The 93,933-nt window shown below is 59.8% G+C and carries 82 protein-coding genes and 1 pseudogene; 42 read left to right on the top strand and 41 right to left on the bottom strand.

Annotated elements, in window-relative coordinates; translation table 11 throughout:
- Positions 1-335 precede the first annotated feature (335 nt).
- Both AACY02_RS18855 and AACY02_RS18850 read right to left on the bottom strand, forming a co-directional pair.
- Positions 336-836 (bottom strand): Hcp family type VI secretion system effector, encoded by a 501-nt coding sequence (locus AACY02_RS18855; protein ID WP_221733885.1) that lies wholly within the window; start codon positions 834-836, stop codon positions 336-338.
- A gap of 217 nt (positions 837-1,053) precedes the next feature.
- Positions 1,054-1,341 (bottom strand): fructose-bisphosphate aldolase, encoded by a 288-nt coding sequence (locus AACY02_RS18850; RefSeq protein ID WP_221733884.1) that lies wholly within the window; start codon positions 1,339-1,341, stop codon positions 1,054-1,056.
- A 591-nt stretch (positions 1,342-1,932) separates the two neighbouring features.
- On the opposite strand from AACY02_RS18850, the gene AACY02_RS18845 reads away from it, so the two are divergent.
- On the top strand, positions 1,933-2,346 hold the full coding sequence (locus AACY02_RS18845; protein WP_339433252.1) for a hypothetical protein: 414 nt from the start codon (positions 1,933-1,935) through the stop codon (positions 2,344-2,346).
- A gap of 61 nt (positions 2,347-2,407) precedes the next feature.
- A complete protein-coding gene (locus AACY02_RS18840; RefSeq protein WP_339433251.1) occupies positions 2,408-2,821 on the top strand; it encodes a hypothetical protein in 414 nt (137 codons plus the stop codon).
- Positions 2,822-2,956: 135 nt separating this feature from the next.
- On the opposite strand, the gene AACY02_RS18835 is transcribed toward AACY02_RS18840, so the two are convergent.
- The 5 genes from AACY02_RS18835 to AACY02_RS18815 are packed head-to-tail and all read right to left on the bottom strand — an operon-like array spanning position 2,957 to position 7,746.
- Positions 2,957-4,096: a merozoite surface protein 3b gene (locus AACY02_RS18835; protein WP_339433250.1), complete on the bottom strand. Its 1,140-nt coding sequence runs from the start codon at positions 4,094-4,096 to the stop codon at positions 2,957-2,959.
- Positions 4,097-4,141: 45 nt separating this feature from the next.
- Positions 4,142-4,456: a hypothetical protein gene (locus AACY02_RS18830; RefSeq protein ID WP_221733880.1), complete on the bottom strand. Its 315-nt coding sequence runs from the start codon at positions 4,454-4,456 to the stop codon at positions 4,142-4,144.
- 58 nt (positions 4,457-4,514) lie between these two features.
- Positions 4,515-5,639 carry a DUF6384 family protein gene (locus AACY02_RS18825; RefSeq protein ID WP_339433249.1) on the bottom strand — a complete coding sequence of 375 codons (1,125 nt, stop codon included), beginning with the start codon at positions 5,637-5,639 and terminating at the stop codon, positions 4,515-4,517.
- A 39-nt stretch (positions 5,640-5,678) separates the two neighbouring features.
- Entirely contained in the window at positions 5,679-6,599 is a 921-nt protein-coding gene (locus AACY02_RS18820) for a DUF6384 family protein (protein WP_339433248.1), read from the bottom strand.
- A 22-nt stretch (positions 6,600-6,621) separates the two neighbouring features.
- Positions 6,622-7,746 carry a DUF6384 family protein gene (locus tag AACY02_RS18815; protein WP_339433247.1) on the bottom strand — a complete coding sequence of 375 codons (1,125 nt, stop codon included), beginning with the start codon at positions 7,744-7,746 and terminating at the stop codon, positions 6,622-6,624.
- 272 nt (positions 7,747-8,018) lie between these two features.
- Between AACY02_RS18815 and AACY02_RS18810 the strand changes: the two genes are divergently transcribed.
- The 5 genes from AACY02_RS18810 (at position 8,019) to AACY02_RS18790 (ending at position 11,252) form a co-directional block, all read left to right on the top strand.
- The gene (locus AACY02_RS18810) at positions 8,019-8,258 is read left to right on the top strand and encodes a hypothetical protein (protein ID WP_339433246.1); all 240 of its coding nucleotides are present in this window, start codon (positions 8,019-8,021) and stop codon (positions 8,256-8,258) included.
- Positions 8,259-8,535: 277 nt separating this feature from the next.
- Positions 8,536-8,916, top strand: a complete 381-nt coding sequence (locus AACY02_RS18805; protein ID WP_221733875.1) for a hypothetical protein — start codon at positions 8,536-8,538, stop codon at positions 8,914-8,916.
- Between the two features lie 15 nt (positions 8,917-8,931).
- A complete protein-coding gene (locus AACY02_RS18800) occupies positions 8,932-9,354 on the top strand; it encodes an HD domain-containing protein (protein WP_339433245.1) in 423 nt (140 codons plus the stop codon).
- A 27-nt stretch (positions 9,355-9,381) separates the two neighbouring features.
- Complete coding sequence (locus AACY02_RS18795; protein ID WP_339433244.1) at positions 9,382-10,401, top strand: AbrB family transcriptional regulator; 1,020 nt, start codon at positions 9,382-9,384, stop codon at positions 10,399-10,401.
- A 404-nt stretch (positions 10,402-10,805) separates the two neighbouring features.
- Positions 10,806-11,252 (top strand): hypothetical protein, encoded by a 447-nt coding sequence (locus AACY02_RS18790; RefSeq protein WP_339433243.1) that lies wholly within the window; start codon positions 10,806-10,808, stop codon positions 11,250-11,252.
- Here AACY02_RS18790 and AACY02_RS18785 read toward each other — a convergent pair.
- From AACY02_RS18785 to AACY02_RS18775, 3 genes are read right to left on the bottom strand one after another with little or no spacing between them, the layout of a single operon-like run.
- Positions 11,237-12,262 carry a DUF2955 domain-containing protein gene (locus AACY02_RS18785; RefSeq protein ID WP_339433242.1) on the bottom strand — a complete coding sequence of 342 codons (1,026 nt, stop codon included), beginning with the start codon at positions 12,260-12,262 and terminating at the stop codon, positions 11,237-11,239. The genes AACY02_RS18790 and AACY02_RS18785 overlap by 16 nt on opposite strands.
- The gene (locus AACY02_RS18780) at positions 12,252-13,376 is read right to left on the bottom strand and encodes an HlyD family secretion protein (RefSeq protein WP_339433241.1); all 1,125 of its coding nucleotides are present in this window, start codon (positions 13,374-13,376) and stop codon (positions 12,252-12,254) included. Before AACY02_RS18780 ends, AACY02_RS18785 begins: the two co-directional genes overlap by 11 nt.
- Positions 13,369-14,922, bottom strand: coding sequence for a TolC family protein (locus AACY02_RS18775; RefSeq protein ID WP_339433240.1), 1,554 nt, complete (start codon positions 14,920-14,922; stop codon positions 13,369-13,371). The genes AACY02_RS18780 and AACY02_RS18775 overlap by 8 nt, the downstream gene beginning before the upstream one ends.
- Before the next feature lie 120 nt (positions 14,923-15,042).
- Between AACY02_RS18775 and AACY02_RS18770 the strand changes: the two genes are divergently transcribed.
- Positions 15,043-15,561, top strand: coding sequence for a transporter suffix domain-containing protein (locus tag AACY02_RS18770; RefSeq protein ID WP_339433239.1), 519 nt, complete (start codon positions 15,043-15,045; stop codon positions 15,559-15,561).
- A gap of 87 nt (positions 15,562-15,648) precedes the next feature.
- On the opposite strand, the gene AACY02_RS18765 is transcribed toward AACY02_RS18770, so the two are convergent.
- Complete coding sequence (locus AACY02_RS18765; RefSeq protein WP_339433238.1) at positions 15,649-16,425, bottom strand: NAD(P)H-dependent oxidoreductase; 777 nt, start codon at positions 16,423-16,425, stop codon at positions 15,649-15,651.
- Between the two features lie 84 nt (positions 16,426-16,509).
- Between AACY02_RS18765 and AACY02_RS18760 the strand changes: the two genes are divergently transcribed.
- Genes AACY02_RS18760 through AACY02_RS18750 form a run of 3 tightly spaced genes read left to right on the top strand, consistent with a single transcriptional unit; the run spans position 16,510 to position 18,443 of the window.
- Positions 16,510-17,403 carry a LysR family transcriptional regulator gene (locus tag AACY02_RS18760; protein WP_339433237.1) on the top strand — a complete coding sequence of 298 codons (894 nt, stop codon included), beginning with the start codon at positions 16,510-16,512 and terminating at the stop codon, positions 17,401-17,403.
- Complete coding sequence (locus AACY02_RS18755) at positions 17,354-17,614, top strand: hypothetical protein (RefSeq protein WP_339433254.1); 261 nt, start codon at positions 17,354-17,356, stop codon at positions 17,612-17,614. The genes AACY02_RS18760 and AACY02_RS18755 overlap by 50 nt, the downstream gene beginning before the upstream one ends.
- Before the next feature lie 43 nt (positions 17,615-17,657).
- Positions 17,658-18,443, top strand: a complete 786-nt coding sequence (locus AACY02_RS18750) for a DeoR/GlpR family DNA-binding transcription regulator (RefSeq protein WP_339433236.1) — start codon at positions 17,658-17,660, stop codon at positions 18,441-18,443.
- A gap of 104 nt (positions 18,444-18,547) precedes the next feature.
- On the opposite strand, the gene AACY02_RS18745 is transcribed toward AACY02_RS18750, so the two are convergent.
- From AACY02_RS18745 to moaA, 4 genes are all read right to left on the bottom strand, one after another.
- Entirely contained in the window at positions 18,548-19,831 is a 1,284-nt protein-coding gene (locus AACY02_RS18745) for an NAD(P)/FAD-dependent oxidoreductase (protein ID WP_339433235.1), read from the bottom strand.
- 32 nt (positions 19,832-19,863) lie between these two features.
- Complete coding sequence (locus tag AACY02_RS18740) at positions 19,864-21,228, bottom strand: glutamine synthetase family protein (RefSeq protein WP_339433234.1); 1,365 nt, start codon at positions 21,226-21,228, stop codon at positions 19,864-19,866.
- Between the two features lie 408 nt (positions 21,229-21,636).
- Entirely contained in the window at positions 21,637-22,980 is a 1,344-nt protein-coding gene (chrA, locus tag AACY02_RS18735; RefSeq protein WP_339433233.1) for a chromate efflux transporter, read from the bottom strand.
- Between the two features lie 192 nt (positions 22,981-23,172).
- A complete protein-coding gene (gene moaA, locus AACY02_RS18730; protein ID WP_339433232.1) occupies positions 23,173-24,171 on the bottom strand; it encodes a GTP 3',8-cyclase MoaA in 999 nt (332 codons plus the stop codon).
- Between the two features lie 669 nt (positions 24,172-24,840).
- Between moaA and AACY02_RS18725 the strand changes: the two genes are divergently transcribed.
- Positions 24,841-25,299 (top strand): REP-associated tyrosine transposase, encoded by a 459-nt coding sequence (locus tag AACY02_RS18725; RefSeq protein WP_339433231.1) that lies wholly within the window; start codon positions 24,841-24,843, stop codon positions 25,297-25,299.
- Positions 25,300-25,444: 145 nt separating this feature from the next.
- Here the strand turns inward: AACY02_RS18725 and AACY02_RS18720 are convergent, their stop codons facing one another.
- Positions 25,445-26,296 carry a CAP domain-containing protein gene (locus AACY02_RS18720; protein WP_339433230.1) on the bottom strand — a complete coding sequence of 284 codons (852 nt, stop codon included), beginning with the start codon at positions 26,294-26,296 and terminating at the stop codon, positions 25,445-25,447.
- Between the two features lie 199 nt (positions 26,297-26,495).
- On the opposite strand from AACY02_RS18720, the gene AACY02_RS18715 reads away from it, so the two are divergent.
- On the top strand, positions 26,496-27,116 hold the full coding sequence (locus tag AACY02_RS18715; RefSeq protein WP_339433229.1) for a cell wall hydrolase: 621 nt from the start codon (positions 26,496-26,498) through the stop codon (positions 27,114-27,116).
- Here AACY02_RS18715 and AACY02_RS18710 read toward each other — a convergent pair.
- Entirely contained in the window at positions 27,113-28,000 is an 888-nt protein-coding gene (locus AACY02_RS18710) for a LysR family transcriptional regulator (RefSeq protein ID WP_339433228.1), read from the bottom strand. The genes AACY02_RS18715 and AACY02_RS18710 overlap by 4 nt on opposite strands.
- A 103-nt stretch (positions 28,001-28,103) precedes the next feature.
- On the opposite strand from AACY02_RS18710, the gene AACY02_RS18705 reads away from it, so the two are divergent.
- Positions 28,104-29,516, top strand: coding sequence for an MFS transporter (locus tag AACY02_RS18705; RefSeq protein ID WP_339433227.1), 1,413 nt, complete (start codon positions 28,104-28,106; stop codon positions 29,514-29,516).
- Positions 29,517-29,567: 51 nt separating this feature from the next.
- Here AACY02_RS18705 and AACY02_RS18700 read toward each other — a convergent pair whose 3' ends face one another.
- Complete coding sequence (locus AACY02_RS18700; protein WP_339433226.1) at positions 29,568-30,281, bottom strand: murein L,D-transpeptidase catalytic domain family protein; 714 nt, start codon at positions 30,279-30,281, stop codon at positions 29,568-29,570.
- A 150-nt stretch (positions 30,282-30,431) separates the two neighbouring features.
- On the opposite strand from AACY02_RS18700, the gene AACY02_RS18695 reads away from it, so the two are divergent.
- From AACY02_RS18695 to AACY02_RS18680, 4 genes are all read left to right on the top strand, one after another.
- Positions 30,432-32,048, top strand: coding sequence for a L,D-transpeptidase family protein (locus tag AACY02_RS18695; RefSeq protein ID WP_339433225.1), 1,617 nt, complete (start codon positions 30,432-30,434; stop codon positions 32,046-32,048).
- Between the two features lie 75 nt (positions 32,049-32,123).
- On the top strand, positions 32,124-33,008 hold the full coding sequence (locus AACY02_RS18690) for a LysR substrate-binding domain-containing protein (protein WP_339433224.1): 885 nt from the start codon (positions 32,124-32,126) through the stop codon (positions 33,006-33,008).
- A gap of 99 nt (positions 33,009-33,107) precedes the next feature.
- Entirely contained in the window at positions 33,108-34,223 is a 1,116-nt protein-coding gene (gene aguA, locus AACY02_RS18685; RefSeq protein ID WP_339433223.1) for an agmatine deiminase, read from the top strand.
- A gap of 2 nt (positions 34,224-34,225) precedes the next feature.
- Positions 34,226-35,323: an extracellular solute-binding protein gene (locus AACY02_RS18680; RefSeq protein ID WP_339433222.1), complete on the top strand. Its 1,098-nt coding sequence runs from the start codon at positions 34,226-34,228 to the stop codon at positions 35,321-35,323.
- Positions 35,324-35,427: 104 nt separating this feature from the next.
- Here AACY02_RS18680 and AACY02_RS18675 read toward each other — a convergent pair whose 3' ends face one another.
- Complete coding sequence (locus AACY02_RS18675) at positions 35,428-36,045, bottom strand: DNA-3-methyladenine glycosylase family protein (RefSeq protein WP_339433221.1); 618 nt, start codon at positions 36,043-36,045, stop codon at positions 35,428-35,430.
- Positions 36,046-36,113: 68 nt separating this feature from the next.
- Entirely contained in the window at positions 36,114-37,196 is a 1,083-nt protein-coding gene (locus AACY02_RS18670) for a bifunctional transcriptional activator/DNA repair enzyme AdaA (RefSeq protein ID WP_339433220.1), read from the bottom strand.
- 109 nt (positions 37,197-37,305) lie between these two features.
- On the opposite strand from AACY02_RS18670, the gene AACY02_RS18665 reads away from it, so the two are divergent.
- The 4 genes from AACY02_RS18665 to AACY02_RS18650 all read left to right on the top strand — a co-directional run bounded on the left by AACY02_RS18665 (position 37,306) and on the right by AACY02_RS18650 (position 41,531).
- Positions 37,306-37,719, top strand: coding sequence for a VOC family protein (locus tag AACY02_RS18665; protein WP_339433219.1), 414 nt, complete (start codon positions 37,306-37,308; stop codon positions 37,717-37,719).
- 292 nt (positions 37,720-38,011) lie between these two features.
- Positions 38,012-38,626 carry a biliverdin-producing heme oxygenase gene (locus AACY02_RS18660; protein ID WP_339433218.1) on the top strand — a complete coding sequence of 205 codons (615 nt, stop codon included), beginning with the start codon at positions 38,012-38,014 and terminating at the stop codon, positions 38,624-38,626.
- Positions 38,623-40,860 (top strand): ATP-binding protein, encoded by a 2,238-nt coding sequence (locus AACY02_RS18655; RefSeq protein WP_339433217.1) that lies wholly within the window; start codon positions 38,623-38,625, stop codon positions 40,858-40,860. The genes AACY02_RS18660 and AACY02_RS18655 overlap by 4 nt, the downstream gene beginning before the upstream one ends.
- A gap of 83 nt (positions 40,861-40,943) precedes the next feature.
- Positions 40,944-41,531, top strand: coding sequence for a LysE family translocator (locus tag AACY02_RS18650; RefSeq protein ID WP_339433216.1), 588 nt, complete (start codon positions 40,944-40,946; stop codon positions 41,529-41,531).
- Positions 41,532-41,552: 21 nt separating this feature from the next.
- Here the strand turns inward: AACY02_RS18650 and AACY02_RS18645 are convergent, their stop codons facing one another.
- The gene (locus AACY02_RS18645) at positions 41,553-42,386 is read right to left on the bottom strand and encodes an AraC family transcriptional regulator (protein ID WP_339433215.1); all 834 of its coding nucleotides are present in this window, start codon (positions 42,384-42,386) and stop codon (positions 41,553-41,555) included.
- A 35-nt stretch (positions 42,387-42,421) separates the two neighbouring features.
- Positions 42,422-42,628, bottom strand: a pseudogene (locus AACY02_RS18640) (VOC family protein); the annotation flags it as partial.
- A gap of 15 nt (positions 42,629-42,643) precedes the next feature.
- On the opposite strand from AACY02_RS18640, the gene AACY02_RS18635 reads away from it, so the two are divergent.
- Positions 42,644-42,778: a hypothetical protein gene (locus AACY02_RS18635; protein ID WP_445261488.1), complete on the top strand. Its 135-nt coding sequence runs from the start codon at positions 42,644-42,646 to the stop codon at positions 42,776-42,778.
- Positions 42,779-42,805: 27 nt separating this feature from the next.
- On the opposite strand, the gene AACY02_RS18630 is transcribed toward AACY02_RS18635, so the two are convergent.
- Together AACY02_RS18630 and AACY02_RS18625 are read right to left on the bottom strand one after the other, a co-directional pair.
- On the bottom strand, positions 42,806-43,474 hold the full coding sequence (locus AACY02_RS18630; protein ID WP_339433214.1) for a class I SAM-dependent methyltransferase: 669 nt from the start codon (positions 43,472-43,474) through the stop codon (positions 42,806-42,808).
- Positions 43,475-43,587: 113 nt separating this feature from the next.
- Positions 43,588-43,953 carry a DUF6124 family protein gene (locus AACY02_RS18625; protein WP_339433213.1) on the bottom strand — a complete coding sequence of 122 codons (366 nt, stop codon included), beginning with the start codon at positions 43,951-43,953 and terminating at the stop codon, positions 43,588-43,590.
- Between the two features lie 543 nt (positions 43,954-44,496).
- Between AACY02_RS18625 and AACY02_RS18620 the strand changes: the two genes are divergently transcribed.
- From AACY02_RS18620 to map, 6 genes are all read left to right on the top strand, one after another.
- On the top strand, positions 44,497-44,952 hold the full coding sequence (locus tag AACY02_RS18620) for a (2Fe-2S)-binding protein (RefSeq protein WP_339433212.1): 456 nt from the start codon (positions 44,497-44,499) through the stop codon (positions 44,950-44,952).
- A 20-nt stretch (positions 44,953-44,972) separates the two neighbouring features.
- The gene (locus AACY02_RS18615; protein WP_339433211.1) at positions 44,973-47,135 is read left to right on the top strand and encodes a xanthine dehydrogenase family protein molybdopterin-binding subunit; all 2,163 of its coding nucleotides are present in this window, start codon (positions 44,973-44,975) and stop codon (positions 47,133-47,135) included.
- A gap of 1 nt (position 47,136) precedes the next feature.
- Positions 47,137-47,715 (top strand): hypothetical protein, encoded by a 579-nt coding sequence (locus AACY02_RS18610; RefSeq protein ID WP_339433210.1) that lies wholly within the window; start codon positions 47,137-47,139, stop codon positions 47,713-47,715.
- Positions 47,716-47,778: 63 nt separating this feature from the next.
- On the top strand, positions 47,779-48,744 hold the full coding sequence (locus AACY02_RS18605) for a sensor domain-containing diguanylate cyclase (RefSeq protein WP_339433209.1): 966 nt from the start codon (positions 47,779-47,781) through the stop codon (positions 48,742-48,744).
- Between the two features lie 114 nt (positions 48,745-48,858).
- Positions 48,859-49,086 (top strand): ParD-like family protein, encoded by a 228-nt coding sequence (locus tag AACY02_RS18600; RefSeq protein WP_221734137.1) that lies wholly within the window; start codon positions 48,859-48,861, stop codon positions 49,084-49,086.
- Positions 49,083-49,874 (top strand): type I methionyl aminopeptidase, encoded by a 792-nt coding sequence (gene map, locus AACY02_RS18595; RefSeq protein WP_339433208.1) that lies wholly within the window; start codon positions 49,083-49,085, stop codon positions 49,872-49,874. The genes AACY02_RS18600 and map overlap by 4 nt, the downstream gene beginning before the upstream one ends.
- 108 nt (positions 49,875-49,982) lie before the next feature.
- Here map and AACY02_RS18590 read toward each other — a convergent pair whose 3' ends face one another.
- The 5 genes from AACY02_RS18590 to ribBA form a co-directional block, all read right to left on the bottom strand.
- Positions 49,983-51,137 (bottom strand): ABC transporter ATP-binding protein, encoded by a 1,155-nt coding sequence (locus AACY02_RS18590; RefSeq protein WP_339433207.1) that lies wholly within the window; start codon positions 51,135-51,137, stop codon positions 49,983-49,985.
- 17 nt (positions 51,138-51,154) lie between these two features.
- On the bottom strand, positions 51,155-51,964 hold the full coding sequence (locus AACY02_RS18585; RefSeq protein WP_339433206.1) for an ABC transporter permease: 810 nt from the start codon (positions 51,962-51,964) through the stop codon (positions 51,155-51,157).
- 6 nt (positions 51,965-51,970) lie between these two features.
- Entirely contained in the window at positions 51,971-52,918 is a 948-nt protein-coding gene (locus AACY02_RS18580; protein WP_339433253.1) for an ABC transporter permease, read from the bottom strand.
- A complete protein-coding gene (locus tag AACY02_RS18575) occupies positions 52,915-53,940 on the bottom strand; it encodes an ABC transporter substrate-binding protein (protein WP_339433205.1) in 1,026 nt (341 codons plus the stop codon). Before AACY02_RS18575 ends, AACY02_RS18580 begins: the two co-directional genes overlap by 4 nt.
- A 321-nt stretch (positions 53,941-54,261) precedes the next feature.
- Positions 54,262-55,371 (bottom strand): bifunctional 3,4-dihydroxy-2-butanone-4-phosphate synthase/GTP cyclohydrolase II, encoded by a 1,110-nt coding sequence (gene ribBA, locus AACY02_RS18570; RefSeq protein ID WP_339433204.1) that lies wholly within the window; start codon positions 55,369-55,371, stop codon positions 54,262-54,264.
- Positions 55,372-55,436: 65 nt separating this feature from the next.
- On the opposite strand from ribBA, the gene AACY02_RS18565 reads away from it, so the two are divergent.
- Positions 55,437-55,733: a DUF1330 domain-containing protein gene (locus AACY02_RS18565; RefSeq protein ID WP_339433203.1), complete on the top strand. Its 297-nt coding sequence runs from the start codon at positions 55,437-55,439 to the stop codon at positions 55,731-55,733.
- A gap of 38 nt (positions 55,734-55,771) precedes the next feature.
- On the opposite strand, the gene AACY02_RS18560 is transcribed toward AACY02_RS18565, so the two are convergent.
- The 7 genes from AACY02_RS18560 to AACY02_RS18530 form a co-directional block, all read right to left on the bottom strand.
- A complete protein-coding gene (locus AACY02_RS18560; RefSeq protein ID WP_339433202.1) occupies positions 55,772-56,335 on the bottom strand; it encodes an NUDIX hydrolase in 564 nt (187 codons plus the stop codon).
- A gap of 1 nt (position 56,336) precedes the next feature.
- Positions 56,337-57,089 (bottom strand): GntR family transcriptional regulator, encoded by a 753-nt coding sequence (locus tag AACY02_RS18555; RefSeq protein ID WP_339433201.1) that lies wholly within the window; start codon positions 57,087-57,089, stop codon positions 56,337-56,339.
- A 58-nt stretch (positions 57,090-57,147) separates the two neighbouring features.
- Positions 57,148-57,537: a carboxymuconolactone decarboxylase family protein gene (locus tag AACY02_RS18550; RefSeq protein WP_339433200.1), complete on the bottom strand. Its 390-nt coding sequence runs from the start codon at positions 57,535-57,537 to the stop codon at positions 57,148-57,150.
- A gap of 137 nt (positions 57,538-57,674) precedes the next feature.
- Positions 57,675-58,160 (bottom strand): flavin reductase family protein, encoded by a 486-nt coding sequence (locus tag AACY02_RS18545; RefSeq protein WP_339433199.1) that lies wholly within the window; start codon positions 58,158-58,160, stop codon positions 57,675-57,677.
- A 12-nt stretch (positions 58,161-58,172) separates the two neighbouring features.
- On the bottom strand, positions 58,173-59,654 hold the full coding sequence (locus AACY02_RS18540; RefSeq protein ID WP_339433198.1) for an aldehyde dehydrogenase: 1,482 nt from the start codon (positions 59,652-59,654) through the stop codon (positions 58,173-58,175).
- Entirely contained in the window at positions 59,651-60,484 is an 834-nt protein-coding gene (locus tag AACY02_RS18535) for an alpha/beta fold hydrolase (RefSeq protein WP_339433197.1), read from the bottom strand. The genes AACY02_RS18540 and AACY02_RS18535 overlap by 4 nt, the downstream gene beginning before the upstream one ends.
- A gap of 31 nt (positions 60,485-60,515) precedes the next feature.
- On the bottom strand, positions 60,516-61,106 hold the full coding sequence (locus tag AACY02_RS18530; RefSeq protein WP_339433196.1) for an amino acid synthesis family protein: 591 nt from the start codon (positions 61,104-61,106) through the stop codon (positions 60,516-60,518).
- 439 nt (positions 61,107-61,545) lie between these two features.
- Between AACY02_RS18530 and AACY02_RS18525 the strand changes: the two genes are divergently transcribed.
- Entirely contained in the window at positions 61,546-62,589 is a 1,044-nt protein-coding gene (locus AACY02_RS18525; RefSeq protein ID WP_339433195.1) for a WD40/YVTN/BNR-like repeat-containing protein, read from the top strand.
- A complete protein-coding gene (locus tag AACY02_RS18520) occupies positions 62,586-64,970 on the top strand; it encodes an efflux RND transporter permease subunit (protein ID WP_339433194.1) in 2,385 nt (794 codons plus the stop codon). Before AACY02_RS18525 ends, AACY02_RS18520 begins: the two co-directional genes overlap by 4 nt.
- Positions 64,971-65,072: 102 nt before the next feature.
- Here AACY02_RS18520 and AACY02_RS18515 read toward each other — a convergent pair whose 3' ends face one another.
- Together AACY02_RS18515 and AACY02_RS18510 are read right to left on the bottom strand one after the other, a co-directional pair.
- A complete protein-coding gene (locus AACY02_RS18515; RefSeq protein WP_339433193.1) occupies positions 65,073-65,792 on the bottom strand; it encodes a FadR/GntR family transcriptional regulator in 720 nt (239 codons plus the stop codon).
- Positions 65,793-65,963: 171 nt separating this feature from the next.
- Positions 65,964-67,700 carry an IlvD/Edd family dehydratase gene (locus AACY02_RS18510; RefSeq protein ID WP_339433192.1) on the bottom strand — a complete coding sequence of 579 codons (1,737 nt, stop codon included), beginning with the start codon at positions 67,698-67,700 and terminating at the stop codon, positions 65,964-65,966.
- Between the two features lie 194 nt (positions 67,701-67,894).
- On the opposite strand from AACY02_RS18510, the gene AACY02_RS18505 reads away from it, so the two are divergent.
- The 8 genes from AACY02_RS18505 to AACY02_RS18470 all read left to right on the top strand — a co-directional run bounded on the left by AACY02_RS18505 (position 67,895) and on the right by AACY02_RS18470 (position 74,594).
- A complete protein-coding gene (locus tag AACY02_RS18505) occupies positions 67,895-69,217 on the top strand; it encodes an MFS transporter (protein ID WP_339433191.1) in 1,323 nt (440 codons plus the stop codon).
- A gap of 99 nt (positions 69,218-69,316) precedes the next feature.
- The gene (gene araD1 / locus AACY02_RS18500) at positions 69,317-70,309 is read left to right on the top strand and encodes an AraD1 family protein (protein WP_339433190.1); all 993 of its coding nucleotides are present in this window, start codon (positions 69,317-69,319) and stop codon (positions 70,307-70,309) included.
- Between the two features lie 9 nt (positions 70,310-70,318).
- On the top strand, positions 70,319-71,899 hold the full coding sequence (locus AACY02_RS18495; RefSeq protein WP_339433189.1) for an aldehyde dehydrogenase (NADP(+)): 1,581 nt from the start codon (positions 70,319-70,321) through the stop codon (positions 71,897-71,899).
- 166 nt (positions 71,900-72,065) lie between these two features.
- Complete coding sequence (locus AACY02_RS18490) at positions 72,066-72,377, top strand: DUF5629 family protein (RefSeq protein ID WP_339433188.1); 312 nt, start codon at positions 72,066-72,068, stop codon at positions 72,375-72,377.
- Positions 72,364-73,539: a lactonase family protein gene (locus AACY02_RS18485; protein ID WP_339433187.1), complete on the top strand. Its 1,176-nt coding sequence runs from the start codon at positions 72,364-72,366 to the stop codon at positions 73,537-73,539. Before AACY02_RS18490 ends, AACY02_RS18485 begins: the two co-directional genes overlap by 14 nt.
- A 156-nt stretch (positions 73,540-73,695) precedes the next feature.
- The gene (locus tag AACY02_RS18480; protein WP_339433186.1) at positions 73,696-73,875 is read left to right on the top strand and encodes a hypothetical protein; all 180 of its coding nucleotides are present in this window, start codon (positions 73,696-73,698) and stop codon (positions 73,873-73,875) included.
- Positions 73,876-74,127: 252 nt separating this feature from the next.
- Positions 74,128-74,340, top strand: coding sequence for a hypothetical protein (locus AACY02_RS18475; RefSeq protein WP_339433185.1), 213 nt, complete (start codon positions 74,128-74,130; stop codon positions 74,338-74,340).
- On the top strand, positions 74,337-74,594 hold the full coding sequence (locus AACY02_RS18470) for a hypothetical protein (protein WP_339433184.1): 258 nt from the start codon (positions 74,337-74,339) through the stop codon (positions 74,592-74,594). The genes AACY02_RS18475 and AACY02_RS18470 overlap by 4 nt, the downstream gene beginning before the upstream one ends.
- Positions 74,595-74,605: 11 nt before the next feature.
- Here the strand turns inward: AACY02_RS18470 and AACY02_RS18465 are convergent, their stop codons facing one another.
- Genes AACY02_RS18465 through AACY02_RS18455 form a run of 3 tightly spaced genes read right to left on the bottom strand, consistent with a single transcriptional unit; the run spans position 74,606 to position 80,069 of the window.
- Entirely contained in the window at positions 74,606-75,190 is a 585-nt protein-coding gene (locus tag AACY02_RS18465; protein WP_339433183.1) for a glutathione S-transferase, read from the bottom strand.
- Positions 75,187-78,828 (bottom strand): AAA family ATPase, encoded by a 3,642-nt coding sequence (locus tag AACY02_RS18460; RefSeq protein ID WP_339433182.1) that lies wholly within the window; start codon positions 78,826-78,828, stop codon positions 75,187-75,189. Before AACY02_RS18460 ends, AACY02_RS18465 begins: the two co-directional genes overlap by 4 nt.
- Complete coding sequence (locus tag AACY02_RS18455; RefSeq protein ID WP_339433181.1) at positions 78,825-80,069, bottom strand: exonuclease SbcCD subunit D C-terminal domain-containing protein; 1,245 nt, start codon at positions 80,067-80,069, stop codon at positions 78,825-78,827. Before AACY02_RS18455 ends, AACY02_RS18460 begins: the two co-directional genes overlap by 4 nt.
- Positions 80,070-80,420: 351 nt before the next feature.
- Here AACY02_RS18455 and AACY02_RS18450 point away from each other — a divergent pair, with 351 nt between their 5' ends.
- Positions 80,421-93,329 (top strand): hemagglutinin repeat-containing protein, encoded by a 12,909-nt coding sequence (locus AACY02_RS18450; protein ID WP_339433180.1) that lies wholly within the window; start codon positions 80,421-80,423, stop codon positions 93,327-93,329.
- A gap of 15 nt (positions 93,330-93,344) precedes the next feature.
- Positions 93,345-93,758, top strand: coding sequence for a hypothetical protein (locus AACY02_RS18445; RefSeq protein ID WP_339433179.1), 414 nt, complete (start codon positions 93,345-93,347; stop codon positions 93,756-93,758).
- Positions 93,759-93,933: the final 175 nt, after the last annotated feature.

The following is a 93,933-nucleotide window of genomic DNA, read 5'->3' as shown; positions in this document are numbered from 1 at the left end:
CGCCGGGAAACCTCGGCCATCGACAGGTTCAGCGGGGGAAGCAGCATCTTAAGTAATGCGGCTCTGCGTTCAGGTGAATAGTACGGCACGACCAGTCTCTTTCCGCCCCCGATATGCTTTTTTTGGAAAAACCGGAGAGGCGACAACTATCCTGACACCGGGGGCTAACAATGCCATCATTAACTGCCCCGATAACTTCATTCGCAAAACCAACAACAATCTCGCTAAATCTTAGTTGCGCGAAGCTGTCGTACAATTGGGTTGCGCCTAAATGGCACCCAAAGGCAATAAGGTCTGAAGCGGCATGGGTAACGTCGTTGATGTCACACGAATCCTCATTCATCTTCATTTCCCCAACGGCTAAAACCACACGTGCCCGCCTGTAGGTGTGTCCAACTGATTTCGCGATAAGTAAATGACACCAATTCTTGAGGCTGTGCGTCGTTCAAGTGGATGGCGTGGGGAACCTGGAGGTTGATGTGGGCGATTTTTGCGCCGGCAATGTGGATTTTGAAGTACTTGTCCTGTGTTCCAGCGGGTGAGGTTCGGTAGAAGAAGAGGGTGCAGTCCAGCACTTCACGCTCATGAAGTGCGGCGGACAGTAGTGGTGAGGATTTGTCGATGTTCTTGGTGATCATGATCGGCAAGTGCTTGCCACGGTCGGCAGTGACGCCGCCGTTATTGCCGGTGGTCATGTTGTGGGAATAGGCCAGGACCATGATTTCGTCGAGGTGGCCTAACTGACATTTGTTGCCGATTGAGTTTGTGTCGGAGCAACCGGCGGAGATCAAGCCTTGACGGTTTCCGGTAATGCTCATGTAGCTGTGGTTGGCCATGGAAGCTCTGCCTTATTGACTGGAAAACTCTTGTTTGAAGAGTAACCGTCAACTAAAGCCGGGACAGTTAGGCGCTGGTTCGCTATTGGTGAAGTTCAGACGCGTCTTACAAGGGGCGCGGAAGTCAGGAGGTGATTATTCCCAAGTGCCAACGACGTTATCGCTGGTTGGATGACCGGGCGTTTATGAAGTTGGCACTTTGGCAATGTGTTGGTTATCAGGCTGGCGCGTCGAAACCTCGCTGCTCGATTACCCGAAACACATCACTCACGTCCTGCACCATGATCCTGGCGATGTTGGTCACAGTGTTGATGTCATGTTCGGCGTAATCGGGGAGGCTGGTGCAGGCGATGAGGTCAAGGTATTTGAGGACGGCGTTGAGGCGTTCGGCGAGGCAGGCGTGGAGTTCACGCAATGGGGCATCGGCGTCGATCAGGAGGACAGGGTGGTCGGTGGCGGGGTGGGACATGTGCGCGTAGTGGTGGAGCGGTGTTTGCGTCGTCATGGTGTTAATCCTTGGCAAAGAGGAATTGCCACCATTGTGCTGCGAAACAAAAGGGTGGCAGCTATGCGTGGGTTCGCAGACCGGAGGATAAACACCATGACCCGGCAGACCCGGAGGTCTCCCACGCACAACCGCCATAAAACGTGGACAGCCGGGAGTCGGCCGAACTTGACGGAACAAGGTGTCAATCTTAAGGGCTGCGAAACCCTATCGCTAATTTAGTTAGCGACGACACCACTCTAGTCAGCCATTTCAGCCACCACAACCGACCTGTAGGACGCCAACCCAACCCTGTGGCGAAGGAGCTTGCTCCCGCTCGGCGACGCAGTCGGCGTATTCCGGCGCATGCGGTGGACCTGGAGAAAAGGACTGGCCGGTTTTGGGTCTGCTTCGCAGCCCAGCGGGAGCAAGCTCCCTCGCCACAGGTGGTGTTTTCCTACGCGTTTTTCAGACTCAAAAATCTGCGCGGATCTTATTTGCCTGTTTGAACTTTCCTAAAAAGCGATGTCAATTTGATGGCGTGTCGCGACGCTCATTGAGAATGGATCAAGCAGTGCCAGGCTGATTCCTGGCAACCCAGGGAAGTGTGAGATGAAACTGATTTTTGCGATGTTATTGATGTTCAGCGGTTACACGTTTGCCAGTTGTTCCAGCATCAGTGACAGCGATCAACGCGACTATTGCCAGGCCACGCAGGAAGGCAGTACCTGCTCCTCGATCCGGGATAGTGATTTGCGAGCGTCCTGTGAAGCCGAGAAGGGCAGTACCTGTTCGAGCATTCACGACAGCGACCAGCGTGCTTACTGCGAGGCGAAAAAGGGCAGCACATGTTCCAGCATTCATGATTCGGATTTGCGCGCAATGTGTGAGGCTGAGAAAGGCAGTACCTGCTCCAGCATCCATGACAGCGATCAGCGTGCATTTTGTGAGGCGAAGAAGGGCAGCACGTGTTCGAGCATCCATGATTCTGACCTGCGCAATCAGTGCGAAGCCATGAAGCGCTGATCTGGTTTTGATTGCATCAACCAGTGCCAGGCTGTTTCCTGGCAACCCAAGGAAGTGTGAGATGAAGTTGATTCTTGCAATGTTATTGATGTTCAGCGGTTACGTTTCTGCCAGTTGTGCCAGCATCAGTGATCCTGTTAAACGCAACTATTGCCAGGCCACGCAGGAAGGCAGCAGTTGTTATTCCATCGACAATTACGATTTGCGCACGGCCTGCGAAGCGGAGAAGGGCGGTTCATGCGCTGGTATCGAGGATCGTGACCAGCGCGCCTATTGCGACGCCAAGAAAGGCGCTAGTTGTTATTCCATCGACAATTACGATTTGCGTACGGCCTGCGAAGCGGAGAAAGGCGGTTCATGTGCCAGCATCGGGGATCGTGATCAGCGCGCCTTCTGCGAAGCGAAGCAGGGCAGTAGCTGTGCGAGCATCGGCAATGGGGACCTGCGCAACCAGTGCGAAGCCATGAAACGTTGACTGATCTGTTTGCTCCAAAGGCAAAAAAGGGACACCCAATGGTGTCCCTTTTTCATGTGCGTAAACCTTCAACGTCATGCGACGTACATGAACGCCGATGCCCCGGCGGGCATCGGCGTTTTTGCATTGGAAACGTCAGACAGCCTTGCTCAGCAGCGCTGCAAACTTGCACTTGGCATCTTCCACTGCATCGGCAATGTCACGGGCGGCATTGCTTGATTCGGCACGGTAGCTGTCGGTCAGGCTTTGCATCTCGGTCTGGAAGCTCAGGGTCGCATCGGCAAGTGCACGAACCGAATCGACCCTGATGGTCGAGCCGTAGCTGGCTTTGACCGCCGCTTCGATCTGTTGATTGCCGGCAGAGCCCAACGCCTCGAGCCCTTTGCTGACGCCTTCGGTGGTGGCATTGAGTGTGTGGGTCGCTTCGGCCAGGCCGCTGTTGCTGGTGAAGGATACGGCGAGGCCGGTCAGTACCACTTCGTTGGTGGAGAAGAACGAGACCATGCGCTGGTACTGGCGCTCCTTGATCACATGCACCTGATTGATCCGGGCAAACACCATTTCAGCGGTGTTGTACCCGACCTTGAGGTCATCGGCGATGTCTTTGACGATCTGGTAGCGCTTGTCTTCATCCTGCAGGGCGCGAACGGCTTCATCGCGTTGCAACTCCAGGCTGGCGCGCCGGGCCGGCTCGGCGGTGTCGGCAGCGGTGACCTGAGCGCCGGCGTCGTTCAGCGCCTGAGTGCGTTGCTCTAGCGCCTTGCCGGCCACTGCCAAAACTTGCTGGGCGTCGACTTCGGCGGCTTTCATTGCCATCCGGAAATCCATGTACGCCTCAAGCACCACGCTTTCCCGGGTAATCTGGTCATTGGCCGATTTGCACACCTGCAAGTAGCTCTCGCGGATGTCATTGAAGCGGCTGGGAATCGATCCGCGGCGCAGGTTCATCCAGCTCAGCTTGAGTTTTTCCAGGGTGTCGAGGCGGCCGTCGTCCATCCATTCGGCCATGGCAGAAGCGTCTTCACGGATCGAGCTGAAGCGCTGAGTGATGTCCATGAAGCGCGTGGAAATGTCCATGCCTTCAATCTGCTCGCGGACCATGCTGTTGAACGCGGTCGACTGCTGCAGTACCGAAGCGATGGCGGTGACTTTGCTGTTGTCGTACTGAGCAACGCGCTCGAGCAGTACCAGCACCGGTGCATCGTGAACGGGTTGAAACAGGTTGATGCCAATCGTGCGCAGACCAGTGAGTGCCCGTTCGAGGTAGTTGGTCATCGAGTGTCCTTACGTGGTGTCGTCTGTTCTGGGTGTGGGCAGGCATTAACGCTCAGCGGGCGGCTTGCCGTGCAGCTCTTCATTGCGCGCCTGCATCGCCAGCAGCATCAACTCGTTCTGGCGATTGCCAGCGTAGTTGATGCGTTTGGCTAGCAGGCCGTCGAGCCAGCGCTGGAAAAAACCGAACGCGTATTGGTCGGTGCCATAGGCCCGATCACGCAGGAAGACATAGGCTTCGTTTTCACTGTAGGCGCGCAGTTTTTCCCTGCATTCCTGGCGGATGTCTTCGTAGTCTTTGGCACTGTGCGCCGGCGTCTGTCTGGCGGTCGATGACGCCTGGTTCTGGGTGGTTGAGGTCATTGCACTACCTGTTGAGTCGCGGTCAAGGGAAGAAATTGCAGGCTGAAGGTCGGGCTGGTCAATACAGCGACCAATAGCCTGCTGCCCTGAGTTTTTGTCGTGTCTGAGTGATTTTTGTCTCGGCGGCGTTCGAGTTTCCCTTTTTCAGGTCGGCTTCGATTTCCTGCAGGCGCGACTGCAAGGATTCGCGTAGTTCTGCTGGAAACTCTTTGCGCTCAATCCGTGCCCGCAAGCCTTGGAAGCGACTGGTCTGCAAGTCCAACAGACTGGTGTCGCCGAACAGGTCACGCGACAGCTCCGAGTAAGCGGCATACGCCGTCCCCTGATTGTCATCCATGTTTTTCAGCGCCTGATCAATCTCGGCCAGGCGTTCATCGAGGTTGCTCGATTGGGCAATGGCGGCGGCACGTTTCGGATCCTTCAGTAATTCCTGGACCTTTCGGCGTGTGCCGAGAATACCGCTGGCGCGCTGGATGTCTTGCTCAGCCGCGTAGGTGTCCCGATTCAATTGCAGACGTTGCCGGTCAAGGTCGTTGATCTGCGAGTCCAAGGCCAGAACGTTATCGCGGGTTACCGGGGTGTTACTGCTGATATCGGTCTGCAGGTCGCGAGCCGGGAGTTTCTGTTCGGCACGCTGGAGCAGGCGGGTCGCTGTCTCGTCCGGCTGTTGTGCGTTTTCGCGCTGAACCTTTGCGAACAGCGTCCGGAGCTTCTCAAGCGCTGTGTTCTGATCGCGCAGACTGCCGGACAAGCCATGTGCAGCTAATTTGACTTCAAGAATCTTCAGATCGTCCCCGCCGGAAGCCCACTGCTTTTGCAACAGCACGCCAACCCCCAGCACGACGCCCAGCAGGAGCAGGATCCCGAACCGAGGCAGCATGCGTCGGACGCGGCCGGCCAGCGCCTGCCGACTAACCAACGTCCTGATCAGCCACGAGCTGACAAGATGGGTTGGCGGCGTTTCGAGGATCAAACGGCGGGCAAAGAACTGATGCACGCCCTGTTCGATCAGGTCGTCGTCCACGGGCAGGTCCTGGCTCAGGTAATAGGCACGGATGCGCTCGGCGATCTCTGCGCGGCGGCGGGGCAGGTCGAGGTGCTCCTGGACCAGTTTGCGCTGATACCGCAGTTCGTCGATCAGGGCTACGACCGTCATTTGTTCCGAGAGTGAAATGCTGCGCATCAGGTGTCCTTTCGTGAGGGTGGCCAGGCAGTCGGTGGTTTATTGACCGATGCCATACAGCTCATCGTCGATATCTCGGAACGTGGAGAGCGCATCGCCGTAAGTCTTCTCGTTGTTGATGCGCTCAAGCTGTTGCCCGAGCAGTGTCAGTCGCTGTTTCAGACTGCTGGATTGTTCGATCCTGGCGACATTCTTCGGGTCCTGGCGGATGTCACGCAGGGTCTGGCGCATCCAGATGATTGCACCGGCATACTTCATGTCGTTGTAGATTAGGTCAGAGTCGGTGTCGAACCGCCGTTGCTGCGCGTTGAATGTCATGAACTGCGATTCCACCAGGTCCAGATTGTCTTTGGTGATTTTTATATCCACACCAAGGTCCGTGCGGAAAGCGCTGGTTGGCATTCTGGACTGCGCATGCTGGAGCAAACGGCCGATGTTCGCGCTCGGGTGTTCGGCGTTGCTCTTGCGCAACACCGCGAGACGTTTGGTTATTGACTGCACTTGCTTGTTCAACTCGAAGCTTTTGTCGCGCATCGCCCAGGCATTTTTGACGATGTTGTCAACTCTCCCGGCATCCTTATAGTGGTGATTCGCCCACAGGATCAGCGCACTGGATAACAGGATCAGCAGAATGAGTGGTGCCAGGCGTATGTCTGCCGGTTTGACGCTCGCCGGCGAAGCGCCGCGGCGGTTGAGCCACTTGACCAACCACGTATTGAATCCATTGAGTGCCGGGATCTCCAGCATCAGGCGATGGGCGAAAAACTGCCGCACACCCTGTTCGATCAATTTGTCATCGAACTCGATGGCGTTGCTGATGTAGTAGGCGCGGATGCGCTCGGCGATGTCCGCGCGACGGCTGGGCAAGTCCAGATGATCCTGAATCTGCTTTTGCTCATGGCGCAGCTTGTCGATGAACGCCATCGCCTTCAGTTGCTCGGAGAGTGCGGTGCTGCTCATGGGGGGCGTCCTTTTCAATCTGTCATTCTCCCGAACCACCCCAGCGGCGCCAGTAGCCTGCATCTTTCATCGAACTGATCAGATGATTGATTTTTCGCTCGGCGGCCATCGAGTCACCGACTTCCAGGAGCTGGTGGATGACTTCGACTTTTCTGCGCAACTGGGTCCGGATTTCATCCGGTACCCAGCGGGAGGTGATGCGCTCTTTCAGCGAGCGGTAGCGCATGGACTGCAGTTTGAGCATGTCTTGTTCATCGTTCCAGAGATCGCCACGCAGATCGTTGTACGCCGCTTGTGCATCCTGGTTACTGTCGTAGCCGTTGACTTGCTTGAGCAACTGGTCGACTTCCGCCAGGCGCTGGTCCAGATTGCTGGAGTGGGCAATCCCGAGGGCAAATTTCGGGTCTTGCAGCATTGCTTTAAGGTCATTGCGAGTGTCGAGGATACGTCCGGCATACTTCACATTGCCTTCAACTTCGTACAGAGACCGGTTGACTGCATACCGGCTCTCCTTGAGTTCTTTGACCCGGATTTCGATCGCGGCTGCGTTTGCTGATGTGACGGGTTCGGAAAGACCGATAGACGTGCGTACGTCGGTAGCCGGCAGCGCGCTTCGGGCGCGCTTCAGCAATACGCTGGCCTGCGGGTCCGGTTGTTCGGCCAGCCTGCGAGCCAGGGCCTCTACGGCGCCACGCTGCTTGTCCACCTCCTGGAACAGCTTTTTGCGATCATCGCGGACAATCGCGGCGTCGGTGCTGACCTCGCTCACTTCGGCCGGGCTGTAAACCGTCGGGCTGGTGAATTTGTAGACCGCGAAGGCAATGACCAATAGCACCATGGCAGAGGTTCGCAGCATTTTGATCACACCGGAGCGCCGGACTAACGAGTTGATCAGCCAGGTGTCGATTGCACCCACGGGCGGCATTTCCAGCAGCAGACGACGCGCGAACACCTGACGCACGCCTTGTTCGATCAGGTTGTCGTCGAACACGATGTTGTGGTTCTGGTAATAGGTGCGAATGTGCTCGGCAATTTCGGCTCGGCGTCGCGGCAGATCGAGGTGTTCCTGAACCTGTTTCTGCTGATGGCGCAACTCATCGACCAAGGCCATTGCGCCCATTTGTTCGGAGAGTGGAATACTGCTCATCGGTGTCCTTTCCAGGTTGAGGCGTGATGCGGGGCAAGCATGGCGGGGGAGTATACCGAGCGGTCAATCCCGAGTGCCCGCCTCGTGCCAGAGGCGGGCAAACATTACTCGCGAGATGACCGGGCCGGAACGACTATTGGGGGCAGTGGCGTCGGTGGCACCCATCAGCCATTGGTCGTGGCTCTGCAGTCTCTGCGCATGTCATCGTTTTTGATGTTTTGGCAGCCACCCCGACCTTGTTGTGCCCTGCACAAGTTACGCAGGTCATCGTCGTGAATGTTCGTGCAGCTGTCGATGCCTCTCTTGCCTTTGCAGAGATTGCGCTGATCATCGTCGCGGATGTTCCCACAGCTATCGCTACCTTCAGCTTCGGATTTGCAGGCGTTGCGCATGTCATCATTTTTGATGTTCTGGCAGCCATCCCAGCCTTCCTTGGCCTTGCAATAGTTGCGTTGGTCATCGTCTTTGATGTTTTCACAACCGGCGTGCGCGTAGCCGCTCAACATCAATAACATCACGAGAATCAGTCTCATCGGGGGTACTTCCATGATTGTCAGGAAACAACCTGACGCTGAGTGATGCCGCATGACCAAAGATAAATGGCGATATCGCATTGACATCATTTTAAAGAAAAGTTCATGGACGGCCTATGTGCAGGGCGGAAATTTTTAAGCGTGATCGGACATTGATTGTCCCGATTCGGCTTATTTTTGATTTGCCATGGCGAGGTGAATCCGTGATGGTATGCAGGAAACAGTTTGTAACGCCCCGCCACGGATGGATCCGCGCATGATCGAAATCGGCAGCCGCAACAACGCCCCCACGTCGCAGCACCCAACCCACGACGTCTACATTTTCAACATCGACCTGTCCCGAGCGGCCACGCCTTTCTGCTTCGAACAGTCGACGGCCGGAGGGCATGGTGGGCAGGGCGGTGCGCGCTGGTTGGCGCTGTATGAGCTGGAGGCCTGGCCCGGTGAGTGGCGTGAGCATTTGAAGAAGGCTGATTGTGCCTGGGTCGCTGAGTTGATCGATGCACATCCTGGTGCGGATCAGGCGACGTTAGTTGGCATGATTCTCAAGCAACACGCCGAGCCGGTCGGTCGGTTGAAAGCGATTGGCGGCTGGCTCAAACGCAACATCCACGTTGGCGGCCGTTACGGCGTCTAACCCGAGGAAATCCCCATGACCCAGACACTCGAACGCGCCATCGCCATCGCCGCCACCGCGCACACCGGGCAGGTGGACAAGGGCGGGGCACCGTACATTCTGCATCCGCTGAAGGTAATGCTGCGCATGACCACGCTGGAAGAACGCATCGTCGCGGTGCTGCACGATGTGGTCGAGGATTGCGATATCAGCCTTGATGATTTGCGCAAGGAAGGCTTCAGCGAGGAGGTGCTGACGGCTATTGCGTCGGTAACCAAAGTACCGGGTGAGTCCTATGAGGATTTTGTCGATCGCGCGGCGCAGAACCCGATTGGCCGGGTGGTGAAACTGGCGGATCTGGAAGAGAACAGCGATTTGTCGCGGATTGCCTCGCCGAGCTGGGAGGATTTGGAACGGATCGAGAAGTATCGGCGCGCGATTGGACGGTTGCGCGCTTAAGCCAGTTGAATTGCCAGGAAGGCGAATATGAAATCCATTCTGTGTTTGTTGGTCGCCGCCGGTTTTGGCGCGGTGTTGCAATCCCTCGGTGTGCCTCATGGTTTGCTGTTGGGTTCGATCCTTGTCACGGCACTGGTCGTCACTAAATCAGGCTTCGTACCCGCAACGCCTTATGGTTTGGGTTACATCCAGGTCACCCTGGGCATCGCCACCGGGCTGATGTTCGAAGCGTGGGACAGTGCGACGGCGTCGACCATGTTGCCCAGCCTTGGCGTGTTGCTGCTGTGCCTGACGGTGCAGATTGCCCTGGCCGGTTGGTGGCTGACGCGTGGGGCAGGGTGGAATCGCACCGATGCGCTGCTGGCGGTGTATCCGGGGGCGCTGGCGGCGGTGTTTGATCTGCTGGAGTCGGAGAAGGCGTCGAGCAAGGTGATCATCGTGCATCTGATGCGGTTACTGCTGATCACGGTGTTGGTGAGCTTTTTGATTCCGGGGCAGGTGTCGGTGGCTGCTGTTGAAAGCGATCCGTTGATCACCGGCATGGCGTTGACGGTTTGCTCGGTAATCGGCTTGAGCGTCGTGCTCGGTCGATTGCTGCTGGTGATCGGCGTGCCGGCGCCCTTCATGCTCACGGCGATCATCATCACCGCAGTCTTTGTAAAAGCAGGCTGGTTGCACGGTTTTCACATGCCCGACTGGAGCTTGAATCTGGCGGCACTGATTCTCGGTGTGCGGATCGGCTCGCGGTTTCAGGGGTTGGGCGTCAGGGAGTTGGGCCTGCATGGCCGCACGGCGCTGGTCTCGGTCGGGTTGATGATTGTGGTGGCGGCGGTGTTTGCAGAGGTAGCGGCGCGGTGGTTGGGCAGCGATCCGTTGTCGCTATGGCTGGCGTACATGCCGGGGGCGATCGAGACGATTGCGATTGTCGCGTTTGCCGGTGGGCTGAACGTGGTGTTTATCCTCACTCACCACTTGGCGCGGATGGTGCTGCTGCATTTTGCGCCGGCGTTGTGGGTGCAGGTGCGGCGAGTACGGGAGGGGGCCTGAACGAATCAATCGTCGCCGTACATCAACTCCAGTTGTTCTATCCACGCGGCGCTGGCATTGAATCTTGCGTAATAGCGCTGTTTTTCAGCGTCACTCAAACACGTAAAAAACGGCAGGAAATAACGCTCGTTTTAGAACCCTTGGGCTCCTGTATCCGGCAAAAAGTGGCTTTGCCTCAGGCTTGATGAGCGCGGCAATTCGGCTGAGTAAACGACGCATCGAGATCCGTGATCGGCAAAATTGGGGGTGTCAGGATGGTATCCATAACGGCGAGTGCGAGCCACTGATTCCATAACGGTGAGGTCAGTATCCTCTCCTCTTAAGCATTCTTCCTCGAGCACATTGAACTACACTCCCGGACTACCCCGCCTCGCAGCCAACCCCAGGCCCCGCCGGAGGTAATCGTGATTCGCATAGCGTTCATCCCACTCGTGATCGCTGCCATCTTCACCACTAAAGCCAGCGCCGAATCCGTCGTCCCGCTCAAGGGCCAGACCTCGCAACAAACCCAGATCGATATCAACGACTGCCGCTCCATTGCGTCGACCTCGACGACATCAACCCCGCAAACCGGCGGTCGTCTGAAGGGCGCAGCCGTGGGTGCTGCGGCCGGTGCAACAGCGGCTGAGGTGCGCGGCCGCCAGCACGACGAGTTCTACGATGCGGTCGACGATGATCGTCAGCAGGATTACCGGCAAAACCGCGCCGGGCAATCGGCTGCCGCCGGCGCTGTAGTCGGTGGCGCACGGCAGCGTCAGGATCGGCGCGCGCAGAACAAGACCCATGCGGCGGCGAGTTCCAGTGCTTACACGGGGTGTCTGCAGTGGCGCGGCTATCAGATCACACCTTGACGCTGAGGCTTGTGCGCTGCGAGCAGGTGCATCATCAATGCGCTGTAGAGCGTCACCAGGATGAACAGGCCCATACGTACCGCGAAGGCGCTGTAGACGTCTTTGCCTGCCGCGCTGTCCTGCACCGATTGGCCGAGCAGGATGATCATCGTCACCAGGGTGTTGAGCCAGAAACCGGGGCTGAACGTTGTCGGGCCCAGGCGATAGAGCTTGCGCGCCAGCCATAGCCCGAACAGCAGCGTCCAAAGAAAGAACATCCACACATGCACGAACAGGCTCAAACCACACCAGAGCAGCACAGCCAGCAAGCCTCCAAGCAGGGTCGAGCCGAGCAGTTCGCGCCCGGCGTGGCGGGTGTTGGGGGTAGAGGTTTGTTGGCCGAGACTGACGGCTTTGAGGATGATCGGCAGGTAGCTGGCCGGGTCGCTCAAGGCCAGTAAAAACGTCGGCATGACGATCAGGGTGGCGCGCAGCGCCACGCGCGGGACTTCGTCGTCGGGCAAGGTGGGCGGTTTGGGTGGAACGGGGCTGTCGGGTCGTTCCGCAAACACCGCGTGGCTGACACCGACCACCGCGACGGCCAGTAACAGGCCTTTGACCAGCGCGCCAATCACCGCCATCGCCAGATCGAATTCGGCAAACCCGGCGGCGCAGATCATGGTCATGCCGATCACCAGAAAGGTCACGATCAACGGATTGCCGCCACGCAGACCGAAGCGAAATACCAGAAACAAACCGAGGCCGATCAACAGCACGCCGCTCATCGGGTAATAACGCAGCAAGGGCACCAGCAGCAGGCCGATACTCGTCGTCAGCGCAGCAACTAACGCCAGCACCAATGCGCCTCTCAGTGGCAATGGCCGAGGCAAACTGGCCAGCAATAGCGCCGTCAGTACCGGTGAAATAAACGCCAGCGGCAAGGCCAACGCATAACTGGCGGCGGTGCACAGCGCCGTGCCGAACGCCAGGCGCAAGGCCCGTTGCGCCGGGACGCTGCGCTCAGTAGGCATACGACAGCCAGCTCATCAGGCCGACAAACAGCCGCCCCAGCGGATTGAGCGGATTGCCTTCAGTGGGGAAGGCCATGACTTCCGCCTGGCCACCGGCACGGATCGCGCGGCTGTCGATCAGGTGTTTCTTTGCCTCTTCAGAGAACTCGATGATCACCGGGAAACGTTGCGCCGGGCGCAGCCAGTCGCGGCTGTTCCGAATGCTCGGCAGGGTGCCGGGCGCGGGTGTCTGGCCGACGCTCACGCCATAACCGACGCTGCGCACGCGACCGTCGAGGACTTCACCGGGCAATGCGTCAAGGACGATGGCGACCGGGGTTCCGGGTTGCACATGACCGAGATTGTTTTCAGTCAGGTCGGCGCTGATCCATACGTCGTGGATGGCGATCAAGGTCATCAACGGACTGCCGGCAGCGGTGAACTGGCCGACGTCGGTGCGCAGGTCGGTGATCAAACCTGCAGAGCGTGCGCCGATGCGGGTGTTAGACAAATCCAGTTCAGCTTTGGCCAATGCAGAAGCTGCGCTGCGCAACTGTGCGTTAGTGTCCGTGCTACCACCTTCCTGTTCCTGCGCACGTTGCACTTCGGCGCGGGCGGCGGCGACTTGGGCCACGGCTTGCTCACGGTTGGCCCGCGACACTTCCAGAAGCCGCACGGAGACAGTGCCCGGATCCTGTTTGTACAAGCCCTCGAGCCGCTGATTGTCCTGCCGCGCCTTGAGTTCGTTGGCTTGCGCTGCTCGTAACGAAGCCTGCGCCGAGGCGATGCCAGCGGTGCTGGCGCCGACCTGACGACGGGTCGACTCCAGATCGGCTTTCGCCCGATCCACGGCGATTTGCAGCGGCTGCGGGTCGAGTTCGAAAAGGATATCGCCGGCCTTCACGTCCTGATTGTTGCGTACATTGACCTTGATCACCCGCCCCGCGACTTCCGCCGCCACCGGAATCACGAACGCACCGACCCGCGCCTGCTGGGTGTAGGGCGTGTAGCGGTCGGCGAGCAGGTACCAGGCCAGGCTCAGTACGATCAGCAACAACACCCAGCGGATGCCTTTTTTTGCAGGATCAGCCTGGGCAGGCGCGGGGGCCGGGGCGGGTGGCGCAGCTTCAGTCATGACGGGTTACCTGCGATGGAAGGGGATACGCCGGTCGGTCGGGCGGCGCGCTGAGCAAATCGCCCCAATTAGTGCGTTGTTGCATCTGTTGCCGTGTCGGCTCATCGACCTGCGGCGCGTTGCTTTGCCAGCCGCCGCCGAGGGCTTTGTACAGGGCGATCAGGTTGCTCACGGCGTTGCTGCGGCTGACCAGATAGTTGTCCTGCAGTTCGAGCAACGCACGTTGTGCATCGAGCACTCGCTGAAAGTCGGAATAACCCTCGCGGTATTGGGTGTTGGCCAGCACCAGCGAACGTCGCGCAGCGCCTTCGGCCTGGCGCAGAATGCGTTCGCGCTCCAGCGCTTTGCTCAAGCCGCTGGCAGCATCGTCGGCTTCGCGCGCAGCTTGGCGTACCTTGTCGCGGTAGGCTTCGATCAGTTGCTGCAAGCGCGAGTCCTGTACCCGCACGTTGTTGCGGATACGGCCGTAATCGAAGATGTTCCAGCGCAGGCTCGGGCCGCCGATCAGATCGAGGCTGCGCGGGGTGGCGCCGAGGGTATCGCTGGACCAGACGATGCTGCCGAGCAAGGTCAGCGACGGGTACAGATCGGTTTCGGCGACACCGACCAGCGCCGATTGCGCGGCGACATTCAGTTCTGCCGCGCGTATGTCCGGACGACGCAGCAGCAGATTGGCCGGGACGTCTTGCAGCACGGCGCGATCCAGCAAGGGAATCAGCCCTGGTTGTTCGGCCAGCAACGCCGCGCCACCGGGTGGCTGACCGACCAGCACGGCCAAGGCGTTGCGGGTGCGCAGAACTTGATCTTCGAATGCGGGGAGGCTGCTCAGCGTGCCGAGGTACTGGGTTTTCGCCTGTTGCAGATCGAGTTCGGCGGTCTGGCCGCTGTTGAAGAGTTTTTCGGTGATTTCGAAATTGCGCTTCTGCTGGGCAGCGTTTTCCCGGGCAACGCGCAGGCGTGCTTCGGTGGTGCGCAGGGAGAAATAGGTGTCGGCGACTTGCGCGCGCAGCAGCACGAGGGCGTCTTGGTAGTTGGCCTGGGCAGCGAAGTAGCTGGCGTCGGACGACTCGATGGCTCGGCTGAAACGGCCCCAGAAATCCAGCTCCCAACCGACATCGAACGCGGCGCTGTGTTGCCAGAAATGCAGATCCTGTGGGTTGTTGCCCCCGGACTGATGGCGGTCGACGTACAAGCTGTCGACGCCGACCTGTTGCAGTTGCGGGTAGCGACCGCTCTCGGCGATGTTCAGTTGCGCGCGGGCTTCGAGCACCCGCAAGCCGGCGATTTTCAGACTGCTATTGTGCGCATCGGCTTCGGCAATCAGGCGATCGAGTACGGGGTCGGCGAACACTTGCCACCATTGGCGCAGATCCGGCTCGGCGGCACGTTCGCTGGCTTGTTCCAGCGCCACGCTGTTCCATTGCTTGCTCCACGTCTCGGCGGGCGGCTGGAAATCCGGCCCCAGGCGCACGCAGCCGCTCAAACTCAAGGCGACAAGCAACAACAGATGACCGGGCCGCGTCAGCAGAGCTGTTGTCCAAGGCATTGCGTTATGTCCCTGACCCGCAAGTATCAGTGGAGCATAGACGACGAACTGCAAGTTGTTCGGGCGAATCTGCTGCTACGCTTTTCGGGCATCAGCCCCCACCCAAACAGGTACGAGACCATGGAAACTGCCCAAGATCCGGTGACACCGGGCCACGCCACCTGGCGCTTCAAAGTCGGTGTCGGGATCATCTGCCTGATGCTCGGCTCGTGGCTGATGGTGCCGCTGGCCGCCGCCCTCGATGTACCCGGCTCGAAGGTCGCGGCGCTGACCGGCGTGCTGTTCATCAGTAACAAGGTGTTGTTGCTGCTGGTCATCGCGGTGATGGGCAAGGCGGGGTTCGCTGAACTCAAGCGCACGATTGGCCGGCATGTCTCGGGGATGCTGCCGACGCCTGTCGCGGAAGTCTCGCCGCTGCGGCATCGGGTGGGCGTGGTGATGTTTTGCCTGCCGTTGCTGACGTCGTTTCTGGAACCGTATTTCGACAACTTCTGGCCGGGGTTGCGGCCCAATCTGTGGCAACTGCAATTGTTGGGCGACTTGATGTTTATTGGCAGCTTTTTTGTGCTGGGCGGGAATTTCTGGGAGAAGGCGCATGCGTTGTTTGTGCGCAAGGCGCGGGTGGTGGTTGCTGATTAAGATCAAAAGATCGCAGCCTGCGGCAACTCCTGCGTTGGGATTGCGTACCCCCGGTAAGAGCTACTGCAGGCTGCGATCTTTTTGGGCTTAACGAATGTGTGCGGCGAAACCTTCACTGTCCGGGGCAATGGCATCTTTGAGCGTCAACGCCGGAATCTCGTAATCCCCTGCATTCTGATGTCGAAACGCAATTGGCCGCGTGCTCCACAACTCATCCAGACGCCGTCCCAGTTCATCAGTCGTCTGGGCATACCGCGCTTCATCCATGCGACTGGTGCGGTAAATCAGGAACGGCGGCAGCACCTCAAAACCGGGGTAGTGCAGAATCCCGTGCTGGATCGGAAACAGCAGATCATCCATCGGCCCATTGATCCCGCGCGGGCTGTAATGCGATTCCCAGCCACCGGTGGTGACCATCAACATCGCCCGTTTGCCTTTCATCTTCCCTTCGCCATAACGCTCGCCCCAACAACTGTCGGAGTGTTCACCCACACCGTAGGCAAACCCGTAGGCGTAAACCCGATCGACCCAGCCCTTGAGGATCGCCGGCATCGTGAACCACCACAGCGGGAATTGCAGGATCAGCGCGTCGGCCCACAGCAGTTTTTCCTGCTCGCGGGCGATGTCGGCGGCTTGTGTGCCTTGGGCGTAGGCGCGTTTCGAATCGAGGGAGGCGTGGAACGGCTGGTTTTTATCGCGCTCTGGGGCGTCGTCGGCGTCGAGGGTGGCTTTCCAGTTCATCGCGTAAAGGTCGGAAACCTGCACGCTGTGACCGGCGGCTTCGAGGCGCTGGACGGTGAAGTCCCTGAGCGAGCCATTGAGGGAGGTGGGTTCGGGATGGGCGTAGACCAATAGCACTTTCATGGGGGAACTCCGTGGCTGAATGGCAGCAGGATCGGCGTTCCACAGGTATATTGGAAATGAATTTCTGATATGTCTGGTATAGCCATGAATAATTTGAGACGGCTGGATATCAATCTGCTGTTGACCCTCGACGTGTTGCTGTCCGAGCACAACGTCACCCGCGCGGCGCAACGGTTGAACCTCTCGCAGCCTTCGGTGAGCGTTCATTTGGCCAAGCTTCGTGACATCTTTGGCGATCCGCTGTTGCTCCCCGGCCCACGCGGCATGCGTCCGACGGCGCGGGCCGATGAGTTGCGCGAGCCTTTGCGCGAGGCGCTGCAAGCACTGGAACGGGCGGTGGCGCCGGCTGCTGCGTTCGACCCCGCACTGGCGACCCAGACCTGGAAAGTCGCGGCGACGGATTACGGCGAATCTACCGTTCTCCTGCCAGCCCTGAGTGGTTTGCGTACGCAGGCACCGGGCACTCGGCTGGCGGTTATCGACCTGATGCCAGCGCAATTGGTCAAGCAAGCGGAGCAGGGCGTGTTCGATCTGGCGCTGCACATCACCGAAGACGCGCCGCTGGACCTGCATCAACGGGTGCTGTTTACCGAGCGTTACGTGTTGGCCGGGCGTCTCGGGCATCCCGGTTTGACCGGTAAACCGAGCTGCGATGAGTTCTGCGCACTGGAACACGTGCTGGTGTCGCGTGAAGGCGGGGGCTTTTTCGGGGTGACTGACAAGGTGCTGGCCGACGTGGGGCTGTCGCGCAAAGTGGTGCTGTCGGTGCCGCACTTTTTGATGGTCATGGCGGTGCTGGCGAGCACCGATCTGGTGGCGATGCTACCGTCACGGCTGGTGCGCGGTAACCCGGCACTGCAAGTGGTCGAGGCACCGCTGCAGGTGCCGGGCTACGAAATGGCGATGTTCTGGGGCGAGCGACTGCACCGTGATCCCGCGCACAAGTGGTTTCGCGAGCATCTGGCAGCGTCGGTTTGATGCCTCAGGCGTGACCCAAGGCAACCGCGAAAGACACGACGATCATGCAAGCGAAAGCGAAATTGAGATTCATAAGGTGTTCATCCTGAAGCCTGTTGAGAGTGGGGCCATTCTGAACAGGCGCAATGCAAAGAAAAAAATCGGCGTGTTGATTCCAATGATCGAAACAATTGATACCCGCCTGTTTGTGTTTGCCCGGGGCTTTGGCTAATCTCGGTTAAAACCTGCAATTACAAGCATAAACAGGCATAACCATGCACGATCATTCGGTCACCGAACTCCCATCCCTGCGTCGGCAGAAAATCCTCCTGATCCTCGAACGCGACGGCAAGGTCATGGCGTCCGAGTTGAGCCAGCACTTCGCTGTGTCCGAAGACACCATCCGCCGCGACCTCGCCGAACTGGATAATGCCGGCCTGGTGCAACGGGTACACGGCGGTGCTTTGCCAAGGCCGAAGGACACCGGCAAGGACTACTTCACCCGCATCAGTGAAACCGATGAGGTAAAGACGCGCCTGGCGCAGCTTGCCGCCGGGCGGGTGAAGGAAGGTCAGATTGTGCTGTTCGACTCTGGCACCACCACGTTGCAGATTGCGCGGTCATTGCCAGCGGATATCCGCATCACAGCGGTGACCACCTCGCCGATGACCGCCATCACTCTCGCCGAATACAAGGGCATCAAGGTGATTCTGGCGGGCGGGCAGTTGAACCTGGCGACCATGTCGGTCAGCGGTCACGAAACTGTGCGTCTGCTGCAAAGCATCAAGGCTGACCTGCTGTTTACCGGGGTGTGCGCGATTCATCCGGAGGTGGGACTGAGTTCGCTGTATTTCGATGAAGTGCCGGTGAAACAGGCGCTGTTCGAAAGCGCCGCGCAGGTGATCGCGGTGACCACGGCGGACAAGCTGGGCGCGGTTGAGCCGTTTGTGGTGACGCCGTGCACGCGGGTGCATACGTTGATTACCGAGCAGCATCTGGCGTCGGGAAGTGTCGAGGATTACCGGCGCTTGGGGATTGAGGTGGAGCAGTTGCCCGATTGAGATTTGTATAGCGGCTCAGGGCCTCATCGCGAGCAGGCTCACTCCTACAGTTGGAATGCATTCCCCTTGTAGGAGTGAGCCTGCTCGCGATGGGGTCAGTCCAGTCAACGCAACTTTTCAAGCATCTGGTAATACCACATCCCCGCCGCCAACAACGGGTTACCCAGCAAATCCCCCATCGGCACGCGAATGTGCTGGCACGCGGCAAACGTATCGAACTGCTCCATCTGCCCGGTGATCGCCCGGCTCATGATTTCGCCCATGATGTGGGTGGTGGCGATGCCATGCCCGGAGTAGCCCTGGCAGTACCAGACGTTGTCCGAGAGTTTGCCCAGTTGCGGGATGCGGTTGATGACGATACCCATCGCGCAGCTCCACTGGTAATCGATCTGCACGCCTTTGAGCGCCGGGAAGGTCTGCTCGATGCACGGGCGCAGTTCGGCGGCGATGTCGCGTGAATCCTTGCCGCTGTAGTTGGCGCCGCCGCCGAACAGTAAGCGGCCGTCGGCGGTCAGGCGATAGTAGTCGAGGACGAAGCGGCAGTCGTAAACCGCGAGGTCTTCGGGGTTGATCTGTTTGGCCAGATCGCCCAGCGGCGCGGTGGTGACGATGCCGCCCATGGCCGGAAAAATCTTGCCCTTGAGTTGGCCCGGTTCGAGTTTGTGGTAGACGTCACCGGCGAGCATCACTTGATTGGCGTCGATCTGGCCTTGGGCGGTTCTCACACCTGGCGTAGCGCCGTGAATGATCTCCAGCACTTCGCTGTTTTCGAAGATCAGCGCCCCGAGACTTTCCGCCGCTCGCGCTTCGCCGATGCACAGGTTGAGCGGGTGCAGATGCAGGTTGCGGGTGTTCTTGATCGCCCCGTGATAGAGGTCGCTTTGCAGCAAGTCGCGCACCTGGCTGCGGTCGAGCAGGCTGACTTCATCACCCAGGCCGCGGCGCACGGCTTCTTCGTAATCGCTGCGCAAACCGGTCATGTGGCCGGGTTTGTACGCGGCGTGCAAATGGCCGTGTTTGAGGTCGCACTGGATGCCGTATTTTTCCACGCGCTGCTGGATGATCTCGTGCCCGCGCCAGCGCAGGTGCCAGATGAAATCATCGACCTCGTCGCCGAGTTTCGGACGCATCTGTTTGCGCATCGCACCGTCGCCGGAGAGGCTGCCGGTGACTTGCCCGCCGTTGCGCCCGGTGGCACCCCAGCCGATTTTGTGGCTTTCGACGATGGCGACTTTCAGGCCTTTTTCAGCCAGCTCGACGGCGCTGGCGACGCCGGTGAAACCGCCGCCGATGATCACCACATCAACCTTGTGCCTGCCTTGCAGAGTCGGGTAGTCGGTGTCGCGGTTGAGGGTTGCGGTGTAGTAGGAGTTGCTGCGTTCAGTCATGTCGGTATCCAAGGCAAAAAGAGGAAAAAAGATCAGGCTTCGGTCAGGTACCAGCGCCAGTCCTGCTCACCCACTTCGGCCATGAACTGCCGGTACTCCGCACGTTTCACTGCCAGATACACCCCAAGAAATTCCTGCCCCAGCGCATCCCGTGCCCACGCCGAATTTTCCAGCGCCGTGAGCGAGGTCAGCCAGTCGGTCGGCAGCAATTCTTTCGCCTGCGCATACCCATTGCCTTGCACCGGTTCGCCCGGATCGATGACTTCTTTTATGCCGCGATGAATGCCCGCCAGGATCGCCGCCGCTGCTAGATACGGGTTGGCGTCGGCGCCGCAGATGCGATGTTCGATGTGCCGGGTATTGGCCGGACCGCCCGGCACGCGCAGGCTGACGGTGCGGTTATCGACGCCCCAGGTCGGCGCCAAAGGCGCGTAGCTGTTGGCCTGAAAGCGCCGGTAGGAGTTGGCGTTCGGGCAGAACAGCAGCAGCGAATCGAGCAAGGATGCGAGCATCCCGCCAATTGCCGTACGCAGCAGCGGCGTGCCGGCAGGGTCTTCGGAGGCGAACAGGTTCCGCCCCTCGGCGTCGGCGAGGCTGACGTGCATGTGCATGCCCGTGCCGGCCAGATCATCGAACGGTTTGGCCATGAATGTCGCTTGCATGCCGTGCTTGTGCGCGATGGCTTTGACCAGCCGTTTGTAGCGCACCGCCTGATCCATCGCCTCCAGAGCGTCGCCGTGTTCAAGGGTGATTTCCACTTGCCCCGGTGCGTATTCCGAGATCGCCGTGCGCGCCGCAATGCCGTGCAGTTTGCAGGCGCTGTAGAGGTCGGCGAGAAACGGTTCGATCTGCTCCAGCTCACGCAAACCGTAGACCTGAGTGTGTCGCGGTCGCCCACCGTCGGCATCCAGCGCCGGTTGCGGACGGCCGTTGTGATCGCGTTTCGCGTCGAGCAGGTAGAACTCCAGTTCGCAGGCCATGATCGGGTTATAACCCTCGGCCTTGAGGCCGTCGATGACCTTGATCAGCAAGTGACGCGGGTCGGCGATGCTCGCTGGCATGCCTTCGCTTGGGTGCATGCTGACCTGCACCGCCGCCGTCGGAATCTGCCGCCACGGCAAGCGCACCAGGCTGCCTTGCAGCGGGTAGGCGCGGCAGTCGATATCGCCGACGTCCCACACCAGCCCCGAGTTTTCGACGTCGTCACCCTGTACGGTCAGGCCAAGGATGGTGCTTGGCAATGGACGGCCGCTCTCGTACACGGCGAGCAGCTCTTCGCGGTGCAGAAGCTTGCCGCGCGGCACGCCGTTGGCGTCGAGGATGAACAGCTCGATCATGTCGATATCGGGGTTCTGTTCAAGGAACAGGCGTGCGTCTTCAATGGCTGCGAATTTCATAATCAATCACTCACGATGGCGCCGCACAGGCGCGCAGAATCGGTCCGGACGCAGCTCGGCATTAGGCGCGGGCGTCCTGGCAGGTATATCAAGGAGTAGGGGGCTGTCGCGGCTTCTTTCAGGCGCGATCAGGCAGGCAGGGCGATATCCGGCGGGCGTGCGGAGTGACGCAGCTTGGAACGGCGCAGGGCCATGGGGAGATTGACGATACGATTCATGCGCGGCCCCTGTGAGGGAGGGCGCACTTAGCGGAGACGTTCAACGAGTTTCGTTGTTGTGGTGACGTACTCATAACGCGTGTTTCCGTTGGCGGAAAACGTCGGTGGCGGGACTGACCCGCCGACCGGTGTGCCCGGATAGTAAGGGGCAATCCACGGGCGTGTAAACGGGAGATTGGCTGGCTGCGTTTCAGCCCATCAAGTGAAAGGCCAGCCCGGCAAGGGCGCAAACGATCAGCACAGTGATCACGCCACGCTTGAAAACGAACAATGCCAACGCCGCTGCAACCGCCAGCGTCACCGAGAAAAAGTCCATGTGCCCGGCAAAGCCGTTCGGCCAGAACACGTGGTAGGCAAAGAAGCACGCCAGATTCAGAATCACCCCCACCACCGCTGCGGTGATGGCGGTCAACGGAGCGGTGAACTTCAGCTCGTTGTGAGTCGACTCCACCAATGGCCCGCCAGCGAGGATGAACAGGAACGAGGGCAGGAAGGTAAACCACGTCACCAGCGTCGCCGCCAACGCGCCAGCGGCGAATGCATGTTCCGGGCCGAACGCCGGTTGCACATAACCACCGATAAAGCCGACAAACGCCACCACCATGATCAGCGGTCCCGGCGTGGTTTCGCCCAAGGCGAGGCCGTCGATCATCTGCGTTGGTGTCAGCCATCCGTAATGCCCGACGGCGCCCTGATAGACGTAGGGCAGCACCGCATAGGCCCCGCCAAAGGTGAGCAACGCCGCTTTGGTGAAGAACCAGCCCATTTGTGTGAAGGTGCCGTCCCAGCCCAATAGAGCGGTCAGCAACGCCATCGGCAAACACCAGAGCGCTGCACCGATCAGCATGATTCTCAGCAATTTGTGCAGGCTGAATCGTGCGTGCTCGGGTGTCGGGGTGTCGTCATCGATCAGCGCGGCGCCGAAGGATTTTCCGCCGCTGCGCTGGGCGTCGTTAGCGAATCGCCGGGGCGCCAGTCGTCCACCGAAATAACCGATCACTGCGGCGCCAAGCACGATCAACGGAAACGGCACATTGAAGGCAAAAATCGCCACGAAAGAGGCGCCGGCAATGGCCCATAGCCACGCGTTTTTCAACGCCCGCGAACCGATGCGGTGGGCCGCGTGCAGGACAATCGCCGTGACCGCCGGTTTGATCCCGTAAAACACCCCGGCCACTGCCGGCAGATCACCGAAGGCGATGTAGACCCACGACAGTGCAATCAGGATGAACAGCGACGGCAAGACAAACAGCACACCCGCGATCACACCGCCCCAGGTTCGGTGCAGCAGCCAGCCGATGTAGGTCGCCAGTTGCTGGGCCTCAGGGCCGGGCAGCAACATGCAATAGTTGAGTGCGTGGAGGAAACGTCTCTCGCAAATCCAGCGCCGGCGTTCGACCAGTTCCTGATGCATGATCGCGATTTGCCCGGCCGGGCCGCCGAAACCGATGCAGCCAAGCTTGAGCCAGAAGCGCCAGGCATCGCGCAGGCTGACCGGGTCGGGGCGAGGTAGATCTTTGGGCGTTGTACTCAAGCGTGGCTCCTGAGGTGAATCCGTGGGGAGCGGCTATCTAATCAGGCTTTTGTGACGCAGTGCCAGACAGTTTGAGAATCCAGCATCTGGCTCCGACCTTGTGGCGCAGCCGCCCGCTGTACGGCGCAGCCTTCGCTGTCCTTGCACAACCGCACATGCAATGCGATCCCGTTTACGCCGATGAGTGACGGTTCAGCCGCCGGTCATGTTCATGAACCGCACGACCTGAACGTCGTCGTTCACTTCAAAATTGTGCCGATACGGCTTGAGCTTCATGGCTTCGATGATGGCTTTCTCCAGCCGTTGCGGTTGCCCAGGGTGGGCGCGCAGCACTGCTTTCAAATCCACCGAATGCTCGTTACCCAGACACAACAGCAAGCGCCCCTCGACAGTCAGCCGCACCCGATTGCAGGTGCCACAGAAGTTGTGGCTGTGCGGCGAGATGAACCCCAGGCGAATGTCCGGTGCCTCGGCCAGCCGCCAGTAGCGCGATGGACCTTGAGTCGATTCGGCAGAGTCGATCAGGGTATAGCGCTCGGCGATCTTTTCGCGCACCTGCGCGCTTGAGAAAAACGACTCCGCCCGGCTGTGCTCGCTGATGATCCCCAGGGGCATCTCTTCGATGAAGGAGACATCCAGCTGACGGTCGATGGCGAAACTCACCAGATCGTTGATCTCTTGATCGTTGCGGCCCTGCATCACCACGACGTTGAGTTTTGTTCGGGTGAAACCGGCCTTGCGCACAGCATCGATACCGTCGATCACCTGAGCCAGATCGCCGGTGCGGGTCATCTGTTTGAAACGCTCGGGGTTGAGGCTGTCGAGGCTGACGTTGAGACGTTTGACCCCGGCATCGAACAGCGGCGCGGCGAGTTTGCCCAGTTGCGAGCCGTTGGTGGTCAGGCACAGTTCGCGCAGGCCGGGCAGGGCGGCGATCTGCTCGCACAACTTGACCACGCCCGGGCGGATCAGCGGCTCGCCACCGGTGAGGCGGATCTTGCGGGTGCCCAGGGCGACGAAGCTTTGCGCCAGTTGATGGATTTCTTCCAGCGTCAGTACCTGTTGCCGGGGCAGGAACTGCATGTCTTCGGCCATGCAATAGACGCAGCGGAAATCGCAGCGGTCAGTGACTGACATGCGCAAATAGTCGACGCGGCGGTTGTAACCATCGATCAGGACGCGTTCTGACATGACAGCCTCGCAGGAATGAGAAATCCGCGATTAACGGAACAAGACCGCGCAGGTTATGGACAACGTTGTGTGGCGTCCAATCACTGTTAATGAACGGCTGATTGATTCTGTCGATGATCAGATATTTCTTGCCCGCGGGGTTATGAATAGCAATCAGACAATGTGCGCAGGGTGAATAAGTACCCACGAACCAATACACCCCCATCCCCTGTGCGGGCTTGCTCGCGAAAGCGTCATGTCAGGCAACATCGATGCTGAATGTGTCGGCCTCTTCGTGAGCAAGCCCACTCCCAGCCTGAATCGTGGTCAACCGCAAATCTTCGCCAATCCACCAACCCCCCTGTGGGAGCGGGCTTGCTCGCGAAAGCGTCAGGTCAGGCAACATCAATGCTGAATGTGTCGGCCTCTTCGTGAGCAAGCCCACTCCCAGCCTGAATCGTGGTCAACCGCAAATCTTCGCCAATTCACCAACCCCCCTGTGGGAGCGGGCTTGCTCGCGAAAGCGTCATGTCAGGCAACATCGATGCCGGATGTGTCGGCCTCTTCGTGAGCAAGCCCACTCCCACCTTGGATCTGCGGTGCAGACACATTCTGCGAAAAAACATGGCCTGCGTGTTGTGATCGCTGATCTAGCCTTTTCTGAACTCAAATCATCAACAAGGCAAAGGAATGCCCCAACGATTCTCGTCACATCGCCTGCGAACCGGCCGTTATTGCGAAAACAACCGAATCTACCTTCTAACCGCCAATACCTTGGGGCGTGAGCCGGTGTTCAAGGATTACAGGCTCGGCCGATTGATCGTGAACCAGTTCAGACAAGCACAGCAGGAGGGCTTTGCTGAAACATTGGCGTGGGTGGTCATGCCGGACCATTTCCACTGGCTGATCCAGTTGCAAAAAGGAACATTGGACCCATTGATGTGCCAGGCCAAATCCTTGAGTACTCGTTCAATCAACAAGGCGACCGGCAGAACTGGGAGTCTTTGGCAGCCAAGCTTCCATGATCATGCGCTGCGACGGGAGGAGGATTTAGTGAAGCTGGCCCGCTATGTAGTCGCCAATCCCTTAAGGGCAGGGCTGGTGGAAAAGCTTGGTGATTACCCGCTATGGGATGCAATCTGGGTTTGACCTACGGATATGGCCAGACACAGATTCTCCATCCAGCGACGACCTACTGTGGGAGCGGGCTTGCTCGCGAAAGCGTCAGGTCAGGCAACATTGATGCCGGATGTGTCGGCCTCTTCGTGAGCAAGCCCGCATTTGATCTGCGTTGTTATTGAGCACCAAACATCGTGGTCCAGTAGATGCCTGCATCGCTTTTCGGGTCGGTCGCGTAAGCGGCGCCGAGTTCCTTGTATTGCGGGTTCATCAGGTTGGCGCAGTGGCCAGGGCTGGCGAGCCAGCCGTCGACGACTTTGCGCACACTGTCCTGGCCAGCGGCGATGTTTTCACCGACCCGTTGACCGCTGTAACCCGCGAGTTCTGCGCGGTCGCCCGGTGTGCGGCCGTCGCGGTCCTTGTGGTCGAAGTAGTTCTTGTTGGCCATGTCGCGGCTGTGATCCTGGGAGACAGTGCCCAAGGTGGCGTTCCAGGCCAGCGGCGGGGCAGCGCTAAAGGCCTGGCCGCCGCACTGACGTGGCTGACGGCGGGCGACATTGAGTTGCTCCAGCAGTTTCTGGCCCTCACTTTGTGCATCGCCCAGCTTGGCTGACAACAGCGGTCGCGCCAGCACAATGCGCCAATCACGATCGGCGCGACTGACGCCGATATCGACGAACTGCGGATCCAGCACCACCTGACAGAAACTTTCCTGAATCGCCTTCATCGCCGCCCCCGCATCCCGTGGGCCGTTGAGGGTGATCGCTTGAACCTTGTTCATTGGGTAACTGGCGCTCACCATGGCCTGCTGCAAATCGACGGCGCCGCTGGCCGGCAGGATCAGGCGCGGATCACTCGACAGTGGCGGTAGTTCGTTGGAGGCCTGGCTGCCGCAACGTTGTGGTTCGCTGCGGTATTTATTGATCGACTCGATCAGTTGCGACTCATCGGTGGCCATGGCCGAGGCGGCAAAGGCCATGCCTGCGGTCAACGCGGCAACGCGTAAAACGGATGGCATGAAGCGCATGGAAATCTCCCTTGAGCTGAGTGCGCCCATGATGCGCGAAACGCCCCCGGTGGGTGCAATGTCTTTTTCTTCATTCGGTGGTTTTTTCAGCGGAACGTTACCCGCGATTTTGCCGTCTACACTCAGCCAAGGCCCCGGAAACCGGGGGGCTCCCCTGCGTAACACCTTGCCCGACTCGGGCCCTGCCGGAAGAACTGACATGGGATTGAAATGGTTGATTGGCTGCTTCGCGTTAACCCTGTTAGCCAACGTTGCAATGGCCACCGATCAGGCGCCGATCCAGGCCAAGGCCGAAGAAAAAGCCCAAGTGCTGGAAGAGAAAGCCGCGGACAAAGTCAGCGCTGCTCCGGCGCCAAAATCCGAAGCGATCACCCCAACTGAAGTGCAAGCAGTGGACCCGGCCGGCGCCGCGCCGCTGGATGATCCCATCACCTGCCTGGCGCGCAGCATCTACTGGGAAGCCAAAGGCAAGGACACCCCGCAAATGGAAGCCGTGGCCAGCGTGGTGATGAATCGTCTTGGCCACGAAGGGTTTCCGGACACGGTTTGCGCCGTGGTGAAACAGGGGTCGGAAGCTAAAACCTGCCAGTTTTCCTGGTGGTGCGATGGCAAGCCGGATCAGGTCAAGGAAGACGCCGAATATGCGCAGGCAAAGGAAATCGCCGGCAAGGCGTTGAACCGTCAGCTCAAGGATCGCACCCACGGCGCGTTGTATTTCCACGACCGCAACGTGCATCCCGGTTGGGCCAAGGCCTACCGTAAAACTGCCGAGACAAAAAAATTCCTGTTCTATAAACCCGCTGGCGGCGATGCGCGTTAGGCGCAGACTTCCCGCACGCAGTTGCGCAGCCATCGATGTGCCGGGTCGGCGTCCATTCGCGGATGCCAAAGCATTGAGACGCTGACTGGGGGCATTTCGAAGGGCAGGGCAAAACTGTGCAGGCCCTTGCGCAGCTTGCTGGTGTGACGTTCCGGGACGGTGGCAATCAGGTCTGATTCGCGCACCAGCGTCAGTGCCGCTGAGAACCCGCCGAATGAAGTGACGATGTCACGCGTCAGCCCCGAGGCGAGCAACGCCTCGTCTACCGGGCCGCTGCTGCGCCCGCGTCTTGAGATGAGAATGTGCTGGCCGCCGGCAAAGCGCTTGGCGCTGATCTTGCCCGAACTCAAGGGGTGCTCCTGACGTACCACCCCGATCCAGCGATCCTCAAACAGGATTCGGCTGTGCAGCGTCGGGTCGGTGCTGTCATCGACCACGCCGGTCTCCAGATCCACCCGGCCTTCGCGCAAGGGTGTGCTGTCCTTGTCGGCTTTTTGCACAAAGCGCAGGCGCACGCCGGGAGCCTCTTCAGCGATACGGGCGAGCAGGGCGGCGGCAAAGGTTTCGACAAAGCCATCGGTGTTGCGCAAGGTGAAGGTGCGTTGCAACTGGCCGGGATCAAGCCCCTTGGCAGGCCGCAACATGGCCTCGGCTTCTTGCACCAGAGGGCTGACCCGTTCGCGCAATTCAAGCGCGCGCGGCGTCGGCACCAGGCCCCGACCCGCGCGCACCAGCAACGGATCCCCAGTGGTTTCACGCAAACGGGCAAGGGCGCGGCTCATGGCCGAAGGGCTCAGTTGCAGGCATTTGGCGGCGCGGGCGACGCTGCCTTCGCGCAGCAGCACATCGAGGGTGATCAGCAGGTTAAGATCCGGCGCGGTCATGACATGGCGTTCTGTGCAGGTATCGAGTGCAAATCATGCGTCTTGCGCCTTGTGTTGTCGAGACTCACGCTATGGCTCACGACCTTTGCCCTGTGAGCGCGCCATGCCCCGACAACCCTTGAACACCCAAGCCCGCTGGGCCCTGTCCAGCCTCGCGCTGTCGATGTTGATGCCGTCGCTGGACACCAGCATCGCCAACGCCGGGTTGCCGGCATTGGCGGCGGCGTTTGATGCGACGTTTCAACAGGTGCAGTGGATCGTTCTGGCTTACCTGTTGGCGATTACCACATTGATTGTCAGCGTTGGGCGTCTGGGAGATGGCATCGGTCGACGTCGATTGCTGTTGATCGGCATCGGTATTTTTACCAGCGCATCGTTGTGCTGCGCGCTGGCCCCGGGGCTGGGCTGGCTGATCGGCGCGCGGGCAGTGCAAGGCCTTGGCGCGGCGATCATGTTCGCATTGACCGTCGCGCTGGTGGCTGACGCAGTGCCCAAGGCGCGGGCGGGCAGTGCGATGGGGTTGCTGGGTACGATGTCGGCCACCGGTACCAGCCTCGGGCCGGCGCTGGGGGGGCTGTTGATGTCGCATGTCGGCTGGCAGTCGATATTTGTGCTCAACGTGCCATTGGGTTTGCTTAACGCGTGGCTGGTGTATCGCTATCTGCCGGCGGATCGGGCAGCAGGGCCGCGTGTTGCGTTTGACGGGTTCGGGACAGGCGTGTTGGTGTTGACGCTGGCAGCCTACGCGCTGGCGATGACACTGGAGGAGGGCACGCTGGGGTTGCTGCTGATCAGCCTGTGCGGCGCAGGATTGTTCATTGTGGTCGAGATGAAAGCCAAGGCGCCGCTGATTCGCCTGTCACTGTTCGCCGACCCGCGCCTGAGCGGCAGTCTGGCGATGACGTTACTTGTGGCCACCGTGATGATGACCACCCTGGTGGTCGGGCCGTTTTACCTCAGCCGCGGGTTGGGCCTCGCCAGCACCGTGGTCGGATTGGTGTTGTCGGTCGGGCCACTGTCGGCGGCGCTCGGCGGCGTGCCGGCCGGGCGTCTGGTGGATCGCTTCGGTGCCCGGCGGGTGGTGCCGGGGGCGTTGCTCGGGATGATCGGTGGCTGCGCTGTGCTTGCACTCTTGCCAATGAGCCTCGGTGTGCTGGCATACGTGTTGCCGATGACGCTGATCGCCGGCAGTTACGCGCTGTTCCAGGCGGCCAACAATACCGGGTTGATGGCGACGGTCAGTCAGGATGAACGCGGCGTGGTGTCGGCGCTGCTCGGGCTGGCGCGCAATCTGGGATTGATCACGGGCGCGGCGGCCATGGGGGCGCTGTTTGCCATGGCTTCCGGTAATCCGACCCTGGCGCCTGCGGCGGTCATCGCCAGTGGAATGCACATCACCTTCGGCGTCGCCACGGTGCTGATGGCCATGGCTCTGATCATCAGTCGAATCGGGTTCAACGGTGGGCGCGGGCGTGCTCGCGAAGGCGTTGGCCCCGTCAACCTGTCTGGTGATTGACACACAGCCTTCGCGAGCAGGCCCGTTCCCACAGGAGCGCCGTGGGGGGCGTTAGCTGGCGTGGCTACCCAGAATGCTCGCCACCTGCTGCGGCTGACAGTTGAGGTACGGCGACTTTTTCAGCCAACGCTGATCCGGATACCAGGAGAACATGAACTGGCCGTTCTTGAGTTTATCGATCACCTGCCTGGCAATCTGAGGTCGCACTGCCGGGCAACCCTGGCTACGGCCGATACGGCCCTGACGCTTGCTCCACAACGGATTCACGTAATCGGCGGCGTGGATCACGATCGCGCGATCGCGCGCCATGTCATTGAAACCCGGTTCCAGGCCGTCCATGCGTAACGAATAGCCGTGGGTGCCTTCGTAACTTTCCTGCGTGCGGAACAGGCCCAGGCTGGATTGATAACTGCCTTCGCGATTGGAGAACTGCGTGGCGAAGTTTTCTCCGGAATTGGAGCCATGGGCGACCAGGTCGCGCAGCACCAGTTTTTTCCGGGTCAGATCGAAAATCCACAGTCGGCGCGCGGTGGACGGTTGCGAATAATCGATGATTGCCAGGTGGCGAGACGGTTTCGCACCGTTGCTGACGGCGCATTTCAAGGCGTTCAAGGCACCTTTCAGCGCTTGGGGATTGAGTTCTGGCGCGGCGTGCGCGAGGCTGGTGAAGAGCACCGGCGATGGTTTGCCGGCGGCGAAAGCTGGGCTGGTCACGGCGACAAGCGTCGCGCTGGTCAGCAAAAGTCGGCGCAAAAACGTCAACATTTATAAAGTGTCCTCACTGGCTACTTATTTGGCACTTTGGCTCCTGACTCCCAGTCATAACCTGCAAGCCCGCAGATCGGGCCTGACTGTTCAGCGCACCTGATGTAAGGTTGGCCATCATCAAGATGGCCATGGATTGGAGTAAAGCAGTTGTTCAAAAAGTACGCATGCTACTTGAGCATTTGTTTGCTCGCTGCGCCGTTTGTCGCTTGTGCCGATGATTCGTTGCCGCCCTTGCAGACGCTGCCCACGCCGCCGGCCGAAATGCCCGTCGAGCCGCAAAGCCCGTTGCAGGCTGTGCTGATCGGTCTGCCACACGCATGCCCGGCCATCGCCGCGCACCTCAACGGCCCCGCACTGGAGCGACTCAACGCCTTTTATCAGCAGCAGGACTGGATGCCGGTGTGGGCCAGTGAGTCCGGGCGGTTGCAGGCCTTGCACGGGCAATTGCAGTTGTTGGCCGACGATGGTCTCAACCCGAACCGCTACCCGGTCGCGATGACCCCGCCCCAGGATGGCGAGTTATGCGCCGATATCGATATCAGCCGCTATTACCTGCAAGCCTTGCAGGATCTGCATTTCGGTCGATTGCTGCAATCTCATTTCGAGCCGCTCTGGCGTGCCGACGATACGCCGCGCGACCGTCAGACTGAATTGCTCGCAATCGCCGTACCGGGGCTAAATGACCTTCGCGCAGCGTTCGACCTCGCACGTCCGCATCTGGCGCAGTACCAGAGCCTGCGTCAGCTCTACGCCGCGCAACGGCTCAAAGCCTTGCCACAATGGCCGTCAGTCGGCAGCGGACCGCTGCTGCGCCCGGCCATGGAAGACAAGCGTGTGCCGGATCTGGCGCTGCGCCTCTATAGCGAGGGTTATCTGGCCGACTACATCGCCCCCCCCGCCAATGCCTACGACGATGTGCTGGTGGAGGCGGTGAAAAACTTTCAAACCAATCATTCGTTGCAGGCTGATGGTGTGGTGGGGCCGGGGACAATTGCCGAACTCAATATCAGCCCGCTGGCCCGCCGAGACCAATTGCGGGTCAACCTCGAACGGTTCCGTTGGCTGGCGCAAGACATCGAGCCCAATGGCCTGCTGGTCAACGTCGCCGCTGCCGAACTGACGCTGTATCAGGGCGGCAAACCCGTGTGGCAGACCCGCACGCAAGTCGGTCGCGCCGAACGCCAGACGCCGCTGCTCAAGTCGCGCGTTACGCGCCTGACCCTGAACCCGACCTGGACCGTGCCGCCGACCATCTGGAAGGAAGACAAGTTGCCGGCGATCCGCAAGGATCAGACGTTCCTCAGCCGCCAGAACCTGCAAGTGCTCGATGCCAACGGTCAGCCCTTGGCGGCAGCCGACATCGACTGGGATAACCCCGGCAATATTCTGCTGCGTCAGGACGCCGGGCCGCGCAACCCGCTGGGGCAGATGGTCATCCGCTTCCCCAACCCGTTCTCGGTGTACCTGCACGACACGCCGAGCAAGGCGCTGTTCGACAAGGGGCCGCGAGCATTCAGCTCCGGCTGTGTGCGGGTCGAGCACCCGATGCAACTGCGCGACCTGCTGCTCACCCCGGCAGAAAGGGCCCGCACCGAGACCTTGCTCGCCACGGGCACCACCCATGAGTTTCGCTTGGCGGCGCCGGTGCCGATCCTGATGACCTACTGGACGGTGCAAGTCGACAGCGCGGGCCATGTGCGCTATTCGCCCGACATCTACAGCCGTGACGGCGCATTGCTGGCGGGGCTGGACAGGGCGCATTAAGCGTCTGCGGGTGCTTGGTTTTCTGAGCACCCGCGTTGCCGGTCAGCATGGCCCACAAAAAACGGATCTATTTCCATGCGACGACTTCCCTCATTGGCGGCCTTGCGCACGTTCGAATGTGCCGCCCGCCACGCGCATTTCGGTCGAGCGGCGGCGGAGTTGTGTGTCACCGACAGCGCCGTCAGCCATCAGATTCGCCAGCTCGAAGAACAGCTCGGCGTGTCGCTGTTTATCCGTGAAGGCCGACAGATTCGTCCGACCATCGCTGCCGGACGCCTGATGCAAAGCCTGCAGCAGGCCTTCGAACTGATGGGCGATGCCTGCGATGAGTTGCGCGATCCGTCGTCGCTGGCGGTCCTGCGCCTGGCTGTCACCGCTGAGCTTGCACAAAAGTGGCTGATGAGTCGCCTCTCCGATTTCTATGCACGCTATCCGCACATCACTTTGCACCTCTATGAACAACCCATCGACGCGAGTGCACCGGGCGAGGACATCGACCTGGCCATCACTTACGGTACCGGCCCGGTGGACAGCAGCGCCTACTTCGTCCGGCCTTTGCCCGACCTGCAGTTCTTCCCGGTGTGCAGCCCTGGCCTGTTCAATCAGGGCAGTCTGAAAACGCCCAAGGACCTGACGCGCCACTGCTTGTTGCACGACGACCAGGACGGCAAGACCTGGACTGCATGGCTGACCCGCCACGCCGGCGATCAGCGCCCGGAGCGTCAGCTGTATTTCGCCCATGCCGGGTTGGCGCTGGAGGCCGCCGCGCAAGGGCAGGGCGTGGCGATGGGCGACAACCTCACCGCGCAGGAAGACTTGCAGAGTGGCCGACTGGTGCGTCCCTTCACATCGAGCATGACGGCTCTGGGCCAATACGCGCTGGTTTGCGAGCGCTTGCGGCTAGAGCGTCCGGCCGTGGCGCAGATGCTGGAATGGTTCAACGATCAACTGGCCGATTGATGAGTTGAATTCAACTGTTCCGAAATAATCATCGTTGGCGGGCCAACGCCCTGCGACCTTAGCCTGTGGTCATTCCCATCCCGAAGACGAGGTTTGACCATGGCACGTTTGCTCGACTCCACCCCCAAACACGACGGCTTCCGTCTGCCTGGCGAATTCGAAGCCAAGTCCGGCTGCTGGCTCGGCTGGCCGGAACGCACCGATGTCTGGCGCAACGGCGCCAAGCCTGCGCAGAAAGTCTGGGTGCAGATCGTCACCGCCATCTCCCGCAGCGAACCGGTCACCGTGTGTGCCAGCGCCGCGCAATTCGCCACCGCCCGCCGCCAGTTGCCACCCCAGGTGCGCGTGGTCGAGATGACCTGCAACGACACCTGGTTCCGCGACAGTGGCCCGTGCTTTGTGGTCAATGATCAGAGCGGCGAAGTGCGTGGCGTCGATTTCGAATTCAATGCCTATGGCGGACTCGACGGCGGGCTGTATTACCCGTGGGACAAGGACGACCAGATCGCCAGCAAGATCCTTGAGATCGAGCGTTTCGACCGCTATCGCGCGCCGTTGATTGCCGAGCTCGGCGGGATTCAGAGCGACGGCCAGGGCAGCATCCTCACCACCGAACAGTGCCTGCTCAACCGCAATCGCAACCTGCATCTGGGCAAGGACGAAGTCACCCGGCGCCTGACCGATTACCTCCGTGCCGAACAGGTGATCTGGCTGCCACGCGGGTGCAAGTTCGATGAAACCGATGGCCATGTCGACGACCTCGCCTGTTTCGTTCGTCCCGGCGAAGTGGTCTTGCAGTGGACCGACAACCGTGATGATCCGCAGTGGGAAATCTACCAGGAAGCCTACGACATCCTGCGCAGCACCCGCGACAGTCGTGGCCGTGAGTTGATCGTGCACAAACTGCCGCAACCGGACGCGCTCGAATGGACCGCCGAAGAGGCCGAAGGTCTCGATCAGCAGGACAGTACCCACACCCGTCAGGCCGGCACGAAAATCTGTGCTTCGTACATCAACTATTACGCCGGCAATAGTTCGATCGTGGTGCCGCTGTTTGGTGATCGTCAGGACAAAGTCGCGCTGGCGACGCTGGCCCAATTGTTCCCGCAGCACAAGATCGTCGGCATCGAAAACTCCCGGGAAATCCTCCTCGGCGGCGGCAACGTCGCGTGCATCACCATGCCGCAATACGCCGGCCTGAAAAAAGGAGCCTGAGCATGGGCCTGCACAAACTGACTCAAGCGTTAATGCTGGTGCTTGCACCCCTGTGTGTGCAGGCCGCCGACACCGACAAACTGGTGGTCAATCTGTACATCTGGGGCGAATACCTGGCCCCGGATACGTTGAAGAATTTTGAGGCGAAAACCGGCATTCGTGTGGTGGCCGATCACTTTGATTCGCTGGAAACCGTCGAAACCAAACTGCTCACCGGGCGCAGCGGTTATGACCTGGTGCTGACCGCCGGCCAGCACTTGTCGCGGGCCATCCAGAGCGGCGCGATTCAACCGATGGACAAGGCCCGCGTGCCGCATTTCGCCGGGGTGGGTGAGGAGTTTCGCCAGCACATGGCGGTGTTTGATCCGGGCAATCGTTATGCAGGGATCTACGCCTGGGGCACCACCGGTGTGGGTTATCAGCAAGAGGCGATCAAACAGCGTCTGCCCGATGCGCCAACAGACAGTTGGGCCATGCTGTTCGATCCTGCGGTGGTGTCGAAATTCGCCGATTGCGGGGTCAGTCTGCTCAACGATCCCAACGAAGTGTTCGCCGCCGTCATGAAGTACATGGGGCTGGACATCAACCGGCAGAATCTCGATGACTTGAAATTGGCCGAGCAGCAACTGGCGAAGATCCGCCCGTACATCCGCTACTTCGACAATGACCTGAACATCAGCGATCTGGCCAATGGCAACACCTGTGTGGCGATGTCATGGAACGGCAACGTCGCCATCGCCGCGGGGCAGGCGCAGGCAGCCAACAAGCCGTTCACGCTCAGCTACCGGATACCGAAACAGGGCACGCTGATCTGGTTCGACGCCATGGTCATTCCCAAGGATGCGCCGCATCCGCAGGCCGGGCTCGCGTTGATGGACTACCTGATGACCCCCGAGGTGATTGCGCCGATCACCGACACCATTCACTACGCCAATGCGATTACCGCGGCCGATGGGTTGGTCGATGCGGCGATTCGTCATGATCCGGGGACGTATCCCTCTGCACAGGTCAGGGCTTCGCTGTACAGCAAGAATGACAATGGCAAGGCGTTCAATCGGGCGTTGATTCGGGCATTCAGCCGGTTGAAGGCTGGCCTGTAAATGGGCGTTAAATCGACTGATGTCTTCGCGAGCAGGCTCGCACCCACAGGAAACTGCATTACAAATGTGGGAGCAGGCTTGCTCGCCAAGAACGATAACGCCGTCTACGACTTGGGCACCCGCCACAAATACCACGCGGCCACCGTCCGAAACGGACGCCAGTGCACCCCGATCTCAACCATCTGCTTGCGCGTCGGCTGCTCCTCCAGCCCCTTCAAACGCCGGTAGCCTTCACGCACGCCAAAGTCGTCCGCCGGCAAAATGTCCATCCGTTCCAGGCTGTAGATCAGTAGCATCTCCACCGTCCAGCGCCCGATTCCGCGCAGGCTGACGAGCCGCTCGATCAGCGCCTCATCATCCATCGCCAACGCCGTGGCGTAATCTGGCACCACGCCGTCCAGCGTGGCTTGGGCGATGCCCTGAATCGTCGCAATCTTGCCTGCGGAAAACCCGCAGCCACGGATGCGATCAACATCGGTCGCCAGCATCTGCTCCGGCCGAGGAAACGATTGCCCGGGAAACAACCCGACCAATCGCCTGACAATCGCATCCCCGGCCTTGGCATGCAGTTGCTGATAGGCAATCGAGCGCACCAGCGACTCGTAGGGATCCCGCGCTGGATAAGGTTGATGCAGGCAAGGGCCAACAGTGGCGACGAGCCGCTGCCAATCGGTATCGATTGAGGCAAAAAACGCACTGGCTGTGCGATAAACATTCGCCATGCTAATTCAGCAAGTCATCGATTTCAGGAGTGTTCATCGAGATTCCTTGTGCTGGCTGAGTCCAATCGTTAGAAAAGCCAAGGCTGCGTGAGTTGTCGCGCCGCGTTTTCGAGCCTCAGCAGAAAGGCCTTGCGTGGTTGTCCTCCACCATACCCGGTGAGCGAGCCATCCGCGCCGATGACCCGATGGCAAGGCACCACAATGGCCAGACGGTTGTGCCCGTTGGCCAGGCCGACAGCGCGACTGGCGCCGGGTTTGCCCAAACCGGCAGCAATCGCGCCGTAGGTGGTGGTGTGGCCGTAGGGGATTTGCAGCAGTGCCGACCAGACCTGGCGGGCGAACTCGCTGCCGGGCAGGTGCAACGGTACGCTGAATGTGCTGAGGTTGCCTGCAAAGTAGTCGGCCAGTTGTTGTTCGATTTGCTGTAGCGGCGCGTTGTGCCCCGGTGCGACCGCATAGCCATATCGGCTCTGCAACTCTTCGACTTCCCGTGTCAGCGCTGGCCGATCAAGAAACTCCAGCAACACCAGCCCACGGCGCTCAGCCATGGCAATCATCGGCCCCAGCGGTGTGGTCAGTCGGGTAAACAGCAGCGGTTCACTGTTGGCTGCGCGACCGGGCGTGATGTGGAACGACTTCTGAAACGCATCACGAAAACCGCTCAGCGATTCATAGCCGGAATCGAACGCCGCGTGGTCGATGGAGGTGCCTTGCTTGATTCCGCCCAGCGCCATACCGAGTCGGCGGGTGCGCAACCAGGCATGGAAGGTCATGCCGAAATGCTGCTTGAACCAGCGCCGCAATTTCAGCGGCTCGATGCCTTCGGCGAGCAGTTGCGCATCGCTCCAGCGCACCTCCGGATCGGCATCCACGGCTTTGAGCACGCTTTGTACCCAGTCCGGCGCAATGGCCGCCGCGTCCAGCGGTTTGCAGCGCAGACAGGCGCGATAACCGGCGGACATGCACTCGTCGGCATGGGCGAAGAATTCGACGTTCTCAGGTTTCGGCTTGCGCGCCGTGCAACTGGGGCGGCAGAAGATCCCGGTGGTTTTCACGGCCGTGAAGAACACGCCTTCATAAGCAGTGTCGCGTTCGAGCATGGCGCGAACCATCTCGGCGTGGGGCGGCAGGACAGTGGTTTGTATGTTCATGGCGTGAGAGTAAAACCAGTTTGTCGATGGCTCCACCGAAAAATCGACAGTGAATTTTTTTATATTTGCAGCACAATCACCGGGTCGCTGAATGTGAGGAATCAAACCCATGCAACCGTTCGTCATCCAACACATCGATCACATCGTCCTGCGCGTTGCGAACCTGCAACGCAGCATCGAGTTCTACGGCCAGGTGTTCGGCGCCGAAGTGGTCAAGCGTAACGAGCCGTTGGGGCTGGTGCACTTGCGTGCCGGCACCTCAATGATCGACCTCGTCGACCTGCAGGGCGAACTTGGCCGCAAGGGCGGCGGGGCGGCCGGGGCCGAGCGGCGCAACGTCGATCACTTCTGCCTGCGCATTGAACCGTTCAATGAGGACGCGCTGACTGCGCATTTGCAGTCTTTCGGGCTGACCGTGGGAAAAGCCGCCAACCGCTTCGGTGCCGAGGGCTACGGCCTGTCCCTGTACTGCTTTGATCCGGACGGCAATCAGGTCGAACTCAAAGGCCCGTGTGAGATTTAAGCGCGTTTCGCCTTCAACAGCGCCGAAGTCGCCCTCGACAACTGCCTGCGCAACAACGGTTACAGGGCCTGGCGAACTATTGGCCCATCGCCGTCGTGGTACCACGGGCAGGGGCGTTGGTCAGTCCGGTCGAACTTTCCGGATACCGAACCGCTCAGAAACAATCTGAGGCGTCCCTTTTGGCGAAAAAATTGATCCTTGCGGTCAGAAAAGGCGATTGGCGTGTAAGATTTCGCCCAATGTCTCTCCAAACCCCGCCTGGCCCCAAGTGGCCCCACCAAGAGCGATCTACATGCAAGCAAAGCCCCGTGAGGTTTATGTGCCACCGGTGTTGCAAGACCTACGAGCCGGGACTGCCGAGTTGCATATCGCGCTGGAAAAGCGTCTGCCTTTTTTCTCCGACGCCCTTGATGTGCCCGCCTTTAAGCGGCTGATCCAGGCCTATTACGGCTTTTATTTACCGCTGGAAAGCGCGTTGCGGGACAGCGATGCGATTCCCGCCGATTTCGATCTGTCACCACGCCTCAAAGCTCAGACACTGCACAGCGACCTGAAAGCCCTGGGGGATTGCGGGGCGGCGATCGACAGCTTGCCGATGTGTCAGCGGTTGCCACTGATCGACTCAAGCGCCGCCAGCCTTGGCGTGTTGTACGTGCTTGAAGGCGCGACCCTGGGCGGGCAGATTCTGCGCCGGGAAATCGCCAGCCGTTTGGGCCTTGAAGCGCAAAACGGTGCCGCGTTTCTTGATGTTTACGGCGCCGCCACCGGTCGCCGCTGGCGCGAGTTCATTGAATACCTGGGCAGTCGCCCAATGCCCACCGCCGAACGCGAAGCCGTTGTGCTGGCGGCGCAAAACACATTCAGCTGTTTCGAGCGCTGGCTCGATAGCCGGGAGATACTGGCATGAGCCCGCAAGACAAAGAAGCTTTTGAAAAACTGTTGGACAACTGTGCCGACGAGCCGATTCGTTTCCCTGGCGCCATCCAGCCCCACGGTTTGTTGCTGACCCTGAGCGAGCCTGCGCTGAACATCATTCAGGTCAGCGCCAACGTCGACACCTTGCTGGCCCGCACACCAGAGGATCTGATCGGCCTGCCGCTTGAGCACCTGATTGGCGACGCGCCAGCCCAGACCGTGCGCCAAGCGTTGCTGCAGTCGGCATTCTTCGATGCCCCGCCGCTGCATTTCCAGCTCAATGGCACTGCGTTCGAAGGTCTGCTGCACCGCCATCAGGGCGTGCTGATTCTGGAACTGGAAATCCACGTCGAAAACTTCCAGCCGCGCAACGTGGCCGGCAGACAGACCCACCTGGGGCGGATGCTTCAGCGCTTGCAAGCCGCCACTACGCTGCAGGCGCTGTACGACATCAGCGTCAAGGAAATCCAGGCCATGACCGGTTACGACCGGGTGCTGATCTACCGTTTCGAGGAGGAAGGGCACGGCCAGGTGATCGCCGAAGCCTCATCGCCGTCGATGGAAGTGTTCAACGGCCTGTTCTTCCCGGCCTCCGACATTCCCGAACAGGCTCGCGAGTTGTACCGCACCAATTGGCTGCGGATCATCCCTGATGCTGACTATCAGCCAGTGCCGCTGGTGCCGAAGCTGCGTCCCGATACGCACACCCCCCTGGACCTGAGCTTTGCCACGCTGCGCAGCGTGTCGCCGATCCACTGCCAGTACATGAAGAACATGGGCGTGCTGTCATCGATGAGCATCTCGTTGCTCAAAGGCGACAAACTGTGGGGCTTGATCAGTTGCGGCAACCGTCAGCCGCTGCACGTTCCACACGACCTGCGCATGGCTTGCCAGACTATCGGTCAGGTTCTGTCACTGCAGATCAGTGCGATGGAAGCGCTGGAACTCAGCCGCCAGCGTGAAGAAAAAGTCGACGCTTTGGCGTTGCTCAATCAGGCGATGATCGACTCGCCGCAAAATGTTTTCGACGGGTTGGCGAACCAGCCGCAAGTGCTCATGGCGCTGACCAACGCTGGTGGTATCGCCATCATTGAAGACAATCAGTTGCACCGTTACGGTCACTGCCCGGAACCGGAAGAAATCCGTGCGCTGCACAAATGGCTGCAAGGCACCGGTGAGCCGGTATTTGCCAGCCATCACCTGGCCAGCGTTTACCCGCCAGCCGCGCACTATCAACAGGTGGCCAGCGGCGTGCTTGCCATGAGCCTGCCAAAACCGGTGGATAACGGCGTGCTGTGGTTCCGTCCGGAGGTTAAAGAAAACATCAACTGGAGCGGCGACCCTCACAAGCCGCTGGATCTGGAAAACTCCGACGCTGGTTTGCGCCTGCGCCCGCGTACCTCGTTCGAAATCTGGAAAGTCGAGATGGCCGGTATCTCCACCAAGTGGAGCCACGGCGATCTGTTCGCCGCCAACGATCTGCGTCGTTCGGCGCTGGAAAATGACTTGGCCCGACAGGTATGCCGCGAACAGGAAGCGGTGCGCGCCCGCGATGAACTGGTCGCAGTGGTGTCGCACGATCTGCGCAATCCGATGACGGTTATCTCGATGCTCTGCGGCATGATGCAGAAGGCTTTCAGCTCCGACGGCCCGCACACTTCGCGCCGAATCTCCACGGCCATCGACACCATGCAACAGGCCGCCGGACGTATGAACACGTTGCTGGAAGACCTGCTCGATACCTCGAAAATCGACGCCGGGCGCTACGTCATCACGCCACAGAAACTCGATGTCGGGCAGATGTTCGAAGAGGCGCAAGCATTGCTCGCACCTTTGGCACTGGACAAGGACATCAGCATTTCCTTCGAGGCAGACCCCGATCTGCGCATCCACGCCGACCCCGAGCGATTGTTTCAAGTGCTGTCGAATCTGGTCGGCAATGCGATCAAGTTCACCCCGCGCTTGGGCACGGTCGGCGTCCATGCCAAATTGGTCGGCGATGAAATTGTCTTCACCGTGCGTGACAGCGGCGAGGGGATTCCCAGTGAAAACCTGCCCCATGTATTCGACCGTTACTGGACAGTGAAAGAGGGCAATCCGACGGGCTCAGGCCTGGGTTTGTACATCACCCAAGGCATCGTCGAGGCGCATGGCGGACGTATCGTTGCCGAGAGTGAGCCAGGGCAGGGCAGTGAGTTCCGCTTTACGGTGCCGCGTCTGGATTGATCGCAGGGGCATTTTCTTCAATACCGTGGTCAGGGCGCTGGTTACCGTGGACGCCTTGTTCCTTGGTTTGAAGCAGGTGTGCGATGAGTCTGATTGTTTCGATGGCGGCGTTTGCCCTGGCCGCGTCCATTACCCCCGGCCCGGTCAACATCGTGGCGCTGAGTTGCGGCGCGCAGTTCGGCTTTCGCGCCAGCCAACGGCATGTCGCCGGAGCTACGTTGGGCTTTGTCTTGTTGCTGGTGCTGATGGGCTTGGGGCTGCATGAAGTGCTCAAACTCTGGCCATTCATGACCCGCGTCGTGCAACTGGCCGGGGTGGCGTTTCTGCTGTTCATGGCCTGGAAGCTGGCGACCGACAACGGGCAGTTGAATGCCGGGGACTCGGGCCGCGCACCTTCGATGCTCTATGGCGCGGTCATGCAGTGGCTCAACCCGAAAGCCTGGCTGGCGTGCGTGGCCGGCATGGGCGCGTTTGTCGCCGATGGCGAGGCGCGGCTGGTCTGGCAGTTCGCGGCGGTGTATCTGGTGATCTGCTATCTGTCGGTGGGCTGCTGGGCGTATGCCGGGACGTTCTTGCGCGGCTACCTGGGCAACCCGGCGGGGTTGCGCCTGTTCAACAGGCTGATGGCAGGGTTGTTGGCGGTGTGTGCGATTTATCTGTTGTTGCCTTGAAATCCTCACAGGGGATTGCTGTCAGCCCCGATACTGCCCCGGCGTCGCCGCCAGATGCTGTTTGAACGCCCGTTGAAAGTGCGCTTGATCGGCAAACCCCGCCTCAAGCGCCACATCGGCAATCAACCGTCCACTGCGCAACCGCTCGCGAGCGAACTGGATGCGCTGGTTGATCACAAACGCATGGGGCGTCATGCCGTAATGCTGCTTGAAGGCGCGGATCAGGTACGACGGCGACAACTGCGCCGCGCGGCAAATGTCATCGAGGCTCAGCAGATCGGTGCAGTGTTCGCGGATGTAATCGGCGGCGCGTTCAAGCTTGAAATTCGGCTCGCGCGATGGCTGTTCAGCCGGGTTCAGGCGCAATTGCAGATTCGTGAAAAACTCGACCGCAGCGCTCTGTTTTCGCAGCACATCCTGTTGCCCGTCGACGAGAATTTCGTATAACCCCTTGAGATCGCGGAACAGGCCGGCATCGTTGAGATGGGTGGTCGCAAAGCGGCGGAATTCAAGCTCGGCACTGAAGCCCAGTTGATGTTGCAAATCGGTTAGCCATGGCGTTTCGACGTACAGCATCAGGTATGACCACGGCTGATCATTGATCGGATTGCAGGCGTGCACATCACCGGGGTTCATCAACACCACGGTGCCGGCGGCGACTTCGAACTGCGCCTGTTCATGCACATATGTGCTGCGCCCGGCGGTAATCGCCCCGATGGAGAAGTGCGCATGAGAATGCCGCGCATAACAAACCTCGCGACCATCGGCGATGGCCCGGGCTTCGATGAAGGGCAGGGCCTCGTCGCGCCAGAAACGCGGGGCTTTTTCAGGGTTTTTCGCGGCAGCGTGTTTCATCGACGTCGTTCCCGGCAGGCCAGCGCCCGAGTGTATTAGCTCTGGCCGGCAAAGGCTCGTTCCAGTTGGGCAATGTCGAGTTTTTTCAGGGTGTACATGGCCTGCATCTCCCGCTGGGATTTGCGGGTGTCCGCATCCAGCATCATGTGCATGAACGCCACCGGCACGATTTGCCACGACACGCCGAACTTGTCCTTGAGCCAGCCGCATTGCTGCGCTTCAACCGGCCCACCGGCGCCTACCTCTACGATGGCCACATGCCGATCGCGCTGTTGGTAGTGATGCACGCCATGACCATCATTGGCCCAACCCTGCTGAAAGTGGGCTGTGTGATGCGCCTTTTGGCGCAATACCGCCTCAGTGGCCCGCCGCTGATCCAACAAGCACTGTAAAACCCTGTGGGAGCTGCGTGACTGAAACTAGCGCCGCTCAGCCACCATCAGCAATGACTGCGGCACAGGACTTTGCGGATGCTGCGGTTCTTGCAGTGCGGCCAACTGGAAACCTGCCATGTCGAGCGCATTGATCCAGCTCGACAGCGTGCGGAAATACCACGGCATCGGCTGCCACTGGCCTTCGAACCCGGCGAAGGTCTCTTGCCGCCAACCATCCTGATAATCGCCGGCCGCGACGGCCCATGGGTGCAGCGTCTGGATCACCAGCACACCGCCGGGCACCAGCAAGGCGTTCATCGCCGCGAGCAGCGGGATGATGTCCTGATGCAACAGAGAGAAATTGGCGCAGATCAGGTCGTAGTCCCGCCCGATGTCCACATTCGCTTCAACCAGCGCTTCATAACTGGCGACATACACTTGCGATGCACCGGCCAAACGCGCCGCTTCAACCAATGTCGCGTCGCCATCCACGCCCACTGCAGCAATGCCCCGATCCGCCAGTGCCCGCAATAACCAGCCTTCGCCGCAACCCAGGTCGAGCACGCGCGCAGGTTGCCGGCCCATGATTGCCAGCAGGATCGCCTGATCGGTGACCTGCTGACGGCTTTCAATCGCGCCGCTGCGGACCACTTCGATCCAGACGTGGGCGTTGTCGTGCCAGCTCTGCAAAAGAGTGGATTCAGGGGAGGGCATGTCGGTGTCCGGACCGTTGAGTGGAGGATGCCGTGCGCAAAGATCAGTATGGACGCCGGGTTCAAGATCGCCATGCAGGATGCACTGGCCCTGCATGGCGAACCGTGTGGTACCTACTGCGGCAGGCGCAGTTTATCCAGCAATCGGTTGACCAACAGCTCGTTCAACATGATCACCTGTTGCAGCGCCAGCAGCGGTTTTCGCTCCGGGCCGCCCACCGAGTCGGCGATGTTACCGGCCATGGCATGAGCGTATGACAGCGACTCACAGGCTTCGACGAGCAGGGTTTCTTCATCCAGCGTGGGATCGACGAGAAAGACGGGGCGAAACTTGGGCGAGCTTGGCGGGGCCGACAGTGCTTCGGGTCTGAGGTAGTAGTCGAGGGCGCGATCAGTTGCTTCTTTGACCTTTTGCGGGTCAAGGGCGGGGTCGTGTGGGACTGGATCGGTGTGCGGTGGGTTTGGCGTGATTTTGAACATGGATGAAACTCCTATTGCAGATTTCAAGGAACCATCACTTTCGCTACCAAACGAGGGTGGCGGCCATACGCGGGTTGGTAGACCGGCTGCAATAGGAACCCGGCGCTCGCAAAGGAGCCCCACGCATGACCACCATATGAAAGACTGCACAAGGTGTTGCCACACGACCATTACAGACGGGCTACCAAACCCGATCACTGTTTTGCAGTGACAGGGAAACGATACAACCCGCCCCACAGCCGTGTAAGCCGGCGGATTCTGGCGTACGCGTAGGTAACGGCGCAAGGTTTTGTAGCCTGTATGGCGTAACGCGGAGTGTCATTTAAACGCGCTCACGCAATGATGTTTACGCAGGGGGAATGTGGGTTAGCGAGAGTCTGCGACACCCTCACCATTCAGAGCACTCATGCATGACCGGTGGTCGCCGCATCTGGCCTAAAACGCAAATTGCGCTTAGCTCAATGGGATAAGCCCAAGCGTGCGCAGGCTTCGCGGCCGCAGCGACGCCCCTTCAGAACACCGTGAGTCTGAGGAAAATCCCCGATGCTGACCCTGAATATCAATGGCAAGGATCAGGAGCTCGATGTCCCCGCGGACATGCCGTTGCTCTGGGTTCTGCGCGATATCGCGCACCTGACCGGTACCAAATTCGGCTGCGGCATGGCCCAGTGCGGCGCCTGCACCGTGCATGTCGACGGTGCGCCGTTGCGCGCCTGTATCACCCCGGCCACCGCCGTCGCCCATGGGCAGAAAATCCTCACCATCGAAGGCCTGTCCACGGACGGCTCGCACCCGGTGCAGCAAGCCTGGGCAGAACTGGATGTGGTGCAGTGCGGTTATTGTCAGTCCGGGCAGATCATGTCCGCCGCAGCCCTATTGGCGAAAATCCCCAAACCCACCGACAGCGATATCGATCAGGCGCTCTCCGGCAATATCTGCCGTTGCGGCACTTATCCAAGAATTCGCGCCGCGGTCAAACGTGCGTCCGAAATCGGTTGAACCAGACGGGGAGACAGACCATGAACAGTCCCGTATCGCGTCGGGGTTTTCTCAAAGGCAGTGCCATGTTGGGCGGCGGTCTGGTGGTGGCGTTTGTGGTGCCCGGCGCCCATCGTTTTGCGTTGGCGGCGGAGAATGAGGGCAAGGTCTTTGCGCCCAATGCGTTCCTGCGCATTGCGCCGGACAACAGCGTCACCGTGCTGCTTGGGCATTCGGAGATGGGGCAGGGCATCTGGACCGGGCTGACCATGCTGATCGCCGAAGAGCTGGAGGCCGACTGGTCGAAGATTCGCGTCGAACACTCGCCAGCCTCGGCCGCCGATTACGGTCTACCCGGTTTTGGCGGCATGCAGATTACCGGCGGCTCGACCTCGACCTGGATGGAGTTCGACCGCTATCGGCTGGCGGGCGCTACGGCGCGGCAAATGCTGGTTGAGGCGGCGGCCAAGCGTTTTGACGTGGCGCCTTCGACGATTCGCACCGAGTCGGGCGTGGTGATCGCTGGCGATAAACGCGCCACTTACGGCGAGTTGGCGGACGCCGCCGGGCAATTGCCGGTGCCCGATCCGAAATCCATTACATTTAAAGAGGCCAAGGACTGGAAGGTCATCGGCAAACCCACGAAACGCCTCGATACCCCAGAGAAGATCACCGGCCGCGCCAGGTTCGGCATGGACGTGCAGTTTGAAGGGTTGATGACGGCGATGGTTGCCCGAGCGCCGGTATTCGGTGCCCGCGTCAAATCCTTCGAGGGCGCCGAAGCGCTGGCCGTGCCGGGCGTGCATAAAGTGGTGCAAGTGCCGACCGGGGTGGCCGTGATCGCCGAGCATTATTGGGCGGCGAAACTGGGCCGTGATGCGCTGAAAGTCGATTGGGACCTGGGGCCGCACGCAGACCTGAGCAGCGAGAACGTGCTGGAGCGCTTTCGCAAACTGGCCGCCACACCGGGCACGTCGGCCAGTCAGGCCGGGGATGCCATGGGCAACTTCGGTAAAGCGGCGAAAAAGATCGACGTTGAGTACAGCGTGCCATACCTGGCTCACGCGCCGATGGAGCCGCTCAATTGCACGGTGAAGATCAGCGCCCAGAAGTGTGAAATCTGGACCGGTACGCAATTTCAGACGCTGGACCAAATGATTGCCGGCAAGATCACCGGACTTAAACCCGAGCAGGTCGAAATCCACACCGAATTCCTTGGCGGCGGTTTTGGTCGTCGGGCCAATCCAACCTCCGATTTTGTGGCCGAAGCGGTGGAGGTGGCGAAAGCGGCGGGCATGCCGGTGAAAACCGTATGGTCGCGCGAGGATGACATTCGCGGCGGTTATTACCGCTCGATGTTCCTGCATCAGGCGCGTATAGGGCTGGGAGCCGATGGCATGCCGTTGAGCTGGCAGCATGTGCTGGTCGGGCAATCGATCATGACCGGTACGCTGATGGAGGCGACCATGGTCAAGAACGGCATCGACCCGACGTCGGTTGAGGGCGTGGCCGACAGCCCTTACGTCAAAGGTCTGGCCCATCATCAGGTTGAACTGCATTCGCCGCAGACCGGGATCAATGTGCTGTGGTTACGCTCAGTGGGGCACAGCCACACCGGGTTTGTCATGGAGTCGTTGATCGACGAAATGGCCGCTGCGGCAGGCAAGGATCCGGTCGACTACCGCCGCACGTTGCTCAAGGCGCATCCACGGCATCTCGGCGTGCTGAATCTGGCGGTGGAGAAGGCCAACTGGTCGGCGCCGCTGCCGGACGGGCATGCCTTGGGCGTGGCGGTGCACGAATCGTTTGGCAGCTATGTGGCGCAAGTGGCCGAGGTTTCTCAGGACAATCTGGCCATTCGTGTGCATCGCGTAGTGTGCGCGGTGGATTGCGGGATCGCGGTCAATCCGCAGAGCATCGCGGCGCAGATGGAGTCGTGCATCACCTTCGGTCTGGGCATGGCGCTGCACAGCAAACTCACGCTCAAGGACGGCATGGTCACGCAGTCCAACTATCACGACTATCAGGTGCTGCGGCTCAACGAAATGCCGGTGGTTGAGGTGCATATCGTGCCCAGCCACGATAAACCCGGCGGCATCGGCGAGGCGGGTGTGCCGCCGACCGCACCGGCGGTGGCCAACGCCGTGTTTGCTTTGACCGGGCAGCGACTGCGCCAATTGCCGCTGCAATTGTCGGGGGTGTGAGATGAAACGACATCTGCTGTTGGGCGCACTGGTTCTGATGGGTGCAGGTGGATACACCTCGCAACTGTTCGCCGATGATCAGCAAGCCTTGAAGGCGTTCGACACCATTCAGAAAGTATTCCAGAGCCCGCGTTGCCAGAACTGCCACATTCCCGGGGATTCACCCTTGCAATTCGATGCCGGCACGCCCCACGCGATGAACGTGGTGCGGGGCATGGACGGCAAGGGCGCCGCCGGTTTGCCGTGCGCAACGTGTCACGCCCAAAGCAATCCGCCCGCCAGTTACGGCCCCCATGCGCCTCCCGGTGCGCCGCACTGGAGCCTGCCGCCGGCGGCGCACAAAATGGCCTGGATTGGCCTGCCAGCGGACAAACTCTGCGCGATGATCAAGGACCGTTCGAGCAACGGTGATCGCGATTTTGCCGCGCTGATCAAACACGTCAGCGAGGACAAACTGGTGCTATGGGGCTGGAACCCCGGGGCAGGGCGTGCGCCGGTGCCGGTGCCCCACGACCTATTCGTGAACCAGTTCAAGCTCTGGGCCGATGCCGGCGGGCCGTGTCCGGTGGCGGGGGGATGAGAATCTGAGCCGTTGCTGAATTAGCGCTACGCTGAAGTGTATGGATGCCAATGGAGTGTGCGAATGCTGGTCCCAGGAAAAACCGCCAATGAAGACGCGCGCATTCAAGCGCTGCACGGACTCAACCTTCTCGATTCTGCTCCGGAGGAGCGTTTCGATCGACTGACGCGACTGGCCAGGCGCCTGTTCAATGTGCCGATTGCCCTGGTGACACTGGTCGACAAGGATCGGCAGTGGTTCAAGTCTTGTGTCGGGCTGGAGGTCACGCAAACACCCAGGGACGTCTCATTCTGCGGTCATGTGATTCTCAAGGACGATTTGTTGCTGGTGCCCGACGCCCGCCAGGACGAGCGTTTCCATGACAACCCACTGGTCACGGGCGAACCGAACGTTCGCTTCTACGCCGGCTACCCGTTGACCGTGCCCAATGGCAACAAGATGGGCACGCTTTGCCTGATCGACACCAAACCCCGTGAACTCGATGACGAAGAACGTGCGCTACTGCGTGACCTGGCTGGTATGGCCGAGCAGGAGTTGATGGCGGTACAGATCGCGAGCATGGACGAGTTGACGCTGTTGTCCAATCGCCGTGGGTTCATGCAGTTGGCCCAGCACGCGCTGGATGCTTGCGCACGGCTGAACAGGCCGGCGACGCTGCTTTTCTTCGACCTCAATGACTTCAAGCAGATCAACGATCTCTATGGTCATGCCGAGGGTGACAGTGCGCTCAAGACCTTTGCCGACGTGCTGCGCATTGCCTTTCGTGAGAGCGACGTGGTCGGGCGATTGGGCGGCGATGAATTTGTCGCCTTGCTGACAGGCTCCAGTCACGTCGAAACCACGGCGATCATGGCGCGACTCAACGAGATTCTCCAGGAGCGCAACGCCATGTTGCAGCGTGGTTATGCGATTCGCTTCAGCGTCGGCCAGATCGAGTACGACGCCAAGCGCCATGACACTGTGGATCGGCTGCTGGCGGATGCGGATGGCGCGATGTATGCGCATAAGCAGGCGTTGAAGCGTGTCTGATTCAGATTAGTCATGCATTTGGGAATGGATTGTGTCGTCAATGTTCGGCGCAATGGTTTCGTTTACTCCGATGACTAATATATGATCCGTATACATTTCGTATCGGATTTTGCCATGGGCATCGTAAAGATTTCAGAAGACATGCACGAGAATCTGCGCATCTCCAGTAACGCCCTCAGCCGCTCGATCAACGCGCAGGCCGAGCACTGGATGCGCATCGGCATGCTCGCCGAGTTGCACCCCAACCTCGATCACAGCGCCATTTGCCGCTTGCTCATCCGCGCCGAGCAGAACGGTGGGCTGGATTTGCAAACACTGACTCAGGAAGCCGTCACCGCATGAGAAACCAGATCAAGATCAATACCCGGGCCGAGATCGCTCAATCGCGCGTCGCCGGCAAGCTCGCCGCCGAAGTGCTGGCGATGCTGGTGCCGCACGTCAAGGCTGGCGTGACCACGGATGAACTGGATCGGCTGTGCAATGACTACATCGTCAACGTACAGAAAGCGGTTCCGGCCAATGTCGGTTATCACGGCTTTCCAAAAACGGTCTGCGCCTCGGTCAACGACGCGGTGTGCCACGGCATTCCATCGGGCACACCGTTGAAGGATGGCGACATCGTCAACCTCGACATCGCGGTGATCAAGGACGGTTGGTTCGGCGATACCAGCCGCATGTATGTGGTGGGTGAAGCGACGCCGCAGGCGCAGCACTTGATCAAGACCACTTACGACGCCATGTGCGCCGGCATTCGCACGGTGCGTCCGGGTGCGACCCTGGGTGATATCGGCCATGCGATCCAGAGCCTGGCGGAGAAGGAAGGCTTCAGTGTGGTGCGCGAGTATTGCGGGCACGGAATCGGCAAGGTCTACCACGATGAGCCGCAGATCCTGCATTACGGTTTTCCCAATCAAGGCATGAAGCTCAAGGCCGGGATGATTTTCACCATCGAACCGATGCTGAACGCGGGTAAACGTCATGTGAAGAACATGCCGGACGGCTGGACTGTACTGACCAAGGACGGTTCGTTATCCGCGCAATGGGAGCACATGGTGGCGGTGACGGAAAGCGGGTTTGAAGTGTTGACGCCGTGGCCGGATCAGATTGAGGGTTTTGCCGCGATTAACTGAGGGCCACAAAACCTGTGGCGGCGAGCAAGCCCGCTCCCACAGATTTGACCGGCGATGGACGGTTTTTTGGATTCGCCCCACAGGGGGATTTGTAGGGTGTTGATGCGTTTAGTGAGCGCCGGCGGCTTTGTTCAGGTCGCTTTCGCTCCATTCGGTGTAGACGCAGGCATCGGCGGTGGCCCAGCGTACGCGTACCGGATCCCCCGCCTTGAGTGGCATGCCCGCCGCCGACAGCGCTTTGACGGTCATCGACGTCCCGCCCGAGGTCACCACGCTGCAGGTCTGGCTCTCGCCGAGAAACAGCACCTCAACCACCGTCGCTGACACCTCATTCCACCCCCCCATCAACGGCTCATCGCTCGCTTGCTGCACGCTCAGCGCCAAGGCTTTTTCCGGGCGTACCATCAGCAGCACATCCTGATCAGTGTGCAGGCCTGCGGTCAGTCGGATCGACAGCGGCTGCCCTTCAAAACTCGCGGCTGCATTGCCCTGCGCCTTGAGTTTGAGGAAGTTCGAATTGCCGAGGAACGAGGCGACAAACGCGTTCGGCGGATTCTGATACAGGTCATACCCGCTGCCCAAACCAACGATCTTGCCGTGACTGAAAATCGCAATGCGTTGGGACAACCGCATGGCTTCTTCCTGATCGTGGGTCACGTAAACGATGGTGATGCCCAACCGACGATGCAGTTGGCGCAGTTCGTCTTGCAGGTCTTCGCGCAGTTTTTTGTCCAGCGCACCCAGCGGTTCGTCCATCAGCAGAATGCGTGGCTCATAGACCAGCGCCCGGGCGATGGCGACACGCTGTTGCTGGCCGCCGGACAGTTGCGAAGGGCGGCGATGAGCGAACTGTTCAAGTTGCACCAGTTTGAGCATCGCATCGACACGCTTGTCGCGTTCGGCCGCAGCGAGTTTGCGGATCGCCAACGGGAAGGCGATGTTGTCGCGCACCGACAGGTGCGGGAACAGCGAGTAACGCTGAAACACCATGCCGATGTCGCGCTTGTGCGGCGGCACATTGACCAGCGACTGGCCGTTGACGAGGATCTCGCCGCTGCTCGGGGTTTCGAAACCGGCGAGCATCGACAGCGTCGTACTTTTTCCGGAACCGCTGGAGCCGAGGAAGGTGAGGAACTCACCGTCCTTGATGTCCAGGGAGATGTTGTCCACGGCGGCAAAGTCGCCGTAGTGCTTGTTCAGGTTGCGCAGGCTGACCAGGGGGTTGTCGTTCTGCTGGGATGCGTCTTTGATCACGGCACTCATGTCGTACTCCTGGGCGCTCAGGCGCTGATGTTGTTGCGCCGGCGCAGGGCGGCGGCGATCACCATGACCAATACCGACAGGCCGATCAGCAGCGTCGAAGCGACGGCGATCACCGGTGTCAGGTCCTGGCGCAGGGTGGTCCACATTTTCACGGGAAGGGTTTGCAGGGTCGGGCTGGCCATCATCACGCTGAGCACCACTTCATCCCACGAAACGAGGAAGGCGAAGAGGGCGCCGGCGACCATGCCCGGACGTATTGCCGGGAACGTCACCTTGAGCACCGCTTGCAGGCGTGAGGCGCCGCAGATCACTGCCGCGTCTTCGATCGACTGATCGAACAGCTTCAGCGAGTTGATGATCGAGATGATGGTGAACGGCAACGCGACGATCACATGGCTGACCACAAAGGCAAACATCGTCCCGGTGTAACCGAGTTTGAGGAACAGCGCGTACACCGCCACGGCGATGATCACCAGCGGCACGATCATCGGCAGAGTGAACAGGCCATAGAGCAATTCCCGGCCGGGAAAGCGCCCACGTACCAAGGCAAACGCTGTCGGCAGACCGAGGATCACGGCGCAGACGGTCGTCAGCACCGCCACCTTGAGGCTGGCGAGTGCCGCATTCATCCAGTCGGGGTTGGAGAAGAACTGGCCGTACCATTTCAGTGTCCACCCCGGTGGCGGGAACACCAGCCATTGGGACGAACCAAACGACAGCAGGACGATGAACACGATCGGCAACAGCAGAAACAAACCGATCAGCCCGGTGGTGGTGTAGAGCCCGAAACGCATCCGGCGGCTCATGGCATTGGGAGTCAGGAGCATCTCGGCTTACCTCGCGTTGCTGGCGCCAACCGGGGATTCCGGCTGAAGCTTCAGGTAGAAGTAAAACAGCACCAGGGTGATGGCGATCAGCAACGCGGCGCCGGCACTGGCCAGGCCCCAGTTGAGGAACGATTGCACCTGCTGAATGATGAACTCCGGCAGCATCATGTTCTGCGCTCCGCCCAGCAGCGCCGGGGTGACGTAGTAACCGAGCGACATCACAAACACCATCAACCCACCGGACGCCAGCCCGGGCCTGCACAGGGGCAGGAACACCCGCAAGAAGTTGGTCCATGGGCTGGCCCCGCAAATCGAGCCGGCCTGCAGGATCATCGGGTCGATGGCCTGCATGGTCGCCTGCAATGGCAGCACGATGAACGGAATCATGATGTAGCTCATGCCGATCACCACGCCGGTCAGGTTATGCACCATTTCCAGCGGCTGATCGATGATGCCCAGCGCCATCAAAGCCTTGTTGATCACCCCTGAGGCTTGCAGCAGCACCAGCCACGAATAGGTGCGGGCGAGGAGGCTGGTCCACATCGACAGCAACACGATGTTGAGGATCCAGCGACCCCAGCCGCGAGGCACCAAGGTGATCGCCCAGGCCAGCGGGAAGCCCAGCAACAGACTGAACAGTGTCACCAGCCCGGCCACTGAAAAGGTGTTGAGCAGCACGCGGGCATACGCCGAGTTGGCGAACAGTTGTTCATAGTTGCCAAGGCCCGGGGTGGGTTCGAGCACACCGCGCAACAGCAAACCAATCAACGGCGCCAGAAAGAACAGGCCGAGGAACAGCAGCGCCGGGACGAGGTTGCCGGCGCCGCGCCAGCGTTGTCTGAGGGAGGGGGCTTGCGGCATCGCAATCGCCTTTTGTCCTGCGGCCGAGCCGGCAGCGCTTGCGGCGCTCCCGGTGGCAGTGGAGGGACGGGACGCAGTGGCCGCCATTTTCATTTGACCAGCCATTCGTTCCACCGTGTCGCGATGGCCTGGCCGTTTTTGGCCCAGTACGCGAAGTCGAGAGTGATCTGATCCTTAGCGTAGGCAGTCGGCAGGTTCGGGGCCAGCACCGAATCCAGGCGCGCCACGCTGTCGACGTTGACCGGGGCGTAAGCGGTCAGGTTGGAGAAGTCGGCCTGGCCTTTGGCACTGCTGGCGTTGGCCAGGAACTTCATCGCCGCGTCCTTGTTTTTCGAGCCTTTTGGAATCACCAGAATGTCGGCCATGACCAGATTCTGCTTCCAGCTCACACCCACCGGCGCGCCATCTTCTTGCAGGGCGTGAATGCGGCCGTTCCAGAACTGACCCATGCTGACTTCACCCGAGGCCAGCAGTTGCTGCGACTGCGCGCCGCCGCCCCACCAGACGATGTCTTTCTTGATGGTGTCGAGTTTCTTGAAGGCGCGATCCAGGTCCAGCGGGTAGAGCTTGTCGGCGGGTACGCCATCGGCCAGCAGCGCCAGTTCGAGCACGCCGGGGCTTGGCCATTTGTACAGGGCGCGTTTGCCGGGGTAGGTCTTGGTGTCGAACAGCGCCGTCCAGTCTTGCGGCTTGGCAGCGCCGAGCTTGCCTTCGTTGTAGCCGAGGACGAAGGAGAAGAAGAACGAGCCGACGCCGTAATCGCTGACAAAGCGTGGGTCGATCTTGTCGCGCTGGATGACGTTGAAATCGAGGGGTTCGAGCAGCCCTTCAGCGGCGGCGCGCAGGGCGAAATCGGCTTCGACATCGACCACGTCCCATTGCACGTTGCCGCTTTCGACCATGGCTTTGAGTTTGCCGTAGTCGGTCGGACCGTCCTGCACGACAGTGATGCCGCTGGCCCTGCTGAACGGGTCAGCCCAGGCCTGTTTCTGCGCATCCTGGGTGCTTCCGCCCCAACTGACAAAATTCACGCTCTCGGCGGCCATGGCGGCCTGGCCGGTGACGCTCAGCAGTCCGGCAAAAAGGATTGCGGTTGCAGCTTTGTTCAACACCATTTTTACGCCCTCATTGTTGTGTTTTTGAGCGGGCTTGCGTTGTTGCCCGCCTATCGGGGAGCAGTAGATGGACGTTCTTTGGAATGTCCGGTCTATGGAATATCATATTATGGTATTCCAAACTTTGTGCAAGCACTTTGCCTTACCGGTTATCTGGCGAATGTCCTTTTTGGGGCCGTGAGATGACGATCGGGAAATGCAAAACCCTTGTGGGAAGGGGCTTGCTCCCGAACGCGGTCGGTCATTGAACATTGATGTCGACTGATACATCGCCTTCGGGAGCAAGCCCCCTCCCACAGTTGGAATTGTGTCTGGCGTGGATTATTCGGTGAACGGGATGCTCTCGACCACCTCCAGGTCATACCCGGTCAGGCCTGCATATTTCAGTGGCGGGCCGAGATGGCGCAACTTGCCCACACCAAGGTTCTGCAGAATCTGAGCCCCGGTTCCCACTTCCGAATAAATCCGCGATTGCGACCGGCTGAACTGTCGGGGTGGTTGAGTCAGTTGCGGTACACGCTCCAGCAAAGCCTGGGACGACTCATGATTGGCCAACACCACGACAACGCCGTGGCCCTCGGCCGCGACCCGCTGCAGCGCCGCCCATAATGTCCAGTTGCTCGGCCCGCTGTACTCGGCGCCGACCAGATCGCGTAGCGGATCGATCACATGCACGCGCACCAGCGTCGGCGCTTCGCGGCGCAAATCGCCCATGACCATCGCCATGTGCACGCCGCCTTCGATACGGTCTTCAAACGTGATCAATCGGAACGTGCCATGCACCGTCGGCAATTCGCGCTCACCGATGCGTTCGATGGTGTGCTCGGTGCTCAGGCGATAGTGGATCAGGTCGGCGATGGTGCCGATCTTGATCCCGTGCTTGCGCGCGAACACTTCCAGATCCGGGCGACGGGCCATGGTGCCGTCATCGTTCATTACTTCGACGATCACCGAGGCGGGCGTGAACCCGGCCAGGCGCGCCAGGTCGCAACCGGCCTCAGTGTGGCCGGCGCGGGTCAGCACGCCTCCTTCCTTGGCGCGCAGCGGGAAGATATGCCCGGGCTGCACAAGGTCTTCGGCGCGGGCGTCTCTGGCGACAGCGGCGGCGACCGTACGGGCGCGGTCAGCGGCGGAAATGCCGGTGGTCACGCCGACCGCCGCTTCGATGGAAACCGTGAACGCGGTGCTGAACACGCTGCCGTTGCTCGGCACCATCTGTTCAAGCCCCAGGCGTTGGCAATGATCGTCGGTCAATGTCAGGCAAATCAGCCCCCGGGCCTCACGGGCCATGAAGCTGATCGCTTCGGGCGTGCAACGGTCGGCGGCCAGCAACAGGTCGCCTTCGTTTTCCCGGTCTTCGTCATCGACCAGCAGGACCATTTTGCCGAGGCGATAATCTTCGATGATTTCTTCGATGCTGTTGAAGGCCATGCTGGACTCTCGATGTGGATGTAATTGGTGGTATACCATAATACAAATTCAACCAAGAGGTCACTATGAAGGCGTACTGGATTGCTCTCGTGGACATCACCGATCCCGATCACTACAGCCAATACACCCAACGCGCCCCGAAAGCGTTCGCCGAGTTTGGCGCGAAATTTCTGGCGCGAGGCGGGCGCAGCGAGGCGATGGAAGGACGCAAGACGCCACAGCGCAGTGTGGTGATCGAATTCGATAGCTACGAGCAAGCACTGGCGTGCTACCACTCGGCGGCATATCAGGAGGCGAAGCGCTACCGCGAGGAATGGGCGAGGGCAGAAATCATCATCGTCGAGGGCGTGGCGCCACTTTGAGAATCACCACAAATCCCCTGTGGGGGCGACGGTGATCGTCAGCGGATGAAATGAATCTTGCCGCTGTCGTCGTTGCCCATGTAGATCCCATACACCCCGGCCTGGCGTTCCTCGATGTAACGCTCGAGGATCTGCCGGATCGCCGGGTAGTAGATCTGCTCCCACGGGATGTCTTCGGGGGCGAAGAACTTGTAGTCCAGGGTCTCGGGGCCGAACTGGCCGGTGATCTCCAGCGCGAGGGCGCGGAAGATGATGTACACCTCGCTGATCTTCGGCACGCTGAAGATCGAATAGGGCGAGACGATTTCCGCGCGCACGCCGCTTTCTTCCCAGACTTCGCGCAGCGCCGCCTCCTCGGTGGTCTCGCCGCTTTCCATGAAGCCCGCTGGCAACGTCCAGGTGCCCGGACGCGGTGGTATCGCTCGTTGGCACAAGAGGTATTTGCCGTCCTGCTCGATGATGCAGCCGGCAATGATCTTCGGATTGACGTAGTGGATGTAGCCGCAGCCGCGGCACATCAGGCGCTCGTGCGTATCACCCGGCGGCACCTGCTGACCGAGGTCAGGGCCACCGCATTTCGGGCAAAAGCTCGGGCTGGACATGTCAGTGACCTATGCGCGGTTCTTTCAGCGCGATGGGCAGGGTGATCGCGGGAGTTGCGCCGGTCTCTTCCTGTTTGCGCTTGAGGTAATCGAGGGCGACCGTCGCGGCAGCGCGGACGTGATCAACGCAGGCCTGATGCGCCAGCAGCGGGTCGCCGCTCTTGATTGCCGCGACCATTTTTTCCATTTCCTGATTACTGGCGCCACGACGGTTTTCCTGGGACACCGACGTCGCCCGCAGGTAGCTGATGCGTGCCTGCAACTGGCGCAATTGCGTGGCCGCAACGTGGTTGCCGGAGCCTTCGAGCAGGACGTCGTAGAAGCCTTGTACCGAGTCGATCACCTGTTGCAGCTCGCCGTCCTTGAGCGCCTTGCGGTTCTCTTCGAGGGCTTTTTCCAGGGCTTTGATGTCCTTGGCTTTGGCGCGCAGGGTGAACAGTTGAACGATCAGGCCTTCCAGCACGCAACGCAGTTCGTAGATATCGACGGCGTCGGCCAGGGTGATGATGGCGACACGCGGGCCCTTGGCGTCAGCGAATTCCACCAGGCCTTCGGATTCAAGGTGACGCAAGGCTTCGCGCACCGACGTGCGGCTCACGCCCAGGCGATCGCACAGATCGCGTTCAACCAGACGATCGCCTGGCATGAGCTGGAAATTCATGATCGCGCTACGCAGTTTATCCAGCACGATTTCGCGCAGGGTAACGGGGTTGCGATTGACCTTGAAGCTGTCGTCGAGTGGCTGGCGTTTCATGGGGTCCGCTCTTTAAGTTGGCTGTCCATGCCAGACGGGCATCTAAACAGCCGAGGGGTTAACTGGAGGCCTCGGCGTCGGCTTCGGCGAAGGCTTCACGGGCGAGCCGGAAACTGTCCACGGCCGCCGGGACGCCGCAATAAATGCCGACCTGAAGCAGAATTTCGCGTATTTGCTCACGACTCAGGCCGTTACGCAAGGCGCCACGTACATGCAGCTTGAGTTCATGCGGGCGGTTAAGCGCCGAGATCATCGCCAGGTTGATCATGCTGCGTTCTTTGAGCGACAGACCTTCGCGACCCCAGACATGACCCCAGCAGTATTCGGTGACCATTTCCTGCAGCGGACGGGTGAAGTCGTCGGCGTTCTCTATTGAGCGTTGCACATAGGCTTCGCCCAAAACCTGAGTGCGGATCTTCAGGCCTTTTTCGTACTTTTCGTGACTCATCATTCCTCCAATCACCCTGTTTCTCCCTGTGGGAGCGGGCTTGCTCGCGAATGCGGTGGATCATTCGACATTGATGTCGGCTGACACGATGCCTTCGCGAGCAAGCCCGCTTCCACATTGGGAACAATGTGTATCCGTCAGGCCAAGGTGGGCAGGGCGCCCAGCTTGCCCTTGTGATAAATCATCGGCGCTACCGGTTGCGCTGGCAGGATCAGATTTTTCACTGCGCCAACGATGATCGCGTGGTCGCCACCGTCGTATTCACGCCACAACTCACACTCGATGATTGCGGTGGCTTTGGCGAGAATCGGATTCCCGAGTTCGCTCAAGTGCCACTCGATGCCTTTGGCTTTGTCCTTGCCTTTACCGGCGAAGGCGTAGGCTTCAGCGGTCTGCTCGGCGGACAGCAAATGGATTGCGAATTTCTTGCTGTCACGCAGCACGGGGTAGGTGTCGCAAGCGTAATTGGGGCAGAACAGCACCAGCGCCGGATCAATCGACAGCGCACTGAAGGCGCTGGCGGTGATGCCGACGATGGCGCCATCCGGATCGAGGGTGGTGACCACCGTGACGCCGGACGGAAACGAGCTCATGACGTCTTTGTAAATGCCGGGTTCGATCATGTCGCAGGACTCCTAGCGCATCACAAACGGATCAGGCATTGGCGCCTGAGAGAGGTTGATCCACACCGTTTTCAGTTCGGTGTAGGCCAGCACCGAGTCGATGCCGCTTTCGCGTCCATAGCCACTGTTCTTGAAGCCGCCTATCGGTGCCATCGCTGAAACGGCGCGGTAGGTGTTGACCCAGATGATCCCCGAACGCACGTCGCGCGCCAGGCGATGGGCGCGGCCCAGATCGCGCGTCCAGATGCCGGCGGCGAGGCCGAATTGCGAGTCGTTGGCGATCGCCAGCGCTTGGGCCTCGTCCTTGAAACGGATGACTGACGCCACTGGGCCAAAGACTTCTTCCTGCATGATCTTCATCGAATTGCGGTCGCACTCGAACAGCGTCGGCTCGTAGAACCAGCCTTCACCGAGACCGCTCGGACGTTTGCCGCCGGTGCGCAAGCGCGCGCCTTCTGCGATGGCGTCGGCGACCAGCCCTTCGACCACTGCCAGTTGCTGCGCGGTGGCCATCGGGCCCATTTCGCTGCTGTCTTCCTGCGGGTTGCCGATGCGGATGCGCTGGGCGCGGTCGACCAGACGACTGACAAACTCGTCGTAAATCTCGTCCTGCACCAACAATCGCGAACCGGACACACAGCTCTGGCCCGAGGCCGCATAGATCCCGGCAATCGCGCCGTTGATCGCGCTGTCGAGATCGGCGTCGGCAAAAATGATGTTCGGCGACTTGCCGCCCAGTTCCAGCGACAGCTTGGCGAAGTTCTCGGCGCTGCTGCGCACCACATGCCGGGCCGTGGCCGCGCCGCCGGTGAAGGCGATCTTGCGGATCAGCGGATGGCGGGTAAGGGCGGCGCCGGTGCTCGGGCCGTAACCGGTCACAACGTTGACCACGCCTGGCGGAATCCCGGCTTCGAGGGCCAGACGCGCCAGTTCAAGGATGGTCGCCGACGCGTGCTCTGACGGCTTGATCACGATGGTGTTACCGGCGGCGAGCGCCGGCGCGAGTTTGATCGCGGTCAGGTACAGCGGACTGTTCCAGGGAATGATCGCCGCGACCACGCCCATGGCTTCGTGAACCGTGTAGGCGAACAGGTCGGGCTTGTCCAGCGGCAAGGTGCCGCCTTCGAGCTTGTCAGCCAAACCGGCGGTGTAGTGGAAGAATTCCGGCAGATAACCCACCTGACCCCGGGTTTCACGGATCAGTTTGCCGTTGTCGCGGCTTTCCAGCTGCGCCAGTTGCTCTTTGTTCTCGGCGATCAAGTCACCGAGGCGGCGCAGCAGTTTGCCGCGCGCGGTGGCGGTCAGACCGCGCCAGGCAGGGCTGTCGAACGCGCTTTGCGCTGATTGCACAGCGCGTTCGACGTCGGCCTCATCTGCGTCAGGCAGTTCAGCCCAAGGTTCAGCCAGGGCCGGATTGAGGCTTTGGAAAGTCTTGCCGCTGAGGGCATCGACCCATTCTGCGCCGATGCACATCTGGAAGCGTGCGAGTGTCATGCAACGATCCCCTTTATATGGTTTTGTCGGGAGTGTGCGAATTCGAGAAATTCCAACAGCGTCTGGTTGACCAGACGCGGCGACTCTACGGGCATCATATGCCGTTGTTCCGCCAGCACGGCAACCTTCGCGCCGGGGATGCGGCGGGCCAGTTGCTCGGCCATTTCCGGGGTCGAACCGGGGTCGAGCTCGCCCGTGGCGATCAGCGTCGGCGCCTGAATGCTGCTCAGGTCGTCGGCGCGGTACATGTCCTGCGTCGCGAACAGTTCGTAGGTGGTCAGGTAACCCTGTGGGTCATTGCCGGCCAGGGTCTGGCGGATCGCGGCGATCTGCGCCGGGTTGGCGGCCTGATATTCGCGGCTGAACCAGCGCGACAGCGCGGCTTCGGCATTGGCGTCCGGACCGTGTTCGGCGGCTTGAGCGGTGCGCGCAATGACGCCGGCGCGCTGCTCTTCGCTGCGATTGAACACGCTGTTGAGCACGACCAGGCTTTGCAGGCGCTGCGGGTAATGCAGCGCAAAGGCCCGCGCCACCAGACCACCCATCGAGAAGCCGATCACCGCTGCTTGCGGCAGGTTGAGGTGATCGAGCAGCTCCAGCAACTGATCGGCGTAACCGAGCAGGTCGGTACCGCTGGCCGGTCGCGGGCTGGCGCCATGGCCAAGCATGTCGTAAGCGACCACCCGATATTGCGTGGCGAGGCCGACGATCTGGCCGCCCCACATTTCTTTGTTCAGGCCCACGCCGTGGATCAAGACCACGGGCTGGCCTTCGCCGGTCGCCAGATAACTGGTGCCGGCCGGGGTGAGTTCAGCGGTGAGCCGAATCATGGAGCGCTCCTGCAATGCCTTTTTATTGTGATTACTGGGCTTTTTCGGCGGCCAGTTCTTCCAGATCGATGTAACGGTTGCCGATGCGCGGGTGCAGGCGGCCACCGTCGGCGCAACCCAGCACCACGACGATTTCGTCGGCGCGCGGTGCGTCTTCGATCTGCATTTCCAGGGTGATGTAGTGCGAACGCAGGCCTTCGTCGTCCTTGTGCATCATCGGAATCTGAATCGAAGTGCCCGGGCCGCCGCGCTTGTTGGTGAAGCTCAGGTAGCTCTTGGCTTTGACCGCTTCGCGGTAGTGGTTGCCGAAGCGCAGGGTGTGGATCACGGCGGAGGCGTGTTCGATTTCGCCGTCAGCACCCACCACGGCAGCCTTGCCGTAGGCCTCGATCTTTTCTGCGCCGCCAATGAGGCCGACCAGACGCTCGACCATCATGGCGCCGAGGTCGGAGCAGTTGGCGCGGATCTGCGGTTTCAGGTCTTCGACAAAGCCGTTACCCACCCAAGGGTTTTTCATCACAACAGCGAGGCCGACCATGGTCACCGGCGTGTCGGTGGCTTTGCCGCCTTCGATGAAGGTTTCTTCGACATAGCTGACGATCTTGCGAATTTCGAAACTCATGAGCTGCTCCGTAGGGGGATTGAGAGTGTTAGTGCGTCTGATGGTATACCATAATACCAATCGTGCAAGTCCCCTCGGTAACTTTTGCCGCATCCATCCGGCGAATGGCCATGCATTCACCTACAGCCACAAATCCCCAAAACACCACTAACCCTGTGCGAGGGAGCTTGCTCGCGAAATCGGCGCATCCACATTGCCTTCGGGAGCAAGCCCCCTCCCACAATGCAAATCACTGGCGACAGGAGCCTGTATCTGGTTAACAAAAGATAACGTGGCGCCGATTGTCAGACGTTTCGAAAGCCCGATAGGATGAGCCAGCTTCCGAAGGGGCTCTGGATGGCGGGTTTCAGGACTATGCTTCTGACCAGTCATCACCGGAGCACCCTTGCGGCGCCCTTGAAGGCCAAACGGCCTAACAATAATAAATAGGGGAAGGTCTATGAGTCGTTGCCGCCCGCCGGCGTTTCGCAACACCGCGTTGCTGGTCACAGCACTCTCCATGCTGGGCTTCGCCAGCGTGTCGGCACCCGTGATCGCCGCCGAGGCGCCAGCCGACGTGGTGTATGCCCTCGAATCAGCCAAAGCCGCAAAAAGCCTGATGCTTGACGTCGTCCATGCCGGCGCCCGATTGGTGGCCGTCGGGGATCGTGGGCACATTCTCTATTCCGATGACCAGGGCAAGTCCTGGACCCAGGCCAAGGTGCCGAGCCGGCAACTGCTGACCGCTGTGTACTTTGTCGACGACAAACATGGCTGGGCCGTCGGCCACGATGCGCAGATTCTCGCCAGCGATGACGGCGGTCTGACCTGGACCAAACAATTCGAAGACCTCAAACGCGAATCGCCGCTGCTCGACGTCTGGTTCAAGGACGTCAACAGCGGTATCGCCGTAGGTGCCTACGGCGCGCTGCTGGAAACCACCGACGGCGGCAAGCATTGGGAAGACATCAGCGACCGCCTCGACAACGAAGACCAGTTCCACCTCAACGCCATCGCGGCGGTGAAAGACGCCGGGCTGTTCATTGTCGGCGAGTCGGGCAGCATGTTCCGCTCCGCCGATGGGGGGCAGACCTGGGAAAAACTTGAAGGTCCTTATGAAGGCTCGCTGTTCGGCGTGATCGGCACGGCCCAGCCCCAGACGCTGCTCGCTTACGGCTTGCGCGGCAACCTCTACCGCTCCACGGATTTCGGCAGCACCTGGGAACAGGTCGAGCTGAAAGCCGCGCGAGGCTCGCTGGAATTCGGTCTGTCCGGCGCTACGTTGCTCGAGGACGGCTCGATCGTGATCGTCGGCAACGGTGGCTCGGTGATCAGCAGCAGCGACGACGGCCAGACCTTCAGCGTGTTCAATCGCCCGGATCGCATTTCGCTGTCGTCGGTCACCGCCGCCGGCAACGGCAACCTGATTCTGACCGGGCAGGGCGGTGTTCACACCACGCTGTCAAACGGTGCCGAGATCAATAATAAGAAGGCGGGGCTATGACTTCCTTGAGCAATCATCATCAGGACAAGGCGACGTTCCTTGAACGTCTGATTTTCAACAACCGCCCGGTGGTGATCCTGATCTGCCTGGTGGTGAGCATTTTTCTGTTCTGGCAGGCCACGCTGATCCGGCCGTCCACCAGTTTCGAGAAAATGATCCCGCTCAAGCATCCGTTCATCGAGAAGATGATGGAGCACCGCAACGATCTGGCGAACCTGGGCAATACCGTGCGTATTTCGGTGGAGGCCACCAACGGCGACATCTTCTCCAAGGAATACATGGAGACCCTGCGCCAGATCAACGACGAGGTGTTCTACATCTCCGGCGTAGACCGTTCCGGTCTGAAGTCGCTGTGGAGTCCTAGCGTGCGCTGGACCGAAGTGACCGAAGAGGGTTTCGCCGGCGGTGAAGTGATTCCGCAGAGCTACAACGGCTCGCAGGACAGCCTCGATCTGCTGCGCAACAACGTGCTCAAGTCCGGTCAGGTCGGACGTCTGGTGGCCAACGACTTCAAGTCGAGCATCGTCGACATTCCGCTGCTGGAGTCCTACCCGGACCCGCAGGATCAGGGCAAGTTGCTGGCGCTGGATTACCGCAAGTTCTCCCATGAACTGGAAGAAAAGATCCGCGACAAGTTCGAAGCGCAAAACCCCAACGTCAAAATCCACATCGTCGGTTTCGCCAAGAAAGTGGGCGACCTGATCGACGGTCTGGTGATGGTGGTGCTGTTCTTCGGCATCGCGTTCGTCATCACCCTGATCCTGTTGCTGTGGTTCACCAACTGCGTGCGCAGCACCATTGCGGTGTTGAGCACCACGCTGGTGGCGGTGGTCTGGCAACTGGGGTTGATGCACTTCTTTGGCTTTGGGCTTGATCCGTATTCGATGCTGGTGCCGTTCCTGATCTTCGCCATCGGCATCTCCCACGGTGTGCAGAAGATCAACGGGATCGCCCTGCAATCGAGCGAGGCAGAAAACGCCCTGACCGCCGCACGGCGAACGTTCCGGCAACTGTTCCTGCCGGGGATGATCGCGATTCTCGCGGACGCGGTCGGCTTCATCACGCTGCTGATCATCGACATCGGTGTGATCCGCGAACTGGCTTTCGGCGCGTCCATCGGTGTGGCCGTGATCGTGTTCACCAACCTGATTCTGCTGCCGGTCGCGATCTCTTATGTCGGCATCAGTAAACGCGCCATTGCCAGAAGCAAGAAGGACGCAAACCGCGAACATCCGTTCTGGCGCCTGCTGTCGAACTTCGCCAGCCCGAAAGTCGCACCGGTCTCCGTTGCTCTGGCGCTGATCGCCTTCGGTGGCGGCCTCTGGTACAGCCAAAACCTGAAAATCGGCGACCTCGACCAAGGTGCGCCGGAGTTGCGTCCGGACTCGCGCTACAACAAGGACAACAACTTCATCATCAACAACTACTCGACCAGCTCCGACGTGCTGGTGGTGATGGTCAAGACCAAGAAAGAAGGTTGTTCGCGTTACGAAGCCATGGCACCGATCGATGAGCTGATGTGGAAGATGCAGAACACCGAGGGCGTGCAGTCGGCGATCTCGCTGGTGACCGTGTCCAAGCAGATGATCAAGGGCATGAACGAGGGCAACCTGAAATGGGAAACCCTGTCGCGCAACCCAGACGTGCTGAACAGCTCGATTGCACGGGCCGATGGCCTGTACAACAACAGTTGCTCAGTAGCGCCGGTGCTGGTGTTCCTCAACGATCACAAGGCTGAAACCCTTGATCGGGCGGTGCATGCGGTGCAGGAATTTGCCAGGGAGAACAATAAGGACGGTCTGGAGTTCATCCTGGCGGCGGGTAACGCCGGGATCGAAGCCGCCACCAACGAGGTCATCAAGCAGGCTGAATTGACCATCCTGATTCTGGTGTACATCTGTGTGGCAGTCATGTGCATGATCACCTTCCGCTCGTGGGCGGCGACCTTGTGCATCGTGCTGCCACTGGTGCTGACGTCGGTACTCGGCAACGCACTGATGGCGTTCATGGGCATCGGCGTGAAAGTCGCGACCTTGCCGGTGGTGGCGCTGGGTGTGGGGATCGGCGTGGACTACGGCATCTACATCTACAGCCGTCTGGAGAGTTTCCTGCGTGCCGGTCTGCCGTTGCAGGAAGCCTATTACCAGACCCTGAAATCCACCGGTAAAGCGGTGCTGTTCACCGGCCTGTGCCTGGCCATCGGCGTGTGCACCTGGATCTTCTCGGCGATCAAGTTCCAGGCCGACATGGGCCTGATGCTGACCTTCATGCTGTTGTGGAACATGTTCGGTGCGCTGTGGCTGCTGCCGGCACTGGCCAAGTTCCTGATCAAACCGGAGAAGCTGGCGGGGCAGAAAGGCAATTCGTTGTTTGCCCACTGACCTGAGCGCCTGAAACGACAAAGCCGCAACCTTCGGGTTGCGGCTTTTTTTATATCTCGATATTCACACTAACCCCCTGTGGGAGCGGGCGATCTTCAGTGTTCAGGAGCGTTCGGTACCAAGCACTACGCTCAGCGCACTGCGTGCATCATCCAGTTGCACCAACGTCGCATGCCTTGCACCCAAGGCATCACGGTTCTCGATCGCGGTGAGAATCGCCTTGTGCCGTGGCAACGCCAATTCATGCAGGTTCGGCCGTTGATTCGAATGCTTCAACGCCTCGGCAATCGCCACCGAGAGCATGTTGCACAGATTTGCCAGCAAATCATTGTGAGTCGCATCGGCAATCCTGCTGTGGAAATCCAGGTCCGGTTGCAACAGGGCTTGCGGTGTCGACGCAGCCTCCATGCGCTGGTAAGCCTCGCCGATGGCGGTGATCTCAGCGTCGGTCGCATGCTGGGCGGCGAGGGCGGCGGCGGCCGGTTCGATGATGCTGCGCACGCTGGTCAGGACATTGAAAAATTCATTCTGCGGGCTGCTTTGCATCAGCCAGTGCAGCACGTCCGGGTCGAGCATGTGCCATTCGCGGCGCGCCTTGACCACCGTGCCCACGCGCGGTCTGGAGTACACCAGACCTTTTGCCACCAACACCCGCGTGGCTTCGCGCAACACCGGTCGACTGACCGCGTACTCCTCGCAGAGCAAGGCTTCGGCGGGCAGTTTGTCGTCGGGCAGGAAGCGTCCGGAGACGATCTGCATGCCCAATTCCTGGACGATGCGCGAGTGCATGCTTTTGCGGTCGGAAGGTTTGCGGTAATCCATGGGGAGTGGCGCGATCCTGAGCGATTAAGATGCCGCGCATCATAGCAGGCACGACACAAACGTGAGGCAGACAGACAATCAAATGTGGGAGCGGGCTTGCTCAAGAAAGCCCGCTCCCACAGGGGGATGCATTCCAATGCAGGCGCTGGCGAAGGCTGCGATTGTTTGTTTTTAATGGGAATGGCGCGGCACTTCAGCTCCACGGCAGCCGACCAGGAAGTCGAAATCGCAGCCCTGATCCGCCTGCAGCACATGGTCGATGTACAGCTGACGATAACCGCCCACCAATAATTGCTGCGGCGGTTGCAGGTCAGCCATGCGCGCGGCCAGTTCGGCGTCCGGAATGTCCAGGTGCAGACGCCCGGTGGCGCAGTCGAGTTCGATCCAGTCGCCTTCTTTCACTGTGGCCAGGGGCCCGCCGGCGGCGGCTTCCGGGGCAACGTGCAAAACCACCGTGCCGTAAGCGGTGCCGCTCATCCGTGCGTCAGAGATGCGCACCATGTCCGTCACACCCTCGGCCAGCAGCTTGGCCGGCAGGCCCATGTTGCCGACTTCAGCCATGCCCGGATAACCCTTCGGCCCGCAGTTTTTCATCACCAGAATCGAGTTGGCATCAACATCCAGTTCTGGGTCGTTGATCCGCGCCTTGTACATGTCGAAGTTCTCGAACACCACGGCACGGCCGCGATGCTGCATCAACGCTGGCGTGGCGGCGGACGGTTTGAGCACGGCACCAAGAGGTGCCAGATTGCCGCGCAGTACGCAGATGCCGCCGTCAGCACGGATCGGATTGTCGAGGGTGCGAATGACCTCGTCTTCGCCGTAGATCGGCGCGTCTTTGGTGTTCTCGCCAATGGACTTGCCGTTGACTGTCAGCGCGTTCGGATGGGGGATCAGATTGGCCTCACCGAGACGGCGCAGCACCGCTGGCAATCCCCCGGCGTAATAGAACTCTTCCATCAGAAAACGCCCGGAAGGTTGCAGGTCGACGATGGTCGGCATGCCGCGACCGATGCGCGTCCAGTCGTCCAGTTCCAGTTCGACGCCGATGCGTCCGGCGATGGCTTTCAAATGGATCACGGCGTTGGTCGAACCGCCGATAGCGGCGTTGACGCGAATCGCGTTTTCGAAGGCTTCCTTGGTCAGGATCTTCGACAGTTTCAAATCTTCACGCACCATTTCCACAGCGCGCATGCCGGACATGTGCGCCAACACGTACCGCCGCGCATCCACCGCCGGGATGGCCGCGTTGTGCGGTAAGGAAGTGCCCAGTGCTTCAGCCATGCAAGCCATGGTCGATGCGGTGCCCATGGTGTTGCAGGTGCCCGCCGAACGCGACATGCCGCCCTCGGCTGCGAGGAAATCGTCCAGGGTGATGGTGCCGGCCTTGACCTGCTCGCTGAGCTGCCAGACCACGGTGCCCGAGCCGATGTCCTTGCCTTTGTGCTTGCCGTTGAGCATCGGCCCGCCGGTGACAACGATGGCCGGCACATCGCAACTGGCCGCGCCCATCAGCAGCGCCGGAGTGGTTTTGTCGCAACCGGTCAGCAACACCACGCCGTCAATCGGGTTGCCACGAATGGCTTCTTCGACGTCCATGCTCGCCAGGTTGCGCGTCAGCATGGCGGTGGGACGCAAGTTCGATTCGCCGTTGGAGAACACCGGGAATTCCACCGGGAAACCACCGGCCTCGATCACCCCGCGTTTGACGTGCTCCGCGATCTGGCGGAAATGCGCGTTGCACGGGGTCAGTTCCGACCAGGTATTGCAGATGCCGATGATCGGCTTGCCATGAAACTGGTGGTCGGCGATGCCCTGATTCTTCATCCAGCTGCGGTACATGAAGCCGTTCTTGTCGGCCGTGCCAAACCATTGGGCCGAGCGCAGGGTGGGTTTCTTATCAGACATGATCGATTCTCTTATTGTATGACTATAGTGTTCGAGCTGAGGCTTAACATAAGCGCAATTTAGGCGGTTTGGAAGTGGTTGTTGGGTAATTAGTATTACTATATAGTCGTTTTCGACGGAGGGATGGCCCTGGCGGTTTTTCGTGAGAGGCGTCCCCCGAGGTTCTATAAAAACAACAATCGGAGACCGATCCCATGAGCCAGGAACTGCGGCTTATTCGCCGCATCACGCTGAAACTGATCCCCTTCCTGATCCTGCTGTACCTGATTGCCTATGTGGATCGCTCCGCCGTCGGCTTCGCCAAACTGCACATGGGAGCCGACATCGGCATCGGTGATGCGGCTTATGGCCTCGGTGCTGGGCTGTTCTTCATCGGCTACTTTCTGCTGGAAATCCCCAGCAACCTGATGCTTGAGCGTTTCGGCGCGCGGCGCTGGTTCGCGCGGATCATGATCACCTGGGGCGCCATCACTATCGGCATGGCGTTCGTCCAGGGCCCACACAGTTTCTATGTCATGCGCTTTCTGCTCGGTGCGGCAGAAGCGGGGTTCTTTCCCGGCGTTCTGTACTACATCACCCAATGGTTCCCGGTGCGCCATCGCGGCAAGATTCTTGGCCTGTTCATTCTTTCGCAGCCCATCGCGATGCTGATCACCGGCCCCGTCTCCGGCGGCCTGCTGGGGATGGACGGCGTCCTCGGGCTGCACGGCTGGCAGTGGCTGTTCATCGTCATCGGCACCCCGGCGATCCTGCTGACCTGGCCGGTGCTGCGCTGGTTGCCGGATGGCCCGGAGCGAGTGAAGTGGATGGATCAGGCCGAGAAGGACTGGCTGACCCGTGAGCTGAAAAAAGATCTGGAGGAATACGGCCAGACCCGTCACGGCAATCCGCTGCATGCGCTCAAAGACAAACGCGTCTTGCTGCTGGCGCTGTTCTATCTGCCGGTGACCTTGAGCATTTATGGCCTCGGCTTGTGGCTGCCGACGCTGATCAAACAATTTGGCGGCACTGATCTGGTGACCGGTTTCGTGTCATCGGTGCCGTACATCTTCGGGATCATCGGTTTGCTGATCGTGCCGCGCAGTTCAGACCGTTTGAATGATCGCTACGGCCATCTGGCAGTGCTTTATGTGCTGGGCGCGATAGGTCTTTTTCTCAGTGCCTGGCTGTCGATGCCAGTGGCGCAGTTGGCCGCGCTGTGTCTGGTGGCGTTTGCGCTGTTTTCCTGCACGGCGGTGTTCTGGACCTTGCCGGGGCGCTTCTTTGCCGGCGCGAGTGCAGCGGCAGGGATCGCGTTGATCAACTCGGTGGGCAATCTTGGCGGTTACATCGGGCCGTTCGTGATCGGCGCGTTGAAGGAATACACCGGGAATCTGGCGTCGGGCCTGTATTTCCTCTCGGGGGTGATGATGTTCGGGTTGGTCCTGACCGGTGTTGTGTATCGAGTGCTTGAGCGCAAACACGTACTGCCCGTTGACCAGTTCGCCGCCAGCGCACGCGGCGCTACCCGAACCTGAATCTAAAGAACAGCACAGAACCCATGTGGGAGCGAGCAAGCCCGCTCTCACAGTGGTTCGGCGTGGTTTTCAACATTTGTGCTCTAAAAGGAGAAGAACATGCATCTGGTGCAATTCGAATTGAGTAACGGCGAGCGCCGCGTCGGTGTCGTCGACAAAGGCGTGGTGCGCGAAGTGCAGGATACCCGCACCGTGCGCGATCTGGCGCTGGCGGCCATCGAAGCCGGCGGCACGCTGGAGCAGCAAGTGCAAACCCTTGGCCTGGGTATCAGTCATGACTATGCGCAGTTGCTCAACGAGCTGCGCATCCTGCCGCCACTCGATCACCCGGATCCGGCCCACATGCTGGTCAGCGGCACCGGCCTGACACATCTGGGCAGCGCTTCGGCCCGCGACAAGATGCATCAACAGGCGGGCGACGAAGCCGCCATGACCGACACCATGCGTATCTTCAAATGGGGCGTTGAGGGCGGCAAGCCGGCGGCAGGGCAGGCCGGTGTACAGCCGGAATGGTTTTACAAAGGTGACGGCAGTATCGTCGTGCGCCCGGGCCAGCCATTCCCGTTGCCGCCGTTTGCCGAGGATGCCGGCGAGGAACCGGAAATGGCCGGTCTGTACATCATCGGTCCTGACGGCAAACCCTATCGCCTCGGTTTCGCGGTGGGCAACGAGTTCTCCGACCACGTCATGGAACGCAAGAATTACTTGTATCTGGCGCACTCGAAATTACGCAGTTGCAGTTATGGTCCGGAACTTCGCGTCGGTGAACTACCCCAACACTTGGCAGGCACCACTTGCATCCTGCGTGACGGCGAAGTGTTGTGGCAAAACGAATTCCTCAGCGGCGAGGCCAATATGTGCCACAGCCTGGCCAACCTCGAATACCACCACTTCAAATACAGCCAGTTCTTGCGTCCGGGCGACGTACACATTCACTTCTTCGGCACCGCGACCCTGTCGTTCGCCGATGGCATTCGCACGCAGCCGGGCGACGTGTTCGAGATCAGCCAGGCCGAATTCGGCGCACCGCTGATCAATGGCATCACACCGGTCGCAGCAGCATTTGAACCGGACAGCATCGGCACCCTTTAAGGAGATCCCATGACTCAGATTCTCGGTCACAACTACATCGGCGGTCAGCGTAGCGCGGCCGGTAACGTCAAACTGCACAGCGTTGACGCCAGCAGTGGCGAACAACTGCCCCACGATTTCATTCAGGCCACCGAGCAGGAAGTCGACGCCGCCGCCAAAGCCGCCGCTGCCGCGTACCCTGCTTATCGCAGCCTCAGCGCTGAACGCCGGGCGCAGTTTCTCGATGCCATTGCCGATGAACTCGACGCCCTCGGTGATGATTTCGTCGCCGTGGTTTGCCGCGAAACCGCGTTGCCGGCCGGGCGGATTCAAGGTGAGCGCGCACGCACCAGCGGGCAGATGCGCCTGTTCGCCAAAGTGCTGCGCCGTGGCGATTTCTATGGGGCGCGGATCGACCTGCCGCTGCCGGAACGCCAGCCAATGCCGCGCCCGGATCTGCGTCAGTACCGCATTGGCCTCGGCCCGGTGGCGGTGTTCGGTGCGAGCAATTTTCCGTTGGCGTTTTCCACGGCCGGCGGCGACACCGCTTCGGCTCTGGCCGCCGGTTGCCCCGTGGTGTTCAAGGCCCACAGCGGCCACATGGCCACCGCTGAGCGGGTGGCCGACGCGCTGATTCGGGCGGCGGAAAAAACCGCCATGCCGGCCGGCGTATTCAACATGATCTACGGGGGTGGCGTTGGCGAATGGCTGGTCAAGCATCCGGCGATTCAGGCGGTGGGCTTCACCGGTTCGCTCAAGGGCGGTCGTGCGCTGTGCGACATGGCCGCCGCACGCCCGCAGCCGATCCCGGTGTTCGCCGAGATGTCGAGCATCAACCCGGTGATCGTCTTGCCGCAGGCACTGGCGGCACGCTCGGAGAGCGTGGCGCGTGACCTCACCGCGTCGGTGGTGCAGGGCTGCGGTCAGTTCTGCACCAACCCGGGTCTGGTGATCGGTATTCGCTCGGCGCCATTCACTGCCTTTGTGCAGCAGGTCGCGGGGCTGATCGGCGATCAACCGGCGCAAACCATGCTCAACGCCGGTACCCTTGGCAGCTATGGCAAAGGCTTGCACAAGCTCTTGGCACATCCTGGCATCGAGCATCTGGCCGGTAATCCACAGCAGGGCACTCAAGCGCAGCCGCAATTGTTCAAGGCTGATGCCAGCCTGTTGATCAACGGCGACGAAGTGTTGCAGGAAGAAGTGTTCGGCCCGACCACGGTGATTGTTGAAGTGGCCGATCAAGCGCAGCTCGGCTTGGCGTTGAACGGTCTTCACGGGCAACTCACGGCGACGATCATTGGTGAACCTGCTGACTTCGAGCACTTCCCCGAACTGACGCCGCTACTGGAACAGAAGGTCGGGCGAATCCTGCTCAATGGGTATCCGACCGGTGTCGAGGTGTGTGATTCGATGGTGCACGGCGGGCCGTATCCGGCCACGTCCGATGCGCGCGGTACCTCGGTCGGCACGCTCGCGATTGATCGCTTCCTGCGCCCGGTGTGCTTCCAGAATTATCCGGACAGCTTGCTGCCCGAGCCGCTGAAAAACGCCAATCCGCTGCGTATCCAGCGCCTGGTTGACGGTAAGCCATCGCGCGACGCCCTCTAAACCCACCCCCAATCCCCTGTGAGAGCAGGCTTGCTTGCGAATGCGGTCTATCAGAAACATGTGTGTAGACTGACACGCCGCGTTCGCGAGCAAGCCCGCTCCCACAAGGTTCTGCTGCGACAATCAGCTATCATTGGCGCTTTCCCCCCTAGAAAGACTGTTTGCCATGACTGCCCAAACCCTTCTCAACGCCCTCGAACACTGCGATATGGTCGAAATCGACGGCTTGCATGCCTTCGAATTCGCCCTCGATGAAGACGATAACCTGCACATCGAGTGCATCGATGGCCGAGCGGCCAAGCATTGGGAATTCACGCCGGCGCAGGTTGAAGCGGCAACGTTTGACGAAGACCTGCAGAGCTGGCTGATCATTGGTTTTGCCAGCGACACCAAGACAACCGGCGAACATCGCCTGGTCTGCCTCGGCGACGTCATCAGCAGTAGCGACGACGAGGATGAAACTGATGAAAATGCGTAAGTTCTGGCCTCTGTTGATGGCTGGCAGCGTCGGCGCGATGGGCCTTTCCACGGCCTCTGCCGAAAGCTTCCAGTTGCTGGTCGGTTCCTACACGGCGGGCTCCAGCCAAGGCATCTATCGAATGAATTTCGACAGCGCCACAGGCCAGATCGATGCCAGGCCGCTGCAAGTGGTCAACAGCGAAAACCCTTCGTGGCTGACCGTTTCCAAAGACCAGAAACGTCTGTTCGTGGTCAACGAAAACGGCCCCGGCCAGAAGGATTCAATCGGCCGCGTCAGCAGCTACGCGATTGATCCAAAGACCCAAGCGCTGAGCCTGATCAATCAGGTGCAAAGTCTGGGCAACGAGCCCACCCATTCGAGCCTCAGCGGTGACGCCAGCCACCTGTTTGTCAGCAACTATTCGGTGGTCGAAGATCCGGGAGGCACACTGGCGGTGTTGCCCGTCGACAGCGACGGCAAGCTCAAACCAGTGGTGCAGATGAGCGGCCACCCGGCGAGCCGGGTCAATCCCGAGCGTCAGGCGTCCAACCACGTGCATTCGACGGTGTCCTCGCCGGACGGTCGCTATGTGTTCTCCAATGACCTGGGCGCGGACAAAATCTTCATTTACCAATTCGACCCGAAAGGCAATCCGGAGCTGCCGCTGACTGCGGCGAAAACCGCTTCGGTATCGTTGCCGGCCGGCAGCGGCCCGCGTCACCTGTTGTTCAGTGCTGACGGCAAGCATGCCTGGCTGACCATGGAAATGAGCGCGCAGGTTGCGGTCTTCGACTACCACGACGGTGTGCTGACCCAGACGCAAATGATCGACCTGGCGGCCGGGCAGCCGACTTCCGACAAGGCCGCCGCCGCGCTGCACGCGTCCGCTGACGGCAGATTCCTCTATGTCAGCAACCGTGGCACCGCCAATCAGTTGCTGGTGTTCGCTATCGACCCGGCCAGCGGCCAGCTCAAAGAGTTGCAGCGACGCTCGGTGGAAGGTGATCACCCGCGCGAGTTCAGCCTCGACCCAACGGGCAAATTCCTGCTGATTGCCAACCAGAAGAGCAACGAGATTGTGGTCGTCGAGCGCGATGGCAAGACCGGTTTGCTTGGCAAAACCGTGCAGAAACTGCCAATGGACGCCCCCAGCGACCTGAAGTTTCTGACGCGACAATAAGCCACAGGCCCCGGTTTACGGGGCCTGTCTCTTTGTATCAATCGCGCTGATAACAGCTAATGCTACAAAGCATTTCAAGCAAGCAACCGTCGAGCGTTAAGTTTGCTTCACAGCCCAGCCGGGCAAGCAAGCCAACCGAATACGAGGGTTACCGCCATGAACTTCAATCTCTTCTCTGTCATCGCCGCTTCCGCCATCTCTGCCACTGTTGCATTGCCTGCCAGCGCCCACGCTGACGTCAGCAGCAAAAAATCCCACACCCAGAGCTACACCCAGAAGTACCTGCAACAAAGCGCCAATTTCTACGCCGCCCTGGATCACAAAGCCCAACACTGAAAATCTGCACGCCCAAGGGCTGCCGAAGGCTGCGATTTCTTGATCTTGTTTTTCAAAAGCAAAATCAAGAAATCGCAGCCTTCGGCAGCTTCTGTGCGTGTGTGTTTTGCAACACGATAGGTTTTATTCAACGTCGAGATAGACGGGCTAAATGATCAATGAAGCTGATGGTTACTATGGGAAACCCTGAGTGGTGGCTGCAGCTTTTTTGATTGATTCTGTTGGCACTGAAACATGCCAACGGAGAACACCATGGCCAGCGCAATCATCACTTCTGCCAAACGCGGCGCCTACCTGGTCATCGGTCTTTACCTGGCCGTGGTGCTGGTCGTCAGCGTCACATCGCAAATGGAACACCGCTTCGACGCACCGATTCAAGTTGCCCATCCCGGCATTCAGTTCGAACTTCGCTCGCAAAACGTGACGGTCGATCAGGCCGAACTCGCAGGAGTGGGCGGAGCATGAAAGGCTACAGACTCTGGGTCATCGCCGGTCTGGCGTTCCTGATCAATGGTGCTTCATTACTGGGGATTGGCCAGGGCTCGGTTGGCGCGCTGGCCCGGGCCATAGAGGCCAATCACAACATCGCGCACAACATTGAGCGCGCCAATACGCTGGGGCTGATGGCAGGCAATCCGCCGATCAAAGTCTCGGCCGATTTTCTCGGCCCCTTTGAAGTGGATTGCTCGGCACTCGGGATGTGCCAGGCTCTGGCCTGAACCTGGGTGCTTTATTTCCTCATGATCGAGGTAAAGAGGTCAGATTCGAGAAAGCGCTGCAACCACACTTGCAGCCGCACGTAAGGCGTCTGCGCGAACCACTCGCGATCAACATGGGCGAATTGGCGAACGAATGGAAACAGCGCCACATCCGCCAGGCTTGGATGATCCGCCAGCAAGTAATCACGATCCTTGAGCAACTCATCAAGCGTGTGCAAGAACAGCATCCCTTCAGCCCGATACGCCTCCATCGGCTGTTCGGGATAACGCTCGGCGTACTTGTAGCGATTCAAGTGAACCTTGAATACCTGATCATTGGCTTCGATCAGCTCGGCAATTCTCGAATCACCCTCCAGCCGCCAATCCTGCGGATCATTGTGCGCCAGTGCCCAGCGCATGATCTCCAGGCTTTCATCGATCACCCGGCCATTCGCATCCAGCACCGGCACCGTGCCCTTGGGCGAGAGCACCAGCATCTCGGCCGGTTTGGCCTTGAGGCTGACTTCAACGATCTCCACCGGCACGCCCGAATAGCGCAGGGCCATCCGCGCCCGCATCGCATACGGGCAGCGGCGGAAGGAATAGAGCGTGTTCATTTCACCTCCAGCGTGCTCAAACCGTTCCCTTGGCGCAGTACCTGAATCTGCACCGGGATTCGCTCATGCATTTCCTGTACGTGGGAAATGACTGCGACTTTACGGCCCTGCGCCTGCAAGCCGTCGAGGGCGTCCATCGCCAGTTGCAGGGATTGCGGATCGAGACTGCCGAAGCCTTCGTCGATAAACAGCGATTCGATCTTCAAGGTGCTCGATGCCATTGACGCCAGCCCCAACGCCAGCGCCAACGAAACGAGGAACGTCTCACCGCCGGACAACGAATGTACCGAGCGCAGTTCGTCGCCCATTTCCGTGTCCATCACCAGCAGGCCGAGCATGCTGCCGCCGCGTTTGAGGCGATAGCGTTTGACCAGTTGCCGCAATTGCACGTTGGCGTGGTGCACCAACAGGTCGAGGTTGTACGCCTGAGCGATCTTGCGGAAAGTGTCGCCAGTGGCCGAGCCGATCAACGCACTCAGACGCGCCCAGCGCTGGTATTCGGCATAGGCGTCGGCGATCTGCTGCGCCAAGGCCTGATTGGCGTTCTGTCGGCGCTGGTCTTCGGCCTGTTCGGCACGCAATTCGGCGCATTGCTGCTCGCTGACGTTGAACTGGTTTTGCAGGTCGGCGAGGGCGCTGGCCAATTGTTCGGCATCGAGATGGGCGTTGTGCTGGGCCTGATGATCGAGCAAACGTTGATTGCGCTCCTGCAACAGCACGTTGGCCTGTTCGATGGCTTTTTCATTGATTTGCAAGCGTTGGCGCAGCTCAGAAAGTTGCGCATCGTCGACGCGCAGCAGGTCTTCGAGCCCGCCGTCATCCAGTTCGGGGTGACGGGCGCGCCAGTCGGCAATCTTGCCGGCCAGATCCTGATGTTCACTGTTCAGCGCCTGCAAGCGTTCTTGCTGCGCGTTGAGTTCGGCAGCGGTCTGCACCAGTTGTGTGCGAACGTCCTGCAGTTCCCGGGCCGTGCCGGTTTCGGCGTTGCGCGCCTGCTCCACGGCCTGTTCCAGTTGCTGTTGCCACTGTTCGGCGCTGGGGTGTTCGCCGAGCAATTGCGCGAGTTTTTGCTGGCAGGTTTGTTGCTGCTCGGCCAGCGCAGTGAACTGCTGTTCGGCGGTTTGCAATTGCTGGGCGCGCAGTTGCTGACGATCCTGTTCTTTTTCCAGCGTCTGCTGGCGTTGTTGTTGTTCGCCCAGCTCTTCCTTTTGCTGATCGATTTGCGCCAGGCGTTCGGCAATTCGTCGATCGAGTTGCATGAACGTCGCCGCCGGCTCAAGGCGCAAGGCTTCAAGGGTGTCTGCCGGCAACAAATGGCTGAACGCCGACAACTCTTCGTCAAGGCGCTGACGGTCGCTGCCCAGTTCTCGCTGCTGGTTATTCAGCAACTGTGCGGCCTGCTGATGCGCGGTTTCGGCCTGACGCAACTGCTGAGTCAGGCGCGCGGCGTCCTGTTGCAGGGCGAGCAGGTCGCTTTGACGTTGTTCGTCCTGCGCGATGCTTTGGTTCAACTGCTCGTTTTGCCGGTTGAGCCAGGCGTCGCGTTTGTCGGCGTCTTGGTTCATCAACTGCGCCGCTTGCGGATGAGCGTCGAGGCTCGGCGCGAGGGCATGTTGCTGGTCGGCCAGTTGTTCCTGTTGCTGCAGCAGTTCCTTTTGCTGAGCAATGACCCCGCCGACTTCGGCGCGCAACTCCGTCAGTTTTTCCTTGAGCTGATCGACCACCTGCTGTGCGTTGGCCTGTTCGCTTTCATCGTGTTTGCCGAGGCTTTGCAGCAACGCTTCGGGCTGGTGATACGGATGCTCGTTGCTGCCGCACACCGGGCACGGCTGATCGTCCTGCAACTGCGCGCGCAGCTCTTCGACACTGGCGCTACGGGCCAGACGCTGGCGTTCGAGCAGTTCGCGGGTGACGTTGAGGGTTTGCTCGGCGACAGTCAGTTCAGCTTTGGTCTTGACCCCGTCCTGGGTCAGGCGCTCGCGTTCCTGTTGGGCCTTGAGCTGGCGCTGTTGCAGCTCGGCGCCGCGCTTGTCCAGATCCTGGCGGGTGGCCCAGAGGCGCGACAGGTCTTCAATGGCACGCAGTTGTTTGCGGTTGTCCTGTAACAGATTACCGAGGATACCGATCTGCTCGGCGACGGCATCGGGTTCGGCGCCGGCCTCTTGGAACAGCACTTCCAGTTGCTGCTTCTGCGACGTCAGTTCTTCGGCGCTGCGGCTGGCGGTTTGTTCGAGGCTGGCCAGTTCAGACTGGCCCTTGTTCAAGCGGTTGCCGATCAGCATCAACTGTTGCAGGCGATCGCGGTAGGCATTCCACGCATCACTCAACGGCGCCAGCTCGGCGCTCTGTTCCAGCTCGGCGGCGATTTTCTGCAGGCGTTCAGCGACTTCGGCCTGTTTCGCCTGCAACGCTTGAATGGCGCTCTGGCCTTGTGTGCACGCCTGTTCGGCAGACTGTCGGGCCTCTGCGCTGAGGGCGGTGTCCTTGGCGAGGCGAGCAAGGGTGCTTTGCTCTTCGAAAGCCTGACGCAACAACGGCGCACTTTCGCTGTGTCGCTGCTGCGCTTCGCTCAGGGCGACTTTCGCCGTATCGAGCGATTGTTCCAGTTGCGTCTGGCGTTCGCCGAGTTCGCCTTGTTTCTGGGTGTGCGCGGCAATCTGGTCCGCCAGCGGCGTCAGTTGCGCGTCGAGTTCAGACTTGCGCGCGAACTGGTGACGTTGCGGCGCGAGTTGTTCCAGGCGCGTCAGCTTCAGGCGTTCGCTGGCCAGAGCTTCCCACTGTTGCTGTGCACTCTGCAATTGCTCGGCAGCCGCTTGTTGCTTGTCCTGTAATTGGCGCAGTTCCTTGAGCCAACTGTGCTGCTGCTCCAGTTGCTTGAGTTGCGCTTGCTGCAACTTCAATTGCTGCTGGGCGGCGTTGAAACGCTCATCCAGTTCAGCCCGGGCTTCGGGCGGCAGCGGCGTGACGCCGGTGGCCTGATCCTGCAGCAGCTTGTGCGCTTCGCGGGCCTCTTTGGTCTTGTCGAACGCGCGGCGGCCGAGTCGGGTGTAGAGCGCGGTGTCGGTGAGTTTTTCCAGCAGTTCGCTGCGGTCGTTGTCGTCAGCCTTGAGGAACGCACTGAACTCGCTCTGCGCCAACAGCACGGCGCGGGTGAACTGTTCGAAGTTCAGGCCCAGCGCGGCTTCCAGTTGAGTCTTGTATTCGCCTTTCTGGCTGGCGAGCAGTTGATCCTGATCGATATCGCGCAGGCTTTGCCGACTGGCTTGTAACTTGCCGCCAGCCTTTTCCCGCGCACGATTGGCTTCCCAGCGCGCGCGGTAACGACGGCCATCGACACCGACGAAATCCACCTCGGCGTAACCTTCGCCGGTGCCACGGCGCAGCAGAGTGCGCGGGTCACCGGTGGCAATTTCGCCGTCGGCATCCGGGACTTTGGCGTCACGGCCGGTGTTGTTCAAGCGCGGCACGGCGCCGAACAGCGCCAGGCACAAGGCATCGAGCAGGGTACTTTTGCCGGCGCCGGTCGGCCCGGTGATTGCGAACAGACCGGCACTGGCCAGGGGTTCAGCGGTGAAGTCGATCTCGAAGGGGCCGGCCAGCGAGGCCAGGTTCTTCAAGCGAATGGCGAGAATCTTCATGGCTGCTCGCCCTCCATTTGCACGTCTTGCAGCAGTTCGGCGAAGTCCTTGAGCGTCTGCTCATCCACCTCGTTGCCGTAGTTGTCGAGCCAGGCGCGGCTGAACAATTCCTGCGGGGTAAGTTGATCGAGTTCGATCAGCGCCGTGCCTTCTTCCGCGCCGTCAGCGCCACGGTTGCCGGCGTACTCGGCGGCGATCCGCACCAGGCGCACGGCTTTGCCTTGCAGGGCGCTTTCCACTTGGTGGCGCAGGTCTGGCTGCGGCTCGTCGAGAGTCACGCGGACTTCAAGCCACGGCTGACGCTGGGTTTCGGCGAGCAGATCGATGTTCGGCAGGTCCGCCAGTTGCAGCAGAATCTCTGCCAGCGGCGCCGGGCCGATGCGTTGCAGGTTGACCGCGCGCGGGATCAGTTTCGGCTCGACGCTGACCAGGGTTTCGCCGTCGAGGGTGATGTCGAGAATCTGGTGCTGATAGCCGATCTCCGAGAACGACAACGGAATCGGCGAGCCGCTGTAGCGGATGCGTTCCTCACCGTTGACCTTCTGCGGCTTGTGCAAATGGCCGAGGGCGACATAGCTGATACTCGGCCCGAACAGGCTGGCGGGCAGGGCTTCGGCATTACCGATGATCAGGCTGCGCTCGGAATCTTCCGACACCGAACCGCCGGCCATGTGCGCATGGCTGATTGCGACCAGGGCCTGACCCGGCTTGCGCTTGGCATTGGCGGCTTCGATCAGCCATTCGTGAACCTGGCCGATACCGCGTAGGTAGTTGTCACCCAGATGCGCGCCAGTCACCTCGGCCGGACGCAGGAACGGCAGCGCCAGGCACCACGCGGCGATTTCGCCTTGGGCATTGGGCAGTGGCAGCAGCAGACGTTCGGCATCGAGCTGGCCGTCATCCAGCCACAACACCCGACCCAGCGCATGGGTACGCAAACGCCGCATCAACGGTGCGGGCAGTTCGATCCGCGAGCCGGAGTCGTGGTTGCCGGCGATCATCACGATGGTCAGCAACGGCTGCTGCTCGTGGGCGCTGACGATGAAATCGTAGAGGCGTTCCTGGGCTTTGACCGGCGGATTGACCGTGTCAAAGATGTCCCCGGCAATCAACAGCACATCCGGCTGCGCCAGTTTCAGTTGGCGCAGCAGCCATTCGAGAAAGCACGCATGCTCGAAATCGCGCTCCTGGCCGTGCAGGTTTTGCCCAAGGTGCCAGTCGGAGGTGTGAAACAAACGCAAGGTGGACTCCGCTACAGATAAAGAGGTGATGGCCGCGGGTGAAAGATGGGCGGCTAAAGAGGGGGGAGTTTACAGATTATTGCGGTGGGAGGGCTGGTCGTGCAGCGGGTTGCCTGCTGGGTAAGCGTCCGCTTAACCGGCGCCATTCATCGTAACAGCTTGTCGGCGCATCTATTAATTGACGCCAAAATAGTGGCCATCTAATATCGCGCTGCCAATATGATGGCGCTTGGCCATCAATTCTTCTTTGCACACTATTTACTGTGATCGGCACAGAGGTGTGTGCCTGTTGGAGAGTACTGCGCCTGTTGTCGATCCCGTATTCCTGCCTGCTGTAATGAGACTTCAAACATGGACGTTCGCCAGTACGCCTTTTTTGCTCGCCAGCCTTCTGCTGCCGTAAAAAATCGTGAATCGTTCCTGGGTATGCCCAAGCGCGGTCTGGCGTTTCTGTTGGCCAACGTGATGTTCTGGCAACCGATCTGGGCGCAGGCCGACGGCATCGTTGTGGCTAACCCGAACACCTCGCTGGATCGCGCTGGCAACGGCGTACCGATCATCAACATCGCCACGCCCAACGGCAGCGGGCTGTCGCACAACCAGTTTCACGACTACAACGTCGGCGCGCAGGGGCTGATCCTCAACAACGGATCCACGCAGACTTCCGCCACGCAATTGGGCGGGCACATCATCGGCAATCCGAACCTGAAAAACAGCGGTTCGGCGCAGGCGATTCTCAACGAAGTCATCAGCGGCAACCCGAGCCAGTTGCGTGGCTACACCGAAGTGGCGGGGCAATCGGCGCGAGTGATCGTCGCCAACCCCTACGGCATCACTTGCAACGGCTGCGGTTTTATCAATTCGCCGCGTGTGACGCTGACCACCGGCAAACCGGTGCTCGACAACGGTCGGCTGGATCGCTTTCAGGTCGATCAGGGTTCTGTGGCCATCGAAGGCTCAGGCCTCAATGCTACCAACGTCGACCGGTTCGAAATCATCACCCGTAGCGCCAAGATCAACGCGCAACTTCAGGCACAGAACCTGACCATCGTCGCCGGGCGCAACGACGTCAACGCGCAAACCTTGAATGCCACGGCCCGTGCCGATGATGGCAGCGCCAAGCCGCAGTTGGCGATCGACTCCTCGGCGCTGGGCGGCATGTACGCCGGGGCGATCAAACTGGTCGGCACCGAGGCTGGGGTCGGGGTGAAACTCGACGGCAAACTGATCGCCAGCGGTGGTGATATTCAGCTCGATGCCAATGGTCATCTGAGTCTGGTTGATACCTCGGCGACCGGGGCAGTCAACGTCAAGGCTGCCAGCCTCGATGCTCGCGGACCGGTCTACGCCGGCACCAGCGCGAACGTGCAGACCCAAGGTAACCTGACTAACCGCCAGACCCTCGCCGCACGCGACAGCATCAACCTCAGCGCCGGCGGGCAACTGAGCAACGCCGGTGCCATCGTAGCGGGCGTCAATGCCGATGGCAGCCGCAACGCCAGCGGTGATCTGAGCCTGAGCGCGCAGAACCTCGACAACACCGGCAAAAGCCTGATCGCCAGCCGCAACCTGATGGTCAACACCTCGCAAACCCTGAGCAACCAGGGTGGCACCCTTAGCGGGCAAACCACCGCGATCACTGCCGCAACGCTGGATAACCGCAATGCAGGCAAGGTCCTGAGCAATACCACGCTGATCCTGAATGCCACTCAGGTGCTGAACAACAACGGTGTGATCAACAGCAACGCAAAGATTACGGCGAACGTCGGCCGACTCATCAACAGCAACGGTGAGCTGAGCAGTCAGAGCGACATTGTTCTGACCGTCACGTCGCTGGATAACGTCGCTGGCCTGATGACCGCCGGCCGTTTGCTCGACATCACAGCCCTCGGCGCGATCAACAACAGCACCGGCAGGATCGGCGCAAAGCAGAATCTGACCGTGCGAGCGCAACAACTCGACAACAACCAGCAAGGCCAGTTGACCAGTGAAGGCACGTTGACCACCCGCGTCAGTGATCGCTTGAATAACCAGAACAAGGGCCTGATCCAGGCCAACGGCGCGATGGACGTGCAGGCCACGCGTCTGGATAACCGCACCGGGAAAATTTCCAGCCTCAATACCCTGGCCGTCAGCAGCAACAACACCGACAACCGCGGCGGTACGATTCGTGCCGATCAGGCGGCGAAGTTGTTGATCAACGAACTGGACAACCGCAATGGTGGCCTGCTGACGTCGACGGGACTGATGAGCCTCAAAGCCAAGGAAGTGACCAACGATAGCGGACGGATTTCCGCCAAGGGTGATATCGACGCCAACATCGAGACCCTCAATCAACAACACGGCGAACTGGTCGCCGAAGGCAATCTGAAACTCACCGGTAAAACGCTTAATAGTCGTCAGGACAGCCTCGTTGGCTCGCTCAAAACCCTGACGGTCAACGTCGATCAGATCGATAACCGCGCCAGCACACTGTCCAGCCAGTTGGACCTGACCATCAACGGCGCACGCCTGGACAACAGAGACGGCGGCAAGGTGCTGTCTGACACGACCCTGGGCCTGAAAGTCGCGCGGATCATCAACGCCACCAACGGCCTGATCTTCAGCAAGGGCGCGAGCACCCTCAGCGGTATCGGCCTGAGCAACGTCGGCGGGCGCATCGTCAGCCAGAACACGCTGGGCCTGACCTTCGACGAGGCCATGGGCAACCAGCAAGGCCTGATCAGCAGTGAAGGGCAGATGACCCTCAATGGCGGCAGCCTCGACAATCGTCTGGGCAAGTTGTCGAGCATCGAGGCAATGGCGCTCACCACCAAAGGCGCTGTATTGAGTCAGGGTGGCCTGATCGCCTCGCAAAAAGGTCTAACGTTCACCAGCGCCAGCCTCGACAACAGTGACAACGGCGTAATCAGCGCCAAGGTAGATTCGACGCTGACCACCGGCGAGTTCATCAACCGTCAGGGCGGCAGTCTGGCCACCGACGGCACGCTGTTGCTCACCGCCGCTCACCTGGACAACTCGGGCGGGACCATCGGCAGTCAAGAGAAACTGGACGTCTCGGTCACCTCGCTGGAGCAGGACGGCGGCGAGTTGTTCAGCAACGCCGACCTGACCCTGGACATGCACAACGGTCTGCTCAACAACCAGCGCGGCAACATTCATGCGCCGGGTCAGTTGCTGTTCAAGAACCTCAATGAGGTGAACAACAATGCAGGCGAAATGTCCGGCGCCAAGGCCTGGAGCCTCAATGCTCAAAGCCTGAACAACGACGGCGGCAAACTGCTGAGCAACGAAAAGCTCACGCTGATTGTTGACCGTGCCCTGAGCAACATTAAAGGCGTGATCGCCTCAGCGGGCATCGAAGCGCGCAGCGCCAGCCTGGACAATACCCATGGCGAAATCCGTGGTCGCGGCGACGTTGACTTCAGCGTCACCGGTCTGTTCGATAATCAGGACGGCGTGGTCATTGCCGACAACGGCCTGACGCTCAAAGCGGCGTCTCTGGATAATCGTCAGGAAGGTCTGGTGGGCGCGACAAAAGCGCTGAACCTCACCGTCGACCGCGTCGACAACCGCAGCGGCGAACTGTCGAGCAAGGCTGATGTGAGCCTCATCGGCGCCTGGCTCGACAACAGCGACAGCGGCTACATGCTCGCCGGCGGCAATCTGGCGCTGACTGTTAATGAAGTCATCAACCGCAACAAGGGGCTGCTGTCCGGTGACAGCGGCCTGACCCTGACGGGCAAGACCCTGGAAAACAGCGGACGTCTGACCGGCCAGAAAGATCTCGCAATCAACCTCTCTGCGGACCTGAACAACGTGCAGGGCAGTGTCGTCAGCGAAGGGGCTCTGGCGATCAACGCCGATAGCCTCAACAACAATGGCGGCACCGTCTCCAGCGCCAAAGCGCTCACCGTCGATACTCGCGGCGCCATTCGCAACCGCGGCGGCAAACTGCTCACTGACTCCGATCTGACGATCAACAGCAGTGCGCTGGATAACCAGCAACAAGGCACGATCAGCAGTAAAACAAAACTGACCCTCACCACCGGTGACCTCAACAACAGTCAGGCAACGATCTACGCCGGCGACCAACTGCAAGTGACAGCCGGGCAGGTGACCAATACCAACGGCAGCATCGGTGCGGGCAACGCACTGATTGCCAATGTTCGTGGCCTCGATCAACAGGGCGGCAAGCTGTTCAGCAGTAATGCTGATGTCAGCGTCGATCTGAACGGCGGCGTTTTGAACAACCAAGGCGGCGTCATCATTGCGCCGGGTCAGTTGCTGTTGAAGAATCTGGCTGACGTGAACAACCGTGGCGGCGAGATTTCCAGCGAGCAGGCTTTCGAGCTGCTCGCCAAGTCGCTGGATAACAGCGGCGGACAACTGCTGAGCAATCAGAAACTCACCCTGCAGATCGACAACGCGCTGACCTCGATCAAAGGCAAGATCGCTGCCGCGGCGCTGCAGATTCGCGCGGCGAGTCTGGACAACAGTGGCGAAGGTGTTTTGCTCAGTGACAGCGATATCGACGTTAAGGTCGATGGCCTGCTGAACAACCAGAACAAGGGCAGCATCAAGGCCGCGCAACAGCTGAACCTCAACAGCACCGGCCTGAATAATCAGGGCGGCACGCTGGTGGGTGTTGCGGGCGTCGCGATCGATCTGGGCGCCACCGCACAGGATCTGAATAACCAGGGCGGCCTGATCAGCAGCAAGGGTTTACTGAGCATTGCCCACCTGCGTGACCTGAATAACCAGAACGGCGAGATTTCCAGCGTCAACAGCTTCAGTCTGAAAGGCAGCAGCCTGGACAACCGTGGCGGCAACCTGATCAGCAACGATCAACTGACCATTACTGCGGCGGATCTGAAAAACCAGAGCGGTCTGCTCTCCGGCTGGAATGGCGTGAGCATCACTGGCGGCAATCTCGACAACAGTCAGCAAGGCAGTGTTTCCAGCCTGCTCGGCAACACCAGCATCGACCTCAGTGGTGCGCTGACCAACCACAGCAACGGTGGCGTAGGCGCGAAGGGCGAAGTGAGCATCAAGGCCGCGAGCCTCGATAACAGCAACGGCACCGTCAGCAGTGGCGGCAAGCAGACGCTGACCCTGACCGGCGGCGCGCTCAGCAATGCTTCCGGCGGCTTGATCGAGAGCGGTGACACGCTGGACGTCCGCGCTGCAACGCTAGACAACAGCGGCGGCAGAATCACCGCGAAAAAAGCCCTGACCTTCACCGGCACACAACTGAACAACAGCCATGGCAGCCTCGTTGGCGATGACAGCGTCAGCCTCGATCTGCTTGGTGCCCTGACCAACGTCAATGGTGCGCTTGGTAGCAACGGCCCACTGCTGATTAAACGCTCCGCCAGCGTCGACAACCGCGGCGGACAATTGATCAGCCGAACCCTGCTGAGCCTGCTCACCAGCGGTGATCTGAACAACAGCCAAAGCGGCACCGTGTCGGCCAAAGACCAACTGGATCTCACCGCTGGCGGCACGCTGTACAACAATACCGATGGCCTGATCTCCAGCCGCGATGCCGGGGTGAACCTCACCGCTGCCGCGCTGAATAACGGCAAAGGTGCCGTGCAAAGCATGACTGCACTGACCGTGAATGCGGGCAGCGGCGCCATCGACAACCAGGGCGGCAAGATCATCGCCCAGAACGGCGATCTGACCCTCACCGCCGCCAGCCTCGAAAGCCGTGGCGGTGTGCTGTCGAGCCTCAAGGGTTTGCTGCAGACCCGCCTGACCGGCGTGTTGCGCAACGGCCAGGGCGGCAAGATCGAAGGCAGCCGCCTCGACCTGCGCGCACTCGGTGGTATCTACAGCGACGGCGGGCGTATCGCCGCCAACAGCGGCAACATTCTGCTGAATGCCGGCGGCAATGCACTTGATAACAGCGGCGGCGGGGTCTATGCCAAAGGCTTGGTGAAAGTCGACGCCGGTTCGATGAACAACAACGCCGGACAGGTCAGCGGCAGCGCCATCGAGTTGGGCGTTAACGGCAACCTTACAAACCGTAGCGGCCTGATCGAAAGCGCAAGCACTCTGGGGATTCGCGCCGCTAATCTCGATAACCAGGGCGGCAAACTGCGCGCGCTGGGCGCAGGCGGCAAAACCGATTTCCAGATCGGCAGCCAGTTCGATAACCGCAACGGTCTGGTGGAAACCGCCAACACCGATTTCACCCTCGCCGCACCAAGCTTCCTCAATGCCGGCGGTACGGTGACGCATGTCGGCCTAGGTGAGTTCGGCATCTCGACGGCCAACGTCATGAACGCCGGCGGCTCACTGGTGACCCGTGGCGGCTTGACGCTTAACGCCGACAGTTGGACCAACAACAGCGTGATTCAGGCCGGGCACCTGACGGTCAACGTCGGTAATTTCGTCCAGACCGCGAGCGGGCAATTGCTCGCTTCGAATCAGTTGCTGGCGCGCGGCGGTAACTGGACAAACGATGGTTTGATCGCCAGTGATGGCAGCATGGACTTCCAGATCGGTGGCGCATACGGCGGCAATGGCCGAGTGAGCAGCCTGGGTGACATGCAACTGGATGCTTCCACCCTCAACATTGGCAGCGCCGGGAGTATCGCGGCTGGCGGCAACACGGCCGTTGGCGCGCGGGGTGGTTTGGCGGTCGTGAGCAATTATGGCCGGCTTACTGCGGCCAATAACCTCGCTATGAATGCAGGTACTGTTAATAACTACGGCACGCTTGCCGGTGGAGCGTCGTTGACACTGACTGCTGCTTCGCTGCTGAACGATCAGGGTGGGTTTTTGTTCAGTGGGGCGGATATGAAGTTGCGAGTAGGTGGTTTTACTAATCGCAAGTCTGATGTTTATAGCTTGGGTAATATTGATGTTGCGCTCAATGAACTAGGTGAGCGATCGGGGTTGGTTGAAAATGATTCCGGAAGCATAGAGAGTGGGCGGGATTTCTCCATAAATGCGGATTCGATTATTAATAAGCGTGGGGGGTTTAAGACCGATGCTGAGTTGTACTCTTCGGCGATAGGGTTTGGGTGCTATAGCTGTGATTCGCTTCCTACTTATGTCAACGACCGGCAGCCCGCCTCGTATTACGTATATGAAAAGAAGTATCGAGTGTCGGTCTCGGGAGATAGCGCTTCAAATGCTGCTTCGTTGAGCTCATCTGGGAACTTGACTGTTAAAGGCGGCTCGTTTCTAAACTCAAATTCAACAGTTGCTGCAGCGGGTAATATAGATATTTCTGTGAGCGGTTTTGAAAATTCGGGCTCTGCTTTAGGTGATTATGTTAGTAGGGAGTATTTTTCATACGATAGACCTACTTATAGCAATATGGCTGAGCTTGTAAAATACAATATATACAATGATGTCGCTTATAATGGAGGTATGCATTTTTGGAATGCTTCAGGCGTCGAGTCGACTACCTATACACAAGTAGGTCGGGATGGTGCTAAGCCCTTTGAAACCGAATATTATCAACGGTTCGGTCCTGTAGTAATAAAACTTGGCATGCTGACGGAAAGGGTCCGTACAGAAATAAAGTTTACAGACTCTCAATATTCGACCGGCACTCGGATGGAGTTGCCTGGTTTCATAAAAGGCTCTACCCCGTTCGATCAAATAGTTGTCTCATCTACCTCGTCTGACAACTTGGTGCCCGCGATCATCCAGGCCGGCGGCAACATATCCATTTCGGCAACAAATAAAATCACCAACGGCGTGGAGCGCCCATTCTCCACAGGCCTATCAACAACGCCGCGAAGTGCCTCGACTAGCGCTAGCGGAGTGGGAAAACCTGTAATTATCAGCCTTAACAGCCAGTTACCACCCGACCTGGCCCAACAACAGGTCAACCCGCTGACATTACCCGGCTTCAGTCTGCCGGTGGGTGACAACGGCATGTTCCGACTCAGCGGAAAAGGTGGTAGCGAACAAGTCACTGCGCCAGCCCCGACATGGACCGTCGGCTCCATTTCCGGCACCACCGCCCAACGTTCGGACGGCATGCCGGTCCGTCAGGCGGCCGACTTCCAGTTCGACGCCAATGACCCGGTCTCGGTGAAAAAGCGCGATCTGGCGCTTGCCAGTGGCGCATCGGTGAACCTCAACGACAAAACCGCCCAATTCAACGTCGGCACCACTGCCACTGACGGGCCAGTCGGCGTGCAACTGCCCAATCGTGGCAACGTTTCTTTCAATGTGCCTCGAGTACAGGGCCTGCCCGATACCAGCGTGCGCTCCAACCCGCACAAATACCTGATCGAAACCAACCCGGTACTCACTGACCTCAAGAAGTTCGAGAGCTCGGATTACCTGCTGCAAAAACTCGGCTACGACCCGGACAACAGCGCCAAGCGCCTGGGCGACGGCTTCTTCGAACAACGGATGATCCAGCAGGCGGTCGTAGAGCGCACCGGCCAACGCTTCATCGACGGTCAAACCTCCGACCAGGCGATGTTCAAGTACCTGATGAACAACGCCATCGCCAGCAAGGATCAGCTCAACCTCTCGATGGGCGTCACCCTGACCGCGCAACAAGTGGCGGCGTTGACCCACGACATCGTCTGGCTCGAAGAGCACGAAGTGAACGGCGAAAAAGTGCTGGTGCCCGTGCTGTATCTGGCGCAGGCGAATAATCGTTTGGCGCCAAACGGGGCGTTGATTCAGGGCGGTGATGTCACTCTGATCGCCGGCGGCAACCTCGATAACGCCGGCACGCTGCGAGCCTCCAATAACCTTTCGGCCGAGGCTGGCAATAACCTCACCAACACCGGACTGATCGAAGCCGGTGAACGCCTGACGCTCAAGGCCGGCAACGACATCATCAACAAGTCCGGCGGCATCATCTCGGGCAAGGATGTCAGCCTGACCGCTACCAACGGCAGCGTGATCAACCAGCGCGACGTGACCGGCTTCGACCTGGCCGGTCGCGGCAACCTGTTGCACCGCGACTACCTGGACAACGCTGCACGGATCGAAGCGGCCAATGATCTGACGATGAACGCCGGGCGGGACATCAACAACATCGGCGGCGTGCTGCAAAGCGGTCGGGACATGACGCTTGATGCTGGTCGCGATGTGAATATCACCTCGGTTCAGAATCGCAGCACCGATGCTCGTGGCGGTAGTTACCTCAATCAGACTATTACGCAGCACGGCGCTGAAGTGACGTCCGGGCGGGATTTGACGATCACTGCTGATCGTGACGTAACAGCCATTGCCAGCCGTCTGGATGCCAAGCTCGACATGGCTTTGACGGCGGGTAACAACATACTTCTGACGTCGGCTGCCAACGAAAGTGATTTTGTGTCTCGCAGCAAAAAGCGGGCGCAGGAGACTCACAATATTACCCAGCAATCCACCGTACTGAACTCAGGGCGAGATATTGCCATTCATGCGGGCAACGATTTGGGGATCATCGCCAGCCGGATCAAGGCCGATGAGAACATCAGTCTGAATGCAGAACAGGATATCCTTGTCGCTTCGGCCAAGGACGAAAGTTCTTCTTATTACTACAAGAAGAAAAAAGGATCGTTCGGACGCAGTAAAACCACGCAAAGCCAAAGCTACGACAGTACCAATGTCGCTTCAGTCATCGACGCAGGCGATGACCTGACCGTCAACACCCATAAAGATGAAGACGGCAGCGTCAATCTTGATGGTGGGCGAAATGTCACCATCATTGGCAGTCAGATGAATGCAGGGAATGATTTGGTGTTGGGCGCCAATAATGACGTTTCCGTGCTCTCTGCCACTGAAGAAACCGGCTCATATACCAAGAAAACCAAAACCGGCCTGTTTGGCATGTCGTCCAAGGGCAGCAGTCACCTTGCCACCAGCGTTACTCAGGTCGGTAGTGAACTCAACGCCAAGAACGACGCCGTTATCATCGGTGGCCGCGATATCAACTTGAATGCCAGCGTGATCAACGCGGACAACAATGCGGAGTTGCATGCGGGCCTTTTGGACAAGACCGGGGACATCAATCTCTCCGCTGCCGATAACGAAGCCTACAGTCGGGCCGAGGAGTTCAAGAAAAAGCTGGGCCTTTCACTCAAGGACACCGTCGGCTTGTTTGCAGGCACCCCGGGAGCGGGCGCTGACATCACCGCAAATGCATCACATAAAGGCGGACGTGAAGTTGTCAGTTCCACCAGTGTCGGTAGTGAAATCAATGCTGGTCATGACGCCATTCTGAAAGCTACCCGGGACATCAACATTATCGGTAGCGGCATCAATGCCGGTCACGATGCCAACATTGATGCCGGTCGTGATGTAAACGTGGTCGCCAGTATTGATGAGCAACGCAGCAGTAGTTGGGAAACCAACAAGAGCTATGGCATCAAACAAACCATCGACAGCAATGCCTTCAGCACCTTTGTCGGCAATGAAACAATCAAAAATGGAGTCAACAGTAGCGGGCATACCGCTGCTGGTAGCTCCATTTCTGCCGGGCAGAACCTGAATGTCGCTGCCGGTCGGGACTTCAATCTTCAAGGTTCAGACATGGAGTCGGGCATTGACTTGAAGGTTAACGCCAAGCGGGACATCAACATTGATGCCGCTGAACAAGCGAGCGTGATTACCACCTGGGACAGCGTCAAGCGCAACGGCACTACGACCACGATGGCCTACAACATCGGCAATACGCTCAACACTCTCCAGGGAACTGGCAAGGGCGAAGATGGGGTCAGCAAAGGTTCGAGTGTGCTGAAGTCAGTCGATACCCTCGGCCAGTTTTTTGCCGGTGCGACGTTCGATGGCCATGAAGGTGCTTCGAGCATCGGTCAGACCCATACGCAGACATCAATCAGCAATCGTCCTTCCACGCTTTCGGCGGGCAATGACATCAGTCTGGACGCTGAAAACAACGTGAGCGTTCACGGTAGCCAGTTGGACTCCGGACGCAACATCAACATCACCGGGAAAAACATCGTCCTTGATGTCGCTCACGGAGCGCAAAGCAGTGACGGCAATCACACTCAAAGCAAAGGAGGCCTCAAGGGGGGCACCACGGGTGGATTCAAGCTCGGAGTCGGCGTCAGTAACGCTGCAAGTCAGGGCGAGTCGTCCCAAGGCAACTCCGTCGCGACCGCGCTCAATGCCGGTGGCAGCATCAATCTGGACGCCAAAAACGATCTGACGCTGGTTGGCACCCATGCTATTGCCGAGCGTGACATCAAGCTCAAGGCGGGTAATGACCTGAATATCCTGTCGGCGCAAAATGCGTCGAGCAGTGAAGACAGTCGTCGTAGCTGGGGGGCTGAGGGGGGAGTCATCGCCGGCAACGACGGATTTGGCTTCTATGGGTCGGTCAACGCCGGTCTGGGCGACCTTAAGCGTGAAGGTGTCCAGCAACAAGAGGCGTATCTCTACGCAGGCAACAGTCTGAACTTCGAAAGCGGTCGCGATACCAAGATTGCCGGAGCGACTCTGCGCGGCGATGAAGTGATTGGTGACGTGGGTCGCAATCTAACGGTGACATCTGTACCCGACACCGGCAAGGTCGAGGGCAAGGAGATGGATGCCAGCCTGACGCTGGCGTTCAGTGTGGGCATGACCGCGAGTGGATCACTGGGCTATGGCCAGACGACTGGCAAGACCAACTGGGTCGAAAACCAGACCGTTATCAGTGGCAAAAGCAAAGTCGATATCCGTACCGAAGATCACACGCAACTGGACGGTGCGCTGATCTCTGCCGACAACGGCAACCTGAAACTGGATACCGACACGCTTGGCTATCGAAACATCACTGGCAAAGACAATGAACATGGTTATTACCTGAACGTCAGCGGCAGTTATGGTGGCAGCGCAAACTCCCAGGCTGACAAACCCAACAAGGGCATGGAGGGTCCGGATAAAAACAGCTGGGCAGTGGAGGGTTACAACTACACCAAGAATCGCGAGCAGACACTCAACGCTACGGTTGGCGCAGGTGAGATTGTTGTCCGCCACGATAAAGCGACCGGTCAGGACTCCACGGCGGGACTTAATCGTGATGTAAGCAAAGCTTATGAAGTGACTCGCGATGACGAGCACCGAACGGATCTCTACGCGAGCAGTACCTCCGTAGGCGCGGTCATGAATCCGGTGAAGACTTATAACGCGTGGAAGGAGAGCGTCGAAAACTACGGTGACAACAGCATTGAGTCGCTGAACAAACTGTTGGACCTGGTGCTTGCTACAAACGCGTTTGCACTGGGTGAAGGTGTAGGCAAGGCGAATAACATTCTTGCCGATCGGGCCGTTACTCGCGCGATCGTAAAACTCTTGCGCAATGAAACAACGCGAAAGAAAACGATCAATATCGCCTTCATTAACATGACGAACGGCAACGTTACGCCAGAAACTCAAGCGTTGGCTGACAAAATTGCTCAAATTGCAGCGACCAATCCGGGCCTGGCGCTGAGCATGATGTTGGGACTCATGCGCTTGCAGCCCAATACGCCTGGCCAAACAAACTTTTTACCTTTGGCAGTGGCTGGAGGAGCGCTGGTTGCCCTGAGCGCTGCGCTGCTGACGGCGGCAAACTCACCACAGAATCAGGACGCTATGCGCGACGCAGTCAATGCCTTTATTGAGTCGACCAAGGACTCAGGGCTGCAGATGCAAGAGCGCCTGAAGGTGGCTGCCGAGTTGTGGCTGACCATTGTCGGTACGGCTTTCCCGATAGAACTGCTGGATCCTAAGTTCGGAACGCTGACCAACCCGATTATAGAAACTGACGTTCTTCATCCCGTAAGCGCAGGTGGCAGCACTATCGAGCCCCCGTCACCGAGCAGTACAGGCGGGAGCACGATTGAAAATGGAGAAGGGTGGAGCACGGTTTCTCCGGTGGTAGACCCTCTGTCGCCGGGCAATATGTACAACAGTCCGGTTGATTATCCGCATATCATTGGTGCGGATTATGATAAGAATGGCAATCCTACCGGTGCACATACCTTATTGAACGGGGATGTAAGAATTGTGCCTGGCACGCAGACGCCGGCTGATCCGTCCGGTGTATACGAGGCAACGGTGCAGGTGCGTGATCCAAATAACCCTAATCGATGGCTCACCAAAACATCGAATAATGGTGTGAACTCGATGTTCCCGGCTTCTTGGGACAAGGCTCGAATAGTTGCAGAGGTTGATGCCGCATGGAACAGTCCTGCAAAAGTTGTTAACGGAACTGCTTGGCGGTCAACAACGCCTTCAGGTGTAAGTGTTCGCGGCTATACCACTCCGAGGACAACGGTTTTTCCTGTTTATAGACCATAAATATCGGATGCATTCATGGAACTGAGGTTTTTTCATCAATCGGCCGGTCCTCACCCTGTTTTGGGCGAGGTCTTTTATGACATGGCGCAAGTGAGCCCGGGGCAGGAGGGGGCTCAACGCTATGAGCTTTATGTTTGCAGCACGCTGGAGGCCGTTGCTCAAACCCCGGCAAGTTGTGATCGGCTGCTTCGGTATCTGGCGTCGGTATTGGATGGCACAGAGCAATCAATTTGTGCGGGTGGAAACGACGTTGTTTTGAATATCGATACAACTGGTGTGCAGGTTGACATATCAATCAACGACGACTGGATCGGTCAGCCAGAAAGCAAATTCACCTTGCAGGAATGGCAAAAAATTCTCGAGGGTTGGAAATACCTTTTGGAGTTACCAAAGGGTTCTGATGAGATTGTGCTTGTCAAACTGCCGTAGAGAATGTTGGATACTACAGAGTATGGGTAAATGGGACAGACCCTGATAGATCCCCACAAATCTACTCCAGGCTCTGCGCCTGATGATGCACCTCATCGCGCAGAGCTTTCTCCAATTTTTCCCAGTCTCCGCTGCCTCCGAACTCTATGCACCTACGCCAGTATTCCAGGCCAAG

It is taken from the genome of Pseudomonas sp. EA_65y_Pfl2_P78 (assembly GCF_963970495.1).
Classification (GTDB): domain Bacteria; phylum Pseudomonadota; class Gammaproteobacteria; order Pseudomonadales; family Pseudomonadaceae; genus Aquipseudomonas; species Aquipseudomonas baetica_A.
Note: the sequence above shows the minus strand (reverse complement) of the source record. Positions and strands in the feature narration are given on the sequence as shown.

Excerpts from the sequence above, each read along its gene's own strand:
- AACY02_RS18510 (WP_339433192.1), bottom strand. The coding sequence starts at position 67,700 with ATGTCTGATAAGAAACCCACCCTGCGCTCGGCCCAATGGTTTGGCACG.
- AACY02_RS18850 (WP_221733884.1), bottom strand. The coding sequence starts at position 1,341 with ATGACGACGCAAACACCGCTCCACCACTACGCGCACATGTCCCACCCC.
- AACY02_RS18505 (WP_339433191.1), top strand. The coding sequence starts at position 67,895 with ATGAGCCAGGAACTGCGGCTTATTCGCCGCATCACGCTGAAACTGATC.
- AACY02_RS18845 (WP_339433252.1), top strand. The coding sequence starts at position 1,933 with ATGAAACTGATTTTTGCGATGTTATTGATGTTCAGCGGTTACACGTTT.
- AACY02_RS18560 (WP_339433202.1), bottom strand. The coding sequence starts at position 56,335 with ATGTCCAGCCCGAGCTTTTGCCCGAAATGCGGTGGCCCTGACCTCGGT.
- AACY02_RS18485 (WP_339433187.1), top strand. The coding sequence starts at position 72,364 with ATGAAAATGCGTAAGTTCTGGCCTCTGTTGATGGCTGGCAGCGTCGGC.
- AACY02_RS18550 (WP_339433200.1), bottom strand. The coding sequence starts at position 57,537 with ATGAGTCACGAAAAGTACGAAAAAGGCCTGAAGATCCGCACTCAGGTT.
- AACY02_RS18465 (WP_339433183.1), bottom strand. The coding sequence starts at position 75,190 with ATGAACACGCTCTATTCCTTCCGCCGCTGCCCGTATGCGATGCGGGCG.
- AACY02_RS18600 (WP_221734137.1), top strand. The coding sequence starts at position 48,859 with ATGGGCATCGTAAAGATTTCAGAAGACATGCACGAGAATCTGCGCATC.
- AACY02_RS18605 (WP_339433209.1), top strand. The coding sequence starts at position 47,779 with ATGCTGGTCCCAGGAAAAACCGCCAATGAAGACGCGCGCATTCAAGCG.
- araD1 (WP_339433190.1), top strand. The coding sequence starts at position 69,317 with ATGCATCTGGTGCAATTCGAATTGAGTAACGGCGAGCGCCGCGTCGGT.
- AACY02_RS18740 (WP_339433234.1), bottom strand. The coding sequence starts at position 21,228 with ATGAAATTCGCAGCCATTGAAGACGCACGCCTGTTCCTTGAACAGAAC.
- AACY02_RS18815 (WP_339433247.1), bottom strand. The coding sequence starts at position 7,746 with ATGAGCAGTATTCCACTCTCCGAACAAATGGGCGCAATGGCCTTGGTC.
- AACY02_RS18610 (WP_339433210.1), top strand. The coding sequence starts at position 47,137 with ATGAAACGACATCTGCTGTTGGGCGCACTGGTTCTGATGGGTGCAGGT.
- AACY02_RS18680 (WP_339433222.1), top strand. The coding sequence starts at position 34,226 with ATGGGCCTGCACAAACTGACTCAAGCGTTAATGCTGGTGCTTGCACCC.
- AACY02_RS18555 (WP_339433201.1), bottom strand. The coding sequence starts at position 57,089 with ATGAAACGCCAGCCACTCGACGACAGCTTCAAGGTCAATCGCAACCCC.
- AACY02_RS18650 (WP_339433216.1), top strand. The coding sequence starts at position 40,944 with ATGAGTCTGATTGTTTCGATGGCGGCGTTTGCCCTGGCCGCGTCCATT.
- AACY02_RS18670 (WP_339433220.1), bottom strand. The coding sequence starts at position 37,196 with ATGAACATACAAACCACTGTCCTGCCGCCCCACGCCGAGATGGTTCGC.
- AACY02_RS18645 (WP_339433215.1), bottom strand. The coding sequence starts at position 42,386 with ATGAAACACGCTGCCGCGAAAAACCCTGAAAAAGCCCCGCGTTTCTGG.
- AACY02_RS18780 (WP_339433241.1), bottom strand. The coding sequence starts at position 13,376 with ATGACTGAAGCTGCGCCACCCGCCCCGGCCCCCGCGCCTGCCCAGGCT.
- AACY02_RS18840 (WP_339433251.1), top strand. The coding sequence starts at position 2,408 with ATGAAGTTGATTCTTGCAATGTTATTGATGTTCAGCGGTTACGTTTCT.
- AACY02_RS18745 (WP_339433235.1), bottom strand. The coding sequence starts at position 19,831 with ATGACTGAACGCAGCAACTCCTACTACACCGCAACCCTCAACCGCGAC.
- AACY02_RS18795 (WP_339433244.1), top strand. The coding sequence starts at position 9,382 with ATGAAATCCATTCTGTGTTTGTTGGTCGCCGCCGGTTTTGGCGCGGTG.
- AACY02_RS18715 (WP_339433229.1), top strand. The coding sequence starts at position 26,496 with ATGGGATTGAAATGGTTGATTGGCTGCTTCGCGTTAACCCTGTTAGCC.
- moaA (WP_339433232.1), bottom strand. The coding sequence starts at position 24,171 with ATGTCAGAACGCGTCCTGATCGATGGTTACAACCGCCGCGTCGACTAT.
- AACY02_RS18525 (WP_339433195.1), top strand. The coding sequence starts at position 61,546 with ATGAGTCGTTGCCGCCCGCCGGCGTTTCGCAACACCGCGTTGCTGGTC.
- AACY02_RS18625 (WP_339433213.1), bottom strand. The coding sequence starts at position 43,953 with ATGTTCAAAATCACGCCAAACCCACCGCACACCGATCCAGTCCCACAC.
- AACY02_RS18545 (WP_339433199.1), bottom strand. The coding sequence starts at position 58,160 with ATGATCGAACCCGGCATTTACAAAGACGTCATGAGCTCGTTTCCGTCC.
- AACY02_RS18805 (WP_221733875.1), top strand. The coding sequence starts at position 8,536 with ATGATCGAAATCGGCAGCCGCAACAACGCCCCCACGTCGCAGCACCCA.
- AACY02_RS18835 (WP_339433250.1), bottom strand. The coding sequence starts at position 4,096 with ATGACCAACTACCTCGAACGGGCACTCACTGGTCTGCGCACGATTGGC.
- aguA (WP_339433223.1), top strand. The coding sequence starts at position 33,108 with ATGGCACGTTTGCTCGACTCCACCCCCAAACACGACGGCTTCCGTCTG.
- AACY02_RS18775 (WP_339433240.1), bottom strand. The coding sequence starts at position 14,922 with ATGCCTTGGACAACAGCTCTGCTGACGCGGCCCGGTCATCTGTTGTTG.
- AACY02_RS18710 (WP_339433228.1), bottom strand. The coding sequence starts at position 28,000 with ATGACCGCGCCGGATCTTAACCTGCTGATCACCCTCGATGTGCTGCTG.
- AACY02_RS18565 (WP_339433203.1), top strand. The coding sequence starts at position 55,437 with ATGAAGGCGTACTGGATTGCTCTCGTGGACATCACCGATCCCGATCAC.
- AACY02_RS18585 (WP_339433206.1), bottom strand. The coding sequence starts at position 51,964 with ATGCTCCTGACTCCCAATGCCATGAGCCGCCGGATGCGTTTCGGGCTC.
- AACY02_RS18785 (WP_339433242.1), bottom strand. The coding sequence starts at position 12,262 with ATGCCTACTGAGCGCAGCGTCCCGGCGCAACGGGCCTTGCGCCTGGCG.
- AACY02_RS18480 (WP_339433186.1), top strand. The coding sequence starts at position 73,696 with ATGAACTTCAATCTCTTCTCTGTCATCGCCGCTTCCGCCATCTCTGCC.
- AACY02_RS18515 (WP_339433193.1), bottom strand. The coding sequence starts at position 65,792 with ATGGATTACCGCAAACCTTCCGACCGCAAAAGCATGCACTCGCGCATC.
- AACY02_RS18725 (WP_339433231.1), top strand. The coding sequence starts at position 24,841 with ATGCCCCAACGATTCTCGTCACATCGCCTGCGAACCGGCCGTTATTGC.
- AACY02_RS18470 (WP_339433184.1), top strand. The coding sequence starts at position 74,337 with ATGAAAGGCTACAGACTCTGGGTCATCGCCGGTCTGGCGTTCCTGATC.
- AACY02_RS18450 (WP_339433180.1), top strand. The coding sequence starts at position 80,421 with ATGGACGTTCGCCAGTACGCCTTTTTTGCTCGCCAGCCTTCTGCTGCC.
- AACY02_RS18460 (WP_339433182.1), bottom strand. The coding sequence starts at position 78,828 with ATGAAGATTCTCGCCATTCGCTTGAAGAACCTGGCCTCGCTGGCCGGC.
- AACY02_RS18535 (WP_339433197.1), bottom strand. The coding sequence starts at position 60,484 with ATGATTCGGCTCACCGCTGAACTCACCCCGGCCGGCACCAGTTATCTG.
- AACY02_RS18700 (WP_339433226.1), bottom strand. The coding sequence starts at position 30,281 with ATGTTGACGTTTTTGCGCCGACTTTTGCTGACCAGCGCGACGCTTGTC.
- AACY02_RS18660 (WP_339433218.1), top strand. The coding sequence starts at position 38,012 with ATGCAAGCAAAGCCCCGTGAGGTTTATGTGCCACCGGTGTTGCAAGAC.
- AACY02_RS18825 (WP_339433249.1), bottom strand. The coding sequence starts at position 5,639 with ATGCGCAGCATTTCACTCTCGGAACAAATGACGGTCGTAGCCCTGATC.
- AACY02_RS18820 (WP_339433248.1), bottom strand. The coding sequence starts at position 6,599 with ATGAGCAGCACCGCACTCTCCGAGCAACTGAAGGCGATGGCGTTCATC.
- AACY02_RS18635 (WP_445261488.1), top strand. The coding sequence starts at position 42,644 with ATGCCGATCGCGCTGTTGGTAGTGATGCACGCCATGACCATCATTGGC.
- AACY02_RS18655 (WP_339433217.1), top strand. The coding sequence starts at position 38,623 with ATGAGCCCGCAAGACAAAGAAGCTTTTGAAAAACTGTTGGACAACTGT.
- AACY02_RS18445 (WP_339433179.1), top strand. The coding sequence starts at position 93,345 with ATGGAACTGAGGTTTTTTCATCAATCGGCCGGTCCTCACCCTGTTTTG.
- AACY02_RS18760 (WP_339433237.1), top strand. The coding sequence starts at position 16,510 with ATGAATAATTTGAGACGGCTGGATATCAATCTGCTGTTGACCCTCGAC.
- AACY02_RS18750 (WP_339433236.1), top strand. The coding sequence starts at position 17,658 with ATGCACGATCATTCGGTCACCGAACTCCCATCCCTGCGTCGGCAGAAA.
- AACY02_RS18590 (WP_339433207.1), bottom strand. The coding sequence starts at position 51,137 with ATGAGTGCCGTGATCAAAGACGCATCCCAGCAGAACGACAACCCCCTG.
- AACY02_RS18855 (WP_221733885.1), bottom strand. The coding sequence starts at position 836 with ATGGCCAACCACAGCTACATGAGCATTACCGGAAACCGTCAAGGCTTG.
- AACY02_RS18530 (WP_339433196.1), bottom strand. The coding sequence starts at position 61,106 with ATGAGTTTCGAAATTCGCAAGATCGTCAGCTATGTCGAAGAAACCTTC.
- AACY02_RS18720 (WP_339433230.1), bottom strand. The coding sequence starts at position 26,296 with ATGCGCTTCATGCCATCCGTTTTACGCGTTGCCGCGTTGACCGCAGGC.
- AACY02_RS18475 (WP_339433185.1), top strand. The coding sequence starts at position 74,128 with ATGGCCAGCGCAATCATCACTTCTGCCAAACGCGGCGCCTACCTGGTC.
- AACY02_RS18765 (WP_339433238.1), bottom strand. The coding sequence starts at position 16,425 with ATGAAAGTGCTATTGGTCTACGCCCATCCCGAACCCACCTCCCTCAAT.
- AACY02_RS18800 (WP_339433245.1), top strand. The coding sequence starts at position 8,932 with ATGACCCAGACACTCGAACGCGCCATCGCCATCGCCGCCACCGCGCAC.
- AACY02_RS18580 (WP_339433253.1), bottom strand. The coding sequence starts at position 52,918 with ATGAAAATGGCGGCCACTGCGTCCCGTCCCTCCACTGCCACCGGGAGC.
- AACY02_RS18705 (WP_339433227.1), top strand. The coding sequence starts at position 28,104 with ATGCCCCGACAACCCTTGAACACCCAAGCCCGCTGGGCCCTGTCCAGC.
- AACY02_RS18675 (WP_339433221.1), bottom strand. The coding sequence starts at position 36,045 with ATGGCGAATGTTTATCGCACAGCCAGTGCGTTTTTTGCCTCAATCGAT.
- AACY02_RS18770 (WP_339433239.1), top strand. The coding sequence starts at position 15,043 with ATGGAAACTGCCCAAGATCCGGTGACACCGGGCCACGCCACCTGGCGC.
- map (WP_339433208.1), top strand. The coding sequence starts at position 49,083 with ATGAGAAACCAGATCAAGATCAATACCCGGGCCGAGATCGCTCAATCG.
- AACY02_RS18575 (WP_339433205.1), bottom strand. The coding sequence starts at position 53,940 with ATGGTGTTGAACAAAGCTGCAACCGCAATCCTTTTTGCCGGACTGCTG.
- AACY02_RS18690 (WP_339433224.1), top strand. The coding sequence starts at position 32,124 with ATGCGACGACTTCCCTCATTGGCGGCCTTGCGCACGTTCGAATGTGCC.
- ribBA (WP_339433204.1), bottom strand. The coding sequence starts at position 55,371 with ATGGCCTTCAACAGCATCGAAGAAATCATCGAAGATTATCGCCTCGGC.
- AACY02_RS18665 (WP_339433219.1), top strand. The coding sequence starts at position 37,306 with ATGCAACCGTTCGTCATCCAACACATCGATCACATCGTCCTGCGCGTT.
- AACY02_RS18830 (WP_221733880.1), bottom strand. The coding sequence starts at position 4,456 with ATGACCTCAACCACCCAGAACCAGGCGTCATCGACCGCCAGACAGACG.
- AACY02_RS18520 (WP_339433194.1), top strand. The coding sequence starts at position 62,586 with ATGACTTCCTTGAGCAATCATCATCAGGACAAGGCGACGTTCCTTGAA.
- AACY02_RS18540 (WP_339433198.1), bottom strand. The coding sequence starts at position 59,654 with ATGACACTCGCACGCTTCCAGATGTGCATCGGCGCAGAATGGGTCGAT.
- AACY02_RS18620 (WP_339433212.1), top strand. The coding sequence starts at position 44,497 with ATGCTGACCCTGAATATCAATGGCAAGGATCAGGAGCTCGATGTCCCC.
- AACY02_RS18630 (WP_339433214.1), bottom strand. The coding sequence starts at position 43,474 with ATGCCCTCCCCTGAATCCACTCTTTTGCAGAGCTGGCACGACAACGCC.
- AACY02_RS18490 (WP_339433188.1), top strand. The coding sequence starts at position 72,066 with ATGACTGCCCAAACCCTTCTCAACGCCCTCGAACACTGCGATATGGTC.
- AACY02_RS18615 (WP_339433211.1), top strand. The coding sequence starts at position 44,973 with ATGAACAGTCCCGTATCGCGTCGGGGTTTTCTCAAAGGCAGTGCCATG.
- AACY02_RS18495 (WP_339433189.1), top strand. The coding sequence starts at position 70,319 with ATGACTCAGATTCTCGGTCACAACTACATCGGCGGTCAGCGTAGCGCG.